The sequence below is a fragment of the Flavobacterium kingsejongi genome (assembly GCF_003076475.1).
Lineage (GTDB): Bacteria > Bacteroidota > Bacteroidia > Flavobacteriales > Flavobacteriaceae > Flavobacterium > Flavobacterium kingsejongi.
Window position 1 is genome coordinate 692,057 of sequence record NZ_CP020919.1, and the last position, 115,343, is coordinate 807,399.

A 115,343-nucleotide genomic window follows, 5' to 3' on the forward strand; every position below is an offset into this window, starting at 1 on the left:
TATATTTTTTTTGGGGTATTATGAAATCTCAGTAGCAATAAGCCCTTATAGCAATCGTTATCCATTGAGATTTATAAAAGAAGTCTGCTCTTACTTTTGTTCTCCCGCTTTTGCATCAAAGAAAGCAATAATCCGGGGATAAAAACTTTTAAAGGTAGGATACGTATCCCGCGAAGTTTCATATGCTCCCAATAAAGAAACCAGGTCTTTGATCCACACGAAACCTTTTTGTGTTTGTGTTGTTATTTCCTGCTGAACAACAGTTGCTGTAGCCCCATGATCCATTAAATACCGAACCACTGATGCACGTACTAATGATTCGTCAATAAGGCTATGCCAGTCTTCATAGCCTTCCAGTTTCATGGCCATTTTTTGAGCTTCCAATAAGGCTTCGCCACTTGATTTAAGTTGCTGTTCTATTGTAGTATCCTCCTCGAGAATATGATCGATAAAGGAGTGATTAAATTCATGAATTAAATAGGGCAAGTATACCGCTTCCGGGAAGAAGGGTTTACCCTGCTCATCAAAAGTCCAGGATCCCATAATGGCATAAACCAGTTTCTTTTGCCCTACAGGCTTAACACTTGGCCCATAATTGGCTCCGCCATTACCAAACCCTATCACAACACGGTAATCTACTTCATGATCGCCATAATAATCCAGGTACCATTTTTGGTCGAATGTTGCTACAGAGTGATCAAATAAGCTTGTAGCATCCTTATAATTTGTCTCATGGTCTTTAAAGAATTTTTCAAATGCCGCTACTTTGTAAAAATCATTAAGTAATGCTACAAATTGTATAGCGTCCTTTTCGTCCCATTTCCCTTTTAATGTATTTCCCGACTGTTTTATTATGGAAAACTTATTGTTTTTTAATTCTAAAGCTACCGCCAGAAACATTACTTTGGAAAAGCCCATTCCTTTTTCCGTATGGAGTTTTTTGGCAAAGCTAACTACTGTATGGCTCCTGTATGCTCCAAAATAATCCTCAATATCCTTTACGTAATTCTTATCCAATTTCATGTTATACTCCGGATTTCCTGCAAGCCGGAATACAATACTAAGCAGCTCAACCCGCTGATCTACAGTAGAAATCACATTTCCCTTTGCCACGCCTGCTGCACTGGCAAACACCATCAATAACGCAATCATTAACTTCATAAAGGCATTTTTTAATTGTTAAAAGTCAAAAGAGTTATGAAATGCTTTTTCATTCCAACGCTGCCTTTCTACAATATCAGTTTTATTTGGGTTGTTGAAACTTAAGTAATGCTTCAGGTCCCTGGATAATTACCATACCTATTATAATAGCAAATACAGTTATTACATACCCTACAAACCCTATAAACGCAAACAATAAAACTTTCAAAATAATATCCCTTAGACTTCTTTCGTGGTAAAATCCCTTGTAGAACCAAACCATAATAAATGGGATAGCAAACATAGAAATTCCTATGAGATATGCAAAAACACTACTGTCGTGCCTAAAAACATACAAAAATGGATATAAAAGAACAACTGTAATAATAGTATAATAGCATTGAAAAAAGGCATTCATTATCACATGTTCATAATAGTTTTGCCCCCACTTTCGGAATAGTAATTTTGTAAAAACTGAAATAACCGGAATTAAGAATACCATTATGGCCGCACTGTAACTCGACACAAAAGACATCAGATTCGTTAATGGAGTATACGAGAGTTTTTGTTGCGTGTAGTAATCCTGCATTATCTCATTAAATCGAAGGACTTTAAAGGATAGAAAAGCTGCAATACCGCTTAATAAAAAGGCTAACAAAATCGGTTTATAATGATTCACCCGATTTCCATCAATAAATTCCCGTGCTGTTTTTCCGGGGTTTTGCATAATCTTCTTAACCGAATAGAAAAAGCCTTTGTTCGTATGAACCATTAAATATTGGGCTTCATCGATTACAAATTTTCTATCAATCCTTTTATATTTTTTCTGGCCACAGTGACTACAAAAATTTTCAAGTATGGGATGATTACAGTTCAGGCAGTTATTTTCCATTTTCAATAGTTGTCAAAGTGTTTTTATTTGGTGCGTCTTGATTTGAGTTCAGCCTCTATTTGATTCCATTTCATGATCCCTGGTAGTATAAAAAGTATTCCACACGGCATAACCGCTATCAGGCTGGTTTTCCCATTTTTAATAATCAGGTAAATTAGTGCAGTATATAATAAAAGTGCTACAATAGCTCCGCCAATTAATAAGCCTTTTAACAACGCTTTTTGTTTAGTAAGTTCCGCTATGGTGAACCCGGATAGTTTGTTCGTTTTCATAAGCATGGTGTTGGTTTAGTTACACTTCTGGAATGCCCAAAGTTATAAAAAAATGTTAAAACAACAACAACTATTCAATAGTATACAATCCGTTATCTTGCTAACTAATATAGTGAGGCTAAAGCATACAAAAAAGCACCTACAGTCCTGTAGATGCTTTAAAAATTACAGTGTAAATCTCGGATTTAAAAATATTGCTTAAGACATTGTTTAAGAACCCATAATAACATAATATAGTGCGGCCATATGTCCTATCCATAGAAACAATGATCCTAAACCTAAGATCTTTAATGTTAGACTGGGTTCCTGTTTTTTATATCTGTGTAGTCGTATTATATAGGACCATATACATACGAAAGCACCAACTATTACCGGACCGGAAAATAACAGTATTTTATACAACATAATTTTTTTATTTATTTATTTATCTTTACAATCATCATAATTATCTGCACACGTGTCTAACATGGAACTCAAATGCAGCGTTGCAGCGGTTAAACAAGCAGAAGCGACTACTCCACCTAAACAACCACCACACCAGGCCGAAGCAGCCCCTACTGCCATTCCTGCCGCTGCACATCCCGCATCTTCAATTATCCAGATGGACCAACTTCCCAGTTTACAACTTCCCAGTTTTTCTTCACAAGTTCTACCGGTTGTCGTATTTTCTAAAGCCGTATCAAAAACAAATTGCAAATCCGGTTGATCAATTACTACTAAATCATATCTCTTAGTTAGCGCCTTAACATAAGTGAAATTTTCTGTTTCAAATTTAAATGCCGCTTCAGCAGACTCAAAACCGATTGCTTTGGCTAAAATATTTTTTTCAGCCTCATCTAATTTTTCCTTTTTGAGCAGTTCATTTTTTAGCGCTCTATCAGATTTAAATTCAGAAAAGTATTCTAAATTTTTATACAGTTTAATAAAGTCCTCATCCTGAGCAATTGCTAAACCTAATTTTTTCAAATGTTCATTTTCTTTTGCTCCTCTTGCTGCTTGTTCAGTTTCCACTACTGCCTGTTCAGTCTTGGTTGCTGTCTGATCATCACCGCTACACGAGTATAAAACGATTGTAAATAATCCAGCCCCTAACAGGCTAAAAGCGACTTTTTGAAATTTCTTCATAATAAAAATATTAAAGTTAAAATAATAGAATAAATACAACTAAAAATTATATAAGTACATATAAATACAATTAAAATCAATTTTTTATATTTTAAACAGAATTGTAAACATAAACATTTAAAAACAAATAAAAAAAATATTATTCGTCATTTTTAAGATAAAATTATAATTAAAAAAAATTTTGACATAAAAAATAAACATTTTTTATGTCAAAATATATGAGTTTTGCAATAGATTCAACCTACAGATTCTCTCTGAATTTCTACCAATTCTAAACTCCCAAAGCGATACAATTATAAGCCGGTTCCTTCAGACAAAAAAGCGATTATTTTCACTCTTTTCATAATTAAAATATTGAGATAACATGGACTATTCATATTATACCAAATATAAACAAAAATATTTATTATAGAGAAATACATTAATTCTTTATTTTATACCAGTAGAGTTAAAATAGCTTCTGACGTATTGCCCTTTTATAAATTTACAAACTACCTAAAACCAATAATAAACAATGGAATATCTCTTAAATAGTAATTCTTATGCCTGAAGACAGTCAAATTATTGAAACGATTAGGACAATAAAAATACTTTAAAATTTTTCACAAATAAAGAATAGTATATAAACACTAAAAACCTATTTTTGTTTATAAAATATATCAAATTTTATAAACAATATGATTTAAGTAGAATGATTTTCGCAATAGGCAATACAAATTGTGCTTACAATGCTGTAAGCACTTTTAAGGCACGCTGATCTTTTTCATAAATCTATTCAGACAATCAACTGGAAATAATTTTTGTTATAGAATTTTATTTATGAAATTTGGAAATCTATACGTTACTCCAACCATTATCAACAAAAGCATATAAAATCTTCAAATTTTTTTATGAAATTCAACTATTTTATTGTATTTTTTTAACTATTTGTATTTTTTTTATTACTTTTAAAAATAATTACAACTTGATTTATTTTACGTATCCGCCCGGACCCCAAGGTGTATATATGATAATTTCATACACATAAATTAGTTGGTAGAAAATTTTAAAAAGCATACTGAACAGACGAATTGCTTGAAGATACAATAGAGTTCATTCAAGAAAATACGAAAATTTAGCAAAAAGTAAAAAATTAGTAAACCAGCGGGGCGGTACATTAATCTTAATTTAAAAATTAATAAAATAGTACCTAAAGCTATCGTCCTTGTGGTATACCGCATTAATATAAGGGGAGTAGCATAAAATTATGAAAAATATTAAATTTTTATTTTTGGGGATAGTTGCAATTCTACTATCTTGTAGTAATGAACATGAAAATCATAATAATGAACTTTCATTTACGGATGTAGAAAAACTATTCAAAATGAAAACATCATTCTCTGAAGTTTCAAAAAGTGTCATTTTAAACCACTATAGTTCTGTTGACAATTATTATAACTATGGCATTCAAAGAAAAAAGGAATTAGTTAGTAAAACAAAAAGCAGCGAGCGAACTGTACACACTACATATAAAGTACGATTAACAAATCCTCGTGCGGGCTTAAACACCACAATAGAGGTGTTGTGGCATGATTACATTTTAAATGCTGCAGAAGAACAAGGAATAGATTTGCCATATTCCTGTAGATGTGGAGCTGATTCTTCAAGTTTAGCGAAACAACTTTCAGGTTCCCCTGCAGATCAATCAGAACAAACTTTTTTAAACGAAGAACAAATTGATGCTGGCTGGGTATTACTTGATGTGGCTTCACCAACATCTGATTGTACCTTTTTGACACACCAGGAAGAAAACCTATATTAACTTATGAAAATATCACTTATTATTATAACACTGCTTGTTCAAGCAGTGTTATATTCTCAAAATGAACAAAAACCCAATATTCAAAGAACTGACAGTCTACAAATTTTCTTAAATGCAAAACAAAAAAAAATCGACAGTTTAAAAACGATTGATTTCGTCAATAGAAAGTATCAATATTTGGATGCCGATTTTAAAATCAAAATTGACAAAAATACCTTTAATAAAATACTTCTTAAAAACGCACCAAACATTAAAAGTTACAAGGATTCGTTAATGGTAGTACTTTATTATGAGCTTGGCGACAATGATGCAGTTAATATTGCATTTCATCGAATTCTTTTTAATTGGAAAAAAATGAGTTATTATATCTGGGAAAGCGAGCAAACAACAAAACAATTAGGTGAAAGCTTCGGTTTTAAACATCCACATAACTTTTTTGAATTTTTAAAAGATAATAATAATGAAAATTCCAAAAAAATAGAATTTTTAACGCAATTGCAACTTAACTTACAAAATAAGAAACTAGACAAAGTAGGTTTGAAACCATTTAATGAATTTTTAAATTATGCTTTTAAACATAATCCAAATAGAATAAAAGATAATGCAGCGTATAAAGCAAACCTTGCCAGGAATAAACATTGAAAAAGGCCAATCTTAACATTAAAAATCACCCACCCTTATTATCTCCTAAAAAAGAAAAACCCTTGACAATCAGCGACTATCAAGGGTTTTCTGTGGTCCCACCTGGGCTCGAACCAGGGACCACCTGATTATGAGTCAGGTGCTCTAACCAGCTGAGCTATAGGACCGGTTTAGAGGTTGCAATATTACCACTAATTTTTGTTTTTTGCAAATCTTTTTCGACAGATTTTATAAGCATGCACCAATTCAAAAGCTGTAAAAGTATAATCAACTGATTTTTAATCATTCCATACTATAAAATCTATTCCTGGATTTCCTGGCACAACTCGATCAAAACGCCATTGGTTCCCTTGGGATGCAGGAAAGCGACGAGTTTGTTGTCAGCTCCTTTTTTAGGAGTTTCATTCAGCACTACAAATCCTTCCCCCTGCAATCGGGCGATTTCGGCTACAATGTCTTCCACATCAAAAGCAATATGATGAATGCCTTCCCCTTTTTTGTCAATGAATTTTGCAATCGGGCTGTCGGATGTGGTGGCTTCCAGCAATTCTATCTTGTTGGGGCCGTTTCTGAAAAAAGAAGTTTTCACCCCTTCACTGGCTACTTCTTCCGATTTGTAGGCCGGAGCACCGAAAAGTTTTTCAAAAACCAGGTTGGATACTTCAAGGTCTTTCACTGCAATTCCGATATGTTCGATTTTTCTCATGTATAGCGTATAATTAGGATCGTAAAAGTATATTTTTAGTAGTATTGGCAGCAGCACGAAAATGATCATTTTAGCGCCATGGCCCTGATCTACTGCTGCAAATATAGAGATTGCGCCAAAAAAAACGTGCTGACGCAGAAAGTTTGCGATTTTAAAACTTAAAAAAGTAGTATTTTTGCCAAATGGAAACAAACAGACAGAAAAAAATAGGCGGAGTGATCCAAAAAGATTTGGTTGACATTCTGCAGGGTGAAGTACGAAAAAATGGGATTTCTAATTTAATTATTTCCGTTTCTAAAGTAAGCGTAACTACCGATTTATCCATAGCAAAAGTATACCTCAGCGTATTTCCTCAGGAAAAAGCACCGGAAATACTGGCTGCTGTGCGTTCGAATAGCCCACTAATCAAACATGATTTATCCCAAAGGGTAAAACTACAACTGCGTAAAGTGCCGAATTTATCTTTTTACATTGATGATTCTTTGGATTATATCGCTAAGATTGACGATGCGCTTGCCGGTAAAGAAAATCCTATCGAAAACCGTGATTTATTAGACAAACGCAAGAAATTTTAGATTGAATTTTGCCTTTTACATAGCGCGTCGGTATTTGTTTACACTCAGCAAAAGCAGTGCAATCAATTTTATTACCGGAATCACTTCTGCCAGTATTATCGTAGGAGCAGCGACTATGTTTGTGGTAATTTCTGCTTTTAGCGGATTAAAGGAATTCAGCCTTTCCTTTACGAATAATTTTGACCCTGACCTCAAAGTAACGAGTATCGTTGGCAAAACCATAACGATGACACCGGAACAGGAGCAAGCCCTGAAAAAAATGCCAGGCATTGCTTATTACAGCCGGATCATCGAAGAACGGGTGCTGTTTTCTTATGACGGCAAACAACAGGTCACCTACCTCAAAGGAATCGACAGCAATTACATCTATGTCAATCCGATCAAAGAAAAAGTAGCAGGACAATGGGTAGTTCCAAATTCCAACCAGGTGGTTATGGGCTTTGGCACCAGCGATAAGCTTTCCATACAACTCTATAACTTTGAAATTCCGCTGGAAGTTTTTATCCCAAAACCCGGCAAAGGCCAAATTGATGATCCAGACAAGGCATTCACCAAAGCCAGCCTGCGCCCTACAGGATTTTATTCCATCAATGAAGATTACGACTCCAAATATGTTTTTGCCGACCTGGATTTGGTGCAACATCTTATGGAATTCCAACCGAATACCATTTCCGGCCTTGAGATCAAGCTAAAACCTAATATTTCCGAAGACAGTGTCATGTCGGAACTGCAAAAGCTATTCGGGCCGAAAACGGATGTAAAAACAAGAGCACAACTCAATGATGCCCTGTACCGGATGCTAAACACGGAATTTATTGCAGTGTACCTCATCCTGACCCTCATCATTATCATGACGTTATTTACGCTGATTGGTGCTATTATCATGATGATCCTGGACAAGAAAAGCAATTTAAAAACCTTAGCAAGCCTTGGTGCCGAAATTCGGGAGCTGCGCAGGATATTTCTGCTGCAAGGCACTTTATTAACGCTTACCGGCTGTTTTATCGGGCTTTTTATCGGGATCATGCTGGTGATTTTACAGCTTAAATTCCAAATGTTTATGATTACGGACAATTTAGCCTATCCGGTTGCATTCTCCATTCAGAACATTTTTATTGTATTGGCAACGATTATGATACTGGGATTTATCGCTTCTAAAATTGCTTCTTCGCGTATTTCTAAAAAGCTTTTGGAATAAAATTATATATTTGCTTTCCTAAGTACTAAACCCGGATTATTACAGAACGCTTTAGAATTACTAAAGTTCCATACACCATTGATTCCTAATCCCCTATAGGAATAGTGTACGTTCCCGATTACCCATTATTATACCACCATCACATGACTGAAACGCAACAAAAGCAGGGAAAAATTGCTGCAATATTCGCACTAATCAAACAATCTTTACAAGGAAAGGAAATTGACTATACCACGGGTAGTATCAGGCGGTCCGTGATTTTACTGGCCATCCCGATGATGCTCGAAATGATGATGGAATCCGTGTTTGCATTGGTAGACCTTTATTTTGTTGGCCACCTTGAAGACAGCAGTTATGCCATACAAGCAGTAGGATTGACCGAATCGGTACTGACCATCACCTATTCCCTTGCAGTTGGAATGAGCATGGCCGCCACAGCGATTGTAGCCCGGAGAATTGGAGAGAAAAATCCGGAAGCTGCAGGAAAAGCAGGAATCCAGGCCATCCTGATTGCTGTAGCCATTACTTTACTACTCAGCATCGTTGGCTATGTCTTTGGTACCGATATCCTCCTTCTCATGGGGGCTTCTTCCGATGCAGCAGCCTACGGCACCAACTTTATGCGTATCATGATGGGAAGCAGTATTTTTATTATGCTGTTATTCCTGATCAATGGAATCTTCCGTGGTGCGGGTAATGCCGCCATCGCCATGAAAAGCCTTTGGATTGCCAATATCTGTAACATTATATTATGCCCCATATTTATCAACGGCTGGGGTCCCATTCCGGCATTTGGCCTTGAAGGCGCCGCAATTGCCACTACGATAGGACGTGGCATTGGGGTTTGCTATCAGTTGTACCATTTATTTAATGTGGGAAATACGCTCAAAATTACCGTAGCACACCTCAAACCGGACTTCCAACAAATGAAAGCGATTATTGTTGTAGCAGCGCCTGGTATCTTACAGTTCGTTATCGCTTCCTGTAGCTGGATTTTCCTGGCACACTTAGTCGCCACAACGGGTGGTGATCACGGCTCTGCCGGTTATCAAACGGCCTTACGCCTGATGATGTTCTTTATACTTCCTGCCTGGGGGCTCAGCAATGCCGTAGCCACTTTGGTAGGGCAAAATCTGGGAGCCGGACAGATTGAAAGAGCCGAAGAATCGGTACTAAAAACGGCCAAATACAATGTGATCTTTATGGTTATTATTACGATCCTTACTTTAGTTGGGGCCACGGTATTTGTATCGTTCTTTACAGAAGACATACTGGTACAGGAAATTGCTGTGCGCGCCATCCGGATCATGAGCCTGGGATATATTTTCTACGGGATCGGTATGGTATTGATCAATACTTTTAATGGTGCCGGTGATACCTGGACGCCAACCTATATCAATTTTTTCGGTTTCTGGCTTTTTCAGATTCCGTTGGCCTATGTGCTGGCAAACTATTTTAATATAAAAGAAGATGGTGTCTTTATTGCTATTCCGGTAGCCGAAACCGCCATCACGATTGCAGGATATATCCTGTTCAAAAAAGGAAAATGGAAACGCATACAAGTGTAAATTCTTTATTCCGGAAAGCGCCTATCGTATGTTTTGAACCCTAATTCTTTACATTATATCGTAGGGAATTATTAAACAGCATTTCCGATAGCTTCATGACCAATTTGCACTATCCAAAAAAGGCACTTTCCTACTTTTTAGGCGCTAAAAATAAGCTTTGGATGTATTAAAATAGGTTCCAAAATACTTACAACAGGTTCCCAACGTATTAAAAGGATTACCGAACGTATTCTACTACCTACGCCTACGTATTAAAAGTATTTCGAGACGTATTAAAAGGGTGACCTGAAGTATTAAAAAGAGATTTTAGTGTTTTTAGCCTAATAGCATCGTAACATGCAGGATCCACTTTTAGCTATAAAGCCGCTACTCACACCTTACCATAATTAGGAGCATAGTATAAAAAAGAGGCTGTCTCATGCATTATGAAACAGCCTCTTTTTTATTCTTCCTAAATATCTTCTATACAAATTGGAATTTTTCAAATACTTCCTGAATCTCATCCAGTGCTTTAAAAAGTCCTTCTGCATCATCTGTAGTTACTAATTTCTGGCGGTGTTCCTTAAAATTCGGAATTCCTTTGAAGTAATTGGTATAATGGCGGCGCATTTCTACGATCCCAACGCGTTCCCCCTTCCAGTCCATAGACCAGGTCAGGTGATTGCGTGTGGCTTCTACCCTGTCCTGCATAGTAGGCGGTGGCAATAATTCCCCGGTTTTAAAATAGTGCTTGATTTCATTAAAAATCCATGGATTTCCAATCGCAGCACGTCCGATCATCATCCCATCGAGGCCAAATCTGTTTTTATATTCCAGTGCTTTTTGGGGAGAATCAATATCACCGTTACCAAAAATAGGCATTGTGATCCGTGGATTGTTTTTCACACGCTCAATATGAGTCCAGTCGGCGCTGCCTTTATACATCTGCGCCCTCGTCCGGGCATGCACTGTTAGTGCCTGCACCCCAATATCCTGAAGGCGCTCGGCCACCTCATCGATATTAATCGAATCCTCATCCCAGCCGAGGCGCGTTTTTACGGTTACAGGCAAATGAGTACTTTTGATAACGGCTTTCGTAAGGCGTACCATCAGGTCTACATCTTTCAATACACCAGCTCCCGCACCTTTACAAACAACCTTTTTAACGGGACAGCCATAATTAATATCTACCAAATCGGGATGTACGGTTTCTACAATTTTAGCAGAAAGCGCCATCGCCTCTTCATCTCCTCCAAATATCTGAATCCCTACAGGTCTTTCATAATCAAAAATATCCAGTTTCTGACGACTTTTCATCGCATCCCGGATCAATCCCTCGGAAGAAATAAATTCGCTATACATCATATCTGCACCGTGAAGTTTACACAACCTGCGGAAAGGCGGATCGCTTACATCTTCCATCGGGGCTAATAATAAAGGGAAATCGGGTAATTCTATGTTGCCTATCTTGACCATCTACTGCATTTTGCTGCAAAATTACGAAAAATAGATTGGATTATAAGACTCTTGAATTCCAAAGGTTTGCATAGGCATTTCCTTTCTACAATCGCAGGCACAACTTCCCAAAAAATTAAGCTATGAAGACCTGCTCTTCCCGGAGATAAAATACTAATTCAATTCCATACGCATCTCCACAACGCGTTCTTCAAATCCTGCTTTTTCATAGGCTTTGATGGCAGAAGCATTTCCGGAATATACTTCCAAACGCAATTCCTGGATACCGTTGGCAATCCCCCATTTCTTTATCTCCTCCATAATACGCTGGATAATACCAAGCCCCCTGAACTCTGGATTAACATACATAAAACCAAGATACAGGTAACGATCATATTTGGAAATGGGTTTTGACAGTTCGATACGGCCATACCCACAACCGACCAACTGCCCACCGCTCACTGCGACAAAAAAAGCGGTATCGGGATGGGTAATCATTTGCCCTAAATCATAATAATTAATTGGCCCTGCTTTCAGTGCCGGATCATAAGGCCGTTCGGCACTGATGATTCCCTGTTCAAACTGCAATAAAGCAGGTTTATCTTCTACCGTAGCTCTTCTTATTGTAATGGGTTCCATATTGGTTTTTGGTTTGCGATCATCATAAAAACACCCGGAAACATTGGAGTTTCCGGGTGCTGTAAAAGTAATGAACGTTATTTTTTAAAAAAATTAAAATCGGTATTATCCTTGAAGGACTTTCGCTTTTTCTGCATCAAATTCGTCCTGGGACAAAATGCCCGCATCCAGCAGTTCTTTCAGGTCCATGAGGGCTTTCTTCTTGGCCGCCATATCAGATACAGGTGCTGTCGCTGCTATATCCGCAACTGGGGCTACCGGTGCCACCTGGGTACCTGCAGGACTGAATTGCAGTATCAGTTGTGTAATTTCATTAAATCCTTTGATATTGGAATAATCAATTGCCTTTTGTTCTTTCACATTGACGATGGCAGTATCGGCATGATTTTCCAGCAGGTATTTCACCACATCTTTTTTTCCATTGGCAGCGGCATAGTGCAAAGGCGTATTCCCGGATTCGACCTGGATATTCACCGAAGCGTCTTTTTCCAGCAGTAATTTAACCATACTCAGGTGCCCTTTTTTCACAGCCACATGCAACAGGCTTTCACCTCCAGCAGTATAGGATTCCGTAAGGGTAAAACCACTGCTCACCGAAAGGCTTTCGGCCGTCTCTACCCAATCCAAATAGGAACTCATCGAATCGGTACGGTCGGAAACGGGCTTGCTATGGTTCACATCGAGCCCATTTTCTAAAAACAAGGCTACAATTTCTTTTTGATTGTTATCGCAGGCATACCATACTGGAGAGATCCCATCTTTGGAAGAGACAAAAATATCAGCACCTTTGTCAATCAGCAATTTGGTAATCGCGCGGTTGGTTTCATAGCAGGCAATGAGCAACGCACTTTCACCAGCATGGTTCAGGTGGTTGATATCTGCGCCTTTTTCCAACAGCAATTCTGTCATTGGCAGGTTTTTGGAGCGCACGGCAAAAAGCAATGGGCTTTCCCCATTTTTATTGGTCGTATTGACATTTGCCCCCTGATCCAAAAGTAGTTGTACCACTTCACGATTCCTGCAGGCAGCTGCCAAAAGCAAGGCTGTTTCGGCATTGTTGTTTTCCAAGTCTACGGTTATTCCGTTTTCGAGCAATTTCTGAAGGATTTCGATCTGTCCGGTTTGTGCCGTAAGATGCAGCAGGCTGTTCCCCTGCTTGTCGTTCATGTTGATATTGGCTCCTTGCTCCATGAGGTACAATGCTGTTTGTTTTTGTTTCTGCAGGCAGGCAAAATAGAAAGGGGTTTCGGCATCATGGTCTTCATAATCAATATCGGCTCCTTCAGCCACTAATAACTTCACCAGGTCCAGATAACCCCGGTGTGCGGCATAATGTAAGGCTGTACGCCCTTTTTCGTCCGTATAGGCAAAATCGGCCTCTTTATTGGCTAATAATAGTTCTGCAATTTTTCGGTTGCCATTTTCACAGGCAATAATAAAAGATAGTGACATATATTTTCAGATTATGCTTTATTTAAAAGTAGTAATTCGGCTGTTTTGGCTTTCAGGTTATCATCGGAGGCCAGCATGAAAGCGGTTTCATCTTTGTCGTTTACCAGTGTAGTATCCGCACCACGCTCTATGAGTAGTTTCGCTTTGCGATAGGTTTCTTTTGCCACGTTAGCATCATAGTTGGGATTAAAGGCACAGACTTTATGCAATAGCGTATTTCCCTGCTCGTCTACAGCATCCAAATCGACATCACCAGCATCCAGGATTGTTTTGAGGATGTCCACCGGTTTTTCAGCCGCCCAGTCCAGTGCCGATTTTTGTTTGTCATAATACGGTGCCGTTTGCCTCAAGTCGGCGCCATCGGCTACCATTTTTTGCAGGAGTTTTAATTCTTTTTCCGAAGGGCTGTTTAGGCTTCGTAAAAACTCGGTCAGTATCGTTTGCCCTTCGGCAGTGACGGCATCAAATTCCGGCGTTTCATATTCCATCATCTTTTCATACAAATCCAGGCTGCGCAATTCGGCAATTGCTTTATAAAAAGCGGAATGTCCTTTTTCATCCTTCTCATTAGGATTTGCCCCATTTTTTAATAGGAGTGCTATGGCTTCTGCCCTGTTATTGCGTACTGCTACCATAAGGGGTGTCGTTTTTACAATATCACCGGCATCCACATCCAGCCCCTGATCTAACAGGTATTGCAACTGCGCCAGTACTTTATCGCCGTTTCGAACAAACATAGCATTATTACTCACCACCTGGTGGATAAAATTCTGTTCTGCGTTATTTTTATAATTAAGGTCACCTCCTGCGTCTGCGATTGCGCGGATAATGCTGATATCAGCGCCTTCTTTCAGGGCATATCCCAATAAGGTCTGATCTTCCAATTCGCTATTGAGGCTTTGTACTTTGGGCAAAAAATCGGATAAAAAAGCCTGTGATGCTTCATCAGCCGGTAATTGCCTCACGAGGCTTTCAAAAAAAGTATTTTTAAAGGAATCGTATTCATAAAGGTCTGTTTCCAACATGCCCTGATCGATAAAGAGTGGGATAAATTCGAATGCCTTATTTCGGAGGATCGCGTCATAAACGGAACCCAGTTCGTCTTTTCGAAATCCTTTGACGGAGTTGTCTCCGTTTGCTATTAATTCACGGGCAGTGTCGATTCGACCCCATTTGAGGGCCTGCATTAAATTGATTGATTCTGACATTAGGTTTGATTGTATGGGGTTATTCAAAAGTTATTACTTACATTAATTTAGGGGAGAACCGACGGAATAAGCATCCGTTATCTTTCATCTTCCCTCTTATCTCAACGTTTTATTCTACATTTCATTATTTATGTTACTGCAAAAATCCAATAGCATCCTATTTTTTGGACTTATCCCGAAATTACTATTTCATAATTTGCAAAAGATATCGTGATATTACTGCCCAAACTAAGCAAACATCCCAATAAAAAAACCAACTTTAGTATAATTTTAGTTTAAAATTAACATTCTCGCTTTTTTTAATGTGTGTAATTCTAAACCTACTAATTATGAAAAAAATTTTATTTTCTACAATGGCCTTAATGGCTTTCGGATTCATGAACGCTCAGGAAAATGCAAACGTGCCAATTACCAACAATGGCTTTAAACAAGGCGACGTTTTCATGACTGGTTCTATCGGGATTGGCTCTGAATCTACTGGCGATAATAAAACGAATTCTTTTAATGTAAAACCAAAAGCTGCTTATTTTCTGACTGAAAATATCGCTGTTGGTGCTGCTCTTGGCTTTATGTCAGGAAAAACAGAAGTTCCACTTGCTCCGGATGTAAAAACTACTGAGTTCTCAGTTGGTGTTTTCGGCAGGTATTATTTTACTCCGGGAAGCACGTTCTCTGTATTTGGCGAACTGGGTGTGGATTATATCCACTCTAAACAAGAAGCGCTTACAGAAGACACCAGTAATGCATTCCGAATTGGACTTGCACCGGGTGTGAACTATTTCGTATCGCAACATTTCGCACTGGAAGCTACTTTTGGTGTGTTAAGTTACAGAACCAACAATCCAAGCACAGATGGGGTAGACAATACCGACAACTTCAACCTGGGATTGAACTTTACGGATATTAACTTAGGACTGATCTACAGATTCTAAGCGCATATCGTTATAGCACCAAAGGCCTGATCTTTAGCGATCAGGCCTTTTTTGTTTTGGTTCCTTATGTTTCTTATTCCAGGCTACTTTCCGCGCTGTAAAATCTTTTTGGGGCAGCTGCTGTAATACTGTGAAATACGAAAACTTTAAACTATATTTGCCGATTAATTCGCTACCTTTATGGAGCTTGCGTGAGGGATTGCAGCAGAAATCCTTTTCTTTTTTATCCAAAAAAGAAAAGATTGCCGCGAAAAGCCCGACCCCCGGGGTCACGCCCAACTAAAATTGATATTAAACGAAGATGAAACATATTAGGAATTTCTGCATTATTGCACACATTGACCATGGTAAAAGTACACTGGCAGACCGACTTCTGGATGCTACACAAACGGTTACAGCCAGGGAAAAACAAGCACAATTACTGGACAATATGGATTTGGAGCGGGAACGTGGGATCACTATTAAGAGCCACGCCATCCAAATGGAATATACCTACAAAGGGGAGCAATATATCTTAAATCTTATCGATACACCGGGACACGTAGATTTCTCTTACGAAGTTTCGCGTTCTATCGCGGCCTGTGAAGGTGCTTTGCTTATCGTAGATGCAGCACAAAGTATCCAGGCACAAACGATTTCCAACTTGTACTTAGCTTTGGAAAATGACCTTGAAATCATTCCTGTATTAAATAAAATTGACCTTCCAAGTGCTAATCCTGAAGAAGTAAGCGATGATATCGTAGACTTATTGGGCTGTAAGCTGGAAGATATTATCCCTGCTTCCGGTAAAACGGGACTGGGTGTGGAAGACATATTAGCGGCTATCATCGAGCGTATCCCACCCCCAAAAGGAAGCAAAGATGAGCCTTTACAAGCGTTGATTTTTGATTCTGTCTACAATCCTTTCCGTGGTATTGAGGTAATATTCCGGGTATTAAACGGAGAAATCAAAAAAGGCCAGAAAATTAAATTTATGGCTACCGGAAATGAATATTTTGCGGATGAAATTGGCACATTAAAACTAACGCAATCTCCAAAACAGGTTATTAGTGCCGGAGATGTAGGCTACCTTATTTCCGGGATCAAAGAAGCCCGTGAGGTAAAAGTAGGCGATACACTGACCGACGCCAAAACGCCAACACAAAATATGATTCAGGGTTTTGAGGATGTAAAACCGATGGTATTTGCCGGAATCTACCCTGTTGACACGGAAGATTATGAGGAATTGAGAAATTCCATGGAGAAGCTGCAACTGAATGATGCTTCCTTAGTCTTTTTACCGGAAAGTTCTGCGGCCTTAGGTTTTGGTTTCCGTTGTGGATTCCTTGGAATGCTGCACATGGAGATCATCCAGGAACGTTTGGAGCGTGAATTCAATATGACTGTAATTACGACGGTACCTAACGTTTCCTATTTGGCTTATACCAAAAAAGATCCGGAAACGGCCCTGGTTGTAAACAATCCTACGGATTTGCCGGAACCTTCCAAACTGGACCATGTAGAAGAACCTTATATCAAAGCGACTATCATTACCAAATCGGATTTTGTGGGTAACGTAATGTCATTGTGTATTGAAAAACGCGGTGTAATCACCAACCAGACTTACCTTACAACAGACAGGGTTGAGCTTACTTTTGATATGCCATTGGCTGAGATTGTATTTGATTTTTATGACAGGCTGAAAACAGTTTCGAAAGGGTATGCCTCTTTTGACTATTCGCCGATCGGATTGCGTACTTCCAATTTAGTAAAACTGGACATTCTGCTGAATGCACAGATAGTAGATGCACTTTCAGCATTGATCCACACGGACAATGCCTACCATATTGGCAAAAAAATGTGTGAAAAATTAAAAGAACTGATCCCAAGACAACAGTTTGACATTCCAATCCAGGCCGCTATCGGTGTGAAAGTAATTTCCCGCGAAACGATTAAAGCCCTGCGAAAAGACGTTACTGCCAAATGTTATGGTGGTGATATCTCCCGTAAACGTAAATTGCTGGAGAAACAGAAAAAAGGTAAGAAAAGAATGCGCCAGGTTGGTAACGTTGAGATTCCACAGGAAGCCTTTATGGCCGTACTGAAACTGAACGACTAACGCGTCAATTATTCCCTATAAACAAACCCCTGATAGTATTTCTATCAGGGGTTTGTCTTTTATACGACTTTGGCTCTGTACGCAGCTTTCTTTACAATGCATAAAAGAAGAAAGGTATCCATAAAGGCAACAAAAAACCCGTAATCGTTAGCGATTACGGGTTTAGTGAACAAAACACTATTCCTAAAAAATTACTGCTTCCTTCTGTTATCGTTCGAATCGGTATCGATTAACTTATTGTAAGGATCGATTCCTACTTCCATTGGTTTTTCGTCTACAATAATTTTAAAGGTATTATCAATCTGAGTAATTTTATGTTTTTGGAGGTACAGCACTTTTTCCTTTTTACTGTCTCCGGTAGGCTCACCAAAAACACCTACTTCGATATAATCTGCCAATGGTAAGGACTGGATTTCTTTTTTATCCTTTTTACCTTTAAATGTCAGGGTTTTACCATTTTCATCTTTAAATACCTGTTTGCCTTTTTCACCAGCACGGTACTTACTTACCTCTGCATTAATAGTCACTTCATATTTACCATTTGGCAGTTTTTTGGATGTAAAGTCCTTTACCCTGTTTTGATAGAGCGTAACGGTCTCGAACATATCCTTAATCAGGTATTTCAGCGAATCTGGCGTAGCTTCATTTAAATAAGATACAAACTCTACAGAATTGGTATACGGTGCTTCCTGATAAGCCACTTTAGCAATGTATTTTTTCAGGGCATCGTTCATATTCTTCTCTCCTATATAATCACTAAGCGCATACAGCACCAATGACCCTTTATTGTAATGAATGTATTGCTGGTTTTCATTAAGCATCAGGGGCTGTTCTTTTTTACGTTCGATGGTTCTTCCCATCAGGTAGCCATCCAAAGCTTCTTTCAGGAATTTACGCATCTGTAATTTGCCATATTGTTTTTCCAGTACTTTTAAGGAACTGTATTCTGACAAACTTTCAGACATCAGTGTCGCCCCCTGTACGTTTGCTCCAATCACCTGATGTGCCCACCATTGGTGTGCCATCTCATGCGAGGTAACCGAAAAAGGATAATCGACTGCGTCTTCGTCTTTACTGTCTACATCGGCAATAAAACCAATTGCTTCCGAGAATGGGATTGTATTGGCAAACGATTGTGCAAAACTACCACCCGTTCTTGGGAACTCGATAATTCGTGCCTGCCTGTGTTGGTAAGGGCTGAAGTTGTCAGAATAATAGGTAAGTGATTTTTTTACCCCATCAATCATACGATTGACATTGTATTCATGTCCTTTCTGATAATATACTTCGATATTAACCCCTTTCCATTTGTCTTTCTTCACTTCATAACGTGCTGAATTGTAAGCATAGAAATTGAGCATTTTCTGATCCATTTTATAATGGAAATAGTTACGCCCTTTGTCTTTCCATTCTTTTACCAGATAGCCTGGTGCAATTGCCGTTTGGTCACCTGATGTACTTACCGTAGTTTCAAAGGTGATCCAGTCCGCATCATTTGAAATATAAGTATTCTTACGTGCGATACTATCATTAACACCAGCCATCCTGTCTTTTGGTTTCAGTCCATAACGTTTACGCACATCATCATCGGAAAGTTCTCCGCTATCGGAATATCCAATAGAAGGAAACATGCCATTATTGATAAAGGTTCCATTTCCAATAACCGGAGAATGATCGGTAATAAGAGTATTCGGCTTGTTCTTCATCACAAAGTCAAAACGCAATGAATCTCCTGGTGCCAAAGGTGTTTTTAACACATAAATATTAAAATTATACAGTGTATCCCGAGAGATTAAATCCGCAGGACGGTCAAATGCGAAGGTGGATTTATAACTGTTATAATCAATAAATATGGAATCAATGGTATGTGTGGTTTTATTCTTTAAGATATACGATCCCTTCACTTTAAAATCCCGTGTCTCCGGATAGATATCAAGATCCACTTTTACATCTGTAATTCTTGGCTGTGGGTACTTCTCGTATTTTTTATACATTTTCTCCATATCGAAAGCCAGCTTCTCCTCTTCTTTTTGGGAGTATCTTTTGTTCTCAATATTGGTTTCATAGTAGATTTTTGCTCCAATAGCAAGAAAACCAACCAAAGCCAAAAGCATCGGAACCATTAATCCCGGTTTCATTCGTTTTCTGGCAATCGCAAACTTTTCTTTGGCAGAAGTTACAATACCACGATTCCAGAATAATAATGCCAGGCAAAAGAATACAATCCCCAACAGGCACCAATAGAATTTGTACAGATAATAACTGCTCAGTTCGCTACCGTATCCGTTCATGTCCGAATACATATATCCGGTATCCGAATTGAATTTATAAATGCCCTGTTCAACACCAATTTCTGGTAAAAACTGGAAGGCAATAGACAAAATCATTAAGACAAAGAAGCCCAACAGATAGTTCTTAAAAAGTGTCTGGATAATAATCGCCAGGAAAGCCCATACTATAAAGTTGATCAGCTTTAAACCATATAATTCAAACAGGTAATGCCCGATTTCGAAATTATAATAACCATGGTACGACTGAATAAGCACTCCTGCAATGACGATCAGCAGCAATAGCGTCACCTGCATTTTGATTAATGCAATGAATTTAGAAAATAGCAATACCCAGTTTGGGATTGGCGTCACATCAACCAAATGCCCCATACGAGCTGTATCAGCGCGATGTATCAGCATTCCGGCAAACAGGAATGTCAGTATATTGATAAAGAAACTGAACATTGTCCCGGGAATCTCCAGCATTTTCCAGGTTACCGGAAACGTTTTGGTACCATACAAGGCACCCGCTGAAATGGACATTAGCAATAACATAATTAAGCCCACAATAGCAATCGCGATAAAAGCCCAATTGCGTAATATAAATTTAAAATCTACATTGGAAAGACTCCAGGACGTCTTGATATTTTGCCAGGCTGAAAAATTAAAATGCACTACAGGAAGTTCAATTCTTGTAATTCCGCCAAAGTTATTTTTTACCACACGGTCATTTTTCCGGCTTCTACCAATGCTTAGTGCGGTCTGGCTAAAAGAGAAAAAATTATACAACAGTCCGAGAATCACAAAAGAGATGGTCAGCCAGATGATCCTGTTGTAGATAATAACCCCTTCAAAAGGCAGTAAATTTTCATTTTGTTCTGATACCGTCCAGTATTTTGTATAATAGCTGGCTGCCTGCTCCCCAAAAGGTTCCCAAAGCGCTACAATATACCTATTATCAATATCACGGGTAAAACTGGCCAGCATTCCTTTGATAAAGATCAGTAGGATCACTGCAATAAAGCCAATAGAGATATTTCTTGAAATCGTAACTACTGCAAAAACCAGCACACCAAAGAAAAAGAGGTTTGGAATAACATAGATCAGATAAATCTGGGCATAGGCTACAACATTAAACGGCGCTATTAATTCATGATTCACCCAAGGCAATATCGTCGCAAACTGGATCCCTAATACTATTGCTACTGTTATCAGTATGACAATCAGGAGGGAGCTAAAAAATTTTCCGGCGATATAATCGATTTTGGTAAAAGGATACGAAAAAAGGATTGTGTGCATGTTATACCGAAAATCGCGGTACACGGAAGACCCAACAATAATAGGCAGCAGAAAATAAATCAGGTAATTTAATCCGTTGATAAAATCGTTAAGCGCAATAGGAGAATTCGCCAGTGCGTTGGTATTCCGAACTGCCGTAACATTATCGAAAGCCCCAAATTGCACCGCTGAAAACAAAAGTGATATCCCAAAAAAGAGGATCAGGAAAATATAGAAAGACGGATTCTTAAACCATCGTTTCAGTTCAAAGTTAAATATTGTCGAAAACATATTATTGATCGTTTTTTAGTGCTACAAAATATACATCTTCAAGCTGTGGTACCGCATTTACAAAAGTAGCATCCGGCTGTTCCATACTGTGCACTTTTATATTCAGCGTGTTATCCTCATTGTATTTCGAAGAGATCACGTTGAAGTTCTGTTCGTAGGATTCCAGATCTTCCCGTTCTACTATTTTGGTCCAGATCTGGCCATTAAGATTTCCCTGTGCCTGGGCTGGTGTACCCTGAACCAGGATTTTACCGCCATTCAGGATTGCCATTTCATTACACAATTCTTTCACATCATCCACGATGTGGGTAGAAAAAATTACGGTATGGTTAGTCCCGATCTCCCGCAATACATTCAGGAAACGGTGGCGTTCTGCAGGATCCAGTCCGGCTGTAGGCTCATCAACAATGATTAATTTCGGGTTATTCAATAATAATTGTGCAATTCCGAAACGTTGTTTCATCCCCCCGGAATAACCGCTTACGCTTTTTCCCCTTTGGTCATATAAATTGGTAACTTCCAATACTTTTTTTACAATTTCCTTACGCTCCGTTTTTGAAGAAATACCTTTTAAACGGGCGAAATAATCCAATAAATTTTCTGCCGACATATTCGGGTAAACTCCAAATTCCTGTGGCAGGTATCCCAAAACTTTACGAAGGGCAATATTATCTTCCAATATATTAATACCGTCAAACTCTATCGTACCTGAATCAGGCTTCTGTAATGTTGCTATAGTACGCATCAGGGAAGATTTCCCCGCTCCGTTAGGGCCTAACAGACCAAACATACCCGCACCAATTTCAATATCCAGATTATCCAGCGCTTTTACACCGTTTTTATACGTTTTACTTAAGTTGTGTATTTTAAGTTTCATAATTTATGATGGTTTTGTTTATTATTTAGTTAGTGGTAAGATAGGCGATTTTGTTACATTTATTTTAACTTTTTTTTAATAAATATAAATTTTCGCTACCAAAAGCTACCAGAAAAATGAAGAATTACAGACCCCGTACAACTGTGAGAATCTTTGTACCTTTGTCGTATTCACAATAAAAGAAAGTATGATAGAAGATAAAACGCCACAGCGTACCAGTTTATCCGATTTGGGCGAATTTGGACTTATTGAGCACCTCACAAAAAATTTCGAGATCACACAGCCTTCCACCTTAAAAGGTATTGGTGATGATGCTGCCGTATTGGATTTTAAAGACAAAAAAGTAGTTGTTTCCACAGACCTGCTTATCGAAGGCGTTCATTTTGACCTTTCGTACATGCCCCTAAAACACTTAGGCTACAAGGCAGTTGTTGTCAATGTTTCCGATATCTATGCGATGAATGCCAATCCTACGCAAATCACAGTTTCTGTAGCTGTTTCCAATCGCTTTCCGTTAGAAGCCCTGGAAGAATTATTCGAAGGCATTACGCTTGCTGCAAATGAGTATAATGTTGATGTAATTGGTGGCGACACTACTTCATCGCAAAAAGGGCTTATCATTAGCATTACTGCTATCGGAGAAGCTGATGGTAATGAAATCACCTACCGAAACGGTGCAAAATCCAATGACCTGCTCGTTGTTACGGGTGACATCGGCGGAGCCTATATGGGATTGCAGGTTTTGGAACGGGAAAAACAGGTATTTCAGGTGAATCCAAACAACCAGCCTGATCTTGATGGGTATGCTTACCTGATCGAGCGTCAGCTGAAACCGGAAGCACGAAAAGACATTCGTACATTATTGCATGCTTTAGAAATACAGCCTACAGCAATGATCGATATTTCTGATGGGCTTTCCTCTGAAATCATACACCTTTGCAAGCAATCAGGTGTTGGATGTAACCTCTATGAAGATAAATTACCGCTTGATCCGCAATTAATCAATACCTGTGAGGAATTTAATCTGGACAGTACTACAGTAGCCATCAATGGCGGCGAAGACTACGAACTCCTTTTTACGGTTTCCATGGATGATTTTGACAAAATAAAAGGCAATCCTAATTTTACAATTATCGGACACATGACACAGGAAAGTGAAGGCATACACCTCATTACCAGGGCAGATACCAAAATACAATTGAAAGCGAGAGGGTGGAATGCCTTACAGCAGGAATAGTTTAAAAAAGAAAAACGTTAAAGATTCTTTGGGGGCAGAACTCTTTAACGTTTTTTCAGCAATAACATCAAATAAATTAAAATAGTAGGTTAAGCTTTCAAAATTCAAACAAAAAGGCTTAATTTATTTTCATTTAGTCGTTGATTTATTATCCAAAACAAGCCACATATATTAAAGTTATACTAACGATTACAATCTTCGTGATATAAACAATAATTTGCATCATAGTGGTTTATTCTGTTTAATAAAACCTCAAATTAATTCCCAGAAACTACATACTGGTAATTCTTTGACTAAATTAATACCTAAGCTTACTTATCCGGTTACGGTTAAACCGTAATTCGTATATTTTAAAATTATTTTTGTCTGTTTTATAACATTCCACGGCTCTTGGCTTCCCGGATTAGCTCTTCATCATTACAGCCAATGATGCTAAATATATCTTTCATGTGAAGTTTTCTTTTTTCGATAGCGCTCAATGACAACCCAACATAATGCGGGATATTCTTCGTCATGACGCCATTGGAAAGATGGTGTATGATCTCACGATCGATTTCATCTAACGTAAGTTCGGCAAGGGAGTTGTTTATAAAATTAAATACGGTTTTGCTGTAATAGGGTTCACCACTCATTATTTTATCAAAGGCATTCAGCAACTCATCAAACGTAAGATCATTCTTGATTATAAGCCCGTTGGGTTGGATTTTCTTAATGATATTGCTGATCCGAAGCATTTCGGTGTGCATTGTCAGGAGAATTACTTTACAATCCGGCATTTTCTCTTTTATAAAAACAGCCAGGTCTTCGCCCGAGAATATTTTCTTCTCATCGCAGGATGGCATACTGATGTCTAAAAAGGCAACATCAAAATTTTCTTTTCGGTCTGAAGCGGAAGCAATAATTTCATAACCCGATTTGCAATCGCTTGCCTGATCGATCTCCATCACATACTTTTCCTTCTTATATCCTGCAAGCGTATTTTTATACGCTTCAATAATAAAAGGGTGGTCATCCACCATTAGTATTTTAATTTTCTTTGGCATATCCATTTAGTGTTTAGGAGGATTAGGCACCAGAATTTCCAACTGTGTCCCTTCTCCCTTTTTAGCAATAATATTTAAAGTTCCATTAAAACTCATAACTCTTGACTCCATATTACGAAGGCCAATCCCCTTGCTTTTTTTAGTGGCATCAAAACCAACTCCATCATCTTCAATGATAAATTTCAATACATCCCGGATTTTTAAAATACTGATGCCCACATGTTTTGCATTCGCATATTTATTGATATTCTGGAATGCTTCCTGTAAAATACGATACAGGTTAATCTTAATATCATTATCAATCAGTTCCCATTCTATAGAGGCATCTAAATTAAAATTAATTTCGGCATCAATCAATTTTTCCTGTTCGTTTATTAAGTCTTTCACAATAGCCACGAAGTTATTGGTCATGGCATTTTTCTCATTGGAAAGATCATGTGATATCTCCCGGATATCCTGTTCGATATGTTGCAGTTGTGCGATATAATTATACCGATCCTGGACAGAATCCTCATCGGTTTTCTTATTGAGGCTATCCAGATTGAGCCGTGTCCCAAATAATCTCCCCAGTATACTATCGTGCAGCTCCTGAGCTATCCTTGTTTTCTCTGCATGCCGTACTTCTTCAATTTTTTTCTGCTGTGACAACATGAGGTTGTAAATATTTTCATTGGCTTTCTGCTGATCCTGCCGCATTAATAATTCCTTATTTTTAGAATTCTGCGTACGGATGACAAATAACAAAAGCCCAATAAAGATAATGATTACTGAGGTATAAATAATCGTACGGTTGCGCTCTACCAGTTCATCTTTTTGTATAATCAGCTCATCGGTCTCAAACTCAATACGTGCAAGTTTATTCCGGACATTCCGCTCTGCCTGCTGGAGGCTGTCATTAATAGCGATATACTCCGCGGAATAATCAGCACTTTTTGCTTTATTAATCACAGTCAGTTGCTTTAAGGTCAACAGTACATCCCGATAAATCCGGTTGTCTTTGGCCGTTTTATAAGCTGATTTTGCAAAATCCATAGCCATCAGCGTATCTTTTTGATGCGCATAATATTCTGACAGATGGATTTCATTAATAATGATCCCAGGGATGATCTTAAGACTATCCCTTATCCGGAGTGATTTGTAGAAAAGCCCGGGAAGTCCATGGGTATCATTTAGTTTAAATTTGGAATAGGCCAGATTATCCAGCAGCATCGCATAAATAAAGGTTTTATCACGGAAAAGATTTTTCTGGCTTAGCCCTTCTCTGAATTTTTCAACAGCTTCGTAATGATCGCCCATATTTTTATAGACAAACCCTAAATTGTTCAGCGAAGTAGCTTTGGCCTGGTAGGTAACATCTATTTTTCCCTTTTCTGCAATCGATATCGCTTTTTGATGGTATTCAATTGACTTCGGATATTCTTTTAGCTCATTATAAACCACACCCAATATATTATTGGCCTCATAGATCATTTTATCATCCTCATTGTTCCTAAAATGCTTGAGGGCTTTAAAAACTGAACTTTCACTTCCCAAAAGATCACTTTCGTTGGTTTGCACCATTGCTTTATTTAGGTACATCCTCCCAATATTAAAATCATCATGTATCAGGGAGTATAATTCAGCTGCTTTGGAATAATTGAGGTAAGCACTATCACTTACGGATTTATAAGCATAATAATCACCGATATAACTTAGCGATTTCGCTACAGATGCGGTATCTTTTGCACTTCTGGAATTGTTTTCGATCTTCTGTACAATTGCCTTATATCCTTCCAGGTCATTCATATTATAAAAACGATTGGCGACATCAAAAAGGTACTTGCGATTCATTGAATCATTAGATTGACCCACGATAATATCTAACGCTTTATAATTATTATCCCGGCGTACTTCCACCTCTTTGGTTTCATCATAGGCCACAGCAAGGTATATGGACAGACTGTCTTTGGCTTTTGTAACATTTCCCAGTTTTTCACCTTTTTGGTTACAGGAAAACAGCAATAAGAAAACAGTAAATAAAATAAACGGATTTTTCAAAATATATTATTCTTTAAACAAAAATAACAAAACATTGTATAAGAAAAGACTGCCATAAGGCAGTCTTTTCTTTAATTTTATGATATGAATAGTGTAATTTATTTTTTTCCACCACCAACACCCTGACCTCCGTTGTCTACAGGCATAACCTGAGAAGGAGCTACTGTAGGTGCCACTTCGATACCGGCGTCAGCATTTACATTTTGATCATCAATTTCATCTGCACTACACGAGTTTAATACAAGTGCAAACATAAAAACTCCGAGGGTTAAGATAACTTTTTTCATAATAAGTAGATTTAAGATTTTGAGCAATTCTGATAAATAATATTTTTTTTAATTCTTTTTCAATGTAGAGAATATAGTTGAAAAAACAAAAAACTATTTCTTTTCTACAAAACAAAAATACATCCAATCCTCGCTCCCATCCAAACAATGTACATTATATATGGTAGTTAGCCCCTTTTTGATGGTAAAATAACCCCTCATAGCCGTAACTGGATACTCTCTATATTTCCTTGATATCAGCGGTGGGAATAACACTGATGATTAAATCGATATTTTTCTTATAGGACTTGGAAAAAGGCAGTTTGATCTTACTGTTTTTAATATAACAGGCCGAATTTCCTAAATGGATTCTGGACACATAATTCATATTAATCACGTAACTATTGTGGATTCGTACAAACTGTGCTGGCAAAGTATTTTCGAAATGCTTAAGGGTTTTAAAGGCCGTTATAGTATCGCCATTATTGATGAACAAATCAGTGGAATTATTATCCGCCTGCAGGTATACAATATCTTCTGTATCTACAAAACGATAATCGCCATAGGACTTTAGGCAAATAGTCTGATTTTTTACTTCCCTGAGGAATTGTGAATTTTTATTGGTAATCCCAAAATTATGAATTTCCGAAGCTGTATTCTCCACGGCATATTCAAACCGCAATAATGCTTTTCTCATGTCTTGTGTACGCAATGGTTTTACCAGGTAATCGAATACATTATGTTTTATTGCCTCATAAGCATGTTGTCTCCCTTTGGTCACTACGATGATCCTTGGCAGTATTTTGAGGTATTGCGTAAGTTCATGGATGAGTTTAAAGGAAAGCTGGCTTTGTTCCTCTAAAGGATCTATTTCCAAAAAAACAAGGATAGGATGTGTTTCCAGTATGAGATTCAACCCTTTTTCATAATTATCCGATGTACCTACCAGGAAAAAGTCAGAAAAATTATCCAGTTCTAATTTAATTTCACTTGTGCTTTCGAGATCATCATCGATGATGACATATGGGTATTTCATCCGGTTTCTTTTAATCGTTATTTATTCGGCTGGTTTTTCAGGGAATACCATCGATAACACTACAGCTATAATTAATACACCGCCTACCACAATAAGGGAATGTAATGAATCAATTGTATAAAAGGGGGCCACCACCATTTTCAGCCCTATAAATGAAAGTATAACCGCAAGTCCATATTTTAGTTTGCTGAAAAGGTAGATAAAATTAGCCAGTAGAAAATACAAGGCCCTTAATCCTAAAATGGCAAATATATTAGAAGTATAGAGTATAAACGGGTCGTCGGGAGCGATGGCAAAAATAGCAGGAATAGAATCTACAGCAAATAAAAGATCGGTAAATTCGATTACGGCCACTACGACCAGCATCGGTGTTGCCAGTTTTTTGCCGTTTTCTATAGTGAAAAAATTATCCTTGTCGTAATTTTTACTCACCTTAAACATTTTATGTATAATCCTGGAACCGGGACTTTTGGAGAAGTCTTTTTCCGCTTCATCATCGTCATGGGAAAACCATGATTTTATTCCAGCATAGATCAGGAAGAAACCAAATAACGTTAGTATAATGTTGGGGCGGTAAAATTCTTTTGCTTCGTAATCAATCGAAACTCCCTCAGCATGTTTTAGAACGAAATTCCAGCTTCCGATATTCATTTCTGGGAGATACGTCAGCTTGATCAGCCCTACTCCCGCAAAAATGAAGAAGCCTCGTAAAAATAAGGCCCCGATGATCCCCCAAAAAAGAATTTTATGCTGGTTTTCCTTAGGGACATTGAAAAAACCAAAAACCATAATAAATACAAACAGGTTATCTACCGATAGCGCTTTTTCAATCCAATAGGCCGACTGAAACTGAGAAAATTTTTCTACTCCGGCAAAATAATAAACAAACCCACTAAAAATCATCGAGAGGCTGATCCAGACTACCGACCACCCAATCGCTTCCTTATTAGTAATGACGTGCCCTTTTTTATTAAAAATACCCAAATCCAGTAATAGCATTATCACCACAATAACACCAAATGCAATGATTAGCCCAGGATGATTAATTAGATTGTCCATGTTATTCGGTTTTATAAGTTTCCGTTACCGCATTCCTCTTAGGATAATAAATACAAAAAAGGCCTGAAAAATTGTAATCAGCAATACTGTACTTTTTTTCAGGCCTCCTATAGGTTGGTATGAATTATTTCATTTTCATTAGCCATTTTTTCATGGAAACCTCATCATTGATGATGTCTCTAAGGGCAGAAATCTCAACACGATCCTGTTTCATAGTATCCCGATGGCGAATCGTAACGGTTTGATCTTCCAGAGTCTGGTGATCTACCGTTATACAAAATGGAGTACCCAGTGCATCCTGTCGTCTGTACCGTCTTCCAACAGCATCTTTCTCGTCATATGCCACATTAAAATCCCATTTCAGGTCTTCAATGATCGTTTTTGCGACCTCGGGAAGTCCATCTTTCTTTACTAAAGGCAATACTGCCGCTTTTGTTGGCGCCAATACTGCAGGGAGTTTTAATACCGTTCTTGTAGAACCGTCTTCCAATGTTTCCTCTTTCAGGGAATTTGAAAAAACTGCCAGGAACATCCTGTCCAGTCCTACAGAAGTTTCCACTACATAAGGTACATAATTCTGATTTAATTCTGTATCAAAATATTGTAATTTCCTTCCGGAAAACTGCTCGTGTGCTTTAAGGTCAAAATCGGTTCTGGAATGGATTCCTTCAAGTTCTTTAAATCCAAATGGGAAATTAAATTCGATATCTGCAGCAGCGTTAGCATAATGCGCCAATTTTTCATGGTCGTGGAAGCGATAGTTTTCTTTTCCTAATCCCAAAGAAAGGTGCCAGCTCAGTCGTGTCGCTTTCCAGTAGTCATAATATTTCATCTCTTCGCCCGGACGCACAAAAAACTGCATTTCCATCTGTTCAAATTCACGCATACGGAAGATGAATTGTCGGGCTACAATCTCGTTTCGGAATGCTTTCCCGGTTTGGGCAATACCAAAAGGTATTTTCATCCTTCCGGATTTCTGTACATTCAGGAAATTCACAAAAATCCCCTGAGCAGTCTCAGGACGCAGGTACAAATCCATAGCACTATCAGCCGAAGCACCTAATTTCGTACCAAACATCAGGTTAAACTGCCGTACTTCCGTCCAGTTTTTAGATCCTGTTTCCGGATCGGCAATCTCGAGTTCTTCTATCAAGGCTTTTACATCAGCCAGGTTTTCATCACCCAATGATTTTGCCATGCGCTCCAAGATTTCTCTTTCCCGGGCTTTATATTCCATCACGCGGGCATTTGTAGTCACAAATTCCTCTTCGTTAAAAGCGTCACCGAAACGGGCTCTCGCTTTTTCGATCTCCTTCTGCGCTTTTTGGTTTAATTTTTCTGCATAATCTTCAATCAGGACATCGGCTCTGTACCGGCGTTTGGAATCTTTGTTATCGATTAGCGGGTCATTGAAAGCATCTACGTGACCGGAAGCTTTCCAGGTGGTAGGATGCATCAATATGGAAGCGTCAATCCCGACGATGTTTTCATGCATCTGAACCATGGATTTCCACCAATATTCCCTTATGTTTTTCTTTAATTCTACTCCGTTTTGTGCATAGTCATATACTGCACTCAAACCATCATAAATTTCGCTTGACGGAAATATAAATCCGTATTCTTTTGCATGCGAAACTACATTCTTAAATAAGTCTTCTTGTTTTGCCATAGTGCAAAAATATAAGTTTTTCTGAATATTTAACAGCCGTTGGTAATTAATTAAAGGATTTCAATGCCTTGTAAAGCCTTAAACACCAATTATACCTTCTAATTTGAAATTTATAATTAAATTACGGTTTGTTTTCCAATTGTACCATCGTCAGGTTACGACTGTCCCCCTTGTTGCCCGGCACTAAATTCCGACGTTATGCTGCAAAACCTGATCAATCTCCTGTTTCCCAAAACCTGCCCGGGCTGTACTGCCTCCCTCGAAACTCATGAACACATACTCTGTACCCATTGCCGCCATGAATTGCCTTTAACACGTCAACATTTGGTCAAAGAAAATGATTCCTATGGCAAATTTTACGGCCGTTTACCCCTCGAACATATTTCTGCACTGCTTCTTTTTCATAAAAAAGGAATTGTACAGCAGCTCATACACCATCTAAAATACAAAGGCCACCAGGAAATTGGGACCTTGCTCGGCGACTGGTATGCACCTGACCTTCGGAATTCCCTTATTACTGTTGATGCTATTATACCAGTTCCTTTACATCCAAAAAGATTGCGGGAACGCGGTTATAACCAGGTCACCACTTTTGCGAGCGCCCTTTCCAGGAATCTTGAAATCCCGATAGCCGATCAATTGCTATTCCGAACTTCTTATGCCAAAACACAGACTCAAAAGAACCTGTTCTCCCGTACGGAAGTCCGTGAAAGCCCATTTGCGGCAAAATTTGATACCGCAGACCACAACAAACATTACCTGATCGTTGACGATGTGCTCACCTCCGGAGCCACGATGGAAGCTTGCGGAAAAGCATTACTGGAAATTCCGGGTACCAAATTGAGTATCGTAACTATGGCTGTTGCACATTCCTGAAGAAGACCCTTCTTCCTAAATTTTCGAGAAAAAACCCTAAATTTCAATACCTTTTGGCTGCATTTATATAATTTGCCAGTCTCTAAATATAATTGTTATTTTGTATCGATCTAATCTTTGCTGTATGCTGAACAAACGCCTTTTATTCTATTTCTTTATTTTCGCCCTTATTGTGGTCAGCTGTGCCAAACGCGGAAGTATCACCGGTGGCGAAAAAGACATCACACCCCCTAAAATGACAGGCAGTTCTCCCGAGAATTTCAGCACCGGATTCACCGGCAAGATGATCAAGATTACATTTGATGAATATGTCAAATTAAAAGGCATCAATAAACAACTTATTGTATCACCTCCGATGAAAAAAATGCCGAATATTACTCCGCAAGGAACGGCAAATCGCCAGGTTACGATTCAGATTTATGACACTTTGCAGCCCAATACTACGTATAGTTTTAATTTTGGTGAAAGTATCGAAGACAACAATGAAGGCAATAAATTCCAGCAATTCAAGTATGTTTTCTCTACAGGTTCCTATATTGATTCCTTATCGCTTAAGGGACGTATCAAAGATGCTTATAATAAAGAACCCGATAATTATGTAACCGTCATGCTGTATGAGGTGAATGACAGCTACACGGATTCGATTGTATACAAAGAAAACCCAAGGTACATTACCAATACTCTGGACAGTATGAAAACCTTTAGCCTGGACAACCTGAAAGAGGGAAAATACCTTCTGGTAGCCTTAAAGGATAAAAACAATAACTATAAATTTGATCCGAAACAGGATAAAATAGGATTTCATAATGAGTTCATTACTGTTCCAAATGACACCGTGTATGAAATCGAATTATTTAAAGAAATCCTGCCTTTCAAAGCCTTACGCCCTACACAGGCTTCCGGAAACAAACTCCTTATGGGTTATGAAGGAACCTCAAAAAATCTAAAAGCGGAAGTACGCGACGGCTCCAGACTTTTACCATCCATTATCACACAATATCCCGAAAAAGATTCCGTCTATATCTGGTATCCTCCCATAAAAGCAGACTCCCTGAATGTGATTTTAAAAACAGATCTTACTAAAAATGAGTTCAGTGTTAAAATCAAAAATCAAAAAAACGATACGCTTAGCTTATCATCCGATACTAAAGAAATGAATTTTCGCAATAATCTTGCTTTGCGATCGTCAGTGCCTTTGCGTAAATTTGATAAATCACTAATGCAGCTCATCAAAAAGGACTCAACGCAGGTTCCTTTTACTACTGTCTATGATAGCCTGGACATGCGTATGGAATTTGTTTTCGAGAAAGAAGAACTGGAAAAGTACAGCCTTACACTATTCCCCGGTGCTGTTACCGATTACATGGGAAGCGTCAATGACACTCTGAAAATGAGTGGCTCAACCCGTACTTTTGCAACTTATGGGAATCTCAAACTCACTTTACAGAATGTAAAGTCCTATCCTGTCATTGTGGAGTTAACCAATGCCAAAGGAGAAGTTATGGCATCCGCCTACAGCGAAAAAGAAAATATCATTAACTTTTTCAATATCAATCCGGCACTTTATACGATTCGTGTCATTTATGACGAAAATAAAAACCGCATCTGGGATACCGGAAACTTCCTGGAAAAACGACAAACAGAACAGGTCATTTATTATCCCAAGGAAATTGACGTCCGGGCGAATTGGGATGTAGATCAGGTTTTTAATTTAGCGCCCTGACCAAGGTTCAGCCTATGGTAATACGATCCCTATCATTTAGAAAACCAAAATGAGACCTGGCTTCGTACATTGGTTTTTGTGCTATTGCAATGGTCAAAACAGCCGCTACATCTTTGTGTTCTGTTAATGGATTTCCCATGTAATCGAATACCTGTGACTGTCCGTTATAGGCATGCCCATTACCATCTTCTCCAACGCGATTCACACCGGCTACGTAACACATGTTTTCGATTGCCCTTGCCTGTAGCAGTATATTCCAGGCCTGTATTCTTTTTTCAGGCCAGTTGGCTACATACAGCAGTAGGTCATAATCTTCTAAATTTCGGGAAAAAGCAGGAAAACGCAAATCATAGCAAACCATCAGGCAGATTTTCCATCCCTTATGCCCTACTATTTTTTTATCCTGTCCTGCCGTATATACTGTTTCTTCTCCTGCCAGTGTAAAAAGATGTCTTTTATCATAATATTCTACTAATCCATCGGGAGTAACAAAAAGCATACGATTATAATATGCGTTATCCTCCTGGATGATCAAACTCCCACAAAGGGCTGCTTGGGCTTGTACTACCATCGATTTCATCCATGTTACCGTCCTGCCCTCCATAGTCTCCGCATTTTTAACCGGATGCATGGTAAAGCCCGTTGTAAACATCTCCGGTAAAACGATTAAGTCCGTAGTTTCGTCCAAAGTGGCAATCTCTTTTTCAAAATACTTTCGATTGGCTTCAGGATCCTCCCAAACAAGTGCCGCTTGTAATAGCTTAATTTTCATACTGTAGATTTTCTCTAAAATTAAAACTATAGTCCCGAATAAGCATCCTAAAAGCAATAAATTATAGCCTTGTTATCCTGAATCCATTTTTAACAGTGTGTTAGCACACTTTATAGATGAAACAATTTAATTTTGCACAATACAAATTAAGATCATGGATTCTTTACACCTCAACAATCAGCTTTGCTTTCCGATTTATGCTTTATCGCGTCAAATGACGGCCTTATACCGCCCCCATCTGGACAAAATGGGATTGACCTATCCGCAATACCTGGTAATGTTAGCGCTTTGGGAACATGAAACGGTATCGGTAAAAAAACTGGGGAATTTATTATGGCTCGACAGCGGCACATTGACTCCCCTCCTTAAACGTATGGAAGAAAATGAATTATTGAGCCGTAGCCGTTCTAAAACAGATGAACGTGTGGTTAATATTAGCCTGTCCGATAAAGGAAAAACCCTTCGTGAATCTGCCAAAGATCTTCCGGATCTGCTAAAACAGCAACTTGAAAATGATGGTGTACAACTCGAGCAGTTACGTGCTCAATTACAACAACTCTTAGCTGTTACTACAGCGCAATGCAAACTATAAATCAAAAAACAATCTTATGAAAATTCTAATTATTGCTACTTCACATTCTGAATTGGGGACAACTGGCCATAAAACCGGCCTTTGGCTGGAAGAACTGGCTGCACCCTATTATACCTTCGTTGATAATGGCATAGCGATCACACTTGCTTCTCCAAAAGGTGGGGCAATCCCAATGGATCCTAAAAGTGATGATCCGGATTCCCAAACTGAAGCTACCATACGCTTTAAGGCCGATAGTGCTGCAGTAGCAGTACTCCAAAATTCCGTACCGCTTTCGCAAATTCATCCAGAGGAGTATGATGCTGTCTTTGTTCCTGGCGGCCATGGCCCAATGTGGGATATCGCAGATAATCCGGAGGTGAATACAATCCTGGAGTACTTTACTTCCAACAACAAGCCTATAGGTTCTGTATGTCATGGTGTTGCAGCACTTGTAGGGGTAAAAGACGCGAAAGGCCAGCCTTTGGTAGCCGGTAAAAAAATCACCTCTTTTACCAATACCGAAGAAGAGTTGGTGCAATTAACGAAAATTGTCCCATTTCTATTGGAAACCCGCCTAAAAACACTGGGAGCCGAATACAGCAAAAAAGGGGATTTTGCCCCTTATACCGTCATTGATGGCAAATTAGTCACAGGACAAAATCCTGCTTCTTCCGTGGGAACTGCAGAAGCCATTTTACAACTTTTAAAATAATAAATTTATGGAAGCATTATATACCGCAGCAGCTACGGCTACCGGAGGCAGAAACGGACAGGTAAAAAGTTCTGACGGCGTACTGGATATTGAAGTACGCATGCCAAAATCACTTGGGGGATCGGGAGACGGTTATACCAATCCGGAACAACTTTTCGCAGCAGGTTATGCGGCTTGTTTTGACAGCGCACTGAACCTCATTATAAAAACAGAGAAGATCAAAACCGGTACGACCACCGTCACAGCTGAAGTAAGCCTGATTAAAACCGAAACAGGTGGTTTTGCCCTGGCTGTAACCTTAACCGCAAACATACCCAGAGTGACATCGGAGCAGGCAAACGAACTGATCGAAAAAGCACACCAGGTTTGCCCGTATTCCAACGCGACACACAACAATATTGACGTACAACTTTCAGTAACGGTAAACGATTAATTATGAAATTATTAGATGCGCTACAATGGCGTTATGCAACGAAAAAATTTGACCCGGCTAAAAAAGTAGCTCCGGAATTAGTAGACCAAATTATAGAAGCAGCCTGGTTAGCCCCAAGCTCTTCAGGATTACAACCTTATGAATTATTTGTTATTACCAACCAGGAACTTAAGGAAAAGATGGTCGCTAATGGGATGAACCAACAGTTGATTACTGATGCGTCGCACTTGTTAGTCTTCGCAGCCTGGGATAATTATACCGAAGCCCGAATTGACAACATTTATGCACACACGACTACTGAGCGTGGGCTTCCGGCCGATCGTTTTAAAGAATACACCGATCGTCTCAAAGCCATGTATCTTGATCGCCCATCGGAATTAAACTTCGCCCATGCTGCGCGTCAGGCTTACATCTCTTTTGGTCTTGCATTGGCTGCAGCCGCAGAACTTCGGGTCGATGCAACACCGGTAGAAGGTTTTGACAGCAATTTGGTGGATGAGGTATTGCAACTGAAAGAAAAAGGTTTAAAAAGTGTTACGCTATTACCATTAGGCTATCGTGATACTGAAAATGACTGGCTCGTCAATCAAAAAAAGGTTCGCCAGCCCAAATCAATATTTCTCACTGAGATCAAATAATTAGTGAATATCTATAAAAAAGGAGTGCTGTGGCACTCCTTTTTCTATTTATTTTGCAATGTGTCCTTTATCGAATTGTAATTTCATCTATAAAGATAAAAGCATTTCCTCCAAAACCCTGGTGCCATTCTGGAAGCTGCCCATAATTATAGGCTTTCACTTTAATATACCGAGCTGTCGTTTCCGGAACTGTAGCCTCAAAATCTACAATAGTCGTCCGTTCCTCTCTAATGGGTAGTTTATTGACAATAGTCTGTAACAGTTTAAAATGTATCCCATCATCCGATCCATAGTATTCTACTTTCGTAGGCATTACGATCCACGCTCTGGAATCCTGTAGGAAACGCGCAGAAAAATGAGAAATTTTTGTGGCTTTCTTCCTATCGATTATCGCTTCGAAATCCTGCCCCTGATAGCCTTGCCAATCTCCTTTTCGCCAGTTCTCATCCCCCCTGATGCCATCAATGAGCCCATCAGGCCCACCGGCATGGTATTGAGGGTTATACACGGACTGTAATGTAATTCCATAGTCATTGGGCTTTTTATAATAAGAAGCTGTTACCGTATGGCTTTTATCATCCCCTCGTAAGACATAAGCCTGTATTGTACTACTGCTGCTTATCGTAAAAGGAGCACTATATTTTGAAAACACGGGCGCCGAATTACGTTCCTGATCCTGAACATTATAAAAAACAGTAGTATTGGTCTCAGCAGTAATTGTAATAGTCAACGGCGTTTGAAAGGATTTAGAAGCGGCAGTAATGACCGGAACCGGAACAATCAGATTATAGGGTTTTGTTTTCAGAACCTCTGCAGATATGCCAATCTTCTTCAAATCCTCTGCAGTACTGTTTTTTGTGATCGTCGCTGTAGTCCCATTTTCGAGGTGAATTATAACCTTGTCAAAATAAGGAACAGTGGTGCTCCATTCGGGGATTCCGGGTGTAACGGCATACATGCCCATAGCACTCAGGACATACCAGGCACTCATTTGCCCACAATCCTCATTCCCAATCAATCCATCGGGTGTGTTTTTATAAAAATCATCAAGGATGTAGTGCACCTTGGCTGTAGTTTTTTCAGGTTTTCCAATATAGTTATACAAATAAGCCATATGATGGCTGGGCTCATTACCATGTGCATACTGCCCGATCAGTCCTGTGATATCTACCTGTTCCCGCCCCGTAGTTGCCGAAGGGCTTGTAAACATTTCATCGAGTTTGGCTTCAAAAGCTACTGCGCCGCCGTATGCTTCAATCATACCGGGGATATCCTGAGGAACAAAAAAAGAATACTGCCACGAATTCCCTTCGGTAAAATTATTGTTTACTTCCTTTGGATCAAAAGGGGTATCCCAACCGCCATTTTTCTTGGGCTGCATAAAAGTGGTAACCGGATTAAATACATTTTTCCACGATTGGGAACGCTTCATAAAATACTGGTATGTGTCCTTTTGTTCCAACAGCAGCGCCATTTGGGCAATACACCAATCATCATAGGCATATTCTACCGTTTTGGAAACACTTTCATGTTCATCATCAATACTGATAAAGCCATTATCCTTATAGGCTTTCAATCCCAAATGATCCAGCATCGCACTATGTTTTGAGGCTTCGAGTGCTTTTGCATAATCAAATCCTGTGATCCCTTTCGTCATCGCATCAGCCATTACGGATACGGAGTGGTATCCAATCATACAATCGGTTTCATTAGAGGCCAGTTCCCAGACGGGCAATCGTCCTCCCTGTTCATATTGCTTTAAAAATGTATTGATATAATCTGCCGTCCTTTTCCTATCAATAAGCGTATACAGCGGATGTGCTGCCCGGAAAGTATCCCAAAGGGAGAATACGGAGTAATAGTCAAATCCGTCCGCGTGGTGTATTTCATTATCCCTTCCGCGGTACTTGCCATCCACATCCATTGCGATATTCGGTTGCATCATCGTATGATAAAGGGCAGAATAAAATATGGTTTTCTTTTCGCTGTCTGCAGTTGTAATTTCGATTTTTGAGAGCTCTTTCTCCCAAAGCTTTTCTGCGGCTTTCCGGATTTTATTAAAGTTCCAGTGTGGCAGCTCCTTCGCCCTATTTTTGGCGGCACCTTCGTGTCCTGTGGGTGACAAGGCCACTTTTACCTGCAAAACAGCTCCTTTTTTAACCTGCTTCGAAAAGCTGATCGCTAAAAGGCTGCCCGCAAAAAAAGTATCAGTTGTTTTAGCAGGGGCAAAAGCATTATTATTCACTTTAGTGATGGTCATCGGCTGATCGAATTCAATCCGTGCAAAAACATACTGGTCACGTGCCCAGGCTTCACTTCTCCGCAAAACCTCAATCGTCCTGTCATTGATCACCCGTACTTCGCCCATCAGGAGGTGATCTCTATGATTCAGGTCGAGTATAATATTGGCCTGCCCACTTTTCGAAAAGGTGTAACGGTGCATAGCACCTCTTGGAGTGGCGGTCAGCTCCACAGCAATATCGTCTTTGTCCAATACTACACTATAAAAACCAGCAGCGGTAACCTCGTTATTATGGGAAAAACCCGAAGCATATTCCTTAGGTTGTAGCATGGGCTGTCCCATAGTGGGCATCAGCATAATATCGCCAAAATCAGAAACACCTGTCCCATTAAGATGGGTATGGGAAAAACCATAGATGAGGGAATCGCTATAATGGTAGCCGCTACACCCGTCCCAACTGCCATCGGTACGCGTATCCGGAGATGCCTGTACCATTCCGAAAGGAACGGTAGCGCCTGGAAAAGTATGTCCATGACCACCCGTTCCAATCATCGGATTGACATAGCGATACAGCTTCTGACTGTGGGCTGATACGAGCATAAAGAAGAATACCAGCGCTATATAATATTTCATTGGATAAGTTTTAGAAATCCAAATATAGGAAATAATCAACAGGTTGTTTTCTATCGGAAATGGGAATTGTAGCACTTTATACACAAACAAAACCCCGTCCGACACCAAAGTACCGACGGGGTTTTATTAGAGTCTATAATTATAATAGATTAAAAATCAATTACTACAACATTTTTCTGAGGGGCAAAAAGGTGTCGTTTATTTCGTTTTATTTTTTGAAATCAGATCGGCCATTAGTAGTGCGTTATAGGCATTCACTACTTTACCAGATCTGGAAAATTCTGAGAATGGTTTTACCGTTCCCTTAGTTGCTCCGGGTACCTGTACTGCTATCGGAAACGATAATCCTGAATCCATCAGAAGCTGCTTTATCTGTGGCGCAGTCAATTTTGGATAATACGACCGAATCAGCGCAGCTATTCCTGCTACTACCGGAGTTGCCGCTGAAGTACCGTTAAAAAAATCATACCGGTCACCCACTACTGTAGTATAGATTCGTTCCCCTGGCGCAAAAAGATCGACCTGTGTTTGGCTATAATTTGTGAATGAGGCGACTAATTTCTCGGTTATAGCATTTGAAATGGCTCCTACTTTTATAAAATTATCACTTACTTCATCATGGATATAGTCACTATCATTGGGATAGTAGGGATTTTCCCGGCTAACTTCTGTGTTACCATTTCCTGCAGCACTGACAATCAGAACATCCTTTGCTGCAGCATAACGAATAGCCTCCAAAATCCACTCTTCATGCAGGGAGAGCAATTTTCCAAAGCTCATATTGATAACAGAAGCACCATTATCTACCGCATACCGAATTGCTAAAGCGATATCCTTATCGTTCTCGTTACCTTTTGCGGCCAATGACAGCGGCATAATTACAATCCTGGAAGTGCTTTTTTTAATGTCTTTTTGATTCTTTTCTGCGGCAACCAAAACACCTGCTACTTTTGTCCCATGCTGCAATACAGTCACATTGGCAGCAACAGTATTACTACCATAATTGATATCTGTAAGGTCTTCTGGATCATCACCAGTAATACTTCGGTCATCATATTCCAGATTAATTGACTTATCCATCTTTTCCTGAATATCCTTCCCATAATTGGCAATCCATTCTTCCGACAGGTTATTCTTCATATAATCCATCATATAATAGATATCATCACCCAATTGTTTTTCAGCACTGTAAAGGCGATATAAACTATCCAGCCGTACGAGGGTATAATCTTCTTTCGGGAAATAGTGCTTTAGGCTTTTTTTTGATTTTACATAACCTTCTTTCAGGAATTTTACATAGTCCTGCTCTTCCTGCATGTCTTTTTGAAGTGCTTGGTATTCTTTAAGCCCTTTTTGGTATAAAATAAAATCTTTCTTTCGGTTTTCGGGGATAACATCCGGGGATTTGTTTTCAAATTCTCCACGGAACTTCCGTATAATACGGATTGATTCCATGTTAGCATATAGGATATTCTCCCCTTTAGGATTGCTGGTAAAATTCCATCCATGGATGTCATCAATATAACCATTATGATCATCATCGATTCCATTATCAGGAATTTCACCCGTATTTGTCCAAATGTTGTCTTTTAAATCTTTATGATGAATATCAATCGTTTCATCAATAACAGCAACAATAATTTTCTTCCCTTTTTTTCCGGACAATAAGTCACGATAAGCCTTCTCTAAACTGGTACCCGGAATAGTATCTGCTACTGCATCTCGATCCTGCCAGTTTTTTTGCTGTTCCGGGGTTAATTTCGCTTTTCTGCTAATCGCTCCCGATTCAAATGCAATAGGTTTATAGGTTTTTACCGTAGTGCAGTGATAAAATAAGAAGGACAAAAAAATGGTGAATATTATTTTTAGTTTCATGCTGGAAAATTAGACATTCCTATAAAGCAATAGGCTACAAGCTGTTTTAAATTTTTACGCCAAAACCTGGGCTTACCGTACCTGCAGGTGGGCTTACTACGGGTTTGGTATTCCGGATCGTAAGACAGTTTTTACCACTCAGCCCTAAATCATTTGTTTCTCCTATGGTATTATCGCCGCCATCACCCCCAACAATGTTTTTAAGGTTATCAAATTTAGCAATTTGCATTTTGTCCAGACTTAATTTTTTTACAATTTTTTTCATGAGTATAGATGAATTAATATTATTGCACAAACTAAAGTGAAATAATAGAATGCAAATAATTATAGTAGTCTAAATTTATAAATTTGGACTACTATAATCCTAAACACTATCTGATTTTAAGTTATTTATAAAATAAGACGGATAAATACCTGCCTTTTTAAAAAAAGCCTTAGAAAAAGATTCTGTATTATTGTAACCTACTTCTTCTGCTATTGCATTCACGCTATAGCGTCTGAACTTAGGGTCATTTTTTATTTTATCAATGGTATAGTCAATCCGCAATTCATTCAGGTAAGCTGAAAAATTTTGTCCTTTATAACTGTTAATTACTTTGGAAAGATAGGTTGAATTGGTCTCGAAATCCTTTGCCACTTTCGCGACAGTACAATCATTTTTCAGGAAAAGCTGGTCGTTCTCAAATTGGTGAAGTTTAGCTAAGATCGTATCGATTACATTTTGTTGCAATCCCAATGAAATTGTTGGGTTAGGGGCTTTCTCAATTTTTACAGTTTCATCTTTATGATCCTCCTTAACTTCCAGCAGTTTTTCAAAATTGATGCGGTATTGTTTTTGTCTTTTATAATAAAAGAAAACAAATCCGGACAATACAATAACCGAGAATAGTAGCCCCCCAATTTTAAATAAAGAGAGCTTATCTTTTTTATTGAGGTCCGTAATTATTTTTTCTTTTTGCGAGAGTAATAACGGCGTATCATATTCTACAATTATTTTTTTTGACAAATGACGGTAGCTCGTATTTAAAACACTATCCAGGCGCAACAATCGCTCAATATAATACAGTTGTTTTTTGATGTCTTTCTTTGAATCATAATAATCGATAAGAATTTCATAGCCTTTTCGTGTATCCGGATGCAGCTCTTCTACAATACTAAAAATGCTATCCACTTTTATAAAATAAGGAATCGCTTTTTCTTTTTGGCCCAGACCGATGTAATCCCTCCCCAGATAATAATAAATCATGGCTTCATTAGCCCTGTCATTATTGGCAATTATCATAGGAAGCACTTTAGAAATACTATCAATAGATGCCCGGTATTTTTTTTTATGGTATTGGACTACACCTTCTTCCAGCACAAAATAATTACGCATTTTGCTATTCTCCGGAAGCGAAGATGCTTTATAGCCCAAATTATTGGTATAGGAAGCAGAGTCCAGCTTTTCTTTACGGACATAATAATCCGAAAGGGCAAACAGGCTGGTGAGATAAGCAGTATTATAATTATTTTCCTTGAAATACCGTTTACATTCCTTCAGGATTTTGAAAGATTCATCATAATACCCTAACCGTTTTTTTAGCAGTCCAATATTAAATTTTATCTCATAAATAAAATCTTTGTTATTGGTTTTTTTAGCATAATTATAGGCGATTACATGATTGTCCAGTGCGGCAATAAAATCCCTTTTATAAGAATAATGCTCTGCTTTCAAAATGTACCCCAATGCAGGATAGATTTCAGTAGTAAGATTTTTTGAGATGGCAATCAGGCTATCTATATAGACCAGGCCTAAATCACTTTTATAATTACACTCATACAAATATTCGTATCCTTTAGCCATTTTTTCTGCATTATGTTGCTCCCGTGCTTTTTGTAAATAGGCAGCAGCATAAATGGCAGACTTTAAGGTATCAGTACCTGCCGAGCGATATCGCGTTTCAATTTCTTTATAGGTGTGTATTTTTACATTCGCTATAGTTTGCGTATGTTGGCTATAAGCCGATGACAGGCATAATAATAAAGTAAAAATGGAAATCTTCAAATTTCCGTAGGTAGTACGCATCTTGTTTGTTTCGTTTTATGGGGTAAAAACTTAAAAACATCTTTTTCCAGTGCGTAAATGTAATAAAATTGTTAAACCCTGACTACATTCTGAATCAAAAACGACAATATAATACCAACAAAGGAATAAATACTTTCATTAACAACTCAGGAATGGTACATTTTTCTGAGATCTGCAATAGCCCGTCCGTAAATACTCCTGAAAAACCCGTCCGTAAACTACTCCGGACGGGATTGCTCAACTATAACAAACTACAAATAATCGGGACAAACACCCGATTATGAAAACTAAATCTCCTGCAAACTAAAGGGTAAATAAACTTTTAGGAAAATGTTTGTGGTCGTCATTTATAAATACCGTGTCCGTAGCAGCATATAGCACTGGTTACCAATTGATAACTTTACTGTACTAAATCGGGAATGTATGCATTAATCCTGCATTCGTTAGTATAGTGTTCTAATCTGAATACTAAATAGCCTAAAAAAAAGGATGAATGCAAGAGCTAAAAGCAAAAAGAAAATCAGGCTCTTTTCTTTTTCTTCTTTTTTGCTACTTCTTTTGCCCTTAGTAAAGCATTATAAGCGTTTACGACTTTGCCGGATTTGGACAATTCACTAAACGGCTTTAATGTACCTTCAGTCGCTCCGGGCACTTGAACATTGATCGGAATAGAAAGCCCTGAATCCATAAGAATATGCTTGACTTCTGAAGCAGAAAGATTTGGGTAATAAGATCGTAATAAAGCAGCTACCCCAGAAACAATAGGTGTCGAATATGAAGTACCGTTTACAAAATCATATTGATTATTCGGCAAAGTAGTATATATTTTTTCTCCAGGGGCAAAAAGGTCTACCTGGGAATCACTATAATTTGAAAATGAAGAAATGAATTTTTCATTAAGATTATAGGAAATGGAGCCCACTTTCATAAAGTTATCACTTACTTCATTGTCAAGATAGTTACTATCATTTGGATAATACGGTTTTTCACTATTAATTTTTTTTCCACCATTGCCTGCTGAACTTATAATAAGCACATCATTGTCTGCAGCATACCGTATCGCATCCAAAACCCAGTTTTCGTTCATTGATAATAGTTTACCAAAACTCATATTAATTACTTTTGCGCCATTATCAACAGCATAGCGAATTGCCAAAGCAATATCTTTATCATTCTCATTTCCGTACGAAGCTATGCTTAATGGCATTATTTTTAAATAATTCGAAATTCCATTAATCCCGATCCCATTATTCCTTTCGCTGGATAGAATTCCCACCACCGTAGTACCGTGCTCCAAAACGTCTATATTACCCGATACATTATTATTTCCGTAACTACTATCTTTTATATCATATGGATTATCACCCGGAATAAGCCTGTCATTGTAATCGATATTAATACATTTATTGGTCATTTCTTCTACGTTCTTCTTGTAATTAGCAATCCATTTTTCGGTTACTTTCTTCTCTAAACATTGCTTAAAATAACTAATATAATAGTTCCTCTCTGTATCATTCGGATATGCTAATAGTATACTATCAATTTTTTTTACGTCATATTCATTATTGGGAAAAAAGTCTTTAATAATCTCTTTTCCTTTTATAAAAACATCTGCTACAGCTTCTATATATTCCTTATCAGATTTTCTATTCTTTTTCAGGCTTTCATATTCTAAAAGGGCTTTTTGATATAGTATTTTTTCTGCATCAGAAACATGAGCAGTACTACTTTCAATTTTAGGCTTTAATTTTCTGATAATCCGAATGGATTCCATATTAGCATATATAATATTTTCCCCTTTTGAATTACCGATGAAATTCCATCCATGAATATCATCAACATAACCATTCCCATCATCATCAATATGGACATGCTAACTTAGCCTGCATTGAAAGTTAAGAAATAATCTTAATTTTAATCTATGAAACAAGTCCGCAAAATTTACGACAAGGCTTTTAAGGAAAAAGCCGTTGAATTGAGTTATGATAGAACAAATGTATCAGAACTTGCCAGGGAGTTAGGAATAACAGCCCCCCAGCTTTATAAATGGCGTAAAGAACTCCAGGAATTTGGAGAAGGAAGTTTTCCTGGAAAAGGAAATTTAAAACTAACTCCCGAGCAAGAAAAAATCCATGAACTGGAGAAAAAACTCAAAGATGCAGAGTTAGAACGTGACATATTAAAAAAAGCAATCGGCATTTTTTCCAAGAACGGTCGATGATTTATAGTTTCATTAAAAACAATGAACAGCTATTCCCGATTGAAAAAATGTGCAGAGTTCTACAAGTAAGCAATGGAAGTTATTACCGATGGAAAAAACAAATAAATACTGCAAGACAGCAACTAAAAAGCGCCATAAAAAAACAGATAGCATTGATTTATTTTCAAACCAAGCAACGATACGGGAGTCCTAGAATAACATTAGAACTTCGAAGCATTGGTTATAAAATTTCAAGAGTTACAGTTGCAAAGTATATGAAAGAACTTGGCTTGCGAAGTAAATTAAGCAAGAAGTTTAAAGTAACAACCAACTCTAGTCACAATTATTTAGTTGTCGAAAATGTATTAAACAGAGAGTTTACTGTAAAAATGCCATCAAAGGTTTGGGTTTCAGATATTACATACATCCAAACTAAAGAGGGATTTGTATACCTGACCACTATTATGGATTTATACGACAGAAAAATTATAGGCTGGAGTTTGAGCAACGCAATGAGCACTGAGCAAACGACACTTGGAGCTTGGAAAATGGCAATTAAAAACCGAGATCTTAAAAATGGTTTGATTTTTCATTCCGACAGAGGTGTCCAATATGCCAGTAAAAAGTTTGTAAATGTTCTTGATTCCTATAAAAAAATAACTCGCAGTATGAGCCGTAAAGGAAATTGCTGGGATAATGCTGTAGCCGAAAGTTTCTTCAAATCTTTGAAAACGGAATTGATTTATGGCAACAAACTCATTTCTAAAGAACAAATGAAACTGGAAATCTTTGAATACATTGAAATTTGGTACAACAGAAAAAGAAGGCATTCTGCTTTAAATTATGCAACTATTGAAGAATTCAACAATCAAATTAATTACAAAAATGTAGCTTAACTTACTGTGCAATTTTTGTTTGCATATCCAATACCATTACCTTCGATTTCCTTAACATTTGTCCAAATTGATTTTTTAAAATCTACATTATGAATGTCAATTTCTTCATCAATGACGGCTACAATGACTGATTGTCCCTTTCTCTTTTTCAACAATTCCCGATAGGTTTTATCAAGACTTATTCCAGGTATGGTATCTTCAATAATATCTTTATGCTGCCAATTCTCAAGGGATTTAATGTCCAAACGTATATTTTTAGCTTTCCACGGAGAAGAAGCCAAATCAATATATTTTTTAGGAGCCGTACAATTAATGAATAGAAAACAACAGCATAAAAACATTATTTCTCGCATAACTATCTCTTCTTTTTCTTCTTCTTTTTCGCCACTTCTTTTGCCATTAGTAACGCATTGTAAGCATTTACCACTTTGCCAGATTTTGACAATTCACTAAAATGAACTTTATCATTTGATCCATTCTCTGCTGGACGATTGACCATAATGTCATAGGAAATACCAGATTCCAAAATAATCGATTTGACTTCTGCAGCAGTAAGGGTAGGGTAATAAGAACGTATCAAGGCGGCTACTCCAGATACTATTGGTGCAGCTAGGGAAGTCCCACTATCAAATTCATATTTATTATTGGCCACAGTTGTAAAAACATCATGCCCAGGAGCAAATACATCTACATTTTTTTTCCATAATTAGAAAAGTAAGAAACAAACCATTCTTTAGTATAATAGCTAACAGAGCCTACTTTTATAAAATTCGAACTAATTTCCCGCCCATCTTCATCTACATCAGTAGGAAAATAGGGGTTTACATCCAAATTTACGCTATCGTTTCCTGCACCAGAAACCATTAGCACATGGTGCTCTTCGGCATATACTATCGCATCTCTGACCCATTCTTCGCGCAATGAAATGTTCTTACCAAAACTCATATTGATTACTTTCGCGCCATTATCTACCGCATAACGAATGGCTAAAGCAACATCTTTATCATTTTCATTGCAATAAGCAGCTATAGGCAGTATCATTAATTCAAGGTTATTATAGATTCCATTGATCCCAATAGAATTATTTCTGGCAGCTCCTATAACACCTGCTATCTTAGTTCCATGCTGTAATTCTTTAGCTAAAATGCTAACGTTATTATTTCCATATTTAATATCGGACAAATCATCCGGATTATCTCCTATAATTATTCGATCATTATAATTTTCGTTGTATATTGTTTTTATCTGATCATCTATTATCTGAAAATAATTAAATACATTTTCTGTCGAAATTTGCTGGGTTATATAATTTTTCATAAAAAATATAGCCCCTTCTATATCTTCTTTATGAATCAACGCTAAACTATCTAATTGCCTTACAGTATATTGATTATTCTTAAAGAAAGGCTGAAGTAATTTTTCTGCATGTTTGTAACCCGCCCGTATTGAATCTCCATATTTTTTTTCCTCCATAATCACATTATATGATTTCTTATATTCTAATAATGCATTCTGGTATTTTATAAAATTTTTTTGATCCGCTATCGCAATATTTTCTCCTTTTTTACCTTCAAATTTATTTTTAAAATGTTTTATAATTCGAGAAGATTCCAAATTGCAATATAAAATATTCTCCCCTTTCTGATTACCAATGAAGTTCCATCCATGTACATCATCAATATAACCATTCCCATCATCATCAATGTCATTATTGGGAATCTCATCAGAATTAACCCATATAATCTCTTTTAAATCCTCGTGATTAATATCTGTACTTGTATCTATCACAGCAACAAGAATTTTATTTCCTTTCTTATTTTTCAACAATTCCCGATACGCTTTATCAAGGCTTATGCCAGGGATGGTATCTTCAATAATATCTTTGTGCTGCCAATTCTCGAGGGATTTAATGTCCAAACGTATATTTTTAGCTTTTAACGGATAGGACGTCAAATCAATGTATTTTTTAGGAGCCGTACAGTTAATGAATAGAAAACTACAGCATAAAAACAATATTTCCCGCATAACTATTTCTTCTTTTTTGCTATTTCTTTTGCCATTAGTAACGCATTGTAAGCATTTACCACTTTGCCGGATTTGGACAATTCACTAAAATTAATTTTATCTACTGATACGTTCTCGGTAGGACAATAAACCATAATATCATAGGTTATTCCCGATTCTAATATAATCTTCTTAATTTCAGGTGCCGTAAGCGAGGGATAATAAGAGCGCAACAAGGCTGCAATCCCAGATACTATTGGAGTTGAGAATGAAGTTCCTATTTCCAATTCATATTTGTTTCCTGCAGAGGTAGTATATATATCGTGACCAGGAGCAAAAACATCTACATTTTTCTTTCCATAATTGGAAAAATAAGACGCTAACCATTCTTCCGGATAATAAGAGGAAGACCCTACCTTAATAAAATTATCACTGATTTCTGTACCATCATAGTTCTCATCATTAGGATAGAACATTAATGCATCCAAATCGGTACTTTCATTTCCAGCCGCACACACAATCAGGACATCATGTTCTGCTGCATAGCGAATGGCATCCTGTACCCAGTCGGGGTGTAAGGATTGTTGTTTTCCTAAACTAATATTAATAATTTGAGCCCCATTGTCCACGGCATATCGAATGGCTAATGCTACATCCTTATCATGTTCACTACTGTATGCTTTAACGCATAAAGCCATTAATGCTACATTGTTTGTAACTCCCTTAATCCCTAATTCATTGTTTCGTGTAGCAGCAATCAAGCCCGCTACTTTAGTACTATGATTCAGAATTGCTGCGTTTTTAAAAACATTATTATTCCCATAGTGAATATCGGATAAATCCTCCGGATCATCCCCCTGAATTTCCCGATCAATATAATTATCATTTAATATGGTAGCGATTTTCGCCTCCACATCCTTATTGTAATTTGCTATCCACTCTGCTGAAAAATTATATTTGATATAATCCATCATATACTCTATATCATCACTATAGTCTTTGTTATCTTTATATAGCGTATAAATACTGTCTAATTTTGATGTCGTATAGTTTTGTTCCGGAAAAATTTTCTTCAATGTATTTACTGATTTTTTATATCCTTCAACTAAAGATTTACCGTATTTTTTTTCTCCCATCAACTTATCATAACTTTCTTTATAATGGGTTAATGCTTGTTGATATTGTAAAAAAACATCAATATCCTGCACTAAAACATCCTCTTGTTTTACATTTTGGAATTGACTTTGGAACTTTCTGATGATTCGTGTGGATTCCAAATTGGAATAAATGATATTCCCTCCTTGTTGATTTCCTAAAAAATTCCATCCGTGTATATCATCAATGTATCCATTATCATCATCATCGATACCATTATCTGGTATTTCATTTGGATTAATCCAAATAGCATCTTTTAAATCCTCGTGGAAAATATCCATTTCAGTATCAATAATGGCAACAACTACTGTCTTGCCTTTTTTATCTTTTAATAGTTCCCGATAGGCTTTATCAAGACTTATTCCCGGGATAGTATCTTCAATGATATCTTTATGCTGCCAACTTTTAATATCCTCATGATTAATTCGAATATTTTTAGCTTTTAACGGATAGGACGTCAAATCAATATATTTTTTAGGAGCCGTACAATTTACAATTAGAAAACAACAGCATAAAAAGAATATTTCCCGCATCACTATCTTTTCTTTTTCTTCTTTTTTGCTACTTCTTTTGCCATTAGTAACGCATTGTAGGCGTTTACTACTTTGCCGGATTTGGACAATTCACTAAACGGTTTTAATGTACCTTCAGTCGCTCCGGGCACTTGAACATTGATCGGAATAGAAAGCCCCGAATCCATAAGGATATGCTTGACCTCTGAAGCAGAAAGGTTTGGGTAATAAGACCAAATTAATGCCGCAATTCCTGACACTATTGGAGTAGAAAAAGAAGTTCCTTCTACATAGTCATATTCATCCCCAGGTAAGGTGGTATATATATTCTCTCCGGGAGCAAAAAGATCAACATGCTCTTTACTATAATTTGAAAATGAAGAAATGAGCTTTTCATTAAGATTATAAGAAATGGAGCCCACTTTTAAAAAATTATCACTAACTTCTATAGTAGTATAATCACTATCATTGGGATAGAAAGGGCTATCCAAATTTATATTTTTACTACCGTTTCCTGATCCACTAACAATCAATACGTTTTTTTGCGCTGCGTATTTTATAGCGTCAAGTACCCATACTTCATTGAGAGACAACTCTTTTCCAAAACTCATATTAATCACCTTAGCACCATTATCAACAGCATATCTTATTGCTAAGGCAATGTCTTTATCATTTTCATTTCCAAATCCTGCAATACTAAGTGGCATAATTGCAATATCATCAGATATACCCTTAATACCTATCTTGTTCGATCTTTGTGCAGCTAACACACCCGATACTTTTGTGGCATGTTTTAAAATATTCAAATTTGCAGTCAACACATTATTTCCATATCCGATATCGTCAATATTTTCTGGATTATCTCCCGTTATTATTCTATCATTATAATCTATATTAATGCATTTATTGATTTTTTCATCTACATCGTATTTATAATTAACTATCCATTCATTTGTTAAGCCATATCTAAGACAATCCGTTAATAATAAATATGTTTCGCTAATACCTTATCAGTATTTTGATATACACTGTATAAGCTATCCAATTTCGCTAATTCATATTTTTCATTAGGAAAAAATTTCTTTACAGCATCTTTCGCTTTTTGAAACCCGATTGGAAGATATACTATATAATCCAACTCTTCTTTCATGTCTTTTTTAAGTACAGCATATTCTTTCAATGCCTTTTTATATAAAATAAAATTTTTATCTTTTATACTATCCCCATCCTTAAAATCTTTAAATTTATACCCGAATTTTCGAATTATCCGAACAGATTCCATATTAGCATAAATAATATGCTCCCCTTTTGAATTTCCTATAAAATTCCAACCTTGAACATCGTCAATATAACCATTAGCATCATCATCAATGCCATTATTAGGTATTTCATTTTCATTAATCCAAAACTGATTCTTTAAATCTTGATGCCCAGCATCTACAACTTCATCTATAACTGCAACAATAATTTTATTCCCCTTTTTGTTTTTCAATAACTCACGATACGCTTTGTCAAGGCTTATTCCCGGAATAGTATCTTCAATAATATCTTTATGCTGCCAGTTTTTACTTTCCTCTCGATTAACTGAAACATTTTTAGCTTTCCACGGAGAGGAAGCCAAATCAATATATTTTTTAGGAGCCGTACAATTAATGAATAGAAAACAACAGCATAAAAACATTATTTCTCGCATAACTATCTCTTCTTTTTCTTCTTCTTTTTCGCCCCTTCTTTTGCCATTAGTAACGCATTGTAAGCGTTTACGACTTTGCCAGATTTTGACAATTCACTAAAATGAATTTTATCATTTGATCCATTCTCTGCTGGACGATTGACCATAATGTCATAGGAGATACCAGATTCCAAAATAATCGATTTGACTTCTGCCGCAGTAAGTGTAGGGTAATAAGAACGTATCAAGGCAGCTACTCCAGATACTATTGGTGCGGATAAGGAAGTGCCACTATCAAATTCATATTTATTATTTGCTATTGTTGTAAATAGATCATGGCCGGGAGCAAATACATCCACATTTCCCTTTCCATAATTAGAAAAGTAAGAAACAAACCACTCGTTAATATAATAGCTAATAGAGCCTACTTTTATAAAATTATGGCTTATTTCTGTACCATCGTGTTTCTCATCATTAGGATAGAGCGTGATCCCATCCAAATCGGTACTCTCATTTCCTGCTGCGCATACAATCAGGACATCATGTTCCGCTGCATACCGAATGGCTCCCTGTATCCAATCGGGATGTAACGATTGCCGTTTCCCTAAACTAATATTAATAATTTGAGCCCCATTGTCCACAGCATACCGAATGGCTAAGGCTACATCCTTATCATGTTCACTACTATATGCTTTTACGCATAAAGCCATTAATGTGACATTGTTAGTAACTCCCTTAATTCCTAATTCATTGTTTCGCGTAGCAGCAATCAGGCCCGCTACTTTAGTACTATGATTAAAAATTGCTGCGTTTTTAAAAACATTATTATTCCCATAGTGAATATCGGATAAATCCTTTGGATCATCGCCTTGAATTTTCCTATCTTCGTAATTATCATTTAATATGGTAGCAATCTTCTCATCTATATCTTTATTATAATTTGAAATCCACTCTGCTGAAAGATTATATTTAATATAATCTTTCATATAATAGATATCAGCACTATATTCCTTGTTCTCTTTGTATAAAGCATAAATACTATCTAATTTTGATAGCGTATAGTTTTGTTCTGGAAAAAACTTACTCAATGTATTTACTGATTTTTTATATCCCTCAGTTAAAAACACTCCATATTTTTTTTCCTCTATCAACTTATCATAATTCTCTTTATAATGGATCAATGCCTTTTGATACTGTAAAAAGTCTTCAATATCCTGCTCTAAAACATCCTCTTGTTTTACATTCTGGAATTGACTTTGGAACTTTCTGATGATTCGTGTGGATTCCAAATTGGAATAAATGATATTCCCTCCTTGTTGATTTCCTAAAAAATTCCATCCGTGTATATCATCAATGTATCCATTATCATCATCATCGATACCATTATCTGGTATTTCATTTGGATTAATCCAAATAGCATCTTTTAAATCCTCGTGGAAAATATCCATTTCAGTATCAATAATGGCAACAACTACTGTCTTGCCTTTTTTATCTTTTAATAGTTCCCGATAGGCTTTATCAAGACTTATTCCCGGGATAGTATCTTCAATAATATCTTTGTGCTGCCAATCGTTCCTGTAAGTAATAGGAGGATTCTTTTTTTTTTGTAATTTAATATTATCCAATAATGTGATATATTCTTTTGTTTGAGTGCAACTAAACAAAAGAAGCGACATTATAATTAAAATAATTCCATCTTTATTCATAGAAAAAACATTAAATTATCTCGTTAACCCAATAGTAACTTTTTGTGTATCTGGTTTAGTCGGTGTCTCAGGTTCTGGAGAATTTGTAGGAGTTGTAGGATTTGGATTTAGCATGGTTGTTGATGTCTTGGATGTAGTAATATCTCCTGTTCCATCTCCTCCTTTAATTGCTTTTAAATTATCAAATTTGGCTATTTGCATTTTATCTAATGTTAATTTACCGCTTTTCATCATTAATGTTTTTTTCATTTTAAAATTTTTTAAACGCAAACTAAATCTAATTCTTCTTATTGAAGTGATTTAAACTTTTTTTAGAATTAAAAAAGGGTTGTCGATATTTGTGTCGCTAAACATACAATTATCAAAACCAACCCTTTATGTACAGTGTACTTGACAAAGATACAATAGAATTGGAAATTGTTGCATATATACCTAAAGCCCGTCGTGGATTTCCTGTAACAGTTCCATTATCAGAAGTGATAAATGCTATACTCTACAAACTTAAAACGGGCCTTCAATGGCATCAGCTACCCATTAGGGCTCTTTTTGAAAATAAGGTTATAAGTTGGCAATCTGTTTACTATCACTATCGCAAGTGGAGTCTTTGCGGTTTCTGGAAAGCTTGTTGGATTAAATTCCTTAGCCGTCATCACTCAAAACTTGACCTTTCCAGTGTGGATTTGGACGGAAGCCATACTCCTGCTATCCGAGGCGGTGAACAGGTTGACTATCAAGGTCGGAAGAAGCGAAAAACAACTAATTCACTCTATCTAACCGATAGGCAAGGCTTGCCATTAGCAATGTCAGAACCTCTTGCGGGAAACCACAACGACCTGTATAATATTGAGGTTCAGTTTGAAGACATTACAGCAACATTAGAACAAGCCAATATTTCTGTAGATGGATTGTTCCTCAATGCAGACGCAGGTTTTGACTCTAAAGACTTAAGAAAAGCATGTTCAGATAAGAACATTCAAGCTAATATCTGTTTTAACAAACGTAACGGTCATAGTGAGAGGGATGAATATTTTGATGAGCAACTCTATAAGCAGAGATATACAATCGAACGCACAAATGCCTGGTTAGATGGGTTTAGGTCAATCTTAAATAGATATGACACAACAACTGAATCTTGGAAAGGATTCAATTATATAGCATTTATAGTAATAGCATCAAAAAAATTTAAAAAGGAAAAAGTTTAAACCACTTCATTATAAAAATATAGAGACTCGGAATTCATAAATATCGAGTATTTTTAGAAAAAATTTTAGTCTAATTCATTGCTTTTTAATTTATTAATAAAATATGACGGATAGATTCCAGTTTTACTATAGAATGCTTTAGAAAATGATTCGGCGTTATTAAATCCAATTTCCTCAGCGAGAGCTTTAATTGTGTACCTCCTGTATTTTCTATTTATTCTTAGTGCTTCAACTATATATTCAATTCTTAAATCATTAATATAACTAGTAAAGTTTTTATCTTTAGTTGTATTTACGACCTTTGAAAGATAGCTTGAATTCGTTTGAATTGAATTCGCAAGTTTAGCTAATGTCAAATCTTTCTGTAAGAATAATTTATTCTGCTCGAAACCTTCTAACTCTTTTAATATATTACTGACCGTATCTTTAGGAATACCGACTTCCGTTATTTTAGATACATTCTTAGAAGTAACTTCTTGTATGTTTTTTTCTTCTTCATAAATATGAACATTATTCATTAATGATTCATATTTGTATTTATAATTCTTCTGTTTTTTGTAAAATAAAATAAATCCCGTAATTGCAATCACAAGAAAAATTCCTAAAAAAATGATTGAAATAAAAAATCTAAGCTTATTATATTTTAAACTTTCTTCGATACTTTTCTTTTCTTTTCTAAGCTGATTTGAATCATATTCTTTTATGATTTTTTTAGAAAAATATTTAAAATTGTCTGTCAAAAGCTTATCTATCCTTAATAACTTTTCGATATAAAACAATTGTTTGTCAGTATCTCCTATAGATTTATAATAATTGATTAGCATCTCATATCCTTCTCTTAAATCAGGATAAACATCGTTAGTCTCATCAAATATTTTATCGACTTTGAGAAAGTATTTAACAGCTTCATCTTCTTGGTTTAAGTCATAATAACTTTTGCCTAAATAGAAATAGGCTATTGCTAAATTTGTTTTGTCATTACGTGATACTATGGAGGGTATTGATATTAATAGATTTTTAATAGCAAATGCAAAATTTTTCTTAGAATATTGATTCATACCTTCACTGTATGTAAAATAATCTTTCATCAAATAATCTTTAAATCTTACAGATTCTTTGATACCAAAATCATTATATGTTGATGAAAGATCATATTGCCCCATCTTATTATAACATATTGACAAACCTAAAATACAATTCAAATAATAGTAATAATCAGTACTAGAGAAATACGCTTGGCATTCTAAAAAAACAGGAACGGCCTCTTCTTGTAATCCCTGAATACTTCTTATGACAGCTATATTAAATTTTATAGTATAACTTAAATATTTACCTTCAGTTTTTTCTACATAATTGCTAGCCAACAGATAATTATCTATTGCCCCTACATAGTTTGATAATTTATTATATTCATTTCCTTTAATAAAGTAACCTTTAGCTATAAATTGATTATTATTATTCTTTTTAGAAATAAATACCATACTGTCCATATAAATAATTTTTAAATTATTATTTAAATTACTGTGTGACATAAAATGATAGCCATTAAAAATTTCCTGAAAATTATTTTCCGCTTTTCCCTTTTCTAAATATGCTTTTGCATATAATTTCGTTTTCAGGGAATCTTTTTCATATTTATAGTATCTCTTCACTATATCTTTATAGCTAAGCATCTTCAAAGAATCAGGAACATAATTTTTTTGTGCGAGCAGTGTAGGGCTCGTAAGGAAAAAAAGAAAAGGTAAAAGTATTTTTAGTAAGGGCATTGTAATTAATTAATTTTAGTCGCTTTAGCGTATGCGCTCTTATAATATTTAAAGAGAAAATCATAATAAACCCATTCATAGGTTCGCTGTCTGGTGCTAAAAAAGCGGTTTACAGTCATGTGATTATACGAATGTAACAAATTAATATTTTTTATCACACTTTTTTTTTTATGCTCGCGGGTTTTATACCGTGTAATTAAAGGTTGAATCCTGCTACTCTTCTGTGAAATAAGGGTACAAAACGGTACTTCTTCCTTATTTTCAGGAACTGTAGCCAGAATATTTTCCAACTGCGGCCTTAACCTCCTGTATTTTGCATCCAGCTTTTCTTTATTTTCTTTACCAGACTGATGCTCCTTGCGAAATACCTGCTGCATCTCCGAAGTAAATTGCATCCGCTCCTGCAGGTTCAATCCAAAATCGGCCATCGTGGTATCCAGGCTTTTCAAGGCAACGAGCAGGCGCATCTCATCATCGTTAGGATCCAATAGTGCCAAAAGCCCTGTGATCATTTCGCTGTCGTGGTAAAACAATGTTTCTGAATCTATAATCGCATCTTCCCCATACCGTTCCAGTTCGCGATGGTAGGTATCAGCCTGCACTTTCCAAATCCGGTCGTCAGCCACATAAGGTACGAGTGCCGCTTTCAGGCTTTGGATGAGGTCTCCCATTTTTGCCAGATCCGTAAGATGGAAACGAATCCTGAGATGGCTTTCCGGATCATGGTAACGGATAAAAAACCATTTATCCATCCAGCCGTTGGCTATAAATGTTTTACAAAGTGGCCCTATGACCTCCGCCAAAAGCAAATCGGCCGTTTTTGCGCCGGTATACAGTTTGTAATAAAGCCATTCTTCCCCTAAGATAAAAGTGCGTTTCATCGGCTTGTGGTAATTGGGTTTAATTTTTTGTGGTTGTAGAAAGAAAAAATTATCTGGTTAACATAGGAGCCTCCCGAACCAGTTAGGGGCGTGCTATGGCCTAAAAATTCTTCGAGGAGGAATGATTCCCTATTTTTTATGGTGCTGAGCCACATTTGAATACAATCGATATTTTCTAAGTTCAGCAGTAGCGTATTATCATGATCTGCCAATTGTACCCATTGCGGCAATTGTAAGGTGGTTCGCCAGTTCCGGACAACAGTAATCAATTGCGGAGTCTCATATTCCTGCACCAGGTGCTGTATGCTTTCTTTTTTGATCCTCCACTGTGCTTTTGACAGGATCATATTTTCGAATGTTACGCGGGGCAGCACATCATATAAAGCTGCAACAGCGCCCCAGCTAAAACCGATGGAGGCGCGCGAGCCCTGATTTTGGAGATCTGCCAAAAAATGATAAACGGGCAAAGCATTCCGGCTGTAATTATGGGCATTTCCCAACCGCGGCAGTACCTCAGCAGTATTCTTTTTCGATTTCAGCACCAGTTTACCGGTATCTGATAGTGACAACGTTAAATCGTCGAGGGTAATATGGTTTTCCACTGCTACCGATGCTTTTCCGAGGTACGGAATTTCATGGCTCCTGAAATTGGGGCGTTTCAATACATTCCCGGTTCGCGATTCCGGCAAGTGGATGATTTCTGCCAGGATTTTCCCGGGATTCATACGCGATTCCAGGGCCGTAATTTCCCTGGCCAAAGCTTCCAGTCCGGAATCCCCGTGACAAAAACGCCCCAACAGGTTCACAGCACTGGAACCGCTAATGTATTGCAGCACGAGTGTATCGGTTCCATCAAGCGTAACCAATTCGGCCATAGCAGCCAGCGTATCGGGCAAATCATGGCTGTTCTCGGGCAGATCATCAAAATCATCAGCTGTCAATTCAATATGCAGTTCGCCTTTTGCCCGGGCTTGCATGACTTTAGAATGCAGTATCCTGCTAACTGCTGTCCAGGGTAGATTTTGTGCTGCCTCTGTTCCCTTTCCCATCATTAAATCTTCAATATAAGGGGCGGAATCATGCGTATTCCCAACAGGATATCCAATACCGAGTTCTACATCCAATACTGTCGCCAATGGCATTTCCCGGTGTTCATACCGTTGCTGGAAGGCTTTGGTAAACTGATCCAATGGTGTCATCCCTTCTGCATACGTCAATTTTGCAAACAATCGAAAAACAGATTCTAATTGGTCCCTATGGCTCCGATCCAGGAGAGCGTTTTTGGCCTTTAGGAAAAGATCGGTTTGAAATAAGTATCCTGGCTCAAAAGGAATTTCTAATTGTTTGAGCGTATCACTGATATTTTGATAGTCTTGCGGATCATTTCCTATAGTTTCATCCAGTTGCTTCATCTCGTCCAATGCCTTTTGCAATACCTCTGGTAAAGTTCCCAAACCTTCGATCGTCTGTAAACGCTCGATCAGGGATTCCGAATAATCAATTCCGGTAAGATGCGGCTCCAGTTCCGAAACCAACAGCTGGTTAGCTATCAGTTCTGCTACAAATTCCTCCGCTTCTGCCTGATCGATGTCTGCATCACAGAGTACGGCTGCTATAGCCATCACAGGCTGTCCGTGCTTTGCAAATTCAAAAATTTCCTGAAGGTATTCCGAATTGGTAACGGCTTCCAGGCTGTGTTTTCGTTGTCCTCCTGCATACGTGTATTCTACATACCGCAGTGCATTGCCAATAGGATATAGAGAACTGTTTGGGTAATATAATAACTGCCCGCTGATGCCTGGCTGCTGCGTAATATGTTGTGCCAAGCCGGCTACAAAATTCATATCAAAACGCGTTACCCTTCGAAAAGTAGAATAAGGCTCCAGTATCAGGCGGGTTTCTGTTGAAAATGCACCAACGGAACAACCGGCAAAAAGACCGAATGGGGTACAACGGGAAGTAATGCGTGCGAGGTATTTTAAAATCGTCAATCGCAGCTTTGCGGCTTTCTTAGGATCCAGGCGATCGCCTTCCCATTTTTCAAGTTCGGCACTGACCACCGGAGAGGCAAGAAACAATGCTTCCCGAAATACCGGATCATTGCCTATCGCTCTGAGTGCTGTTTCAGCAATAGAAATTCCTCCTGTAAGATTAGTATAATTATGCAGTTCCAATAGTGGGCTACGCAGGCAAAAACGGTCAAATACCGTATACGGAAATGGATTTTTATTCATCAAGATTTGGGATAATGGGGCATTAAAAGTTGGGCATGCCAAAAATACAATAAAAAACAAAAACAGGCTAAAACACTGAATACCAAAGAGAATAACATCCTATTTATAAATTGAAGGTCGGAATTTATAAATGCCGATAGGGTTCATTTGTGAACCGCAATCCGGTCTGTTACTTTTGGCTTAACAAATTTGCACTGGGGAGCGTGAATTTGTGATTAACTTTTTAAAATCAATAAAAAATAGCGGGCTTATCCCCCGTTACGTGACACGGTTACCATAAGAGGTTTGTACTTAGGCTATCCGAAGAAATATACAAAACCGGGCTTTTATAGAGAAAAGCAAGCGTATAAAAAATTAGGGTTTATTGTTTTTATACGAATTGTAATATAAACCGAAGTACCATAAAAAAGCAGTCTTACCATAAAAATGTTGGACACATAGTGTAAGACTGCCATTTAAAACAAAAGACAAAGATATGAAAAAATTAATTTTAGGTGGCTTATTATTATTTTCTGTGAGTATTCTCGCTAATACTGCTCCTGACACGTCTGTTAGCATTGTAGAAAAAGATTGTGTAATTGTAGTTAAACAAACGAATCTTTCAGGTGAGGTTGTTGCTGCACTAATCTTAACTGTTGAATCAAGCAGTGAAGCCGATTGTAAACAAAAATCAGACAATGTTTTAAAGGCAGTTGAAAAAGGAGACCTTAAACTCACACCACTATAATCTATAAAAGGTATTTCCCTGAAAATAAATTTTCAGGGAATACAATAACCAAATTAAAAATGAAAAACATGAAAATCCCTATTTTATTATTATTCCTACTTTATACCATTCTAGGCAATTCCCAGGAATTACAAAAGTTGTATGTAGCATATGATATCTTTTTTAATACTGACTATCCGGTACAAAAAAAATGCATTTTACAGTGCAGTAATGAAGTCGCACATTTCATTACCTATTTGAATCCCAAAAATAATAGTAGCAATGAAACGGAAGAAGGCCCGGTAGTTACGCAAGGAAAAGACAATGAAGTTATTATTCAATTAAAAGAAATCGATAAAGTCAATTTTACAGATTTAAAAGCAGCCAAAATTATCTCTACCGAAAGTAAATCCGATATAAACTATAGAATTGAAGAAGCATTTCCGACAATGCATTGGACCATTTCAGAAGAAGAGACCCGATTAATCAATCAATACCGTTGTAATAAAGCGTTACTTACTTTTAGGGGCCGTAAGTATACTGCCTGGTTTACAACGGATATCCCGATGGCTTTTGGCCCCTGGAAATTCCATGGATTACCGGGTCTCATTCTTGAAATTTATGACGAAGACAATCGATACCATTGGTCGGCTACACGAATCCAATATCCTTATACCAGCGACAAACCTATCTCACTTTTAAAACCTGAGCGTAAAGGCTATCAAAACATTACACTAACCGATTATGTTATATTGGCCGATAAATTACAAAATCAGGCGAATGATAAAATATTGGCTCAATTACCAAGAGGCTATACTGGCCGACAATTGACTATCGCGCGACATGGCCTGGAATTACAGTATGAATGGGAAGACGCTGCAAAAGGGTTTTCTGAAAAATAGAGCCATCCACTAAAAAAGATTCCCATATTCAATTCCATAGTGAATTAAACAGCATAAACCTTACTATGTTACATTGTATCAAATCATTATTTTTCAGGCTGATTTTGTTGTGCACCGGATTTTCCGGTTTTGCCCAGACTACGCTCTCAGGAGTCATAAAAGATACTGTTGGCACACCGCTTCCAGCAGTCAGTGTATTTATAAAACCCGAAAACAGCCAGGCGATAATTGCTTTTACCAGTACCGATTCCAAAGGGCATTATCAATTAACCACTTCCAAAACCGGGAATTTCATCCTCAACGCCAAAGCGCTTTCCTATAAGGCAACTGCTTTCCCTATACTGTTAAGCGAGAATGAAACTATTATAAAAGACATCATTCTTCAGGATGCACCAACAACGCTCAACGAAGTTATTATTCAGTCTGAAAAAGCAATTACCATTAAAAAAGATACTATCATTTTTAATGCGGATAGTTTCAAGCAGGGGAATGAAACTGTAGTGGAGGATTTGCTAAAAAAAATACCGGGCCTCACGATTTCTGAAGACGGCAAAATAAAAGTGGGCGATAAAGAAGTCGAAAAAGTAATGGTGGAAGGAGATGATTTTTTCGAAAAAGGATATTCTTTACTAACCAAGAACATGAGTGCAGATGCTATTGATAAAGTAGAGCTTTATCAAAAATATTCTTCCAACCGCTTGCTGAAAGGCATTGAAAACAGTGATAAAATAGCACTCAATCTTACCTTGCGCGAAGACAAGAAATTACAATGGTTTGGAAATATGAGTGCGGGGTATGGTGCTGTTTCAGAAAACCGCTATTCGCTGCGAACCAATCTCATGTCTTTTGGTAAAAAAAACAAATACTACTTTCTTACTAACCTCAATAATACGGGTGAAGATGCCATTGGTGACATTGCAAGCCTCATTTATTCCGGAGATGCTGATGCGATCGGAAATAATGAGAGTACCTATTCCCTACTGGATATATCGGCAGCGCAACCCGCCCTAAAATTGAAAAGGATTAACTTCAACAATGCTGAGTTAGTATCCTTAAATTCTATTTTTAAGCTTTCTGACAAGGTTAAAATGAAAACTATATTCTTTTTAAATCAGGATGAAAATGACTATTTCCGGAATGGCTTTGAAAGTTTTCATCTTAACGGTACTGCTTTTACCAATACAGAATCCTATCAGTTGAGTAAAAAAAGGCTTACCGGAATGGGTAAGATTGACCTCACCTATGACATATCGAAAACACAGCTGTTGGAATATAGCGGAAAGTACAATAGTGGTTCCGAAAAAAACCGCAGTGACCTTAATTTCAATGCTATTTATACCCACGAGAACCTAAAAACAACCAAAACACTAATCGACCAAAAGATAAAGTATACCCATAAAATTAACGACAACGAGGCATTCCTTATCTCAGGCCGTTATATCGGAGAATCACGCCCGCAGGACTACCACCTCAATCAATTTTTCTATGAAGGCTTGTTTCCAGGTATACCTTCTGATAACATTGCACAGTCCAGTGAAAATAAAATGCAGTTTGCCGGTTTTGAATCCCACTATATGAATAAGCGTAACAATGGTAGCCTGCTCGAATTAAAGCTGGGCACTACCTACCGTAAAGATCAATTATTCTCCGGCTTGGTACTAAACGCCCACAATGTTGTCGTCGCAGAACCGGAAGGATATCAAAATGCAACCGACTATATTTCCAATGATCTTTACTTTACGACTAAGTACCATTACAAATTCCGTAATTACACGTTTTTAGCCAATGCCGATTTTCACCAACTCCACAACGCGTTACAGACGGCAACAATCCAGACCAAGCAAAGCCTCTTTTTTGTCAATCCCAGGCTGGGAATAGAATGGGAAATTAATAAAACGAATAAACTATTGGCCTCCTACAGTATCAATACCTCTAATTCCGGAATACTGGACGTCTATGACCAATATGTTTTGACCAGCTTCAGGAATTTCATCAAGGGAACCGGAAGTTTCAACCAATTACAATCGTCTTCCCTATTACTAAATTATACATTGGGAAACTGGAGTAAAAACTTCTTAGGTAACGGCTATATAATGTATAGTCAAAACCATGATTTTTTCACTACTAATTCAATAGTCACCCCTAACTATTCCCTTTCCGATAAAATTTTGGTCAAAGACCGTAACATGCTGGGAATCGGAATTAATGCAGATCGTTATTTGAAATTTATCACATCCAACTTAAAGCTCAATATGGGTTACAACCAATCCAATTATAAAAATAGCGTGAATGATTCCGGACTTCGTGAGGTATCCTCTGTAAGTTATAATTATGGTGCTGAACTGCGTTCGGGATTTCGTAACATTTATAATTATCATTTAGGAGCGAACTGGTCTGTGAGTGAGATCAAAACCAATATCAAAAATACCTTTACCAATTCCATGTTTTTTATGGATCATAACTTTAATTTCAACAGTAAACTCAACCTTGAAATCAAAACGGAACGGTATTATTTTGGCGCAATAGATAAAAGCAACAACACCTATTATTTCATGGATGTAGAAGCTAAATATACCGCGAAACAAAACAAACTGAGTTTTTCGGTATCCGGTAACAACCTCTTTAACACCACTACCTTCAGGAATTATAGTGTATCCGATATCAGTATTTCAAGTACGGAATACCGTCTCCTGCCCCGCTATGTCCTGCTGAAAATGGATTTTAGATTTTAACACAACCCTAAAGATCGAATAGTATTCTATTGGTATCAAGATAAGCCTTGTTCTGAAATTAAGCAGAATGGTAGCCAAATTGCACAGATGGTTCCCGATCAGGTAAAAGCAACCATCAAACATAAATTATAATATAACTGTTCACTCAATAATCATGAGGTACTCCTTATAAAAGAAGTACCCCTTTTTGTCTAATTTAAAAATAGATCTATGAAGTTTTACTTACTGATTTTATCTTTATTTTCTTTTGTAGCTACAGCACAGGAAAAAACATATAACAGCGCCATTACCTACACTATGGAACTAAACTTTAACAACCTGAATTCTTATAATACTGTCTTGTATTTCAATACTGAAAAGGCAAATTTCAGATATTCTTTACAACAACAACCGTCTACTAATTTGAAGGCAGAAGAAGAGCTTGAACTCTCATTTTCTATTATAGATACTTTAGAATATGAAATATATCTTGATAGGACCAAAGACCAACTCTTGGAACTGACTACAGCTGCATTAGAAAAAAAAGACTATTATTATATTGTAGAAACGATTCCCTCAATCGACTGGAAAATAACCCCGGAAAGTAAGACTATTGGAAGTTTTGAATGTAATAAAGCGATATGCCGTTTTAGAGGTCGCGATTATACGGCGTGGTTTACAACTGAAATACCGGGATCCTTCGGTCCCTGGAAATTAAATGGATTGCCCGGACTGATTTTAGAAGCCTATGATTCTACCCGGGAAGTCGCATTTTATGCAACTGCAATCAACATTCCATCTCATACTCCAGTAAGGTTCCCAAATCAAAATTTACCTCAAATTTCGCCAAAAATGCACCATGATAAAATTGACAAAGAAATAACTGAACTGGAACGCAAAATTATATCCAAGCTGGATCGTGGCTTAAAAGTATCAGTCAAATCAGTTCAAAAATCTATTGAGCTAAAAGAGTAAAAAAAGTTGATGACAAAGCACACAAAAACTAGCGCAAAATAAAACCGCCCGGAATTACTTCCGGGCGGCTTTCACTAACTATAAACAAAAAGCATTATGTACTCCGCTATACTGGATCCGGAGCATTATTTTTATTTCGTATACGATCTACTGGCTATAAATTTAATGTTGCAATAGCTCCCGCTTTAAGTAAAACGGTAACTTTTTTACCGCCTACAGCGACATCCACATTCTGATCTGTATTTCCTGTATTCTGTACTATTGCTGTATATCCTTTTTGGGTTTTATATACCACATTCGGAAGGTTTTGCGGCATATTGGAAGCAATTCGGATAGCACCGGGATGTACAAACTTCGAAGCATGTGCAATAATATAATAGGCAGGGTTACGGGTTACAGCATCTCCAGTAATTGTAATCGCGCCCAGGCAACGGTCACAACCACCACGATCAGTGTGTGGTTCCTGGTTTTCATCAGCTGCAAGGTTCCATTCCAATACCGTTTTACACCAGTTTCTTGGGGCTCCGATAATGAGGTTTTCCATATGCCAGGTCAGTTCTTTGGCGAAATCTCCGGGTGCTCCTACCCATTGCTCTGTGAAATACAGGTTTTTATCCGGATGTGCTTCGTGTACAGTGGATATCGCGTCAATACTACCACCATACAAATGGAAAGCAGAACCATCGATATATTGCGCAGCATCGGCATCGTTTAATATCGAAATCGGATAATCCGGGCGATCGGCATTATGGTCATAAATGATAATTTTTGTTTTGATATTGGCTTTTTTGAAATCAGGCCCTAAATTCTTTTTAATAAAATCAGCCTGTTCATTCGCTAACATCAGCAAACTTGGATTGTTCCCGGGATGCAAAGGCTCATTCTGGATGGTCAGTGCATCGATGGTAATCCCTTGTTTTTTCATTTCCTGGATGTAACGGATCAGGTATTGGGAATATACTCCGTAATATTCCGGCTTCAGGCTTCCACCACGGGCGTCATTATTCGTTTTCATCCATTTAGGCGGCGACCACGGTGAGCCCAGGATTTTAATCTTCGGATTGATCTTCAGAATTTGTTTCAGTACCGGGATCAGGTATAATTTATCATAATCCAAATCAAACTTTTCCAGTTTCATATCCGTTTCTCCTGCCGGAAGGTCATTGTATGAGAATACTTTCTCATCCAGATCGGAAGCTCCCACACTCAGGCGGATATAGCTGATACTGATTGCATCCTTTCCGTTCCCGAAGAGCTCTTCCAACAGTTTCGCACGGGCTGGTGCTGACATATTCTGAAGGTGTTTTGCGCTACCGCCGTTAAGTGTATAACCAAATCCATCCATCTCCTGGTACGTTGTCCCAGCGTCGGCAAGGAGCTGTACATGTCCGGGTGCGGGTTGCAATCCGCCAAGAGACTGTTTTTGAAATACAATGGACTGATCCGGTAGGGTAAGCCATAATTCTGGGGATTGCGTATTTTTTTTGTTGCTGCTGCAACCGGAAATAGCCATTGCGATAACTAATCCTGAAAGTGCTACTGTGTTTTTTAGACTGACTTTATGCATAAGGTAAAATAATGTAAGCAGGTATCGGAGGCCCGATAACTGCTTACGTTAATATTCGATTAAAACGTTGGATTAATTGTAACCCGGATTCTGAATTAATGTAGGGTTTCTATTGATTTCCTCTAACGGAATTGGTAGTAGGATTTTAAACTCCTGCATATTATAATTCACCTGCTGTCCGGTTGCCAAATTGGTTTCGTTAGCATTGTTCATGGTTTCAACAACTACATTATTCCGCACCAGGTCATCCCAACGGTGGGCTTCCTGTGCCAGTTCCAATCTTCTTTCTTTCAAGATGGCAGTACGCATAGCCGATTGAGATGCAGATGCAGCTGCCGGAAGATCCCCTAAAGTAGCCCTGTTACGAATTTGGTTCACATCAGTAGCGGCTAATCCAATTTGTCCTGTTGCATTATAGGCTTCCGCGCGTAACAATATAATATCAGCCAAACGGATCAGATACACGTGATCGGCACTGTTCCAGCCTCCTGCATTTTTCCATTTATAAGCAAACGGGATTGAACTTCCAATACTATTGTTCCAATATTCATCAGCCCAAAAAGTAATATTTTCAAAAAGGATATTACAGTTTTTACGTACTGCATCCCCTTCGCTGTCATAGGCATTGACCAGGTTATGGGAAGGCGTCACAAATTTTCTCCAGTTATCACCACTTACAGAAGGTGGCAACTGCATTTGTGGTCCCCAAGTACCTTCGTTTCCGCCGATAAATTGCATTTCGATTATCGATTCGGTATTATTGTAATGACTTCCATCAAATAATTGCGTGTAATCCGGTAGTAAGGTATAACCTGCAGGACTGTTGATCACAAGATTTGCATATTCGATCACACGGTTATAATCCGGAACCGGCTTTTGTGCATATACTTTTGCTAATATAGCATTAGCAGCACCTCTCGTAGCCCTTGCTTTGGAAATACCAAGGCTTGGTTGGCCATTCTCAAGATAAACATCCGGTAAATCGGCAGCGGCAGCTTCCAGATCGACAATGATTTGTGCATATACTTCGTCTACAGAATTTCTTGGCACACGAACTGCTGCAGGATCTGCAGATTTGATGGTTTCTAATACTAAAGGTACGCCACCGTACAGTTTTACCAGGTTAAAATAATGATATGCTCTCAGGAAGTGGGCTTCTCCAATAATCTGTGCCCGGCGCTCTTCTGTAATTTCCAATTCAATACCCGGTGTTTTCTCCAATACCAGGTTAGCTTTCATGATCGCATTATAGATACTGGCCCAGGCTTTATTCACCCTCCCGTTATTGGATTGGATGTTTATCGCATCGATCTGGAAAATTTCAGGATTATCTCCTCCGGCATAATGATTGTCAGAACGTACATCTGAGTACAATACCTGATCCCATACATAATAATCCGAAGACTGGAATGATTCATATACACCTACAAGTGCGGCTTCAATTTGGTTCCCGGTTACATAGGCATTGTCAACGGTCTCTTCTGAAATTGGTTTCAGATCCAGTTGATCATCACAAGAGATGGTCAAAAGTCCGGCGGCGATTAGTACGCCAATATATTTTGTTCTGTATTTCATAGTGGTAATTTTTATAGTGATACGCGTAATCCAAAAATGATATTTCTGGTTTGAGGATAGGTTCCATAATCAACACCTCTTACGGTATTACTGGCGCCATAACTGTTAACCTCAGGATCATATCCGGAATAATTGGTAATTGTAAACAAGTTTTCTCCGGTAGCATAAAGGCTCAGGCTGCTGATTTTCATTTTTTCCATAACACTTTTCGGGAAGTTATAACTGAATGTAACCGCTTTTATACGCAGGTACGACCCGTCTTCCAAAAATCGTGTGGATAATCTTGAATTATTGGTGCTTCCATCACCTACCTGATTTGTTCTTGGGATATCGGTAATATCACCCGGCTGTCTCCATCGGTTCAATACCGCAGTACTTTGATTTTTCGAATCAATCATACCTTCTGTTTCCAGACGTGTTGCATTAAAAATATCATTCCCTTGTGATCCTTGTAGGAAAATATTTAATCCAAAAGATTTATAGGTAAAGGTATTGGTAATTCCATAGGTGAAATCAGGATTGGCATCTCCAATCACTTTGCGGTCTGCACTGGTTGGGTTTTCTGTTGCCTGCCCATTTCTGTCGATGTACAAAGCATTACCGTTGGTAGGATTTACGCCTCCCCATTGGTAACCGTATAATAAACCTAAAGGTTCTCCTGCCTTAATAGAGGTAATATAATCACGGTCTGCAACCCTTCCGTCTGAAATTTCTTCTCCTAAAATGTCAATTACTTCATTTCGGTTAAACGAGATGTTCAGATCCGTTTCCCAGGTAAAATCATTTTTAACGTTAACGGAGTGCAACTGGAACTCCAATCCTTTGTTACGCAGTTTTCCTACGTTAACCAAAGCGTTATCAAATCCTGTAGAAGTTGGTAATTTCGTTTGCAATAGTACATCACTCGTATTTTTTACATAGGCATCAGCACTAAAAGTCAGTCGATTGTTAAAGAAAGCCATATCCAAACCAACATTAATTTGTTCAGATTGTTCCCATTTCAAACCATCATTTTGTATGGTAGAAGGATACGTTCCTGGAAGGATTACCCCATTAATAGGGTAATTACCACCACTTCCTACTCTACCAAGATACGCATATTCCCCTACGTTATCATTACCAACGATACCCCAGCCTGCTCTTAATTTCAGGTCTGAAATTGCCTCAACACTTTCCATAAAGTTTTCCTGTGAAATTCTCCAACCCACAGAAAAGGAAGGAAAGTAACCCCATTTTTCTTTCGGTCCGAAGTTACTGGATCCATCTGCCCTGAAATTGGCAGTTACTAAATATTTACCATCAAAATCATAATTCAAACGGGCAATATAAGAAGAGTTTGTTTTTTCTCTTTTATCAGCAGTAGCTGTTTGGATTACCGATCCTGCACCTGGAGTAGTGATTTGGTCACTGGCAAAATTACGACGTTCGATTTCGCTGTTCTCCCATTTCGTTTTCTGGAATACTGTACCGGCCAATGCCTCAATTTTATGTTTGCCAATTGTTTTAGCATACGTCAGTGTGTTATCAAAAATATAGAAATTCGTCAGGTAGGTTTTGTACCTTCCAATCCCTTTCATTGCCCTACCATAACTGGTGGAATAGGGATCTAAGAAATAATCGTTATGTGCATTGCTATAATCCAAACCAATATTGGTTCTGAATTTCAGGTCTTTGATAAAACTGATTTCAGTATATAAATTACCCAATAAACGTTGGTTTACATATTCTCTTTGTGCAGCATCCGTACTTCCTACAGGATTCTCCCATCCCTGAAACGGGTTACTGGCATAGGTTTTCCCATCCGGATTAAAAACACCAATATTTTGTGGCGTAGTTAATACCCCAAGGATTACTCCACCCGCATTTACGTTAGAGTTATCCGTTACATCAACATCGGAATAATTTGTATACGCTATGTTAGTCCCTATTTTCAACCAATCTGATACTTCCTGAGACAGGTTTACCTTAAAGTTATGGCGTTTCATTTCAGAGCTTCTTACCGCACCTTCCTGTTGCATAAAGCCACCGGATAGGTAATAGGACGTTTTATTGCTTTTTCCGGAAACGGAAATCTGGTGGTTGGTAGAAAATCCTGTTTTAAAGATTTCATTCTGCCAGTTCGTATTATTTCCATAAAGGGATGCCGGAATCTCTCTTCCTTGTTCCTGCATCAGATCAATATATTGATCGGCATTCAATACATCCAGTTTTTTCCAAACGGAAGTAAAAGAAACATAGGTATCGTAAGAAAAGATTGGTTTTTCAGATTTCCCTTTCTTAGTCGTAATCAGAACTACCCCGTTCGCTCCCTGTGCACCATAAATGGCAGCAGAAGAAGCATCCTTCAAAATCGAGATTGTTTCGATATCTGCAGGATTCAATGATCGGGTATCGGTTGTAGGAACTCCATCCACTACATACAAAGGATCACTACTCGCATTTATCGAGTTTGTTCCCCTGATCCGAATACTAAAACCCTCTGATGGTTTTCCGGAATTGGACACCACCTGTACTCCAGCAGCTTGCCCTTGGATAAGGCTTCCCACCTGTGTATTGGAGCGGTTTTCAAATTTATCTGAATTCACTATCGAAACAGCTCCTGTTACATCTTTCTTCTTCTGCGTTCCATATCCTACCACTACTACTTCATCCAGTGATTGCGTGTTTTCAGTAAGGGTAATTGACAGGGTACTATTTGACCCTACGCCAACTTCCTTCGAATTGTATCCAAGATAAGAAATAATCAGGATCTCTCCTGATGCCGCATTAATGGAAAAAGCACCATCCAAATCGGTAACAGTACCAAAAGAAGTGTTCTTGATTACGACACTCACTCCCGGAAGTGCCATTTTGGTAGTGGCATCAGTCACTGTACCTTTAATATTCAACGTCTGTGCAAACGTTACGGTACTAATACAGAGTAAGAGTAACGATAAATAATTTTTTAATTTCATAAAATTGAGGTTAAAGTTTTTTAACAGCTAACGGATCCATTGTGCCAAAATCCGCCAAACTAAGAATTAAGAAATTTTGGCCCGACCGAAAACGATTTCGCATCAACTATTAAGAGGACTAAATTAAAATATCATAAAATAATCCACATAAATTTGCATACACTTGAATTACATCATTAAAAACAATGATTACTTTTTTTATACGTTTAAAATTATACTATTATATAAATCAACATATTAAACAAAATAAAAAAATTATATTTGTAGCCGGTTATAGTGCTACTTTTTCCTATTTTTGACCCAGATAGCATTTAAACTATTAACAATACTTTGATATAATTTTAACATGCCCGTTATACGACTGCTACTTTTTGTGCTATTTCTTTTCAGCCATACTATTTCTGCTCAAAACAAAAGCGATTCTTTCCTGAACAAGACCAAAGATATTGCGAAGATCACCCATTATACTAAAACAGACTTTAATGCCGATCCCCAGTTTTGGACCATGGCAGAAGATTGGGATGGCATCTTATTTTTTTGGCAATAATGATGGGGCACTCATTTTTGATGGCGAACACTGGCAGGAAATCCATTTGCCCAACAATTCTTCCGTACGTAGCTTATACATTGACAATAACAATACGGTGTATGCCGGAGGGTACAATGAATTGGGTACCCTAAAAAAAGATGCCGAGGGAAAGTACTACTACAATTCGCTCATGGCAGACCTTAAGATGGATGATAAAAACCTGGAAAACATCTGGCAGATACAACCTCTTGATGGCGCTGTAATCTGTAGGGCTTTCAGCGAATTAATTGTAATCTCTGGAAAATCAGCTGCTCATATCCCTGCCAATAACCGCTTTATTTATTCCAATGCTGTTCGTGGCAATTATTATGTAGAGGATGCCAATTATGGGATCATGCAACTCGACCTTAAAAAAATGCAGCTTTCGTTACTCTTTCGACCCGAAGAGTATCGAAATGAAGAAATTGCTTCCATACTACCTTCAGAATATCCTGATGTAGTCACTATAATCTCAAGGTCTGGCAATTGTTATTTTGGCAATGTCCGCACGCACCAAATAACCTCATGGGTTACCTTATTCAATGATAATCTCAAAGATCAGGTTACTTCTGCGACCACTACCCAAAATGGAGATTATCTTGTAGGCACCTTAAGTTCCAAGATTATCCTGGTTGGGAAAAATGGTACTGTGATCAAAAATGCACCTGCTTTTTCCAACATGCAAAATCTCTCGGTACATTCCCTGTACCGCACCAAAGACAATAATATCTGGGCACTCCTAAACAATAGGCTTGATTTTATTGACTTCCATTCCCCCTATTCCCCAATTTTCAATAAGGCCTCCGTCTACGATGCCCTTATTCATAATGGTCAGATTTTCCTCGCTACCAACCAAGGCATTTATCATACCGATCCTCAGGAAATCCTAAGCAACAACCAGCCTTTTGAATTTAAAAAAGTCAAAAACCTGCATGGCCAAACCTGGTCTATCGCTTTACGCGATGGTGATGTCATTGCCGGACACGACGATGGCCTTTTCAGGATTGAGAACGGATTACCCTATAAAATCGGTACTCAAAATGGCTTCTGGAAAATCATACCCATACAGGGCAAACCTGGTTTTTTCTTAGCTTCCAACTATAATGGATTATATCTGGTCGAAAAAAAAGGAACTACCTGGTCGATGCTCCAGAAAATATCCGGATTTAACGAATCGGCACGTGACATCCTGAAAGCCACCGAGCCTAATACCTATTGGGTATGCCATGGCTACAAAGGAGTGTATAAAGTCCGTATTAATGAGGAATACACCCGTGTGAATGCAATTGAACATTTCACAGACAAAAATGGCCTCTTATCTCCTTTTAATGTTAATGTTACCCTATGGAACAATCAAATCGTATTCACCACCAATACCGGAATCTATACCTACGACAACACCCTTAAAAAATTTGTTCCACACCAACAGCTAAATGCGATTTTAGACAAATCTAAAAATACCCGGAAACTTTTACAATATGGCGACAAAACCTGGTATGTACAGGACGATGAAGCCGGTTACTTTTTTACAAAAGATCAAAAGCCTGTGTTGCATAGCGAGCTATTTGCCAATATGAAAGGGAGTTTTAACCGCGGAATGGAATGCATTATCCCATTAGGTGAAAACAAGGTGATTTTCGGCACTACTACCGGCCTGTATCTCTATGACCTGAAAAAGGACAACGCTATACATCAGCCCACCACACTTATTACCAAAGCTTCTTTTACCAGCGATCTGGAAAGTATTTATCTTCCGTTGGATGCCAAAGAAAAACCAGAACTTCCGAACAAAACGGATATCCTTCGTTTTGAATTTGCGGCACCCAAGATGGGACGCGGCACTACGGTACAATACAGCTATATGCTGGAAAACACCGACCTAAACTGGTCCGCATGGCAAAAAACATCCTATAAAGAATACACCCACCTGCGACCGGGCAGTTATGTCTTTAAAGTCAGGAGCCGGAATGCATCGGGAGTAATGGGCAGCGAAGCCCGTTATGCTTTTACGATAGTCCCAAAGTGGTACCAGACGAATGTAGCTTATATCGCCTATGCTGCACTATCGATAGGCCTCATACTGCTCTTAATCCAAACCGTAAAACGTAAAATTGAGCGTGAAAAATTAAAATCCGGACTGGAAGCACAAAAATCCAAGAAACTATTGGAACTCGAACTCGAACAATTAAAGCTCCAGCGCGACAAAGAAGAGATCCACAAGGACAAACTACACTTAGAGGAAGATATCCTCACCAAGAGCAAAGAACTGGCGAATTACACTATGTTACTCGTCAAGAAGAAAGATATTTTCTCTGAAATGCACTATGACCTGAAAGAACTAAAGGATTTACTTAAAAGTGAAGACTCCAGAAAAAAGATTATGGAAATCTTCCAGAAACTGAACCAGCACAAAATTGGGGAAGAATACATGGAGGTATTTGATGTAAACTTTGAAAAGGTACACCATAATTTCTTTGAAAAACTCAAAGAAATTAATCCAACACTCACCAAAAGAGAACTACGCCTGTGTGCCTTTGTCAAAATGAACCTCACCAATAAAGAGATTTCCCCGCTATTGAACATTTCTACCCGCGGAGTCGAAACAGCGCGCTACCGTGTACGCAAAAAACTAAACGTACAGCAGGAAGACAATTTCATTTCTTTCCTGGAGCAACTCAGTACAATGTAACGCAGTTAGCGTAAAATACAGCCATAAAAAAAGGCAGCCAATAGGCCGCCTTTTTTACTATATAGCGTGTTCTTATTTTACAAAACTTGCTTTCAGGTATTCTCTGTTCATACGTGCGATGTTTTCCAGTGAAATCCCTTTAGGGCATTCTACTTCACATGCACCGGTATTCGTACAATTACCAAATCCTTCATGATCCATTTGGTGTACCATATTTAATACACGGTCAACAGCTTCAATTTTACCCTGTGGCAATAACGCAAACTGGGATACTTTTGCAGAAACAAAAAGCATTGCAGAAGAGTTTTTGCAACTTGCTACACAAGCTCCACAACCAATACAGGTCGCCGCATCAAAAGCCATATCGGCATCGTGCTTCTGGATTGGAATAGCATTGGCATCCTGAGTATTACCGGAAGTATTTACCGAAATAAAACCACCAGCATGCTGAATTCTGTCAAAAGAGCTTCTGTCTACTACCAAATCCTTAATTACCGGAAATGCTTTAGCACGGAATGGCTCAATAAAGATCGTATCACCATCTTTAAACATCCTCATGTGCAATTGGCAGGTAGTTACTCCCCTGTCCGGACCGTGTGCTTCTCCATTGATAAATAAAGAACACATACCGCAAATTCCTTCACGACAGTCATGGTCAAAAGCAACCGGATCTTCACCCTGATTGATCAACTGTTCGTTAAGAACGTCAAGCATTTCAAGAAAAGACATATCAGGCTCAATATTGTCGATTGCATAATCCACAATTTTCCCCGTTTCTTTAGCGTTTTTCTGACGCCATATTTTTAATGTAAGTTCCATAATTTTCAGTATTGAGAATTAAGCCCTGCGTTACGAAATTAAGATTCCGGCTGGCAGTTCTAAAATCTTATTTGTAACTACGAGTTACCAGTTTAATATTTTCAAAAACCAGGTCTTCCTTGTGCAAAATTGCCTCACTTGGTTTTCCTGTATATTCCCATGCCGCAACATATGCGAAATTCTCATCATCACGCTGAGCTTCTCCATCTGCAGACTGGTATTCTTCACGGAAGTGACCACCACAAGATTCATTACGGTGTAATGCATCTTTTGCAAACAATTCACCCAGTTCCAGGAAGTCGGCAACACGCATGGCTTTTTCAAGCTCCTGGTTAAATCCTTCCATTGTTCCCGGTACTTTTACATCTCTGTAAAATTCCTCACGCAACGCTGCAATCTCATGCATGGCTTCTGTAAGTCCCTGTGCATTACGCGCCATTCCTACTTTATCCCACATGATCTTTCCTAATTTCTTATGGAAATGATCTACAGAATGCTTACCGTTATTATTGATAAATTTCTCTAATTGTGTTCTTACATGTTTTTCCGCTTCCACAAATTCAGGAAGATCTGTAGAAATTGGGCCCATTTTAATATCCGGAGCAAGATAATCACCAATAGTATATGGCAATACGAAATAGCCATCAGCAAGACCCTGCATCAAAGCAGAAGCGCCAAGCCTGTTGGCACCGTGATCTGAGAAGTTGGATTCCCCGATAGAGAAACAACCCGGGATTGTAGTCATGAGGTTATAATCAACCCATGTACCACCCATTGTATAGTGTACAGCAGGATAGATCATCATCGGAGTCACATAAGGATTCTCATCAACAATTTTCTCATACATCTGGAAAAGGTTACCATATTTATTGGCTACCACTTCCGTTCCTAGTTTTATAATCAGGGCTTCATCAGCATCTTCGACACCTTTGATATAAGCCTGCTCTTTTCCATAACGCTGGATTGCCGCAGCAAAGTCAAGGTATACCGCTTCTCCTGTTTTATTTACACCATATCCGGCATCACAACGCTCCTTAGCAGCACGGGACGCAACGTCACGAGGTACCAAGTTACCAAAGGACGGGTACCTTCTTTCCAGGTAATAATCTCTTTGTTCTTCTGATAAATCAGTTGGTTTTTTACTTCCTTCACGGATCGCCTTTGCATCCTCCAGGTTTTTAGGCACCCAGATTCGTCCATCATTTCGTAAGGATTCCGACATCAACGTCAATTTAGACTGATGATCTCCGGAAACCGGAATACAGGTTGGATGAATTTGAGTATAACAAGGATTTGCGAAGTACGCTCCTTTTTTATGTATTTTCCATGCTGCTGTGGCATTACTGCCCATTGCATTCGTAGACAGGAAAAATACGTTTCCATAACCTCCCGATGCAATTACTACAGCATGTGCAGAATGTCTTTCAATTTCTCCGGTAATCAGGTTACGGGCAATAATACCTCTCGCCTTACCATCGACTACAACCAGTTCGAGCATTTCGTGACGGTTGTACATTTTTATTTTTCCACGGCCAATTTGACGGTTCATTGCAGAATAAGCGCCTAATAACAATTGTTGTCCTGTTTGTCCTTTAGCATAAAAAGTCCTGGAAACCAAGGTTCCCCCAAAAGAACGGTTATCTAATAATCCACCATATTCACGTGCCAAAGGAACACCCTGAGCCACACACTGGTCGATAATATTTGCGGAAACTTCTGCAAGACGGTGCACGTTAGCCTCACGGGCACGGTAGTCACCGCCTTTTACAGTATCATAGAATAAACGGAACGTAGAGTCACCGTCACCCTGATAGTTTTTTGCTGCATTGATTCCCCCTTGCGCGGCAATCGAGTGTGCACGACGTGGAGAATCCTGAAAACAAAATGCTTTTACATTATACCCTAATTCAGCTAACGTTGCAGCGGCAGAACCTCCTGCAAGTCCCGTACCTACAATAATAACATCAATATTACGCTTGTTAGCCGGGTTAACTAAATTAATATGATTTTTATAATCTGTCCATTTGTCCGAAATCGGGCCTTTTGGAATTTTTGAATCTAAGCTCATAATTTTATAAGTATATTATTTAGCTAAAAGTGAATGAATTTGATCTGAGAAATGAATATAAACCGGGATGATTGCAAATAAGAAAGGAACCAGGATTGCGAATCCTTTTCCAAGTCCTTTAATCAAAGGATTATATTTTGGATGATTGGCACCCAATGATTGGAATGCACTTGCAAAACCGTGTTGTAAGTGGAAAGACAAGATTGCCATAGCCAATACATATAAAAGGGTTGCAATAAGCCCGAAGCTCTTATCTTTAAAGAAGGCAAAAGTAATTTTGTGTAAATCTTTAATCCCCGTTGCTACTTTTAAGTTCGCCTGGGTATCGTAGAATTCAGTTCTGTTTTTAATGGTTAGCCCATTTCCAACCTGGTTTACCGGAAAATATTTCCCATCAGTAGAGATATAAAAATCCCCTACATTTTCAACCGTTACTGTTTGAAGTGGCATTTTTTGGTCAAAATGCATTACAGCCCAGAAATTTACCATGTGGGTAATAATGAAAACTAAAATTAAAGTCCCTAAAACAGCCATATTTCTGGAAGCCCAGGTGCTGTTTGCCGCTGCATTGTTTTTAGCATAACCAATCGGCCTCGCTTTCTGGTTCTGAATAGTCAGGAGTATTCCGTCTACAGCATGAAAAATAATGGAGATGTAGGTAACATAGGATAAAACTTTTATCGCCGGATTAGTGGTCATAAATATTGCATATTCATTGAACTGAAGTGCATCGGCATAAATTAATTGTAAGTTACCGATTAAATGCCCAACTAAAAACAAGCATAAAAATAAACCTGTAAGAGCCATCCAGTATTTCTTCGCTAACGATGACTTCAAAAGTGCAGATTTTGCCATAAAATTTGTTTGATAATGTTTTTACTAAAAAATCAAACAAAAATACTGCTAAATAGGATTCCTCACAAGTCAGACACCCTTATTTATAATGAATATAAAGTGGATGTAATTTTCAGAATTTAAACAAAATAGCAACATATACGATACTAAAAATCTTAAATTAAGCAGAAAAGCATAATTTTAAAATAGAAAAACTACCGAAGAAGCGGTGTGAAAATCGATTAATTTTTGAAAAATTAAAACGTTTTCGTCATATCCTCATCCACCACAATTATATAATCGGCTTTATGAAGGTTTTCGGCCTCCAATTTTGTGAGGTTTTTTTGAGAAACCGAAGCAATTGTTACGATTTTCAAAGCCGGTTTGTCTTTCAGCAGGTACCAGTTTATCCCATCAAAGTAGTCGCTGTGGAAGCTACCATTATAATGTACAAAAATAGTATTTGGCTGCAGGTTTTTAAGAATAAAATGTGCCATAGTCGCATCTTTTACAGCCTGGGCTTTCGGCAAATTTTCACCACCATGACCACCACTCATTTCCAACATTTTTACATAACCCGGAAGTTTCGGATCGTATGGAAAAGGCAAGGGTGCAATCCAGCTTTTTTCGGTTGCAAACAAAGTATCAAGCGCAGTAAAACCTTTTTTATACACCAAACTGGCGAATTTCCGGGGAACATTGGTCGCTATGAAAGGAATATTTTTTGATTTTGCAAAATCAGCCAATGGCTTATAATCTGTTTTGTAATTGTTCCACAAACGGGCAAGCGTATCCAGTCCTTTTTGATCGATCTCTCCTTTCAGGTAACGGTCCAAAGGCAATTGGTTGTCAGCCTCAAACATTTCAGCCCCTAAAACCAGTTTATTATTTTCAGCAAGGTCACGCGTTAATTCCAATTCTAACCAATGACTGATCGGATTGTCATGAAATTCACCAAAAAGTACTACTTCACCTTTTGAAGCACCTTTCAACATCTTTTCATAAGTGGTCTTTTTACCGTTTTTATCAAACAACTGATAGGCCGGTTTGTCCTGTGCGCTTATAAGATGAGTAGCGGCTAAAAACAAGGAAAGTATTAAAGATGGAATTTTCATGTGTATCAATTTCGTTTTACCCTGCAAAAATAAGTTTTTATATACTATTTATAATCATGCTAAATAATATTTATTTAAATAATAAAATACCATCTTTTTATAGCCAGTTTAACAGGTTTTTGCGCGGAAAATCCTAATTTTGATTTTCTATTTTAAATAAAATCGCTATTATCCTATAGCCAATACACATTCCAATGAAATACCATCAGATTGATCGTCAGCTTTTCATTAAGAACCGTGCAAAATTCACGGCGCAGATGAAACCTAACAGTGTAGCCATTTTTAATTCCAACGATATTTATCCGGTAAGTGCCGACAGCACACTTCCTTTCGCCCAGCATCGTGATATTTTCTACCTGAGTGGAGCAGATCAGGAAGAAAGCATCCTGCTTTTATTTCCGGACGCACCCTATGAGAACCTGAAAGAGATTTTATTCTTAAGAGAAACCAATGAGCACATTGCAATCTGGGAAGGTGAAAAACTAACCAAAGAACGTGCGTTTGAAGTTTCAGGAATCAAAAATGTAATCTGGCTGAAAGATTTCGAAAAAACCCTTTTTGAAATCATGACCTATGCCGACACGATTTACATCAATACCAACGAACATTACCGCGCTACAGTAGAAACTGAAACGCGTGAAGCCCGTTTTGTAAAATGGTGGAAAGAGAAATATCCGGCACACCAGGTCGCAAAAAGCAACCCAATATTACAACGCCTGCGTTCGGTTAAAGAATTAGAAGAAATTGACCTGATTCAGAAAGCCTGTGACATTACCGAAAAAGGATTCCGCAGGGTACTTTCTTTCACTAAGCCCAACGTTACCGAATATGAAATTGAAGCGGAATTGCTACATGAGTTTGTTCGCAACCGGTCTAAAGGTTTTGCATACACGCCAATTATAGCTTCCGGCAACAATGCTAATGTGTTGCATTATATCGAAAACAACCAACAATGTAAAGCCGGTGACCTGATCCTGTTTGATGTTGCCGCAGAATACGCCAACTATTCCAGCGATATGTCCCGAACTATTCCAGTATCCGGAAGGTATACCGAAAGACAAAGAGCCGTTTACGATGCTGTATTGCGGGTAAAGAACGAAGCTACCAAATTACTGACACCAGGAACACTTTGGAAACAATACCATATTGAAGTTGGCAAAATCATGACTTCAGAATTATTAGGACTTGGACTATTGGACAAAGCGGATGTACAAAATGAAAATCCGGAATGGCCTGCTTATAAAAAATATTTCATGCACGGAACTTCCCATCACATGGGATTGGACACCCATGATTATGGGTTATTGTCCGAACCGATGAAAGCCAATATGGTCTTTACGGTAGAACCTGGAATTTATATTCCGGCAGAAGGCTTTGGAATTCGCCTTGAAGACAATCTTGTGGTTCAGGAAAGCGGAGAACCGTTCAACCTGATGCGCAACATTCCAATTGAAGCAGAGGAGATTGAGCACCTGATGAATAGCTAAATAGAATTTACTCTTACTCCCATAGAACCGGCGTGCCAATTAGGCAAGCCGGTTTTTTCATTACCGCCTGCTTCCACTTGTTGATATTTTATCGATAAAAGCTTTTACGAATACCCCGATTATAGCGGGATAAGAATTATTTTTTGCAGTAACATAATCCCAGAGACCCATTGAAAACCCTACTTTTTAAAAACACGACCATTCACTATACCGATCAAGGAAAAGGGACAGCTATTGTTTTATTACATGGGTTTCTCGAAAATCGTGGCATGTGGGATTATTACGTTTCGGAACTTTCCAAAAAAAACCGGGTAATTACCATTGATCTATTGGGACATGGTCAAACAGAAAGCCTGGGATACATCCATTCCATGGAAGATAATGCCGATGTAGTGCATAGCATTTTATCGGAATTGCGCATTCGTAAAGCAATATTAGCCGGCCATTCTATGGGAGGTTATGTTGCATTGGCTTTTGCCGATCTCTATCCGGATACTGTAAAAGGGATCATATTGATCAACTCTACCTCCAGAGCCGACAGTGATGAACGAAAAATCAATCGGGATCGGGCTATTAAAGCGGTAAAGCAGAACTATAGTAATTTTGTGCGGCTGGCAATTGCCAATTTGTTCAGCGAAGACAACCGGAAACGATTGGCTTCCGAAATTGAAATCGTAAAGCAGGAAGCTTTAAAAACCCCTTTACAAGGGATCGTAGCTACTCTGGAAGGCATGAAAACCCGAAAAGACCGGGAAGTAATTCTTCATTTCGCCCCATTTCCTATTTTATTGGTTTTAGGCAAAAAAGATCCGGTATTAAATTATGAAGAAAGCATCGAACAACTCGAGAATACCAGCGTAAAACTCCTTTCTTTTCCCGACGGACACATGAGTCCTATCGAAAATCGGGATGCTTTATTAGAGCATTTGATTGCTTTTATAAAAACAACCTAATTAAAATTCCCTACACCACCTTTTCCTCAAAAGGAATAGCAGGATTTAGTATTTCATTTAGCAACAATACCAACTGTTCGATATAATTTTCACTGATTTCAGCCGTGACAACCGTTACACCAACTTTATCTTCCTTAAAGGTAAAAGGCATAAAACCCGACCTTAGGTTTTTAAAAGAGATAATCCCCACTTCCATTTCCTTTCCTTCCAAATAAGGAGCATACATAAAAGCATACGCCAGTACCTGAATGATCTTATCCGTTTTGCTTTCTGCTGTCAATTTATGCCACTGCTTTAGTACAACATCCCGTGCTTCCACCTTTCCGGTTTTATAATCCACAATCCTGATCTTTCCGTTCCGAAGCTCTATACGATCGACGTTCCCTTTGATCAATACCGGAAAAGGCAATCCCGGATGTTCTAATAGCCGTTCATAGGTATGCTCCAGCGCCAATAGCTTTACTGCATCACCCTGCTCAATTTCCTGCAATTCCAATTTTAAGAAATTAAAAATATTCCTTTTAGCTACTTCAAAAGCCAATAGATTCCTACCCTTTTTGATCTCCCCTTCTTTATAAACCTCTTTAAACTGCCGAAGCACCTCTGCATCGATATTTTTGATACAGTCTTTGATGATTTCCGCAGTCAAAAATGTACAGATATAAGGATCATAAAGCGCTTTTAATGTTTCATGGATAATCGTACCCAGTGTATTTAGCGCAATATTTTCTTCCACTTCCTCTACTTCACTGATCCGTAGAATTTTTTGCATGTAAAACTGTATCGGATTACGAATGTAGCTTGTAAGTGCGGAAGGCGAGAACCCTTTTGCCGCAATCTCCCGCAACCGAACCATAACCTGTTCTGACTTAGGAACAATTACAGGCTGATACGCAACAGTCGGCACCTCCGTATTATAAATATCATGCGTCAAATTGTGTTTTGGCTGGTTTTCTACTTCAAGCTGCGTGATAAAACGACTCTTCTCTCCCCCATCCAAACCATCACTTTCCGTATTGTACAACAGGTAAATATTTTTTGCCCTTTGTAACAAATGATAAAAATGATAGGTATAAATAGCATCCTTTTCTTTAAAAGTAGGCAATCCCAATTCTTTTTTCACATCATACGGAATAAACGAATTCTGTGACTTACCGGCCGGAAATTTCCCTTCATTCATGGAAGTAACAATAACGGTCTCAAAATCCAGGACGCGGCTTTCCAGCACCCCCATGATCTGCAAACCATTCAGTGGCTCTCCTTCGAATGACACTTCTGCCAGGTCAATGATCTGTTTGTATATCGCATACAAGGTTTCAATTTTATCAATATGCTGATGCTGCGAATAATAATTGATTAGTTTATTAATGACTTTATAAATCGAAAAAACAAAGGCTTTGGTAATTTTTTCTTCTTCACTGTCATTGCTGAGATTGGACTTGATTATCAATAATAATTGAGAAATCACATCAAGCACCTGTAGCGATCCCGATTGCCATTTATTAAAAAGCAGCAAAAAAAGATCTCCCGGATGCTCATTGAGCTCCATGACTTTCTTGTGCGTAATAAAAGTATAATTTTGTTCATTGATGATCCGAACCAGCCCTGAAGTACCTGAATAAGGCTCCACCAAAGGATGGGTCAGGATGTCCAGTACATCTTTGTAATAAAAAACATAGTTATCCCCACTGCGCGATAATGCATTGGTATGCATTTTAAAAAGTTTCGCAATCAGGATTTGTGCAGGATTGTTTTTGCCCGAATATCCCATGGTAATATTGAGCGCACCTACCGAGTCCGGCAAAGCATATAATAAAGGAACGAGTAAATTTTCCTCCCCCAACACAATAGCGGTTTTATTTAATGACACCGTGTTTTCCTGAACTGCTTTTTCAATGATACTACCGGCTATTTTAGCCTGCCCGATAGTTTTAGGAGTTCCAATTACCTGTATGTTTTTAGACCCTTTAAAATCATCTACAATCCAATCAAAGGGATGTGACTTATAATGTTTCCATTGCTGCTTAAACCTACGGACAAATAAGCCCGCGTCATGATAGGGGTCATCCAGGAAAACACCATCAACATCCCAGTAAATTTTTGCCAGGCCTGCAGCCATTAAATGCTGGACAATTTTTTCTTCAGAAGCATTCAATGCATTAAATCCGGCAAAGAGAAAATTCTTTCCGGTTACTGCTCCTGAAAAATGATCTAAATTTTCAACTGCCTGTCTGTAAATAAGTCCCTGATAGCCTATTCCTTTTTTCAGGAGGTGCTCGTACAAGGCTTTATAGTAAACCGGCAATAGTTTCCAAAAATCAATATAGTTTTCAAGTAATTTTGTTTTTTGGTCTACTTCGATACCCCATTTTTTGATATCCTCAATATCCTTAAGATACGATAGCACATGCAGGGGATCCAAAAGATAGCGATCGATCTCATTGAAATCCTGTAGTAATGTTTTCGCCCAGTTGGCAAAAAGCTCAAATGTCTGCTGTTGCGCTTTATCGGTTATCCCAAGATATACTTCATAAAATTCAAATAGTAACTCAATACTATCCACTGCGCGTATTCCGGCAATATCCTGTACAAAATCCTCCACACTAATAATCTCAGGAGCAAATACAGTATGCTCCACTTTATTCCTGAGTGCTTCGATAAGGAATACCTTGGCTCTTTTATTGGGTAGCACTACAATTAAATCGGAGAGATTATCCAGGTTATCGTTTAGGATTACAGTAGCAATTTTATCGAGAAAGGTTGAATCTGTCATGGGATAAAAATAAAAAAAACGCCCCGATAAATCGGGGCGTTCCTTTAAAAATATTCAGAAGAAAATTATTTTACTAAAACAACTTCTACTCTTCTGTTTTTAGCTTTACCAGCTTTAGTTTTGTTAGAAGCAATTGGTTTAGATTCTCCATAACCTTCAGAAGTTAATCTTGAAGTTTCTAATCCTCTTGTTACTAAGTATTCTCTAACTGAAGCCGCTCTTTCTTTAGATAATTTCAAGTTTAAAGCATCGCTTCCGTCGCTATCTGTATGACCTTCAATTCTGAAGTTAGAGTTAGGGAATTCTTTCATGATTTCTGCAATAGAATTCAATGTTTCGAAAGATTCTTTTTTGATTGAAGCTCTTCCAGAATCGAATAAGATTGTTTTAGAGAATTCGTTCAATTTTTTCATAACTACTTCAGTTACTTCAGGACAACCGTTGTTAGCAACAGTTCCTTTCACTGTAGGACATTTGTCATCTTTGTCAAGTACACCGTCTCCATCAGTATCAACCCATGGACAACCGTTGTTTTCTCTTGGACCTTTTTCGTTAGGACATTTATCGTCTTTATCAGCGATACCATCTCCGTCAGAATCTGGACAACCTTGTAATTCTTTTAGACCTGCAACTTCTGGACAAGCATCATCTTTGTCTGGAACACCGTCACCGTCTGTATCAGGACATCCTTGGAATTCTTTTAAACCAGCAACTTCTGGACAAGCATCATCTTTGTCTGGAATTCCGTCACCGTCAGTATCAGGACAACCTTGGAATTCTTTTAAACCTGGAACATCTGGACAAGCATCATCTTTATCGTAGATACCGTCACCGTCTGTATCTTTACCTCCGAATTTGAAAGTAAGACCAGCGAAATGTTGCATGTGAGAAGGAACGTCAGTTCTTTCAAATGAATGTTTGTAAGTAGATTGTAATGAAAGACCTACATTCTCAGTGAACCAGAAAGTTAATCCAAGTCCTCCATTTGCAGTACCTCCATTATAAACATCACCCATCCAAGTATAACCTCCACCTACGTGAATAGAAGGGTCAATTACTTTAGATCCGATAGCTTCCATGAAACTGTAACGGATTACAGCATCAGCAGCATAATAAGTCAAATCACCAGGATTTGTAATGTCATAGATAGAACCGGTTACACCAGGGTTAGCAGCGTAAGATACCAATTTATCAATTTTGTTGACAGATCCAGTAACACCTACAGTAAAACCACTACCTACGTATCTAGACACATTTAGATAAGAAACGGAAGGAAGGATGTTCCAGTGGTCTTTAGCATTAAAATAATTAGAAAATGCTCCGCTAAAAGATGTCGGTGCGTTCTGAACTCGGGTGTCAACAGCGTTGGCACCAAAAGATACTGCCCACGGGTTGTCGCTGTCCTGAGCCTGGGAACTAAGCCCAGCTACTAAGAACATAGCAGCAAAAAGTTTGTTAAGATGTTTCATAATAATTTTTATTTTATTTAATTAAAATAGTTTATCGTTGCAAATGTAATGTGTTAAAATCTATCTGCAAAGCTTAATGTTAAAAATTTATAATAAATATATCTTAAAATATAGCTTTTAGATCACTTTTAGGGATTGCCCCACTGCTGTAAATGCAGCTATAGCCTTATCCAGATGGGCTTTAGAGTGTGCCGCAGACAATTGTACTCTAATTCTTGCTTTATTTTTAGGAACCACAGGAAAGAAAAATCCGATTACGTAAATCCCCTTTTTTAACAGTTCATCGGCCATAATTTGAGACAGTTTTGCGTCATAAAGCATTACCGGCACTATCGCTGAATCACCGTCAATTATATCAAATCCGGCTTCTTTCATACCTTTTTTAAAGTAATTGGTATTCCACTCCAACTGATCCCGTAAACTGGTGTCTTTTTCCAGTAATTCAAAAACTTTGATCGAAGCTCCTACGATCGCTGGCGCAAGTGAGTTCGAAAAAAGATAAGGCCTGGAACGCTGACGCAACAGTTCTATAATTTCTTTCTTCGCTGTCGTATAGCCTCCCATCGCACCACCAAGGGCTTTCCCCAACGTTCCGGTAATGATATCAACTCTTCCCATTACTCCTTTGGCTTCCAGGGTACCTTTACCCGTTGCTCCAATAAAACCGGCAGCATGGCATTCATCGACCATTACCAAGGCATCATATTTATCTGCAAGGTCGCAAATCTTATCCAATGGTGCCACTACACCATCCATCGAAAACACACCATCCGTTACTATAATCTTAAAACGGTGACCGGCTTCATTGGCTTTAATCAGCTGTTGCTCCAGGTCTTCCATATTGCTGTTTTCATAACGGTATCGCGCTGCTTTACACAAACGCACTCCATCGATAATAGATGCATGATTCAGGCTATCTGAAATAATCGCATCTTCTTCTCCAAGCAAAGGCTCAAACACACCCCCATTGGCATCAAAAGCAGCGGCATATAAAATCGTATCTTCCGTACCGTAGAAATTCGCTATTTTTTGCTCTAATGTTTTATGAATATCCTGTGTACCACAAATGAAACGAACCGAAGACATTCCAAATCCGTGGGAATCCAACGCATCTTTTGCAGCCTGTACGACTTCCGGATGGGAGGATAATCCTAAATAATTATTAGCACAGAAATTCAAAACAGTCTCTCCAGTAGCAATTTTAATTTCCGCTCCCTGAGGTGACGTTATAATTCTTTCTTTTTTAAAAATACCATTGCTTTCAATGGATTCCAATTCTGACTGAAGGTGTTCCTTTATTTTTCCGTACATTATTTATAAGATTTTGGGCTTTACTCACAACCCTGGATTTTTTACAAATTTACTACTTTTACTTCTTCTCCTATATATACCAACGTTTTTTTAGTCACTTTATACCCCATTTTTTCAAGAGCATACTGATAACCATCCAATTGCGTTTTATATTTTGCATTATGAACTCCCGTTTTATAATCCAGCAAATACACTTCATTCGTTGGCCGCAAGATGATACGGTCCGGCTTAATGACATTGAACTCTTTTTGGATTATGGATTGTTCATTCCATACTTTGTTTTCCTCCAAAAAATAATCTTTTAGCTCAGGATGCTGCAGTATGGCATGTAATGTCTCATGCACAGTGGATTTCTGAGGATTGGTGATCAGGCCATTTTCAAGAGATTTTGCTATGGCCAACTCCACATCCGAAAATGTACTGATGTACGCCAGTATTTCGTGGATTACATTGCCATATTCAATTGCCTTTTGCTGGTGTGTTCCCCACATCAGGGCTTCTTTTTGCGCTATCTTTATTGCTTTAGGATCAAGAACATGGGCTACAAACGGTACTTTTTTAGCTTCCTGGATCCTTTCCCGTGCCGGCGATAGCTTTTCCGGATTTCCAAATTCATATTCATTGCTGTTTTCTTCATATTTCCCGGCCTGCTCCAGATAATGGATAAAAAAAGAAGACATGTTATTCGCTACTACTTCTCCTTTATTACTGATGTTTTTATTGGAGATAATATACAATTGCTCTTCCGCGCGGGTTAACGCCACATATAAAACATTGATATTATCCAGCAGGTCTTCCTGTTTTTTCTGATGATAAACCGTAGCCGCTTCTGCACCAAAACCTTCAACAGCACTACTGTTATCAATTAATATCTTAGGCAATTCTAAAACTTCTTCCTCATTGTCCAGCCATAATTTATCTTTGGGCTTTCGGGAATAATCCTCTTCTGCAAAAGGAAAAATAACCACCGGAAATTCCAATCCTTTGGACTTATGAATCGTCATAATCCGCACTGCATTTTTTTTATCCGGGGACGGAATACTGAATTTATGGCCGTTCTTCTCCCAATAGGTTAAAAAATCGGTAATCCCCGCCTGGTTCTTAATATCCCGTTCCAACACTAAATCCAAAAAGAATTGCACGTATGCATTATTCCCTTTTAGATTCAGGAATTTCGAAACGATAATCTCTACCGCCTCATAAAGCGATTTACGCCGTAAATTCTGAAAGGAAAGCGAAATATCAAAAGCCGCCAGCCACTCCTCGAATGCAGCTTCTTCTTTTTTTTCCATTCCCGTCGCAATGAAATCATGGATCTCCATCGCATCCTGCCCATTTTGCGCAATGAAATAAAGTAATTGCGCTTTGGCTTCCAGGTTATTATTGTTTTTTAAATAGTACAATACATTAAGGATAAAAATAACCTCTGTGGCATTACCAATCATCAGCGTTTCCGAAGACAATAGCGGAATTTCCTGTGCCGTGAGGTAATTAGCAATTGCAATACCCTGGTCTCTTTTGCGGGTCAGAATTACAATATCCTTATAATCGAACCCTTTTGCGATAACTTTTTGGATCGTATGTAAAGTTGCCAGAACGAAAAGCGCTGTTTTATCAGGAGTTTCTTCCTCATCAATAGCGGCCTCTACTGCAGGGATAAATGAAATGTTTACATAACCGCCTATTTTGGAATTCGAATTCTGATGGCTATGATTTTCATATAAGTCTTTATAATCCGGATGCTCAAACTCTTGGGAAAGCATCTTAAAAAAGGCATTATTAAAATCGATAACCTCGGAATAACTCCGGTAATTCTTATCCAGATGCGCTATTTTCTTATCCGGATTATTAAACGGATTATGATCTTTACTTAAATCGATAAACTGCTCTGCCTTACCACCTCTCCAGCGGTAAATGGATTGTTTGGGATCGCCAACAATCATTAGCGTCCCTTTCTCCCCACTGAGGTCTTCTCCGGAAAGTGCATTATCAATCAGCGGAATAAGGTTCTGCCACTGCATTTCTGAAGTATCCTGAAATTCATCAATAAAGAAATGTCGGTATTTTTCGCCCAATCGTTCATAAATAAAAGGCGCCGGCTGATTTTGAATCTCTCTATGGATGATCGCATTGAATTCCGAAATGGACAAAATATTTTGTTCCTTCTGTATTTTGGCGAGTTCCTGGCTCACCGTATTCAAAAGGGATAAAGGGGTAATGTTTTTAAGGAAAGCACTATAGTAATTTTTTTTCTCGTAATTCTTATACACCTTATCGAGTATCGCTATCATTTCAGGCAAAATACCTTCAATAACCACACGGTCTTTTGCCGTTTTATTGATTTTAATATCCTCAATCGCATGGTATTTTTTATGGGTGCTTTTGAGTTCATTATTCAGGATATAATTGAGATGATTGGGAAAATGCCCTGCAGAAAATGATTTGACGTCTATAGTATTGGCTTCAATCAACGCCAGAGCTTCCTGAGCACAACCCACACAATCCGATTCCAGCACTTTACACGCTTCCCGGATTTTAGTCCGGATCGCCACAAACTCCGCAATTGTCTTATCCTGCAAATGCACAATCTCGTTACGGTTATTCTCATTGAGCAACAATCGTCCGGTATCCAGTATTTCACGGGTAATGTCCCAACTCTTATCGTCATCTGTTTTCTCCATTGTAAAATCGATCAACAGCTTTGTAAGCGTCTCCTCTTCACCAGCCTGGGCAATAATGGCATCTACCGCTTCCATCAGCAGATTATCCGTTTCCAGCGAAACATCAAAAGTGATCGGCAATCCCAGGTCATGTGCAAAAGCCCGGATTACTTTATGGGTGAATTTATCAATGGTTGAAATATCAAACGAAGCATAATTGTGAATGATATTTTTAATAATCTGCTTTGATTTTGCCTGTATCTGCTGAGGCTGCATGCCGGTTTCTACCTCCAGCACCCGCATTAGCTCCAGTGTTTTGTCCGAAGGCTCCTCTTTGGTAAAATCAGATAAACTGCTTACAATCCTGCTTTTCATTTCTGCAACCGCCTTATTGGTAAAGGTAATGGCCAAAATATTCCTGTAAGCATCATTTTTAGAAGAGGTAAGCAGTATTTTTAGGTATTCTTTGACCAGCGTAAACGTTTTACCGGATCCGGCAGAAGCATCATATAACGAAAAAGAGGGTGTATGCATGAGTATACTTTTAAACAGGAGTTACTATTTTCCTAAAGTGCCACCACTATGGGCAGGCGGAAATAATCTATTATTTTACTGTAATACAAGCTTTACCAAAAGCATCATTTGTCAGTAAAATAAGAATATGCCTCAAAAATTACGACATTATTAATTTCGATAATACAATTATAACAAAATAGTATTTTCTATTCCAAAGTTAAATGTTTAAATTTGAATAAAATATTTATTAATCCCAATAAAATATATATCATGGCTTTTGAATTACCAAAACTACCTTATGCTTACGATGCATTGGAACCACACATTGATGCCAGAACGATGGAAATTCATCATACTAAGCATCATAACGCCTACACAACCAACTTAAATGCTGCGATTGCAGGTACTGAGTTAGATGGCCTGACGATTGAAAATATATTAATTAACCTTGATAAAAAAAACGCTGCCGTTCGTAATAATGGTGGTGGGTATTATAACCATAACTTATTTTGGAAAGTAATGTCTCCGAATGGTGGTGGACTTCCAAAAGGAGATCTTGCTGATGCTATCGAGCGTGATTTCGAATCTTTTGAAGAGTTTAAAGCTAAATTTTCAAAAGCCGGAGCAACACAATTCGGTTCAGGATGGGCTTGGCTTTGTGTTCACAAAGGTGGTAAACTTGAAGTTTGCGGTACACCAAACCAGGACAATCCATTAATGCCGGATGTAGGATGTGGTGGCACACCAATCTTAGGAATGGATGTATGGGAACATGCTTATTACCTGAATTATCAAAACAGACGACCGGATTATATCGAGGCTTTTTTCAGTGTAATTAACTGGGAAGAAGTAGCAAGAAGATATGCTTTGGAAAAATAAAATAGCACCAAAAATAAGAAAGCGTCCTTAGGGCGCTTTTTTTGTTTTATGGCATAAAAAAAAGGCGGAATTACTTCCACCTTTTTGCCCCAAATCTCCAAAAACTTAACCTACTAATGTTAATGGCGATACGAATGTACGCTGACATTTTATAATATCAAAATAAAACAGCAAATATCTCAAAGACAAGGCCTAAAAAAAATAAAAAACAAATTCGTTTATTTTTTTGAAAAATCTGAAAGCCCCTATTTTAAAGGCTTCAACTTCATTTTCACCAGCCAGCATAAAAAAAACTACAAATTCCTGAAAAACAGTTTAAAAACCGGGAAGTTGCTATTTCCTGGAATGGGTATAAAATAAAAAAGGTGGAATTGCTTCCACCTTTTTTGCCCCAAATCTTACCATAAACTTAACCTACTTAATATTAATGGTAGTACAAATATATGTCGTGTTATTCAGCCTTCAAAATAAATCTGATGAATTACCTAAAAAAACGATTAACTGCATTATTTAACAGTTATTTAATAAGCTCTCGCATCATTTCCTTCATAAAAATTAATAAAAGCACGGTTTACGACACGATTTCCACCCGGTGTCGGATAGTCTCCTGTGAAGTACCAATCCCCTAAATTCTTAGGACAGGCGATATGAAGATTGTCAACAGTTTGAAAAATTACTTTTACCTCGGCATTGATATCCGAAGAACTTAGCATTACTCCAATTTTATCCGAAATCTCCTGATCGGTGAAAGGCGCATAAAATTCTTTGACATAATTTACCACGTCTTTATCTTTATAATGCTCTTGTGCTTTACATTTCGCGTATACCTCTTCTACAATGGAATACAGCCCTCTTTCCTTCAGCAACTCTAAAGCTGCCTGAAAAGCAACCAAACCTTCCAGTTTAGCCATGTCAATACCATAGCAGTCCGGATACCTGATTTGTGGTGCCGAAGAAACGACCACAATCTTTTTAGGATTTAGTCGATCCATCATTTTAAGAATACTCTTTTTCAATGTAGTCCCGCGAACGATACTATCATCAATAATAACAAGATTATCCGTAGGCTGGATCACGCCATAGGTCACATCATAGACATGCGCAACCAAATCGTCACGGCTGCTATCTTCTGTAATAAACGTTCGTAATTTGGCATCTTTAATCGCTACCTTTTCCGTACGGATTTTTACCGATAGCAACTCCTGAAGCGTCTGGGCAGTCAGTGTATCTTTATTTTTAAGGATATAATTGTTCTTGCGTTGGTTCAGGAAATCCTGTGCCGCTTCAACAAGGCCATAGAACGACGTCTCTGCAGTATTAGGGATATAAGAAAAAACCGTATTATCCGTATCTTCATCAATGGCTTCCAGTACTGCCGGAAGGATCAGTCTTCCCAATTCCTTTCTTTCTTTATATATTTCCGCATCACTTCCACGGGAAAAGTAAATACGCTCAAAAGAACAAGCCTTCTTTGGTAGTGGCGCTAAAATTTCCTCATCGGATATTCTACCGTCTTTTTTTACAATCAAAGCATGTCCCGGTTCAATTTCTTTTACATCTTCAAATTTCACATTGAATACCGTTTGTATTACCGGTCTTTCGGATGCTACTACAACAATCTCATCATCCTGGTAATAATATGCCGGACGTATTCCCGCAGGGTCACGGAAGACAAAAGAATCTCCATGCCCTAAAAGTCCTGCCATAGCATAACCACCATCCCAGTTCTTCGCTGCTCTTCTCAATATTTTAGCAATATCCAGACGTTCTGCAATTACCGGAGACGCTTCTCTTTTCGAGTAGCCTTCATTTTTACATTTGAAATACAAATCATCCACTTCATCATCCAAGAAATGACCGATTTTTTCCATTACGGTAACCGTGTCTGCCATTTCTTTGGGGTGCTGCCCCACTTCAACAAGGCTATTGAAAAGTTCCGAAACATTCGTCATATTAAAATTCCCGGCAACAATCAGGTTTCGGTGCATCCAGTTATTCTGGCGCAGGAAGGGATGTACACTTTCAATACTGTTTTTACCAAATGTACCATACCGTACGTGCCCTAAAAACAATTCCCCGATATAAGGAATTTCCGCCTTTTGAAGGGCAACATTATCCGTATATTCAGGATGCAGTGCCATTTCTTCATTTATCCTGCCATTGATTTGCATAAAAATATCCTGGATCGGCTGAGACTGGTTCGAACGAACCCTGCTGATGTAACGCTCACCCGGCTCCATGTCCAGTTTTATACTGGCTAACCCAGCACCATCCTGTCCGCGATTATGCTGTTTCTCCATTAGAAGATACATCTTCTGTATTCCATAAAAAGCCGTACCGTATTTCTCCTTGTAGTATTCCAAGGGCTTTAACAGTCTTAAAAGGGCTATACCACACTCGTGTTTTAAAGCATCGCTCATTGTCTTGTTGTAGTTGTAGTGCCTGTTTTACCAGGCGGGTTTGTTTGTTGTTGTTATTGTATTGCTAATTTTTATTTTCCTTCTTCTACTTCCTGACTACACTCCATTGGGAATGTATTTTTAAAAGTAAAATCAAAAAAGCCCCGTTTCCGGGGCATTCGGGCAAAGCCCTTTATTCTTCTAATACGATATCAAATTGTGTCAGCGCTTTAAACTGTCTCAGTCTGCTCAACACATCCTGATTGGTAAGCCGCTCCATGCGCTGTGTCCCAAATTCTTCCACACAGAAAGAAGCCAGATTCGACCCATAGATGATCGCATTCTTCATATTTTTAAATGATATATTTTCGCTTTGTGTAATGTAGCCCGCAAATCCTCCCGCAAAGGTATCCCCTGCTCCGGTTGGGTCAAAAACTTCTTCTAACGGCAATGCCGGTGCAAAGAAGATTTCTTTATCGTGAAACAGTAAAGCACCATGCTCTCCTTTTTTAATCACTACAAATTTAGGCCCCATGGTTTGAATTTTTGCTGCTGCTTTTACCAGGGAATATTCTCCTGAAAGCTGGCGTGCTTCTTCATCGTTGATTGTAATGACATCAACCCGTTTTATCACATCCAGTAATTCCGGTAACGCACAGTCCATCCAGAAATTCATGGTATCCAATACAATCAGCTTTGGCTTTTGGGTCATCTGATCCAATACACTGCTTTGTACTAACGGGTGAAGGTTTCCTAAAAGAACCACATCCGACGTCGTAAACTCCTGAGGTACTTTAGGCTGAAAATCTGCCAACACATTTAATTGTGTATCCAGTGTATCTCTTGAGTTCAAATCATTATGGTAACGTCCACTCCAGAAAAAGGTTTTTCCGCCTTTTACTATTTCCAAGCCTGAAATATCAATATTTCGCTCCGTCAATAAATCGAGGTATTCTTGCGGAAAATCGTCTCCAACTACAGAAACAATTGCTGATTTTACATTAAAATGAGCAGCGGAAAGACCTATATAAGTAGCCGCTCCTCCTAATATTTTATCAGTTTTGCCAAACGGTGTTTCTATAGCGTCGAAAGCAACTGTTCCGACAATAAGCAATTTATTCATTTTTACAATTTGGAATTTAAGGTGCAAAGATACTTTATAAGTTACAAAGTTGCAAAACTTGGCTATCACAAAATTAAACTAATATACACAGTTGATTTACAGGTCAGTATCTTGTTATTTGGCTTCGGATTCATAATATGCATCTACCGAAAGTTGTTTCTGTGTAGCCGCCCTAACAGCCAGCTCATCACATCTTTCATTCTGCGGATGGTTATTATGCCCTTTTATCCATTTAAAATCAACTTTATGCATGCGGTAGATCACAAGGAAGCGTTTCCATAAATCGGGATTCTTTTTGCCGGTATATCCTTTTTTCTCCCAGCCAAACACCCAGCCTTTTACAACCGAATCAATCACATATTTGGAATCCGAAACGACAAGCACCCGCGTATTGGCCATTTTAAGCTTTTCGAGCCCCACAATAACCGCTAATAATTCCATTCTGTTATTGGTCGTAAGCCGAAAACCCTCAAAAAACTCTTTACGGTAAGCAGTACCTACCCATTCCATCACAACACCATAACCACCGGGTCCAGGATTTCCTTTTGCCGCTCCGTCAGTATATATATGTACCTGGTGATTTGTATTCATTTGATTCTATTCTGCTATATTATTACTGTTTTTGCAACACTTCTTCCACGACTATAGGGAAAAATTCCTGTTCCAGCCTGTGTATTTTTGCGGCTATTTCTTCGGCCTGGTCTTCGGGATGCAAAGCCACTTTATGCTGTGCAATGATATTTCCCTCATCATAATGCTCATTGACAAAATGCACCGATATTCCCGTTTCCGGGTCGCGATTTTCAGCCACTGCCCGATGCACATGCATCCCATACATTCCTTTTCCACCATATTTTGGAAGCAGGGCCGGATGGATATTTATTATTTTATTAGGGAAAGCGGCAATGATATCAGCCGGAATTTTGGCCAAAAAACCAGCCAAAACGACTAGGTCCGGTTGGTAATTTTTTAGTTTTTCCAACACTAATGGCGTCAAAAAGTCCTCTTTTGAGAACAGTTCTGAGGGTACATTTAGGCGTTCCGCACGCTCTAGAACACCAGCATTTTTTGCATTGCAAAACACCGCAACTACCCTTGCGGTGGCGCTTTTTGCGAAATAATTAATTATATTTTCAGCATTTGAGCCCGATCCGGAGGCAAAAACCACGATATTTTTCATCAATTTTTAAAATTTTATCATGCAAAAAAAAGAATAATAAACCATAAAATAAAGGTAATTGGGAGAGTTTCTGAAATTTATTTTTTATTTTAGTGTCACATTTTTCAGGTTATCCGTTGTTTTAAAATAAAGTTTTTTATTTTTGCCATCAATTAAAATTCTAAAATTAAAGATTATGTCAGACATTGCATCAAGAGTAAAAGCGATTATCGTAGACAAATTAGGTGTTGACGAAAACGAAGTTGTAACAGAAGCAAGCTTCACAAATGATTTGGGAGCTGATTCATTAGACACTGTTGAGCTTATCATGGAGTTTGAAAAAGAATTTGACATCCAGATTCCAGACGATCAGGCAGAGAACATTGCTACTGTTGGTCAAGCTATTTCTTACATCGAAGAAGCAAAAAAATAATAAATAATAGGCATCCATGTGTTCTTGCAGCACATGGATGTTATTATTTATTGCCATTATTCAGATTTACTGACTGGTAATCAGTCATTATGATATTTCACATATACCTGTGTTTCTTTAGATAATTTTTTAGATGAAGACGGCATGGGTTTATTTGTTTCAATTGAAAACTATAAAAATTCACGTATGACATTAAGGCGAGTTGTTGTAACAGGTTTAGGCGCGCTTACTCCTATTGGAAATAATATACAAGAGTACTGGAATGCCCTTATTAATGGCGTTAGCGGTGCTGCCCCAATCACTTATTTTGACACAACGCATTTCAAAACAAAATTTGCCTGTGAACTTAAGAATTTTGACGTTACAAATTTCATCGACAGAAAAGAAGCCCGTAAAATGGACCGTTATGCACAATACGCCATGGTTTCCTCTGAAGAAGCTGTAAAAGATGCTAATTTTAACTTAGATACCTTAGATAAAGACAGGGTTGGAGTTATTTGGGGATCCGGAATCGGAGGCCTTGAGACATTCCAGCAAGAAGTAATGGAATTTACAAAAGGAAACGGAGTTCCAAAATTCAATCCGTTCTTCATACCAAAAATGATTGCCGATATTGCTGGTGGTCATATTTCAATAAAATACGGGTTCAGAGGCCCGAACTTCACAACCGTTTCGGCTTGTGCTTCCTCTACCAATGCCCTGATTGATGCTTTCAATTACATACGCCTGAATCATGCAGACGTCATGGTTACTGGAGGATCTGAAGCAGCTGTTACGATTGCCGGAATGGGCGGTTTTAACGCTATGCATGCTCTATCCACCCGTAATGACGATCCAAAAACTGCATCACGGCCTATGGATAAAGACCGTGAAGGCTTTGTCCTTGGTGAAGGTGCCGGAGCACTGATCCTTGAAGAATACGAACATGCTATTGCACGTGGCGCTACGATATATTGTGAAATTGGCGGTGGCGGAATGTCCGCTGATGCCTATCACATTACGGCACCGCATCCGGAAGGATTTGGCGCTAAAAACGTAATGCTGAACTGCCTTAGAGATGCCGGATTACGTCCTGAGGACGTCGATGGTGTAAACATGCACGGAACATCAACACCATTAGGTGACATTGCAGAATCTAAAGCCATACAACACGTTTTTGGAGAGCATGCTTACAAACTAAACCTGAACTCGACAAAATCGATGACAGGCCACTTGTTGGGAGCTGCCGGAGCAATTGAAACGATAGCCTCTATCCTTTCTATGAAATACGGTATTGTACCGCCAACCATCAATCATTTTACAGATGATGAGAATATCGATTCCAAATTGAATTTCACATTTAACGTTGCCCAAAAAAGGGAGATGAACGTTGTAATGAGCAATACTTTTGGTTTTGGAGGCCACAATGCCTGCGTACTGGTTAAAAAATTAGATTTCTAATCCAGATGCACTTATTTAAAAAAATATTTTCAAAATCCCGTGCTCAAGAAGGCGGGATTTTTTTTGATACTATTCAGAAAATACTGGGCTTTACCCCGGATACTATCGACCATTACAAGAGGGCTTTCACCCACCGCTCCACCAACAAACTGGATGCTGCGGGCAATCCTTTGAATTATGAACGCCTGGAATTTTTAGGGGATGCTATGCTCAGCAGCGTCATTGCAGCACATCTTTTCAATCAGGTCCCTTCGGGAGATGAAGGATACCTTACCAAAATGCGTTCTAAAATTGTCAGCAGGGAACACCTGAATGAATTGGGCCGTGACCTGCACCTTATTGATCTCGTAGAAAGCAAAGTCCTGACACAGCACTTTGGCGAAAACATACATGGCAATTTATTCGAAGCGCTTGTGGGCGCTATCTACCTGGACAAAGGCTACATCTATTGTGAAAAATTCATCCACAACCGTGTGATCGCCCCTTATGTAGACATCCCAAAATTAGAAGGAAAAGTCATCAGCTATAAAAGCCTGCTTATCGAATGGTGCCAGAAAGAAAAACGGACTTTTCATTATGACGTTTTTGAAGACAACGGCATCGATGCACAGAAATTCTTTGGGGTAAAACTAAGCATTGACAACAAAATCATTGCAAAAGCACGAGCCACTTCCAAAAAGAAGGCCGAAGAAATAGCATCAAAAAGAGCCTATTTTGCTTTTCAGGAAAAAATTAACAATAAATAAAATAACTTTAACGAAAACTAAAACGTTTTCGTTGTAAAAATTACGTTAACTTCCATTTTCACCCGTTTTTTCTATTACATAAATCCCTATATTTACAGCTTATTTTTATTGAAATGGCAATTCATAAGCTGAATATTGATGATTTTGACGAAGTTGATTATGAGGTGATTGCCATCCATACCACTCTTGAAGATTTTCGTTTAGCCTACCTGACCAACCAGAAACTGGAACTCGTTTTACACAAAACAGAACAAGGGATACACACGAATACAACAGAAGGCGAAACCTGCTTTTCAAGCTTTGTATTTGAGGATAATAAGAAGCATATTACCTGGACATTGATCCAAAACAAATCTGCGATTACCCTCTCCGATAAAAAAAACAGTCAGAATCTTTTCGGTGATGCCTCTTTTGAGACTTCCCGTAAAGTATACCTGCTTCCTGAATTTAAAAAAGTAGATTACTTACTAAAGATAGAAAACGTTGATGCTACTTTTGATGTAGCAGAGATTACAAATGCGCTAAATTCAATCGACAGGATCACCACTGTCTACAACATAAATTTTGAACAGATAAAATCAAAAAACAATTTAATTTTTTAATTACAATGTCAACAAGAAAAAAGACTAAAATTGTAGCCACATTAGGCCCGGCCTGCAGCACCAGAGAAGTTATTAACGAGATGATCATTGCAGGTGTAAATGTGTTTAGAATTAATTTTTCCCATGCCGATTACACGGATGTAAAAGAAAAGATAGACATCATCAGAAGCCTGAATGATGAATTCGGATACAACACTTCCATATTAGCCGATTTACAAGGACCAAAATTACGTGTAGGCGTAATGAAAGAAGATATTATCGTCAACAAAGGTGACCTTATCACTTTCACTACTGCCGAGGACATTCCTGGTACCGCTGAACGTGTATACATGAACTACAAAGAATTTCCTAAGGATGTAAATCCGGGAGAAAGAGTATTGCTGGATGACGGTAAACTGATCTTTGAAGTGGTAGAAACCGACCGTGATACTGAAGTTTTAGCCAGAGTTGTACAAGGAGGCCCTTTGAAATCTAAAAAAGGCGTTAACCTTCCGAATACAAAAGTATCCCTTCCTGCACTGACACAAAAAGATATTAAAGATGCCCTTTTTGCTATTGAAAACCAGGTAGACTGGATTGCTCTTTCATTCGTAAGAACTGCAGAAGATTTAATGGAATTGCAAGATTTGATCGCAAAACATTCCAGCTATAAAATTCCAATTATTGCAAAAATCGAGAAACCGGAAGGTGTTGAGAATATCGACAAAATCGTTGCTTTCTGTGACGGCCTGATGGTAGCCCGTGGTGACCTTGGTGTTGAAGTTCCGGCACATGAGGTACCTTTGATCCAGAAAAAACTGGTAAACAGAGCTAAAACAGCCCGTATCCCGGTAATCATCGCTACACAAATGATGGAAACTATGATCACCAGCCTTACACCCACACGTGCAGAGGTAAATGACGTGGCCAACTCTGTAATGGACGGTGCTGATGCGGTTATGCTTTCCGGAGAAACTTCGGTAGGAAACTATCCAATCCAGGTTATTGAAAAAATGACCCAGATCATCGAAGCGGTGGAAGATTCACCACTAATCCAGGTACCACAAAATACTCCACAGGTACGTACAAAAAGATTTATTACTAAATCAATTTGTTACCACGCTGCACAAATGGCCAATGTTATCAAAGCAAAAGCGATTTCAACATTGACAAACAGCGGTTATACAGCATTCCAAATTTCTGCCTGGAGACCACAAGCTCATATTCTTGTTTTTACATCCAACAAAAGAATTCTGACACAATTGGGATTATTATGGGGAGTAACTCCAATTTACTATGACGAATTCGTAAGTACCGATGATACCGTTGAACATGTAAACGATATTGCCAGAGAAAAAGGATACGTAGAAAAAGGAGACATGCTGGTCAACCTTGCTGCTATGCCAGTAGTAGAAAAAGGAATGGTAAATACCTTAAGGGTTTCTGAAATCACAGACTAATACCACCACAATACTAAAAAGTCCGCAAACTGTTTTTACAGAATTGCGGACTTTTTACTTATAGGCTATCCCTTTAATCAGATCCATCAGAGAAAAAGACAAGCCCTGCCCTATTTAGCATAGCTCATCTTTCCTATCCGCCAACGCTATAAACAGTGAAATATTGGTTATATCCACCAAATTTGATTATTTTTGAATTCATTTAAATAAAAATTATGGCCTTACAATCTAAAAACCCTTTTTTGAAAGACAAATCGTTTCAAAAAGTAAGTCGATATGACGCTGAAATCATTCACAATCCGGCACAGCTTGACGGTACTATGACCCTTCAGGGAACCATCAACAAAAGTTTTATACTGCTCGGATTATTAATAGCCACAGCCTGCGTTACCTGGTATATGACCATTACAGGCCTCAATGCTATCATTCCTATGGTGGGTGGTGCAATTGTAGGTCTTATTTTAGTAGTGGTAGCTTCTTTCAAACCGCATTTATCGGGTTATCTTGCCCCGGGCTACGCCTTGTTCGAAGGATTGTTCATTGGTGGGATCTCCGCATTTTTTGAACTATCATATCCTGGCATAGTCGTTCAGGCGGTAGGCGCGACCTTCATCACGTTTATCGTGTGTTTTGCACTGTATAAATTCCGTATTGTAAACGTAACGGAACGCTTTAAAGGCATTGTAATCGCTGCTACACTGGCTATTGCGACCTTTTATGTGGTTTCATGGCTTTTAACGATGTTTACAAGCTTTGTACCGCCACATTACGGAAACTCCCTACTGAGTATCGGAATTAGTGTTTTCGTTATTATAGTAGCTGCTTTGAATCTTTTCCTGGATTTCGACCAAATCGAAAAAGGAGCACAGATGGAAGCCCCAAAATATATGGAATGGTACAGCTCTATGGGATTAATGATTACGCTGGTATGGCTGTATGTAGAATTCCTGCGTTTGTTTTCTAAAATTAGCAGCCGAAACTAATCGGATGACAATAATAATAAAAAGGGCTTAACATCTAATGTTAAGCCCTTTTTGATTATGCTACTTTCTCAAATGCCATGAAGTGTGAAAGCTTGCCTTTTTTATTGAATACCGGCACGCCTTCAATATAACAATTATAAGGGGTACCGTCTTTGGAATAGTTAATTAATGTCGCCGTAAATGGCTGTTCCGTGCTAATGGCTTTTTTTATTTTTTGCTTTACAATAGGTGCTGTAGCCATTCCCTGAAATACTTTTGGTTTTTTACCTACCACTTCTTCCGGGTTATACCCATTCATCCGGAACATATTCCGGGAAGCAAACACAATCGTCAGCTCCGGATCTGTGATAACCACAACGTGATCCTCTTCCAGGCGGGCTTTCCATTCGGGTGGGTTTTCCCACTGCGCTGCAACAGAGAATTCTTCAATTTTCTTGGCATCCGACAGCATAGCATTTACCTCCTGATAATAGATTCCGTAGAAATCCCAGGAAAGCAATGGCAAAGCTTTAATTTTCAGTTGGCCTGAAAAAAGAGCATTGGCGTCATCATAGTCTTTAAAATTAGTCATCCCTTGTTTTTTGCTTCAGCAAAATTACCGCTATATGTTGATCCCTTCTTAAAATTACCATTTATTTATGAACTCTTAGAAATCGAATTTCAATTGTACCGCTACTACTGTTTTCTTCACTTCCGTATTCAGGTTCCCTAATGAAATACCCAATAAACGCACCGAATCTTTTAATTTCTCCTGATAGAGCAGTTCCCGTACACTTTCCATAATAAGGCTTTTGTCCGAAATAAAATACGGCAATGTCTTGCTGCGGGTTTGCTGTGTAAAATCGCTGTATTTGATTTTTAATGTGATGGTCTTTCCGGACACTTTATGCTTCTGCAAACGAGATGCTAATTCATTGGCAATAATTTCAAGTTTCTCCTCCATAAAAACTTCCGAAGAAATATTGGTATCAAAAGTATGTTCTGTCCCTACGGACTTGGCAATACGGTTTGGTTTCACTTCGCTGTTATGGATCCCACGGACGACATAATAATAGAAAGTCCCGGACTTCCCAAACTGCTCTACCAAAAACTCCAGGGATTTCGTTTTAAGATCCAACCCGGTAAAAATACCCAGTTGGTACATTTTTTCGGTAGTCACTTTCCCTACCCCATAAAACTTCCCAATCGCGAGTTGTTCTAAGAATGCAAGCACATCGTCCGGCCCTACCGTCTTTTGCCCGTTGGGTTTGTTGTAGTCACTCGCGACCTTGGCAATAAATTTATTTACTGAAATCCCTGCAGAAGCAGTCAATCCTGTTTCCTGGAATATGCGTTCCCGGATCTCCCGTGCAATCATTGAAGCACTTGGGTTTCCTTTTTTATTATACGTTACATCTAGATAGGCCTCATCCAAAGACAGCGGCTCTACCAGATCGGTATATTCCAGGAATATGGTCCTGATTTTTCGGGAAATTTCTTTGTAACGGTCAAAACGCGGCCGGACAAAAATCAAATCCGGGCAATTCTTTTTGGCCAGGTAACCACTCATCGCACTCCGCACCCCAAATTTACGGGCTTCATAACTCGCGGCTGCTACCACACCCCGGTTTTCACCTCCACCTACAGCAACGGGTTTTCCTTTCAGTTCCGGAAAATCCATCTGCTCTACAGAAGCATAGAATGCATCCATATCCACATGAATAATTTTTCGCTGCACCAAAACCTCCTCCATTTTATGCTTTTAAATGATTCCTGAAACCCGATTTTAAATATATTTGTAAAAAGCAGGCTACCATCACGTTATCCTTATCCGATACCTTAGGGTAGTGCAAAGATAAAGACAATGTTTTAGATACAACAACAGATTGACACCCTGCAATCATCACCCCTTAATTTTTATTTCATATACGACATGGGAAAAACAGCTATTATTTTAGGAGCCACAGGAGCCGTCGGAAGTCAATTGCTGGAAAAGCTATTGCAGGATCCTGAATATTCAAAAATCAAATTATTTGCCCGGGGCGAAAACACGCACACAGCGGCAAAAATTGACTACCATAAAATTGATGTATTGGAACTGGAGCGCTATGCAACAGTATTCACCGGCGATGTCGTATTTTGCTGCATTGGCACTACAAAAGCCAAAACACCAGATACCACACAATACCGAAAAATTGATTTCGGCATTCCGGTAACCGCAGCACGATTGTCCAAAGAAAATGGCATTCCGGTTTTTATTGTCATTTCAGCCCTGGGTGCCAATAGCAAAAGCAGCACTTTTTATACTAAAACCAAAGGAGAAATGCAGGATGCCGTTTTGGAACTGGCATTGCCGAAAACCCATATCCTCCAGCCTTCCCTGATCGTCAGCAAAAGAGCTGACAGCCGGATACTGGAAAAAATAGCCACCGGATTTATGGCGCTATTGAATCCATTACTTGTTGGAAGTGCGCGGAAATACCGAAGCATCATCGCAGAAAAAATTGCCATAGCCATGCAGTGGCTTGCCACACATGACTATGCTACTTTTGTACCTTCTGATAAAATACAGGAGATTGCCCATCGGGCCATTACGTAATACTGCTTTTAGGCGGGAAAAAGAAATGCAAGGGTTTGCTCATAAAGTAACGGAAAATTGCCCCTGCCACCTGACGTAATTCGGAGAGCGGGATGTTACGGGAACGGAATGCAAGTCCTAACGACAGGCTGAAACTCACAATGAAATTGACCAGTCCAATGATTCCAATCCCTAAGACTCCCCAAAATAACATCCAATTGGTGATGTAGAAATCGGCACCATACAATGCCAAAGCCAGATTACCACTGGCAAAAGTGATGTGCCTGATATCAATATTCAATCCCAGGAATATCCCGATAGAAGCTGTACTTCCCATAAAAATACCAAACCAGAAATTCGAGATGATCCCGGCCCATTTCTTCTCATAAAGGCCTGCTAATTTCTTGGTTCGTGTTTTACCTAAACTCAATTTAAGCAAAGGGTGTTCCTGAATCCGATAGTAAATATGATTGTGCTTGTCCCGATTGGCAATACTACCCGCAATGATACCTGACAAAAATAGGAATACCCCGGCTATTGCGGCATGAAAGATGGCTGCCGAATAAATCGGGTGCAGGTCATTGAGCAGTGTAGGCCATTTCTCCTGCGCGATATTGTAATGAAAAGCCTCATCGATAAGCCATATCCCAAGCAACGAGACCGGAAAGGCAATGATCACGTTTCCGACAAAGGCAATAAACTGCGAACGGAAGACCCGGGCAAAAAAGATCGCGAATTTTTTGTATTTGTACTCATTATCCTCCTGTACTTTTTGCTTGAAGCCCTCCTGCAATGCGCGCACCAAGGCAGATGCCGTCATCGCTGGCTGTTTTGTAGCCAGTGTAAATCCGCAGATATAAATGGCAATAAAACCAAACGAATAATTCATGCTATAGAGAAAGGCATGGCCAAATCCGCTGGTTTCCACTTTTCCCAAGAGCACTTTTATAATACACAGTATGCCTACAATAAAACCACCTCCTGCAGCAGTACGGAACATTTTATAATATTCCTTACGGCTGTTGGTAATATAATGTTCCCCGGTATTGGCGGTATGCTGGGTGACTTCATAGGACAACAACTGGGTACTCTCATTGATCAGCTTACGGATGTTGTTCTTATCACAATTGTACTTGATGAGCTTATAGGAAAGGTAAATGGTATTCCTGTCAGCATCTTCCACTTCCCGCAGTATCAATAGCGGCAACAGGGATTTTAATCGGTATAATTGCTGGCGGATTCGCAACAGACTTTGGTTTACCCGCAGCGAAATTCCATATTTATTACTGTTCTTAAAGGCATTTTCGACATAATCCGTACACTGCTTGTGCAGGATTACCAACTGTTTGTAGCCTAAATCTCCTGCATCGATGAAATTCTTCCGGGATTCAATCAGCTTTTCCCCCATCAGCAGCAATTCCCGCTGGAAAGCCAGGAAAGGGCTTTCGAAGTTTTCATATTCCGGTACCATCTGGATGACATCCGTTTCCATAGCACGCCCACAGATGCGGTGTGTAATCACTTCCATAGCAAAAACCAATTCGGTAAGCGGGGAATTCTCGGCACTGGAAAGGTAAATAGAGCGAAATTTCAACAGGGAAAACAACTCCCGGATCTGCTCCTGGGGAATTTTCTTGATCCATAACGGATCGGTATTGACAAAGAAAACCTGGTTCAGTATAAATTGCAGGGTATCTTTTTCAGGCTGTTCGGGAATAAATTTGGCAAAGAGCCTTTTACGCACTTCATAAAAGAAATCGGCATCCTGGAGAATACCGGCATCCGAAAGGATTTTATTGAACTTCTTATTGGCCAGCTGGCTTTTGATATAGTCCAGCAGCCCTTCGCGATAGCCAGGATTTTCCTGGAGGAGGCCAATTAGTTCGGACAAGTCTACAACAGGAATTGTTTTTGGGTTTTTCGGGCGAACCAGATTGACCAGTTCCACCATTAATTCAACATCTTCTGTTTTAAATTTCCATAACTGCTTGTCATTAAAGTTTTCTTCAAAATAGCGCTTTAATGTCATTTTTGGCTTTCTTCTCAATTTCATTCTACTCAGTTCTAATTTCCGTAAAAATACGAATACGATTAGAAATTTAGTATCTTGCCGCCATAAAATATACTAAAAATGCTTGAAATAGAACGTAAATTCCTGGTCACTTCTGATGTTTACAAAACCCAGGCTGTTATTTCAAAACGAATTATCCAGGGCTATCTCAATTCCGATCCGGAGCGAACGGTACGCGTCCGTATCAAAGGGGAACAGGGCTTTCTCACCATCAAAGGCAAAGGAAACGATTCCGGCACTACCCGTTTTGAATGGGAAAAGGAAATCCCACACCATGAGGCTGAACAATTGATGGCTTTATGCGAAAAAGGCACTATCGACAAAACCCGTCATGAAATCTTTATCGGAGGCCACGTTTTTGAAGTGGATGAATTCCACGGTAGCAATGAAGGATTGGTTTTGGCAGAAGTAGAATTACAATCTGAAAATGAATCGTTTGAACGTCCGAGTTGGTTGGGTGAAGAAAAAACAGGCGACAACCGCTATTACAATTCCTATTTGAGCAATAATCCCTTCGCTTCTTGGTAATTCCGCTGACATTTAACATGCTTTTTTAGCCGTTTCCTTTTTCGCTTTTTAACTTTGCGCCATGACGGAGAAAACATACGACATTATCATTATTGGCGGTGGCCCTATTGGATTGGCCTGTGCCATAGCAGCGCAACAAAAAGGACTAGATTACTTAATCCTTGAAAAAGGATCGCTCGTCAACAGCATTTTTCATTACCCCCTTTACATGACGTTCTTTTCCACTGCCGAAAGGCTGGAAATAGGCGCTATTCCGTTCAACTGTATTGCCCCGAAACCGGGCCGTCAGGAGGCATTGGAATATTACCGGAACATTCACCGGTATTTCAACTTCAACATACAGCTGTTTGAAAAAGCAGACCGTATCACCAAAACCGGCTCCCTTTTTCAGGTCACTACAGCAAAATCGGAATATACTACCCGCAAGGTTATTATTGCCACGGGGTTTTACGACATCCCTTTATTGATGGAGATTCCCGGCGAAAACCTGCCTAAAGTTGCCCATTATTATAAAGAATCCCACGAATATGCATTCCGTAAAATCCTGATCGTAGGCGCAAACAACTCTTCTGTCGATGCGGCCTTGGAATGCTGGCGTAAAGGTGCCGAAGTCATTATGGTAATCCGGAAAAATGAAATCAACAACAGGGTAAAATACTGGGCCAAACCGGATATCGAAAATCGCATTGCCGAAGGGAGCATTACAGCTTATTTTGAATCCAATGTCACCGAAATCCGCGATACGGAAGTGGATATCGCCACACCGAATGGCCCCATTACAGTAGCCAATGATGTGGTACTGGCATTAACGGGCTACCGTCCGGATTTGGATTTCCTGACCCAATCCGGCATTACGCTTTCTGCCGATGGCAAATGTGTTCCGGAATACAATCCCGAAACGATGGAAACCAATGTTCCGGGACTGTATCTCGCAGGTGTCGTTTGTGGGGGACTGGAAACCCAAAAATGGTATATCGAAAATTCACGGGTACATGCCGATATGATTATCGACCATATTACCGCTATCTAAAAAAATACCCGATGGCTAACAGGCTATCGGGTAGTAATTCTTATTCTTTCAGAAGGGGCAGCAAACGCCTTTCGATCATTTTGTTGACATCGCGCCCATCGGCTTTGTTGTAATCTTTCCAAGTGGTCACCATGAGGACCTTTTGGCTTTTATCAATGAGGATAAACTTCGAGTAATCATCAATCACTTCCAGTTCGGGCGGGGTAATTTCTTTTACAAAGTTTTTATTTTTCTTCCGCCTGATTGTACCATAGAAGTCATTATTTTTTAGAATCAGCACTTTGATATCTTTTGCAAATTCGTGCAAATAAGAGACAGCACCATTGACATTATTCAGGTCATCTTCATCTTCCACCAATACCACATAAAAGGGCATATCATAGTCTTTGGCTAATTTATAAGCAGCAGGCAGATGCTCTCTGCAGGGACCGCACCATACCCCAAATGTGTAAAATAACGCTTTTCCTTTAGCATTGTAAGCCAGGTTTTTGAGATCCTGCCCTTCGACACGAAATGCATTTGGACTTTTAGAGCGTTCCAGCGTATAGCTTTTCGGTTTGATCGGTGTTTCAGTGGCCTGCCCAAAAGAAATGGCGGTTATAAGCAGTAGTAATAATAGTAGTGTTTTTTTCATAATCAGAGTAAGAGGGTTGTTACCCACAAACATACACTAATTTATTACGATAGAGGCACTATAAAAAATGGCTACTCATTTAAGAGCAACCATTTGTGAATGTAAATTGATTTTAATTACAATACAATAATTCTATTCGGGTTTATGCCCAGTATTGCGGCAGCAGTACTGAGAACCCATTCCGGCCTTTGGATGTTTTTACCATCCTGGCTGATAATAATCCTCCCATCTTCAGTACAGCCATACAATAACTGCGTAGCACCTTGCCCGGCATATACACTCCAGAGTTGGTCCCATTTTGCACTCGGTATCCTAACGGAGCCACAAATAAGATCGGTAAAAGGCGGGCCTGCCATCAGGTTTTCAGTATCATAGACTTCAGTACTGGTTGCATTTCCCTGTTTTCCGGTCGCTTTCCTTCTTTCATTAGGACTAAAAGCATAAAAAATAAACACCGAGAAAAGCAGTACAACGAAACTTAAAATAGTTTTTTTCATAATCGCTTATTTTTTAAATTGTTACTATCTTAAATTTACTTCACACAGTACAGAAAACAAATGACAATTGAATTTTTATACCATTCAAAGTCTATTATTTCGAATAATAGCGTGCCAAGAGCTGTTTATTTCTATTCGCCTTGATCAACCCATATAATTTTAACATTGTGCTGTTATATTCTTAAACAGAATACAGCATACAAATCACAAATCACTACAAAACAACAGCTTAACGCTACTGATTTTCCTACATTATCAAAAAAAGGAAGCTATCCACGGTCGTGGACAGGCTGCTGCACGTTCGCTGCGTCCGTCCACGATCGAAAATGACCTCCTGCATGTCTGCAGCACTCCGTCCACGGTCGTGGACAAGTCCCTGCATAGTCGCTGCCCCTGTCCACGATCGAAAATAGCCTCCTGCATGTCTGCAGCAGCTCGTCCACTATCGTGGACGAGCTGCTGCAGGTTTTTTTACCATTTTCCATCGTGGACAACACCCCCTTTTTTAGAATTTTGTCTTTTTTAGACCATTAAATGCGTGGTAAAATCATAGAATCCTAACATTAAAGATTATTAAAATATCAAAAAAGAGCACTAAAAACATATTAATAAAAAAATAAGGATAAAATTATATTTAAATCTTATTACAATATTTTTATTATTAAAAAGTTATAAATAAATTAATTTAAACTTTTTATACATGAAATTACAACAAATTAGCCTAAACCGGCTGCAGTATGTAGAGTCCGGACAATTTATTAACCGTTTCCTGACTGATTTTGACAGCTTAGGACTGGATCCGTCAGAGGATCCTGAATTCCAACTGAGTTATGACAGCTTAAAAGAACAGGCCGTCGTCTATGAACTCGCTTTGATGCAAATCAGGGCCAAGGCAGCTTCGGGAGCATTGGCACAACTGGATCAGGTACGCGACCAGAAATTTGCCACCTTGCGCCAAGCACTTCTGGTACACCGCTATACCGATGACCCGGCCGAAAAAAGCGCTTATACCCTCCTCCGGATTGTCCTGAAAACCTACCGGGATCTTATCCGTATGAATTTTGAAGCGGAGACATTAGCCATCAATACTCTAATTTCGACGTTGCGTTCTGCCCAATATTTACCTGCGATACAAACATTAGGCATGGAAAACCACATCACGGTACTCGAAACCGCAAATGAAGCTTTTAAAGGCATGTTTGATTCCCGGTCGACCGAGACAATCACCACCACTGTTTACGACACAAAAATGCTTCGTAAAACGATTTTAAACACCTATACCGAGTTGGCGCAGTATTGTGCCATAATGGCGAAACGAAAAAACACCCCTTACTATAATCAGATCGTTACCGCAATTAACCATGGAAGAAAGTATTATGCCGATATCCTCGCGCACCGTTCCGGTGTTGCCGATGCTACCCCGGACGCATAAATCCCGTACATTTCAGACATTGCTGCTGAGGCGGCATAAACCAAAAAACCACCGGATACCTGAAGTACCGGTGGTTTTTACGTAATTAATAGTAACCAAAAATTAATTAATCTCCTGTCACAGCCTTACTGCCATCCCCCGCCTAAAGCACGGTATAGTGTAATTACTGCATTGTATTGCTTGTATTTATTGTCAATCAGGTTCAGTTCGGTGGTCAGCGCATTGTCTTTTGCAGTCAATACTTCCAGGTAGTTTACCAGACCATAGGTCAGTAACTCATCGGAATAATCAGCGGCTTTTCGCAACGCATCCACCTGTTGTTCGCGTACTGAAATCTTATAGGTCTCATTGTTGTACATCGCCAGCGCATCCGATACTTCTTTACCCGCTGTCAGCAATGATTTCTCAAACTGCAGGTAAGCCTGTTCCTGGTTGGCTTTGGCCACTTCATAACGGGTTTTGATCTGGCGTTGGTTGAAAATCGGCTGGGTCAGTCCGGTTACCACATTGGCAAATAACGAACGGGCACTCATCCACTCCTTGATATCAATACTCTGCAAACCACCGGTAGCGGTAATTTTCAGCGATGGGTAAAAACTGCTTCGGGCTACATTGGTCAACTCAAAAGTGTTTACCAGGTTGTATTCTGCAGCAATAACATCAGGACGGTTGCGCAATAAGGCTGCGGACACTCCTAAGGTAATTTGCGGCGCCAGGTTCTGACTTGCAAAATCACTACGGTTGATTGCTTTTGGCGCTTCGCCCAACAAAATACTCATGGTATTTTCCAATACTACGATATTGTATTTCAGGTCTGCCAGGATAACTTCGGTAGCATATTTCTGTGCTTCCGTTTGTTTCACCCCTACTTCATTCACATTCCCGGCATCTTTCAAGGCATGGATGGTTTCGATACTTTCATTACGGTTCACCAAATTCTGCTCTGCCACTTTTACCTGTGCATCCAAGGACAACAACTGGTAATAGGTAGAGGCAATATTAGCGATCAATTGGGTTTTTACCAATTGGTTTGCGGCAATCGTCTGCAGGTAACTCGCATTGGTCGCGCGTTTGTTGCTTCGGATCTTACCCCAAACATCTGCTTCCCAGGCCAGGGTTCCGGTAAGCTGGTACTGGTCTACATTGGTTTTTCCACCGCCACTGCTGAATAAGGCACCCAACTGGCTATTTTTGGAAAGTTCCTGGTGTGTCCAGTCTGCTCCGGTAGAAAGCGTCGGGAAATACCCGGCTTTCCCCTGTTTCATCGTCGCTTCGGCAGCTACAATATTCTGTAGTGCGATACGGATATCGAGGTTATTTTGTAATCCTGTTTTGATATAGCCCTGTAAAATCGGGTCGGTAAAGATGTGGTCCCAGGCTACCGATGCCATCGAAACGGTATCGGTTGAAGCAGCCTGAGTACGGTACAAATCTTCTGTTTTTACCTGTGGTCTCTCGTATTTTTTGGCAACAAAACACGATTGCATGGTAACTCCTGCTACCACAATCACAGCTATTTTATATACTGGTTTAATTCTCATTTTCTTCATTTAAAAGTAAAACATCAGATTCCTGTTCTGTTGGTTTTCCGGAAATACGTTCCTGAAGCCCTTGGAAAATCACGAACAATACCGGAATAAAGAACACCCCGATTAAAGTTCCAATCAACATTCCCCCTACAGCTCCCATACCGATAGAACGGTTACCTACAGCTCCTACACCATTGGCAAATGCCAGCGGGATCAATCCGAGGATAAAGGCAAAAGAGGTCATTAAGATCGGACGCAAACGCGCACGGGCACCATCAATCGCTGATTCAAAAAGGCTCATTCCATGTTTCCTTCGCTGGATGGCAAATTCGACAATCAAAATCGCATTCTTGGCGAGCAGTCCGATAAGCATGATCAGGGCAACCTGAAAGTAGATATTATTCTCCAGACCAGCCAGTTTCACAAAGCCAATGGCTCCGGCAATACCTACCGGTAAGGATAATAATACCGCAAAAGGTACCAAGTAACTCTCGTATTGTGCACTTAACAGGAAGTATACAAAGATCAAACTCAACAGGAATACACCCGCTGCCTGGCTTCCGGCAAGAATTTCCTCACGGGTCATCCCGGAAAATTCATAGCCATAGGTTTTTGGCAAATGCTGTGCTGCAACTTCCTGAATGGCCTTAATCGCATCCCCTGAACTGTAGCCTGGTTTTGCTTTACCATTAATGTTTACGGCTTTCAGCATGTTGAATCGGCTTACCGCTTCCGGTCCGTATACTTTTTTGAAATCGATAAACTGGCTGATCGCAACCTGCTGCCCTTTATCATTTCGTACATAAATATTATTGATCGAATTCTCATCCGCACGCTGCTCCGGTTTGGCCTGGATCATGACACGAAACTGCTTTCCGAAACGGTTGAAGTCAGTCGTATACAATCCACCATAGTACCCTTGCATCGTATTGAAGATATCACTTATGGCAACCCCGGCATCTTTTGCTCTTTCGATATTGATGTCCATTTGGTATTGCGGGAAGTTCGGGTTAAAGTTGGTCATCGCATACTGGATTTCCGGACGTTGGTTCAACGCCTGCAGGAATTCCCCGGTTACCCCACTCACGGTTTGCCAGCTGTCATCCCCTTTATCCTGTAATTTGAATTCAAAACCATCGGCAGTACCAAATCCCGATACACTCGGAGGGGTAAAGAACAATAGTTTAGCATCTTTAAATCCGGCAGTACGGGCAAAAAGTTCCCCTAATATTGCATCTACAGACTGATTGGCCTCCTTACGTTGGTCCCAGTCTTTTAATTTGATTACGGCAAAGGCGTACGAACCACCATTTACCCCATTCAGCAAACTGAATCCGACAACACTCATACGGGCTTCTACCAAAGGCATAGAGACCAGTAAGGAATCCAGTTGGTTTACGGCAATCTGTGTTTTTTCCAATGTTGTTCCCGGAGGCATTGTAATATCGGCCATGATAATTCCACGGTCTTCATTCGGGATAAATCCGGAAGGTGTGGTTTTGAACAATAAGATGGTTACAGCGGTAAAGACCAAAAGCCCTACCACAGTGATCCATTTTCTTTTTACCAATACGCCCAGTGATCGGGTGTATTTACGGTTCAACGAATCAAATCCAACGTTGAACGCATCAAAGAAACGGTCTTTAATATTTTTCTTATGGTGTTTAGCACCATCATGTGGTTTCAGGAACAAGGCACATAAAGCCGGGCTCAATGTCAATGCGTTTACCGCAGAAATCAAAATCGCAATTGCCAGTGTAATCGCAAACTGCTGATAGAATACCCCGGATGGCCCTTTCAGGAACGATACCGGAATAAATACCGCCGACATTACCAGTGTAATGGAAACGATCGCACCAGAAATCTCATTCATGGCAGAAAGTGTCGCTTCCTTACCAGATTTAGCCCCTTCATCTAATTTGGCGTGCACCGCCTCGACGACGACAATCGCATCATCGACCACAATACCAATAGCCAGTACCATCGCAAAAAGCGTTAACATATTGATCGAGAACCCAAAGAGGCTCAGGAAGAAGAATGTACCGATAATCGCTACCGGAACAGCAATAGCCGGTATCAGGGTAGAACGGAAATCCTGAAGGAATACGAATACCACAATAAATACCAGGATAAAAGCTTCTACCAGGGTAGAGATTACTTTATGGATGGAAGCATCCAGGAACGTTTTGGTATTAAACGGAATAACATACTCGATCCCTTTTGGGAAATCGGCTTTGCTTTCGTCCATAATTTTTAAAACATCCTCGATAATTTCCTGGGCATTGGATCCGGAAGTCTGGAAGATACCAATAGCGACCCCTTCTTTACCCATACCAAAGTTTTTGGCTCCATAATTAAAGGCACCCAATTCTACTGTTGCCACATCTTTCAGCCTTAGGAAATTCCCATTACCGGAAGATTTGATGACAATATTCTCATATTCAGATACCTGGGACAGACGTCCTTTGTATTTGATTACATATTCATAAACACCCGTTGCATTTTCCCCGAATTTACCCGGAGCAGCTTCCACGTTTTGTTCCATCAGGGCAGCCTGAATGTCTTTTGGAGCTATATTATAGGCGTTCATTTTTTCAGGATCGATCCAGATACGCATCGAATAATCTTTCGCACCGAATACATTCACCTGACCTACACCGTTGACACGCTGTAATTTAGGCACAAGGTTGATCTTGGCAAAATTCTGAACATAGGTTCCATCATATTCTTTACTGTCGGAATACAACGACAGGAACATCAGGGAACCGGCCTGGCTCTTGATCGTTGTTACCCCGGTTTGTACTACGGCAGCTGGTAATTTGCTGGTTGCCCGTGATACACGGTTCTGAACGTTTACCGCCGCAATATCCGGATCGGTACCCAATTCAAAGAAAACGGTAATTTTGGCCGAACCGTCATTCGCAGCAGAAGAGGTCATATAAGTCATCCCTTCCACCCCATTAATTTCTTCTTCCAACGGTACTACCACACTATTCAGTACGGTTTCGGAGTTGGCTCCGGTATAGGTGGCACTGACCTGAACTGTCGGTGGTGCAATTTCAGGATATTGCTCTATCGGTAAAGACATCAATCCCAACACCCCTAAAATGGTAATTAAGATCGAAATTACGGTAGAGAGTACCGGTCTTTCTATAAATGTTTTTAACATAATGTACTTTTATTTTACTTGAGGGTTTTGTTTTTTCACAACAGTAGTATCCGTTGCCTGGTCAGCTGCTTCATCTTTTTGTTCTGTAGCTGCTTCTGCCTTCGCTTCGTCTTTTACTTGCTGTGGTGTAATTTCCATATCGTCTTTCAGTTTGCTGGCGCCTTCAACGACTACAACTTCTCCTGCCTCAAGGCCTTCGGAAACGATGAAATTAAGTCCTGATGTCCCAGCGGTAGTCACGATTCTTGTTTTCACTTTGTTGTCTTTTCCAACCACAAACAGCATTTGTTTTCCTTGTTGGTCAAACACTGCATTTTGCGGTACTAACAATGCCCCTTTAAGCTCAATAGGAATACGGATGATTCCGGTGCTTCCACTTCTTAAGATGGCTTCCGGGTTATTGAATTCTGCACGGAACTGTGTGGTTCCGGTAGTAGGATTCACAAGACCGTTTACCGTAACGATTTTCCCTTTTACATTATACTCTGAATTGTCTACCAATAAAAGTGTAACCGGTGGTACTGT

The 115,343-nt window shown here is 38.7% G+C and carries 89 protein-coding genes, 1 tRNA gene and 1 pseudogene (1 of these 91 cut by a window edge); 34 read left to right on the forward strand and 57 right to left on the reverse strand.

The genetic code is table 11. The features are described 5' to 3' along the window. Positions 1-90: 90 nt before the first annotated feature. From FK004_RS03020 to FK004_RS03035, 4 genes are all read right to left on the reverse strand, one after another. Positions 91-1,161, reverse strand: a complete 1,071-nt coding sequence (locus FK004_RS03020; protein ID WP_108735918.1) for a DUF4932 domain-containing protein — start codon at positions 1,159-1,161, stop codon at positions 91-93. Positions 1,162-1,243: 82 nt separating this feature from the next. Beyond that, positions 1,244-2,032 (reverse strand): DUF3667 domain-containing protein, encoded by a 789-nt coding sequence (locus FK004_RS03025; protein WP_108735919.1) that lies wholly within the window; start codon positions 2,030-2,032, stop codon positions 1,244-1,246. Between the two features lie 23 nt (positions 2,033-2,055). Beyond that, on the reverse strand, positions 2,056-2,304 hold the full coding sequence (locus tag FK004_RS03030; RefSeq protein WP_157956015.1) for a hypothetical protein: 249 nt from the start codon (positions 2,302-2,304) through the stop codon (positions 2,056-2,058). A gap of 420 nt (positions 2,305-2,724) precedes the next feature. Next, positions 2,725-3,429 (reverse strand): hypothetical protein, encoded by a 705-nt coding sequence (locus FK004_RS03035; protein WP_108735921.1) that lies wholly within the window; start codon positions 3,427-3,429, stop codon positions 2,725-2,727. A gap of 1,246 nt (positions 3,430-4,675) precedes the next feature. Between FK004_RS03035 and FK004_RS19750 the strand changes: the two genes are divergently transcribed. Together FK004_RS19750 and FK004_RS03045 are read left to right on the forward strand one after the other, a co-directional pair. Next, positions 4,676-5,230: a 2Fe-2S iron-sulfur cluster-binding protein gene (locus FK004_RS19750; protein WP_317046964.1), complete on the forward strand. Its 555-nt coding sequence runs from the start codon at positions 4,676-4,678 to the stop codon at positions 5,228-5,230. Between the two features lie 3 nt (positions 5,231-5,233). Further along, complete coding sequence (locus tag FK004_RS03045; RefSeq protein ID WP_108735922.1) at positions 5,234-5,872, forward strand: hypothetical protein; 639 nt, start codon at positions 5,234-5,236, stop codon at positions 5,870-5,872. 93 nt (positions 5,873-5,965) lie between these two features. On the opposite strand, the gene FK004_RS03050 is transcribed toward FK004_RS03045, so the two are convergent. Next, positions 5,966-6,039 (reverse strand) — tRNA-Ile (locus FK004_RS03050). A gap of 134 nt (positions 6,040-6,173) precedes the next feature. Next, a complete protein-coding gene (gene mce, locus FK004_RS03055) occupies positions 6,174-6,578 on the reverse strand; it encodes a methylmalonyl-CoA epimerase (protein ID WP_108738737.1) in 405 nt (134 codons plus the stop codon). Positions 6,579-6,760: 182 nt separating this feature from the next. On the opposite strand from mce, the gene rbfA reads away from it, so the two are divergent. The 3 genes from rbfA to FK004_RS03070 all read left to right on the forward strand — a co-directional run bounded on the left by rbfA (position 6,761) and on the right by FK004_RS03070 (position 9,919). Beyond that, entirely contained in the window at positions 6,761-7,153 is a 393-nt protein-coding gene (rbfA, locus tag FK004_RS03060; protein ID WP_108735923.1) for a 30S ribosome-binding factor RbfA, read from the forward strand. 34 nt (positions 7,154-7,187) lie between these two features. Continuing rightward, positions 7,188-8,351 (forward strand): ABC transporter permease, encoded by a 1,164-nt coding sequence (locus FK004_RS03065; RefSeq protein ID WP_317046965.1) that lies wholly within the window; start codon positions 7,188-7,190, stop codon positions 8,349-8,351. A gap of 143 nt (positions 8,352-8,494) precedes the next feature. Further along, entirely contained in the window at positions 8,495-9,919 is a 1,425-nt protein-coding gene (locus FK004_RS03070; protein ID WP_108735925.1) for an MATE family efflux transporter, read from the forward strand. Positions 9,920-10,381: 462 nt separating this feature from the next. On the opposite strand, the gene dusB is transcribed toward FK004_RS03070, so the two are convergent. The 4 genes from dusB to FK004_RS03090 form a co-directional block, all read right to left on the reverse strand. Beyond that, positions 10,382-11,374, reverse strand: coding sequence for a tRNA dihydrouridine synthase DusB (gene dusB / locus FK004_RS03075; RefSeq protein WP_108735926.1), 993 nt, complete (start codon positions 11,372-11,374; stop codon positions 10,382-10,384). Between the two features lie 153 nt (positions 11,375-11,527). Further along, positions 11,528-11,992: a GNAT family N-acetyltransferase gene (locus FK004_RS03080; RefSeq protein ID WP_108735927.1), complete on the reverse strand. Its 465-nt coding sequence runs from the start codon at positions 11,990-11,992 to the stop codon at positions 11,528-11,530. A gap of 105 nt (positions 11,993-12,097) precedes the next feature. Then, on the reverse strand, positions 12,098-13,444 hold the full coding sequence (locus tag FK004_RS03085) for an ankyrin repeat domain-containing protein (RefSeq protein ID WP_108735928.1): 1,347 nt from the start codon (positions 13,442-13,444) through the stop codon (positions 12,098-12,100). 11 nt (positions 13,445-13,455) lie between these two features. Next, positions 13,456-14,652, reverse strand: a complete 1,197-nt coding sequence (locus FK004_RS03090; RefSeq protein ID WP_108735929.1) for an ankyrin repeat domain-containing protein — start codon at positions 14,650-14,652, stop codon at positions 13,456-13,458. A gap of 329 nt (positions 14,653-14,981) precedes the next feature. Here FK004_RS03090 and FK004_RS03095 point away from each other — a divergent pair, with 329 nt between their 5' ends. Both FK004_RS03095 and lepA read left to right on the forward strand, forming a co-directional pair. Continuing rightward, positions 14,982-15,584 carry an outer membrane beta-barrel protein gene (locus FK004_RS03095; RefSeq protein WP_157956016.1) on the forward strand — a complete coding sequence of 201 codons (603 nt, stop codon included), beginning with the start codon at positions 14,982-14,984 and terminating at the stop codon, positions 15,582-15,584. Between the two features lie 301 nt (positions 15,585-15,885). Then, on the forward strand, positions 15,886-17,682 hold the full coding sequence (gene lepA / locus FK004_RS03105; RefSeq protein WP_108735932.1) for a translation elongation factor 4: 1,797 nt from the start codon (positions 15,886-15,888) through the stop codon (positions 17,680-17,682). Between the two features lie 191 nt (positions 17,683-17,873). Here the strand turns inward: lepA and FK004_RS03110 are convergent, their stop codons facing one another. Together FK004_RS03110 and FK004_RS03115 are read right to left on the reverse strand one after the other, a co-directional pair. Beyond that, complete coding sequence (locus FK004_RS03110; RefSeq protein ID WP_108735933.1) at positions 17,874-21,521, reverse strand: ABC transporter permease/M1 family aminopeptidase; 3,648 nt, start codon at positions 21,519-21,521, stop codon at positions 17,874-17,876. 1 nt (position 21,522) lies between these two features. Then, complete coding sequence (locus FK004_RS03115; protein ID WP_108735934.1) at positions 21,523-22,398, reverse strand: ABC transporter ATP-binding protein; 876 nt, start codon at positions 22,396-22,398, stop codon at positions 21,523-21,525. Between the two features lie 187 nt (positions 22,399-22,585). Between FK004_RS03115 and thiL the strand changes: the two genes are divergently transcribed. Then, positions 22,586-23,635, forward strand: coding sequence for a thiamine-phosphate kinase (gene thiL, locus FK004_RS03120; protein WP_108735935.1), 1,050 nt, complete (start codon positions 22,586-22,588; stop codon positions 23,633-23,635). 371 nt (positions 23,636-24,006) lie between these two features. Here the strand turns inward: thiL and FK004_RS03125 are convergent, their stop codons facing one another. The 6 genes from FK004_RS03125 to FK004_RS03150 form a co-directional block, all read right to left on the reverse strand. Next, a complete protein-coding gene (locus FK004_RS03125) occupies positions 24,007-24,678 on the reverse strand; it encodes a response regulator (protein ID WP_227871662.1) in 672 nt (223 codons plus the stop codon). A 6-nt stretch (positions 24,679-24,684) separates the two neighbouring features. Further along, positions 24,685-26,715 (reverse strand): ATP-binding protein, encoded by a 2,031-nt coding sequence (locus tag FK004_RS03130; protein ID WP_108735937.1) that lies wholly within the window; start codon positions 26,713-26,715, stop codon positions 24,685-24,687. Between the two features lie 98 nt (positions 26,716-26,813). Beyond that, positions 26,814-27,002, reverse strand: a complete 189-nt coding sequence (locus tag FK004_RS03135; RefSeq protein WP_108735938.1) for a hypothetical protein — start codon at positions 27,000-27,002, stop codon at positions 26,814-26,816. 220 nt (positions 27,003-27,222) lie between these two features. Continuing rightward, positions 27,223-28,017 carry a LytR/AlgR family response regulator transcription factor gene (locus FK004_RS03140; RefSeq protein WP_108735939.1) on the reverse strand — a complete coding sequence of 265 codons (795 nt, stop codon included), beginning with the start codon at positions 28,015-28,017 and terminating at the stop codon, positions 27,223-27,225. A 21-nt stretch (positions 28,018-28,038) separates the two neighbouring features. Then, the gene (locus FK004_RS03145) at positions 28,039-29,076 is read right to left on the reverse strand and encodes a TerC family protein (RefSeq protein ID WP_108735940.1); all 1,038 of its coding nucleotides are present in this window, start codon (positions 29,074-29,076) and stop codon (positions 28,039-28,041) included. A gap of 124 nt (positions 29,077-29,200) precedes the next feature. Further along, positions 29,201-30,745 carry a glycine--tRNA ligase gene (locus tag FK004_RS03150; protein WP_108735941.1) on the reverse strand — a complete coding sequence of 515 codons (1,545 nt, stop codon included), beginning with the start codon at positions 30,743-30,745 and terminating at the stop codon, positions 29,201-29,203. Between the two features lie 198 nt (positions 30,746-30,943). Between FK004_RS03150 and FK004_RS03155 the strand changes: the two genes are divergently transcribed. Further along, positions 30,944-31,621 carry a ComF family protein gene (locus FK004_RS03155; protein ID WP_108735942.1) on the forward strand — a complete coding sequence of 226 codons (678 nt, stop codon included), beginning with the start codon at positions 30,944-30,946 and terminating at the stop codon, positions 31,619-31,621. 124 nt (positions 31,622-31,745) lie between these two features. Further along, positions 31,746-33,344: an Ig-like domain-containing domain gene (locus FK004_RS03160; RefSeq protein ID WP_108735943.1), complete on the forward strand. Its 1,599-nt coding sequence runs from the start codon at positions 31,746-31,748 to the stop codon at positions 33,342-33,344. A 7-nt stretch (positions 33,345-33,351) separates the two neighbouring features. On the opposite strand, the gene FK004_RS03165 is transcribed toward FK004_RS03160, so the two are convergent. Next, on the reverse strand, positions 33,352-34,116 hold the full coding sequence (locus FK004_RS03165) for an amidohydrolase (protein ID WP_108735944.1): 765 nt from the start codon (positions 34,114-34,116) through the stop codon (positions 33,352-33,354). A 154-nt stretch (positions 34,117-34,270) separates the two neighbouring features. Here FK004_RS03165 and FK004_RS03170 point away from each other — a divergent pair, with 154 nt between their 5' ends. From FK004_RS03170 to FK004_RS03185, 4 genes are read left to right on the forward strand one after another with little or no spacing between them, the layout of a single operon-like run. Further along, positions 34,271-34,708, forward strand: coding sequence for a MarR family winged helix-turn-helix transcriptional regulator (locus FK004_RS03170; protein ID WP_108735945.1), 438 nt, complete (start codon positions 34,271-34,273; stop codon positions 34,706-34,708). A gap of 16 nt (positions 34,709-34,724) precedes the next feature. Beyond that, complete coding sequence (locus tag FK004_RS03175) at positions 34,725-35,402, forward strand: type 1 glutamine amidotransferase domain-containing protein (protein ID WP_108735946.1); 678 nt, start codon at positions 34,725-34,727, stop codon at positions 35,400-35,402. A 7-nt stretch (positions 35,403-35,409) separates the two neighbouring features. Beyond that, positions 35,410-35,835 carry an organic hydroperoxide resistance protein gene (locus tag FK004_RS03180; protein WP_108735947.1) on the forward strand — a complete coding sequence of 142 codons (426 nt, stop codon included), beginning with the start codon at positions 35,410-35,412 and terminating at the stop codon, positions 35,833-35,835. Between the two features lie 2 nt (positions 35,836-35,837). Then, positions 35,838-36,473: an NAD(P)H-dependent oxidoreductase gene (locus FK004_RS03185; RefSeq protein ID WP_108735948.1), complete on the forward strand. Its 636-nt coding sequence runs from the start codon at positions 35,838-35,840 to the stop codon at positions 36,471-36,473. A 67-nt stretch (positions 36,474-36,540) separates the two neighbouring features. Here FK004_RS03185 and FK004_RS03190 read toward each other — a convergent pair whose 3' ends face one another. The 5 genes from FK004_RS03190 to FK004_RS03210 form a co-directional block, all read right to left on the reverse strand. Beyond that, positions 36,541-39,348 (reverse strand): GH92 family glycosyl hydrolase, encoded by a 2,808-nt coding sequence (locus FK004_RS03190; RefSeq protein ID WP_108738738.1) that lies wholly within the window; start codon positions 39,346-39,348, stop codon positions 36,541-36,543. 198 nt (positions 39,349-39,546) lie between these two features. After that, positions 39,547-41,223, reverse strand: a complete 1,677-nt coding sequence (locus tag FK004_RS03195; protein ID WP_108735949.1) for a S8 family serine peptidase — start codon at positions 41,221-41,223, stop codon at positions 39,547-39,549. A 46-nt stretch (positions 41,224-41,269) separates the two neighbouring features. Beyond that, a complete protein-coding gene (locus FK004_RS03200) occupies positions 41,270-41,488 on the reverse strand; it encodes a hypothetical protein (protein WP_108735950.1) in 219 nt (72 codons plus the stop codon). Positions 41,489-41,587: 99 nt separating this feature from the next. Continuing rightward, positions 41,588-43,288, reverse strand: a complete 1,701-nt coding sequence (locus FK004_RS03205; RefSeq protein ID WP_108735951.1) for a helix-turn-helix domain-containing protein — start codon at positions 43,286-43,288, stop codon at positions 41,588-41,590. A gap of 520 nt (positions 43,289-43,808) precedes the next feature. After that, a complete protein-coding gene (locus FK004_RS03210; RefSeq protein ID WP_108735952.1) occupies positions 43,809-45,062 on the reverse strand; it encodes a S8 family serine peptidase in 1,254 nt (417 codons plus the stop codon). A gap of 147 nt (positions 45,063-45,209) precedes the next feature. Here FK004_RS03210 and FK004_RS03215 point away from each other — a divergent pair. Continuing rightward, positions 45,210-46,384 (forward strand): IS3 family transposase gene (locus FK004_RS03215; RefSeq protein ID WP_420358875.1). Its coding sequence is split into 2 segments (ribosomal slippage): positions 45,210-45,477 and positions 45,477-46,384, totalling 1,176 coding nucleotides; the frame shifts between segments, so codons are not numbered across the junction. Here FK004_RS03215 and FK004_RS03220 read toward each other — a convergent pair. The 7 genes and pseudogenes from FK004_RS03220 to FK004_RS03255 form a co-directional block, all read right to left on the reverse strand. After that, the gene (locus FK004_RS03220) at positions 46,381-46,665 is read right to left on the reverse strand and encodes a hypothetical protein (RefSeq protein ID WP_157956017.1); all 285 of its coding nucleotides are present in this window, start codon (positions 46,663-46,665) and stop codon (positions 46,381-46,383) included. The genes FK004_RS03215 and FK004_RS03220 overlap by 4 nt on opposite strands. Positions 46,666-46,739: 74 nt before the next feature. Further along, a pseudogene (locus tag FK004_RS19605) lies at positions 46,740-48,409 on the reverse strand (S8 family serine peptidase). Between the two features lie 2 nt (positions 48,410-48,411). Then, on the reverse strand, positions 48,412-50,076 hold the full coding sequence (locus FK004_RS03235; protein WP_108735955.1) for a S8 family serine peptidase: 1,665 nt from the start codon (positions 50,074-50,076) through the stop codon (positions 48,412-48,414). 2 nt (positions 50,077-50,078) lie between these two features. Beyond that, positions 50,079-50,861, reverse strand: a complete 783-nt coding sequence (locus tag FK004_RS03240) for a S8 family serine peptidase (RefSeq protein WP_262497663.1) — start codon at positions 50,859-50,861, stop codon at positions 50,079-50,081. A 173-nt stretch (positions 50,862-51,034) separates the two neighbouring features. Then, positions 51,035-51,748 (reverse strand): hypothetical protein, encoded by a 714-nt coding sequence (locus FK004_RS03245; protein WP_227871664.1) that lies wholly within the window; start codon positions 51,746-51,748, stop codon positions 51,035-51,037. A gap of 2 nt (positions 51,749-51,750) precedes the next feature. Further along, positions 51,751-53,433 carry a S8 family serine peptidase gene (locus FK004_RS03250; RefSeq protein WP_108735958.1) on the reverse strand — a complete coding sequence of 561 codons (1,683 nt, stop codon included), beginning with the start codon at positions 53,431-53,433 and terminating at the stop codon, positions 51,751-51,753. A gap of 15 nt (positions 53,434-53,448) precedes the next feature. After that, the gene (locus FK004_RS03255) at positions 53,449-53,682 is read right to left on the reverse strand and encodes a hypothetical protein (protein ID WP_108735959.1); all 234 of its coding nucleotides are present in this window, start codon (positions 53,680-53,682) and stop codon (positions 53,449-53,451) included. 128 nt (positions 53,683-53,810) lie between these two features. On the opposite strand from FK004_RS03255, the gene FK004_RS03260 reads away from it, so the two are divergent. Further along, positions 53,811-54,635 carry an IS5 family transposase gene (locus FK004_RS03260; RefSeq protein ID WP_108735890.1) on the forward strand — a complete coding sequence of 275 codons (825 nt, stop codon included), beginning with the start codon at positions 53,811-53,813 and terminating at the stop codon, positions 54,633-54,635. Positions 54,636-54,700: 65 nt separating this feature from the next. Here the strand turns inward: FK004_RS03260 and FK004_RS03265 are convergent, their stop codons facing one another. The 3 genes from FK004_RS03265 to FK004_RS03275 form a co-directional block, all read right to left on the reverse strand. Then, positions 54,701-56,308: a helix-turn-helix domain-containing protein gene (locus FK004_RS03265; protein WP_157956020.1), complete on the reverse strand. Its 1,608-nt coding sequence runs from the start codon at positions 56,306-56,308 to the stop codon at positions 54,701-54,703. Between the two features lie 98 nt (positions 56,309-56,406). Next, positions 56,407-57,282 (reverse strand): thiopeptide-type bacteriocin biosynthesis protein, encoded by an 876-nt coding sequence (locus FK004_RS03270; protein ID WP_108735961.1) that lies wholly within the window; start codon positions 57,280-57,282, stop codon positions 56,407-56,409. Next, positions 57,279-59,516, reverse strand: a complete 2,238-nt coding sequence (locus FK004_RS03275) for a lantibiotic dehydratase family protein (RefSeq protein ID WP_108735962.1) — start codon at positions 59,514-59,516, stop codon at positions 57,279-57,281. The genes FK004_RS03270 and FK004_RS03275 overlap by 4 nt, the downstream gene beginning before the upstream one ends. Positions 59,517-59,991: 475 nt before the next feature. On the opposite strand from FK004_RS03275, the gene FK004_RS03280 reads away from it, so the two are divergent. The 4 genes from FK004_RS03280 to FK004_RS03295 all read left to right on the forward strand — a co-directional run bounded on the left by FK004_RS03280 (position 59,992) and on the right by FK004_RS03295 (position 64,810). Further along, on the forward strand, positions 59,992-60,243 hold the full coding sequence (locus FK004_RS03280; protein ID WP_108735963.1) for a hypothetical protein: 252 nt from the start codon (positions 59,992-59,994) through the stop codon (positions 60,241-60,243). 68 nt (positions 60,244-60,311) lie between these two features. Next, positions 60,312-61,124 (forward strand): GLPGLI family protein, encoded by an 813-nt coding sequence (locus FK004_RS03285; RefSeq protein ID WP_157956021.1) that lies wholly within the window; start codon positions 60,312-60,314, stop codon positions 61,122-61,124. Positions 61,125-61,189: 65 nt separating this feature from the next. Further along, a complete protein-coding gene (locus FK004_RS03290; protein WP_108735965.1) occupies positions 61,190-63,856 on the forward strand; it encodes a TonB-dependent receptor in 2,667 nt (888 codons plus the stop codon). A 210-nt stretch (positions 63,857-64,066) separates the two neighbouring features. Next, positions 64,067-64,810, forward strand: coding sequence for a GLPGLI family protein (locus FK004_RS03295; protein WP_108735966.1), 744 nt, complete (start codon positions 64,067-64,069; stop codon positions 64,808-64,810). Positions 64,811-64,964: 154 nt separating this feature from the next. On the opposite strand, the gene FK004_RS03300 is transcribed toward FK004_RS03295, so the two are convergent. From FK004_RS03300 to FK004_RS03310, 3 genes are all read right to left on the reverse strand, one after another. Continuing rightward, positions 64,965-66,377, reverse strand: coding sequence for a glycoside hydrolase family 30 protein (locus FK004_RS03300; RefSeq protein ID WP_108735967.1), 1,413 nt, complete (start codon positions 66,375-66,377; stop codon positions 64,965-64,967). A 72-nt stretch (positions 66,378-66,449) separates the two neighbouring features. Continuing rightward, the gene (locus tag FK004_RS03305) at positions 66,450-67,952 is read right to left on the reverse strand and encodes a RagB/SusD family nutrient uptake outer membrane protein (RefSeq protein WP_108735968.1); all 1,503 of its coding nucleotides are present in this window, start codon (positions 67,950-67,952) and stop codon (positions 66,450-66,452) included. An 11-nt stretch (positions 67,953-67,963) separates the two neighbouring features. Then, the gene (locus FK004_RS03310) at positions 67,964-70,906 is read right to left on the reverse strand and encodes a SusC/RagA family TonB-linked outer membrane protein (protein WP_108735969.1); all 2,943 of its coding nucleotides are present in this window, start codon (positions 70,904-70,906) and stop codon (positions 67,964-67,966) included. Between the two features lie 482 nt (positions 70,907-71,388). On the opposite strand from FK004_RS03310, the gene FK004_RS03315 reads away from it, so the two are divergent. Further along, the gene (locus tag FK004_RS03315; protein ID WP_108735970.1) at positions 71,389-74,163 is read left to right on the forward strand and encodes a helix-turn-helix and ligand-binding sensor domain-containing protein; all 2,775 of its coding nucleotides are present in this window, start codon (positions 71,389-71,391) and stop codon (positions 74,161-74,163) included. A gap of 72 nt (positions 74,164-74,235) precedes the next feature. Here the strand turns inward: FK004_RS03315 and FK004_RS03320 are convergent, their stop codons facing one another. From FK004_RS03320 to FK004_RS03335, 4 genes are all read right to left on the reverse strand, one after another. Beyond that, positions 74,236-74,982: a succinate dehydrogenase/fumarate reductase iron-sulfur subunit gene (locus FK004_RS03320; protein ID WP_108735971.1), complete on the reverse strand. Its 747-nt coding sequence runs from the start codon at positions 74,980-74,982 to the stop codon at positions 74,236-74,238. Between the two features lie 67 nt (positions 74,983-75,049). After that, positions 75,050-77,050, reverse strand: coding sequence for a fumarate reductase/succinate dehydrogenase flavoprotein subunit (locus FK004_RS03325; protein WP_108735972.1), 2,001 nt, complete (start codon positions 77,048-77,050; stop codon positions 75,050-75,052). A gap of 15 nt (positions 77,051-77,065) precedes the next feature. Next, positions 77,066-77,905 carry a succinate dehydrogenase cytochrome b subunit gene (locus FK004_RS03330; protein ID WP_108735973.1) on the reverse strand — a complete coding sequence of 280 codons (840 nt, stop codon included), beginning with the start codon at positions 77,903-77,905 and terminating at the stop codon, positions 77,066-77,068. Positions 77,906-78,141: 236 nt separating this feature from the next. Further along, positions 78,142-78,999 (reverse strand): ChaN family lipoprotein, encoded by an 858-nt coding sequence (locus FK004_RS03335; protein ID WP_108735974.1) that lies wholly within the window; start codon positions 78,997-78,999, stop codon positions 78,142-78,144. Positions 79,000-79,193: 194 nt separating this feature from the next. Between FK004_RS03335 and FK004_RS03340 the strand changes: the two genes are divergently transcribed. Next, positions 79,194-80,486: an aminopeptidase P family protein gene (locus tag FK004_RS03340; protein ID WP_108735975.1), complete on the forward strand. Its 1,293-nt coding sequence runs from the start codon at positions 79,194-79,196 to the stop codon at positions 80,484-80,486. A gap of 170 nt (positions 80,487-80,656) precedes the next feature. Further along, positions 80,657-81,439, forward strand: coding sequence for an alpha/beta fold hydrolase (locus FK004_RS03345; protein WP_108735976.1), 783 nt, complete (start codon positions 80,657-80,659; stop codon positions 81,437-81,439). Between the two features lie 10 nt (positions 81,440-81,449). Here FK004_RS03345 and FK004_RS03350 read toward each other — a convergent pair whose 3' ends face one another. The 4 genes from FK004_RS03350 to FK004_RS03365 form a co-directional block, all read right to left on the reverse strand. Continuing rightward, on the reverse strand, positions 81,450-84,212 hold the full coding sequence (locus tag FK004_RS03350) for a PD-(D/E)XK nuclease family protein (RefSeq protein ID WP_108735977.1): 2,763 nt from the start codon (positions 84,210-84,212) through the stop codon (positions 81,450-81,452). 65 nt (positions 84,213-84,277) lie between these two features. Further along, entirely contained in the window at positions 84,278-85,681 is a 1,404-nt protein-coding gene (locus tag FK004_RS03355) for an OmpA family protein (protein ID WP_108735978.1), read from the reverse strand. Positions 85,682-85,798: 117 nt separating this feature from the next. Next, entirely contained in the window at positions 85,799-86,992 is a 1,194-nt protein-coding gene (gene kbl / locus FK004_RS03360) for a glycine C-acetyltransferase (RefSeq protein WP_108735979.1), read from the reverse strand. Positions 86,993-87,033: 41 nt separating this feature from the next. Then, positions 87,034-90,186 (reverse strand): UvrD-helicase domain-containing protein, encoded by a 3,153-nt coding sequence (locus tag FK004_RS03365; protein WP_108735980.1) that lies wholly within the window; start codon positions 90,184-90,186, stop codon positions 87,034-87,036. A 252-nt stretch (positions 90,187-90,438) separates the two neighbouring features. On the opposite strand from FK004_RS03365, the gene FK004_RS03370 reads away from it, so the two are divergent. Further along, a complete protein-coding gene (locus tag FK004_RS03370; protein WP_108735981.1) occupies positions 90,439-91,047 on the forward strand; it encodes a superoxide dismutase in 609 nt (202 codons plus the stop codon). A 521-nt stretch (positions 91,048-91,568) separates the two neighbouring features. Here the strand turns inward: FK004_RS03370 and FK004_RS03375 are convergent. From FK004_RS03375 to purN, 4 genes are all read right to left on the reverse strand, one after another. Continuing rightward, positions 91,569-93,467, reverse strand: a complete 1,899-nt coding sequence (locus tag FK004_RS03375; protein WP_108735982.1) for an amidophosphoribosyltransferase — start codon at positions 93,465-93,467, stop codon at positions 91,569-91,571. A 172-nt stretch (positions 93,468-93,639) separates the two neighbouring features. Continuing rightward, on the reverse strand, positions 93,640-94,569 hold the full coding sequence (locus FK004_RS03380; protein WP_108735983.1) for a PfkB family carbohydrate kinase: 930 nt from the start codon (positions 94,567-94,569) through the stop codon (positions 93,640-93,642). Positions 94,570-94,683: 114 nt separating this feature from the next. Next, on the reverse strand, positions 94,684-95,160 hold the full coding sequence (rnhA, locus tag FK004_RS03385) for a ribonuclease HI (protein WP_108735984.1): 477 nt from the start codon (positions 95,158-95,160) through the stop codon (positions 94,684-94,686). A gap of 22 nt (positions 95,161-95,182) precedes the next feature. Then, positions 95,183-95,749 carry a phosphoribosylglycinamide formyltransferase gene (gene purN, locus FK004_RS03390; RefSeq protein ID WP_108735985.1) on the reverse strand — a complete coding sequence of 189 codons (567 nt, stop codon included), beginning with the start codon at positions 95,747-95,749 and terminating at the stop codon, positions 95,183-95,185. Positions 95,750-95,924: 175 nt separating this feature from the next. On the opposite strand from purN, the gene FK004_RS03395 reads away from it, so the two are divergent. The 6 genes from FK004_RS03395 to FK004_RS03420 all read left to right on the forward strand — a co-directional run bounded on the left by FK004_RS03395 (position 95,925) and on the right by FK004_RS03420 (position 101,371). Next, entirely contained in the window at positions 95,925-96,161 is a 237-nt protein-coding gene (locus FK004_RS03395; RefSeq protein ID WP_007137004.1) for an acyl carrier protein, read from the forward strand. A gap of 186 nt (positions 96,162-96,347) precedes the next feature. Continuing rightward, the gene (gene fabF / locus FK004_RS03400; protein ID WP_108735986.1) at positions 96,348-97,601 is read left to right on the forward strand and encodes a beta-ketoacyl-ACP synthase II; all 1,254 of its coding nucleotides are present in this window, start codon (positions 96,348-96,350) and stop codon (positions 97,599-97,601) included. 5 nt (positions 97,602-97,606) lie between these two features. After that, complete coding sequence (rnc, locus tag FK004_RS03405) at positions 97,607-98,347, forward strand: ribonuclease III (protein WP_108735987.1); 741 nt, start codon at positions 97,607-97,609, stop codon at positions 98,345-98,347. A 113-nt stretch (positions 98,348-98,460) separates the two neighbouring features. After that, positions 98,461-98,949: an IPExxxVDY family protein gene (locus FK004_RS03410; RefSeq protein ID WP_108735988.1), complete on the forward strand. Its 489-nt coding sequence runs from the start codon at positions 98,461-98,463 to the stop codon at positions 98,947-98,949. A 5-nt stretch (positions 98,950-98,954) separates the two neighbouring features. Beyond that, positions 98,955-100,388 carry a pyruvate kinase gene (pyk, locus tag FK004_RS03415; protein WP_108735989.1) on the forward strand — a complete coding sequence of 478 codons (1,434 nt, stop codon included), beginning with the start codon at positions 98,955-98,957 and terminating at the stop codon, positions 100,386-100,388. A gap of 215 nt (positions 100,389-100,603) precedes the next feature. Beyond that, entirely contained in the window at positions 100,604-101,371 is a 768-nt protein-coding gene (locus FK004_RS03420; protein ID WP_108735990.1) for a Bax inhibitor-1/YccA family protein, read from the forward strand. A 55-nt stretch (positions 101,372-101,426) separates the two neighbouring features. Here FK004_RS03420 and FK004_RS03425 read toward each other — a convergent pair whose 3' ends face one another. Together FK004_RS03425 and dinB are read right to left on the reverse strand one after the other, a co-directional pair. Continuing rightward, entirely contained in the window at positions 101,427-101,942 is a 516-nt protein-coding gene (locus FK004_RS03425; protein ID WP_108735991.1) for a PAS domain-containing protein, read from the reverse strand. 75 nt (positions 101,943-102,017) lie between these two features. Continuing rightward, on the reverse strand, positions 102,018-103,103 hold the full coding sequence (gene dinB / locus FK004_RS03430; RefSeq protein ID WP_108735992.1) for a DNA polymerase IV: 1,086 nt from the start codon (positions 103,101-103,103) through the stop codon (positions 102,018-102,020). Positions 103,104-103,283: 180 nt separating this feature from the next. Here dinB and FK004_RS03435 point away from each other — a divergent pair, with 180 nt between their 5' ends. Beyond that, entirely contained in the window at positions 103,284-103,949 is a 666-nt protein-coding gene (locus FK004_RS03435) for an NAD(P)H-binding protein (RefSeq protein ID WP_108735993.1), read from the forward strand. Here FK004_RS03435 and FK004_RS03440 read toward each other — a convergent pair. Further along, on the reverse strand, positions 103,942-105,981 hold the full coding sequence (locus FK004_RS03440; RefSeq protein WP_108735994.1) for a site-specific recombinase: 2,040 nt from the start codon (positions 105,979-105,981) through the stop codon (positions 103,942-103,944). The genes FK004_RS03435 and FK004_RS03440 overlap by 8 nt on opposite strands. A gap of 78 nt (positions 105,982-106,059) precedes the next feature. Here FK004_RS03440 and FK004_RS03445 point away from each other — a divergent pair, with 78 nt between their 5' ends. Together FK004_RS03445 and FK004_RS03450 are read left to right on the forward strand one after the other, a co-directional pair. After that, the gene (locus tag FK004_RS03445) at positions 106,060-106,527 is read left to right on the forward strand and encodes a CYTH domain-containing protein (RefSeq protein WP_108735995.1); all 468 of its coding nucleotides are present in this window, start codon (positions 106,060-106,062) and stop codon (positions 106,525-106,527) included. 61 nt (positions 106,528-106,588) lie between these two features. Continuing rightward, on the forward strand, positions 106,589-107,557 hold the full coding sequence (locus FK004_RS03450) for a YpdA family putative bacillithiol disulfide reductase (protein WP_108735996.1): 969 nt from the start codon (positions 106,589-106,591) through the stop codon (positions 107,555-107,557). Positions 107,558-107,597: 40 nt separating this feature from the next. On the opposite strand, the gene FK004_RS03455 is transcribed toward FK004_RS03450, so the two are convergent. Together FK004_RS03455 and FK004_RS03460 are read right to left on the reverse strand one after the other, a co-directional pair. After that, complete coding sequence (locus FK004_RS03455) at positions 107,598-108,191, reverse strand: thioredoxin domain-containing protein (RefSeq protein ID WP_157956022.1); 594 nt, start codon at positions 108,189-108,191, stop codon at positions 107,598-107,600. A 116-nt stretch (positions 108,192-108,307) separates the two neighbouring features. Then, positions 108,308-108,688: a hypothetical protein gene (locus tag FK004_RS03460; RefSeq protein WP_108735998.1), complete on the reverse strand. Its 381-nt coding sequence runs from the start codon at positions 108,686-108,688 to the stop codon at positions 108,308-108,310. A 700-nt stretch (positions 108,689-109,388) separates the two neighbouring features. On the opposite strand from FK004_RS03460, the gene FK004_RS03465 reads away from it, so the two are divergent. Continuing rightward, positions 109,389-110,120, forward strand: coding sequence for a DUF6261 family protein (locus FK004_RS03465; RefSeq protein WP_108735999.1), 732 nt, complete (start codon positions 109,389-109,391; stop codon positions 110,118-110,120). Between the two features lie 125 nt (positions 110,121-110,245). On the opposite strand, the gene FK004_RS03470 is transcribed toward FK004_RS03465, so the two are convergent. The 3 genes in view from FK004_RS03470 to FK004_RS03480 are tightly spaced (at most 9 nt apart) and all read right to left on the reverse strand, a layout consistent with a single transcriptional unit that may run on beyond the window. Continuing rightward, positions 110,246-111,661 (reverse strand): efflux transporter outer membrane subunit, encoded by a 1,416-nt coding sequence (locus FK004_RS03470; protein ID WP_193844353.1) that lies wholly within the window; start codon positions 111,659-111,661, stop codon positions 110,246-110,248. Next, a complete protein-coding gene (locus FK004_RS03475; RefSeq protein WP_108736001.1) occupies positions 111,651-114,818 on the reverse strand; it encodes an efflux RND transporter permease subunit in 3,168 nt (1,055 codons plus the stop codon). The genes FK004_RS03470 and FK004_RS03475 overlap by 11 nt, the downstream gene beginning before the upstream one ends. Positions 114,819-114,827: 9 nt before the next feature. After that, a protein-coding gene (locus FK004_RS03480; protein ID WP_108736002.1) for an efflux RND transporter periplasmic adaptor subunit crosses the window boundary here: on the reverse strand, positions 114,828-115,343 show its final stretch. Its footprint extends 660 nt past the window's final position; only the last 516 of its 1,176 coding nucleotides appear in the window; its start codon lies off the right edge, out of view; the stop codon is at positions 114,828-114,830.

Excerpts from the sequence above, each read along its gene's own strand:
- FK004_RS03020 (WP_108735918.1), bottom strand. The coding sequence starts at position 1,161 with ATGAAGTTAATGATTGCGTTATTGATGGTGTTTGCCAGTGCAGCAGGC.
- FK004_RS03025 (WP_108735919.1), bottom strand. The coding sequence starts at position 2,032 with ATGGAAAATAACTGCCTGAACTGTAATCATCCCATACTTGAAAATTTT.
- FK004_RS03030 (WP_157956015.1), bottom strand. The coding sequence starts at position 2,304 with ATGAAAACGAACAAACTATCCGGGTTCACCATAGCGGAACTTACTAAA.
- FK004_RS03035 (WP_108735921.1), bottom strand. The coding sequence starts at position 3,429 with ATGAAGAAATTTCAAAAAGTCGCTTTTAGCCTGTTAGGGGCTGGATTA.
- FK004_RS19750 (WP_317046964.1), top strand. The coding sequence starts at position 4,676 with ATGAAAAATATTAAATTTTTATTTTTGGGGATAGTTGCAATTCTACTA.
- FK004_RS03045 (WP_108735922.1), top strand. The coding sequence starts at position 5,234 with ATGAAAATATCACTTATTATTATAACACTGCTTGTTCAAGCAGTGTTA.
- mce (WP_108738737.1), bottom strand. The coding sequence starts at position 6,578 with ATGAGAAAAATCGAACATATCGGAATTGCAGTGAAAGACCTTGAAGTA.
- rbfA (WP_108735923.1), top strand. The coding sequence starts at position 6,761 with ATGGAAACAAACAGACAGAAAAAAATAGGCGGAGTGATCCAAAAAGAT.
- FK004_RS03070 (WP_108735925.1), top strand. The coding sequence starts at position 8,495 with ATGACTGAAACGCAACAAAAGCAGGGAAAAATTGCTGCAATATTCGCA.
- dusB (WP_108735926.1), bottom strand. The coding sequence starts at position 11,374 with ATGGTCAAGATAGGCAACATAGAATTACCCGATTTCCCTTTATTATTA.
- FK004_RS03080 (WP_108735927.1), bottom strand. The coding sequence starts at position 11,992 with ATGGAACCCATTACAATAAGAAGAGCTACGGTAGAAGATAAACCTGCT.
- FK004_RS03085 (WP_108735928.1), bottom strand. The coding sequence starts at position 13,444 with ATGTCACTATCTTTTATTATTGCCTGTGAAAATGGCAACCGAAAAATT.
- FK004_RS03090 (WP_108735929.1), bottom strand. The coding sequence starts at position 14,652 with ATGTCAGAATCAATCAATTTAATGCAGGCCCTCAAATGGGGTCGAATC.
- FK004_RS03095 (WP_157956016.1), top strand. The coding sequence starts at position 14,982 with ATGAAAAAAATTTTATTTTCTACAATGGCCTTAATGGCTTTCGGATTC.
- lepA (WP_108735932.1), top strand. The coding sequence starts at position 15,886 with ATGAAACATATTAGGAATTTCTGCATTATTGCACACATTGACCATGGT.
- FK004_RS03110 (WP_108735933.1), bottom strand. The coding sequence starts at position 21,521 with ATGTTTTCGACAATATTTAACTTTGAACTGAAACGATGGTTTAAGAAT.
- FK004_RS03115 (WP_108735934.1), bottom strand. The coding sequence starts at position 22,398 with ATGAAACTTAAAATACACAACTTAAGTAAAACGTATAAAAACGGTGTA.
- thiL (WP_108735935.1), top strand. The coding sequence starts at position 22,586 with ATGATAGAAGATAAAACGCCACAGCGTACCAGTTTATCCGATTTGGGC.
- FK004_RS03125 (WP_227871662.1), bottom strand. The coding sequence starts at position 24,678 with ATGCCAAAGAAAATTAAAATACTAATGGTGGATGACCACCCTTTTATT.
- FK004_RS03135 (WP_108735938.1), bottom strand. The coding sequence starts at position 27,002 with ATGAAAAAAGTTATCTTAACCCTCGGAGTTTTTATGTTTGCACTTGTA.
- FK004_RS03140 (WP_108735939.1), bottom strand. The coding sequence starts at position 28,017 with ATGAAATACCCATATGTCATCATCGATGATGATCTCGAAAGCACAAGT.
- FK004_RS03145 (WP_108735940.1), bottom strand. The coding sequence starts at position 29,076 with ATGGACAATCTAATTAATCATCCTGGGCTAATCATTGCATTTGGTGTT.
- FK004_RS03150 (WP_108735941.1), bottom strand. The coding sequence starts at position 30,745 with ATGGCAAAACAAGAAGACTTATTTAAGAATGTAGTTTCGCATGCAAAA.
- FK004_RS03155 (WP_108735942.1), top strand. The coding sequence starts at position 30,944 with ATGCTGCAAAACCTGATCAATCTCCTGTTTCCCAAAACCTGCCCGGGC.
- FK004_RS03160 (WP_108735943.1), top strand. The coding sequence starts at position 31,746 with ATGCTGAACAAACGCCTTTTATTCTATTTCTTTATTTTCGCCCTTATT.
- FK004_RS03165 (WP_108735944.1), bottom strand. The coding sequence starts at position 34,116 with ATGAAAATTAAGCTATTACAAGCGGCACTTGTTTGGGAGGATCCTGAA.
- FK004_RS03170 (WP_108735945.1), top strand. The coding sequence starts at position 34,271 with ATGGATTCTTTACACCTCAACAATCAGCTTTGCTTTCCGATTTATGCT.
- FK004_RS03175 (WP_108735946.1), top strand. The coding sequence starts at position 34,725 with ATGAAAATTCTAATTATTGCTACTTCACATTCTGAATTGGGGACAACT.
- FK004_RS03180 (WP_108735947.1), top strand. The coding sequence starts at position 35,410 with ATGGAAGCATTATATACCGCAGCAGCTACGGCTACCGGAGGCAGAAAC.
- FK004_RS03185 (WP_108735948.1), top strand. The coding sequence starts at position 35,838 with ATGAAATTATTAGATGCGCTACAATGGCGTTATGCAACGAAAAAATTT.
- FK004_RS03190 (WP_108738738.1), bottom strand. The coding sequence starts at position 39,348 with ATGAAATATTATATAGCGCTGGTATTCTTCTTTATGCTCGTATCAGCC.
- FK004_RS03195 (WP_108735949.1), bottom strand. The coding sequence starts at position 41,223 with ATGAAACTAAAAATAATATTCACCATTTTTTTGTCCTTCTTATTTTAT.
- FK004_RS03200 (WP_108735950.1), bottom strand. The coding sequence starts at position 41,488 with ATGAAAAAAATTGTAAAAAAATTAAGTCTGGACAAAATGCAAATTGCT.
- FK004_RS03205 (WP_108735951.1), bottom strand. The coding sequence starts at position 43,288 with ATGCGTACTACCTACGGAAATTTGAAGATTTCCATTTTTACTTTATTA.
- FK004_RS03210 (WP_108735952.1), bottom strand. The coding sequence starts at position 45,062 with ATGGAATCCATTCGGATTATCAGAAAATTAAAGCCTAAAATTGAAAGT.
- FK004_RS03235 (WP_108735955.1), bottom strand. The coding sequence starts at position 50,076 with ATGCGGGAAATATTCTTTTTATGCTGTTGTTTTCTAATTGTAAATTGT.
- FK004_RS03245 (WP_227871664.1), bottom strand. The coding sequence starts at position 51,748 with ATGCGAGAAATAATGTTTTTATGCTGTTGTTTTCTATTCATTAATTGT.
- FK004_RS03250 (WP_108735958.1), bottom strand. The coding sequence starts at position 53,433 with ATGAATAAAGATGGAATTATTTTAATTATAATGTCGCTTCTTTTGTTT.
- FK004_RS03255 (WP_108735959.1), bottom strand. The coding sequence starts at position 53,682 with ATGAAAAAAACATTAATGATGAAAAGCGGTAAATTAACATTAGATAAA.
- FK004_RS03260 (WP_108735890.1), top strand. The coding sequence starts at position 53,811 with ATGTACAGTGTACTTGACAAAGATACAATAGAATTGGAAATTGTTGCA.
- FK004_RS03265 (WP_157956020.1), bottom strand. The coding sequence starts at position 56,308 with ATGCTTAGCTATAAAGATATAGTGAAGAGATACTATAAATATGAAAAA.
- FK004_RS03270 (WP_108735961.1), bottom strand. The coding sequence starts at position 57,282 with ATGAAACGCACTTTTATCTTAGGGGAAGAATGGCTTTATTACAAACTG.
- FK004_RS03275 (WP_108735962.1), bottom strand. The coding sequence starts at position 59,516 with ATGAATAAAAATCCATTTCCGTATACGGTATTTGACCGTTTTTGCCTG.
- FK004_RS03280 (WP_108735963.1), top strand. The coding sequence starts at position 59,992 with ATGAAAAAATTAATTTTAGGTGGCTTATTATTATTTTCTGTGAGTATT.
- FK004_RS03285 (WP_157956021.1), top strand. The coding sequence starts at position 60,312 with ATGAAAATCCCTATTTTATTATTATTCCTACTTTATACCATTCTAGGC.
- FK004_RS03290 (WP_108735965.1), top strand. The coding sequence starts at position 61,190 with ATGTTACATTGTATCAAATCATTATTTTTCAGGCTGATTTTGTTGTGC.
- FK004_RS03295 (WP_108735966.1), top strand. The coding sequence starts at position 64,067 with ATGAAGTTTTACTTACTGATTTTATCTTTATTTTCTTTTGTAGCTACA.
- FK004_RS03300 (WP_108735967.1), bottom strand. The coding sequence starts at position 66,377 with ATGCATAAAGTCAGTCTAAAAAACACAGTAGCACTTTCAGGATTAGTT.
- FK004_RS03305 (WP_108735968.1), bottom strand. The coding sequence starts at position 67,952 with ATGAAATACAGAACAAAATATATTGGCGTACTAATCGCCGCCGGACTT.
- FK004_RS03310 (WP_108735969.1), bottom strand. The coding sequence starts at position 70,906 with ATGAAATTAAAAAATTATTTATCGTTACTCTTACTCTGTATTAGTACC.
- FK004_RS03315 (WP_108735970.1), top strand. The coding sequence starts at position 71,389 with ATGCCGATCCCCAGTTTTGGACCATGGCAGAAGATTGGGATGGCATCT.
- FK004_RS03320 (WP_108735971.1), bottom strand. The coding sequence starts at position 74,982 with ATGGAACTTACATTAAAAATATGGCGTCAGAAAAACGCTAAAGAAACG.
- FK004_RS03325 (WP_108735972.1), bottom strand. The coding sequence starts at position 77,050 with ATGAGCTTAGATTCAAAAATTCCAAAAGGCCCGATTTCGGACAAATGG.
- FK004_RS03330 (WP_108735973.1), bottom strand. The coding sequence starts at position 77,905 with ATGGCAAAATCTGCACTTTTGAAGTCATCGTTAGCGAAGAAATACTGG.
- FK004_RS03335 (WP_108735974.1), bottom strand. The coding sequence starts at position 78,999 with ATGAAAATTCCATCTTTAATACTTTCCTTGTTTTTAGCCGCTACTCAT.
- FK004_RS03340 (WP_108735975.1), top strand. The coding sequence starts at position 79,194 with ATGAAATACCATCAGATTGATCGTCAGCTTTTCATTAAGAACCGTGCA.
- FK004_RS03350 (WP_108735977.1), bottom strand. The coding sequence starts at position 84,212 with ATGACAGATTCAACCTTTCTCGATAAAATTGCTACTGTAATCCTAAAC.
- FK004_RS03355 (WP_108735978.1), bottom strand. The coding sequence starts at position 85,681 with ATGAAACATCTTAACAAACTTTTTGCTGCTATGTTCTTAGTAGCTGGG.
- kbl (WP_108735979.1), bottom strand. The coding sequence starts at position 86,992 with ATGTACGGAAAAATAAAGGAACACCTTCAGTCAGAATTGGAATCCATT.
- FK004_RS03365 (WP_108735980.1), bottom strand. The coding sequence starts at position 90,186 with ATGCATACACCCTCTTTTTCGTTATATGATGCTTCTGCCGGATCCGGT.
- FK004_RS03370 (WP_108735981.1), top strand. The coding sequence starts at position 90,439 with ATGGCTTTTGAATTACCAAAACTACCTTATGCTTACGATGCATTGGAA.
- FK004_RS03375 (WP_108735982.1), bottom strand. The coding sequence starts at position 93,467 with ATGAGCGATGCTTTAAAACACGAGTGTGGTATAGCCCTTTTAAGACTG.
- FK004_RS03380 (WP_108735983.1), bottom strand. The coding sequence starts at position 94,569 with ATGAATAAATTGCTTATTGTCGGAACAGTTGCTTTCGACGCTATAGAA.
- rnhA (WP_108735984.1), bottom strand. The coding sequence starts at position 95,160 with ATGAATACAAATCACCAGGTACATATATATACTGACGGAGCGGCAAAA.
- purN (WP_108735985.1), bottom strand. The coding sequence starts at position 95,749 with ATGAAAAATATCGTGGTTTTTGCCTCCGGATCGGGCTCAAATGCTGAA.
- FK004_RS03395 (WP_007137004.1), top strand. The coding sequence starts at position 95,925 with ATGTCAGACATTGCATCAAGAGTAAAAGCGATTATCGTAGACAAATTA.
- fabF (WP_108735986.1), top strand. The coding sequence starts at position 96,348 with ATGACATTAAGGCGAGTTGTTGTAACAGGTTTAGGCGCGCTTACTCCT.
- rnc (WP_108735987.1), top strand. The coding sequence starts at position 97,607 with ATGCACTTATTTAAAAAAATATTTTCAAAATCCCGTGCTCAAGAAGGC.
- FK004_RS03410 (WP_108735988.1), top strand. The coding sequence starts at position 98,461 with ATGGCAATTCATAAGCTGAATATTGATGATTTTGACGAAGTTGATTAT.
- pyk (WP_108735989.1), top strand. The coding sequence starts at position 98,955 with ATGTCAACAAGAAAAAAGACTAAAATTGTAGCCACATTAGGCCCGGCC.
- FK004_RS03420 (WP_108735990.1), top strand. The coding sequence starts at position 100,604 with ATGGCCTTACAATCTAAAAACCCTTTTTTGAAAGACAAATCGTTTCAA.
- FK004_RS03425 (WP_108735991.1), bottom strand. The coding sequence starts at position 101,942 with ATGACTAATTTTAAAGACTATGATGACGCCAATGCTCTTTTTTCAGGC.
- dinB (WP_108735992.1), bottom strand. The coding sequence starts at position 103,103 with ATGGAGGAGGTTTTGGTGCAGCGAAAAATTATTCATGTGGATATGGAT.
- FK004_RS03435 (WP_108735993.1), top strand. The coding sequence starts at position 103,284 with ATGGGAAAAACAGCTATTATTTTAGGAGCCACAGGAGCCGTCGGAAGT.
- FK004_RS03440 (WP_108735994.1), bottom strand. The coding sequence starts at position 105,981 with ATGAAATTGAGAAGAAAGCCAAAAATGACATTAAAGCGCTATTTTGAA.
- FK004_RS03445 (WP_108735995.1), top strand. The coding sequence starts at position 106,060 with ATGCTTGAAATAGAACGTAAATTCCTGGTCACTTCTGATGTTTACAAA.
- FK004_RS03450 (WP_108735996.1), top strand. The coding sequence starts at position 106,589 with ATGACGGAGAAAACATACGACATTATCATTATTGGCGGTGGCCCTATT.
- FK004_RS03455 (WP_157956022.1), bottom strand. The coding sequence starts at position 108,191 with ATGAAAAAAACACTACTATTATTACTACTGCTTATAACCGCCATTTCT.
- FK004_RS03460 (WP_108735998.1), bottom strand. The coding sequence starts at position 108,688 with ATGAAAAAAACTATTTTAAGTTTCGTTGTACTGCTTTTCTCGGTGTTT.
- FK004_RS03465 (WP_108735999.1), top strand. The coding sequence starts at position 109,389 with ATGAAATTACAACAAATTAGCCTAAACCGGCTGCAGTATGTAGAGTCC.
- FK004_RS03470 (WP_193844353.1), bottom strand. The coding sequence starts at position 111,661 with ATGAGAATTAAACCAGTATATAAAATAGCTGTGATTGTGGTAGCAGGA.
- FK004_RS03475 (WP_108736001.1), bottom strand. The coding sequence starts at position 114,818 with ATGTTAAAAACATTTATAGAAAGACCGGTACTCTCTACCGTAATTTCG.